Annotated in this window: 106 protein-coding genes, 2 tRNA genes, 2 pseudogenes and 1 riboswitch (2 of these 111 only partly in view); of the genes and pseudogenes, 66 read left to right on the forward strand and 44 right to left on the reverse strand. The window is 71.6% G+C overall.

Going from position 1 to position 111,255, the window contains the following annotated elements; genetic code table 11:
• The 5 genes from ABZ815_RS17895 to ABZ815_RS17915 form a co-directional block, all read left to right on the forward strand.
• On the forward strand, positions 1 to 169 hold the 3' portion of the coding sequence (locus ABZ815_RS17895; RefSeq protein WP_357699052.1) for an SAM-dependent methyltransferase. 647 nt of this gene lie to the left of the window's left edge; 169 of the gene's 816 nt are visible here — the last part of the coding sequence; the start codon falls outside the window, past its left edge; its stop codon occupies positions 167 to 169.
• A 189-nt stretch (positions 170 to 358) separates the two neighbouring features.
• Positions 359 to 1,225 carry an EamA family transporter gene (locus ABZ815_RS17900; RefSeq protein ID WP_357699054.1) on the forward strand — a complete coding sequence of 289 codons (867 nt, stop codon included), beginning with the start codon at positions 359 to 361 and terminating at the stop codon, positions 1,223 to 1,225.
• A gap of 134 nt (positions 1,226 to 1,359) precedes the next feature.
• Positions 1,360 to 3,543 (forward strand): accessory Sec system translocase SecA2, encoded by a 2,184-nt coding sequence (gene secA2, locus ABZ815_RS17905; RefSeq protein ID WP_357699056.1) that lies wholly within the window; start codon positions 1,360 to 1,362, stop codon positions 3,541 to 3,543.
• A gap of 53 nt (positions 3,544 to 3,596) precedes the next feature.
• The gene (locus ABZ815_RS17910) at positions 3,597 to 3,971 is read left to right on the forward strand and encodes a VOC family protein (protein WP_357699058.1); all 375 of its coding nucleotides are present in this window, start codon (positions 3,597 to 3,599) and stop codon (positions 3,969 to 3,971) included.
• Positions 3,972 to 4,135: 164 nt separating this feature from the next.
• The gene (locus ABZ815_RS17915; RefSeq protein ID WP_357699060.1) at positions 4,136 to 5,092 is read left to right on the forward strand and encodes a hypothetical protein; all 957 of its coding nucleotides are present in this window, start codon (positions 4,136 to 4,138) and stop codon (positions 5,090 to 5,092) included.
• Here the strand turns inward: ABZ815_RS17915 and ABZ815_RS17920 are convergent.
• Positions 5,061 to 6,221: an FAD-dependent monooxygenase gene (locus tag ABZ815_RS17920; RefSeq protein ID WP_357699062.1), complete on the reverse strand. Its 1,161-nt coding sequence runs from the start codon at positions 6,219 to 6,221 to the stop codon at positions 5,061 to 5,063. The two genes, ABZ815_RS17915 and ABZ815_RS17920, sit on opposite strands and share 32 nt — an antisense overlap.
• Before the next feature lie 83 nt (positions 6,222 to 6,304).
• Here ABZ815_RS17920 and ABZ815_RS17925 point away from each other — a divergent pair, with 83 nt between their 5' ends.
• Complete coding sequence (locus ABZ815_RS17925) at positions 6,305 to 6,919, forward strand: TetR/AcrR family transcriptional regulator (RefSeq protein ID WP_357699064.1); 615 nt, start codon at positions 6,305 to 6,307, stop codon at positions 6,917 to 6,919.
• Between the two features lie 77 nt (positions 6,920 to 6,996).
• Here the strand turns inward: ABZ815_RS17925 and ABZ815_RS17930 are convergent, their stop codons facing one another.
• From ABZ815_RS17930 to ABZ815_RS17940, 3 genes are all read right to left on the reverse strand, one after another.
• On the reverse strand, positions 6,997 to 7,119 hold the full coding sequence (locus ABZ815_RS17930; RefSeq protein WP_357699066.1) for a hypothetical protein: 123 nt from the start codon (positions 7,117 to 7,119) through the stop codon (positions 6,997 to 6,999).
• 129 nt (positions 7,120 to 7,248) lie between these two features.
• Positions 7,249 to 9,633 carry a hypothetical protein gene (locus ABZ815_RS17935; protein WP_357699067.1) on the reverse strand — a complete coding sequence of 795 codons (2,385 nt, stop codon included), beginning with the start codon at positions 9,631 to 9,633 and terminating at the stop codon, positions 7,249 to 7,251.
• 24 nt (positions 9,634 to 9,657) lie between these two features.
• Entirely contained in the window at positions 9,658 to 10,233 is a 576-nt protein-coding gene (locus tag ABZ815_RS17940; protein WP_357699069.1) for a GNAT family protein, read from the reverse strand.
• Positions 10,234 to 10,340: 107 nt separating this feature from the next.
• Between ABZ815_RS17940 and ABZ815_RS17945 the strand changes: the two genes are divergently transcribed.
• The 3 genes from ABZ815_RS17945 to ABZ815_RS17955 are packed head-to-tail and all read left to right on the forward strand — an operon-like array spanning position 10,341 to position 13,755.
• Positions 10,341 to 11,543 (forward strand): acyl-CoA dehydrogenase family protein, encoded by a 1,203-nt coding sequence (locus tag ABZ815_RS17945; protein WP_357699071.1) that lies wholly within the window; start codon positions 10,341 to 10,343, stop codon positions 11,541 to 11,543.
• Positions 11,540 to 12,703, forward strand: coding sequence for an acyl-CoA dehydrogenase family protein (locus ABZ815_RS17950; RefSeq protein ID WP_357699073.1), 1,164 nt, complete (start codon positions 11,540 to 11,542; stop codon positions 12,701 to 12,703). Before ABZ815_RS17945 ends, ABZ815_RS17950 begins: the two co-directional genes overlap by 4 nt.
• Positions 12,700 to 13,755: an acyl-CoA dehydrogenase family protein gene (locus ABZ815_RS17955; RefSeq protein ID WP_357699075.1), complete on the forward strand. Its 1,056-nt coding sequence runs from the start codon at positions 12,700 to 12,702 to the stop codon at positions 13,753 to 13,755. The genes ABZ815_RS17950 and ABZ815_RS17955 overlap by 4 nt, the downstream gene beginning before the upstream one ends.
• Here the strand turns inward: ABZ815_RS17955 and ABZ815_RS17960 are convergent.
• On the reverse strand, positions 13,714 to 14,304 hold the full coding sequence (locus ABZ815_RS17960) for a TetR/AcrR family transcriptional regulator (RefSeq protein ID WP_357699077.1): 591 nt from the start codon (positions 14,302 to 14,304) through the stop codon (positions 13,714 to 13,716). The genes ABZ815_RS17955 and ABZ815_RS17960 overlap by 42 nt on opposite strands.
• A 171-nt stretch (positions 14,305 to 14,475) precedes the next feature.
• On the opposite strand from ABZ815_RS17960, the gene ABZ815_RS17965 reads away from it, so the two are divergent.
• A complete protein-coding gene (locus tag ABZ815_RS17965; protein ID WP_357699079.1) occupies positions 14,476 to 15,240 on the forward strand; it encodes a nuclease-related domain-containing protein in 765 nt (254 codons plus the stop codon).
• A gap of 6 nt (positions 15,241 to 15,246) precedes the next feature.
• Here the strand turns inward: ABZ815_RS17965 and ABZ815_RS17970 are convergent, their stop codons facing one another.
• Together ABZ815_RS17970 and ABZ815_RS17975 are read right to left on the reverse strand one after the other, a co-directional pair.
• Complete coding sequence (locus ABZ815_RS17970; protein ID WP_357699081.1) at positions 15,247 to 16,626, reverse strand: VWA domain-containing protein; 1,380 nt, start codon at positions 16,624 to 16,626, stop codon at positions 15,247 to 15,249.
• Entirely contained in the window at positions 16,619 to 17,458 is an 840-nt protein-coding gene (locus tag ABZ815_RS17975) for a MoxR family ATPase (RefSeq protein ID WP_357699083.1), read from the reverse strand. The genes ABZ815_RS17970 and ABZ815_RS17975 overlap by 8 nt, the downstream gene beginning before the upstream one ends.
• Positions 17,459 to 17,559: 101 nt before the next feature.
• Between ABZ815_RS17975 and ABZ815_RS17980 the strand changes: the two genes are divergently transcribed.
• From ABZ815_RS17980 to ABZ815_RS18015, 8 genes are all read left to right on the forward strand, one after another.
• Positions 17,560 to 17,633 (forward strand) — tRNA-Lys (locus ABZ815_RS17980).
• A gap of 232 nt (positions 17,634 to 17,865) precedes the next feature.
• A complete protein-coding gene (locus ABZ815_RS17985) occupies positions 17,866 to 19,017 on the forward strand; it encodes an aminotransferase class V-fold PLP-dependent enzyme (RefSeq protein ID WP_357699085.1) in 1,152 nt (383 codons plus the stop codon).
• Positions 19,014 to 20,324 carry a sugar ABC transporter substrate-binding protein gene (locus tag ABZ815_RS17990; RefSeq protein WP_357699087.1) on the forward strand — a complete coding sequence of 437 codons (1,311 nt, stop codon included), beginning with the start codon at positions 19,014 to 19,016 and terminating at the stop codon, positions 20,322 to 20,324. The genes ABZ815_RS17985 and ABZ815_RS17990 overlap by 4 nt, the downstream gene beginning before the upstream one ends.
• Positions 20,321 to 21,190 (forward strand): sugar ABC transporter permease, encoded by an 870-nt coding sequence (locus ABZ815_RS17995; RefSeq protein WP_357699089.1) that lies wholly within the window; start codon positions 20,321 to 20,323, stop codon positions 21,188 to 21,190. Before ABZ815_RS17990 ends, ABZ815_RS17995 begins: the two co-directional genes overlap by 4 nt.
• Entirely contained in the window at positions 21,187 to 21,996 is an 810-nt protein-coding gene (locus ABZ815_RS18000; RefSeq protein ID WP_357699091.1) for a carbohydrate ABC transporter permease, read from the forward strand. Before ABZ815_RS17995 ends, ABZ815_RS18000 begins: the two co-directional genes overlap by 4 nt.
• Positions 21,997 to 21,998: 2 nt before the next feature.
• Positions 21,999 to 23,642, forward strand: a complete 1,644-nt coding sequence (locus ABZ815_RS18005) for a glycoside hydrolase family 36 protein (RefSeq protein WP_357699093.1) — start codon at positions 21,999 to 22,001, stop codon at positions 23,640 to 23,642.
• Positions 23,643 to 24,659 carry a LacI family DNA-binding transcriptional regulator gene (locus ABZ815_RS18010; RefSeq protein ID WP_357699095.1) on the forward strand — a complete coding sequence of 339 codons (1,017 nt, stop codon included), beginning with the start codon at positions 23,643 to 23,645 and terminating at the stop codon, positions 24,657 to 24,659.
• Positions 24,656 to 25,996, forward strand: a complete 1,341-nt coding sequence (locus tag ABZ815_RS18015; RefSeq protein WP_357699097.1) for a hypothetical protein — start codon at positions 24,656 to 24,658, stop codon at positions 25,994 to 25,996. Before ABZ815_RS18010 ends, ABZ815_RS18015 begins: the two co-directional genes overlap by 4 nt.
• A 56-nt stretch (positions 25,997 to 26,052) precedes the next feature.
• Here the strand turns inward: ABZ815_RS18015 and ABZ815_RS18020 are convergent, their stop codons facing one another.
• Together ABZ815_RS18020 and ABZ815_RS18025 are read right to left on the reverse strand one after the other, a co-directional pair.
• Positions 26,053 to 26,673 (reverse strand): L-threonylcarbamoyladenylate synthase, encoded by a 621-nt coding sequence (locus tag ABZ815_RS18020; RefSeq protein ID WP_357699099.1) that lies wholly within the window; start codon positions 26,671 to 26,673, stop codon positions 26,053 to 26,055.
• 84 nt (positions 26,674 to 26,757) lie between these two features.
• Positions 26,758 to 27,420, reverse strand: a complete 663-nt coding sequence (locus ABZ815_RS18025) for a hypothetical protein (RefSeq protein ID WP_357699101.1) — start codon at positions 27,418 to 27,420, stop codon at positions 26,758 to 26,760.
• Positions 27,421 to 27,620: 200 nt separating this feature from the next.
• Between ABZ815_RS18025 and ABZ815_RS18030 the strand changes: the two genes are divergently transcribed.
• From ABZ815_RS18030 to ABZ815_RS18050, 5 genes are all read left to right on the forward strand, one after another.
• Positions 27,621 to 28,244 carry a hypothetical protein gene (locus ABZ815_RS18030; protein WP_357699103.1) on the forward strand — a complete coding sequence of 208 codons (624 nt, stop codon included), beginning with the start codon at positions 27,621 to 27,623 and terminating at the stop codon, positions 28,242 to 28,244.
• Positions 28,245 to 28,335: 91 nt separating this feature from the next.
• The gene (locus ABZ815_RS18035; RefSeq protein ID WP_357699105.1) at positions 28,336 to 30,093 is read left to right on the forward strand and encodes an ATP-binding protein; all 1,758 of its coding nucleotides are present in this window, start codon (positions 28,336 to 28,338) and stop codon (positions 30,091 to 30,093) included.
• A gap of 10 nt (positions 30,094 to 30,103) precedes the next feature.
• Entirely contained in the window at positions 30,104 to 31,243 is a 1,140-nt protein-coding gene (locus tag ABZ815_RS18040; RefSeq protein ID WP_357699107.1) for an exonuclease SbcCD subunit D, read from the forward strand.
• Positions 31,243 to 33,663, forward strand: coding sequence for an SMC family ATPase (locus ABZ815_RS18045; protein WP_357699109.1), 2,421 nt, complete (start codon positions 31,243 to 31,245; stop codon positions 33,661 to 33,663). Before ABZ815_RS18040 ends, ABZ815_RS18045 begins: the two co-directional genes overlap by 1 nt.
• A complete protein-coding gene (locus ABZ815_RS18050; protein ID WP_357699111.1) occupies positions 33,660 to 34,628 on the forward strand; it encodes a hypothetical protein in 969 nt (322 codons plus the stop codon). Before ABZ815_RS18045 ends, ABZ815_RS18050 begins: the two co-directional genes overlap by 4 nt.
• Positions 34,629 to 34,653: 25 nt before the next feature.
• Here the strand turns inward: ABZ815_RS18050 and ABZ815_RS18055 are convergent, their stop codons facing one another.
• The 4 genes from ABZ815_RS18055 to ABZ815_RS18070 all read right to left on the reverse strand — a co-directional run bounded on the left by ABZ815_RS18055 (position 34,654) and on the right by ABZ815_RS18070 (position 39,749).
• On the reverse strand, positions 34,654 to 36,153 hold the full coding sequence (locus ABZ815_RS18055) for a serine/threonine-protein kinase (protein ID WP_357699113.1): 1,500 nt from the start codon (positions 36,151 to 36,153) through the stop codon (positions 34,654 to 34,656).
• On the reverse strand, positions 36,153 to 37,826 hold the full coding sequence (locus ABZ815_RS18060) for a serine/threonine-protein kinase (protein WP_357699115.1): 1,674 nt from the start codon (positions 37,824 to 37,826) through the stop codon (positions 36,153 to 36,155). The genes ABZ815_RS18055 and ABZ815_RS18060 overlap by 1 nt, the downstream gene beginning before the upstream one ends.
• A 70-nt stretch (positions 37,827 to 37,896) precedes the next feature.
• Entirely contained in the window at positions 37,897 to 39,096 is a 1,200-nt protein-coding gene (locus ABZ815_RS18065) for a HAMP domain-containing sensor histidine kinase (protein WP_357699117.1), read from the reverse strand.
• Positions 39,093 to 39,749, reverse strand: a complete 657-nt coding sequence (locus ABZ815_RS18070; protein WP_357699119.1) for a response regulator transcription factor — start codon at positions 39,747 to 39,749, stop codon at positions 39,093 to 39,095. Before ABZ815_RS18070 ends, ABZ815_RS18065 begins: the two co-directional genes overlap by 4 nt.
• 132 nt (positions 39,750 to 39,881) lie before the next feature.
• Between ABZ815_RS18070 and ABZ815_RS18075 the strand changes: the two genes are divergently transcribed.
• From ABZ815_RS18075 to ABZ815_RS18090, 4 genes are all read left to right on the forward strand, one after another.
• Positions 39,882 to 40,397 (forward strand): hypothetical protein, encoded by a 516-nt coding sequence (locus ABZ815_RS18075; protein WP_357699121.1) that lies wholly within the window; start codon positions 39,882 to 39,884, stop codon positions 40,395 to 40,397.
• Positions 40,397 to 41,527: a peptidoglycan-binding protein gene (locus ABZ815_RS18080; protein ID WP_357699123.1), complete on the forward strand. Its 1,131-nt coding sequence runs from the start codon at positions 40,397 to 40,399 to the stop codon at positions 41,525 to 41,527. The genes ABZ815_RS18075 and ABZ815_RS18080 overlap by 1 nt, the downstream gene beginning before the upstream one ends.
• Before the next feature lie 68 nt (positions 41,528 to 41,595).
• Positions 41,596 to 42,378, forward strand: coding sequence for an ABC transporter ATP-binding protein (locus tag ABZ815_RS18085; protein WP_357699125.1), 783 nt, complete (start codon positions 41,596 to 41,598; stop codon positions 42,376 to 42,378).
• On the forward strand, positions 42,378 to 43,592 hold the full coding sequence (locus ABZ815_RS18090; RefSeq protein WP_357699127.1) for an ABC transporter permease: 1,215 nt from the start codon (positions 42,378 to 42,380) through the stop codon (positions 43,590 to 43,592). Before ABZ815_RS18085 ends, ABZ815_RS18090 begins: the two co-directional genes overlap by 1 nt.
• Before the next feature lie 4 nt (positions 43,593 to 43,596).
• Here the strand turns inward: ABZ815_RS18090 and ABZ815_RS18095 are convergent, their stop codons facing one another.
• The 4 genes from ABZ815_RS18095 to ABZ815_RS18110 all read right to left on the reverse strand — a co-directional run bounded on the left by ABZ815_RS18095 (position 43,597) and on the right by ABZ815_RS18110 (position 46,282).
• Positions 43,597 to 44,058 carry a hypothetical protein gene (locus ABZ815_RS18095; protein ID WP_357699129.1) on the reverse strand — a complete coding sequence of 154 codons (462 nt, stop codon included), beginning with the start codon at positions 44,056 to 44,058 and terminating at the stop codon, positions 43,597 to 43,599.
• Positions 44,059 to 44,147: 89 nt separating this feature from the next.
• Positions 44,148 to 44,717 carry a YetF domain-containing protein gene (locus ABZ815_RS18100; protein ID WP_357699131.1) on the reverse strand — a complete coding sequence of 190 codons (570 nt, stop codon included), beginning with the start codon at positions 44,715 to 44,717 and terminating at the stop codon, positions 44,148 to 44,150.
• A complete protein-coding gene (locus tag ABZ815_RS18105) occupies positions 44,714 to 45,700 on the reverse strand; it encodes a rod shape-determining protein (RefSeq protein WP_357699133.1) in 987 nt (328 codons plus the stop codon). The genes ABZ815_RS18100 and ABZ815_RS18105 overlap by 4 nt, the downstream gene beginning before the upstream one ends.
• An 84-nt stretch (positions 45,701 to 45,784) precedes the next feature.
• Positions 45,785 to 46,282, reverse strand: coding sequence for a PadR family transcriptional regulator (locus tag ABZ815_RS18110; RefSeq protein ID WP_357699135.1), 498 nt, complete (start codon positions 46,280 to 46,282; stop codon positions 45,785 to 45,787).
• Between the two features lie 56 nt (positions 46,283 to 46,338).
• On the opposite strand from ABZ815_RS18110, the gene ABZ815_RS18115 reads away from it, so the two are divergent.
• The 5 genes and pseudogenes from ABZ815_RS18115 to ABZ815_RS18135 all read left to right on the forward strand — a co-directional run.
• Positions 46,339 to 47,793 (forward strand): MDR family MFS transporter, encoded by a 1,455-nt coding sequence (locus ABZ815_RS18115; RefSeq protein ID WP_357699137.1) that lies wholly within the window; start codon positions 46,339 to 46,341, stop codon positions 47,791 to 47,793.
• Positions 47,794 to 47,840: 47 nt separating this feature from the next.
• Positions 47,841 to 48,041 (forward strand): DUF5302 domain-containing protein, encoded by a 201-nt coding sequence (locus tag ABZ815_RS18120; protein ID WP_357699139.1) that lies wholly within the window; start codon positions 47,841 to 47,843, stop codon positions 48,039 to 48,041.
• A 165-nt stretch (positions 48,042 to 48,206) separates the two neighbouring features.
• Positions 48,207 to 48,341, forward strand: a riboswitch (cyclic di-AMP (ydaO/yuaA leader).
• A gap of 224 nt (positions 48,342 to 48,565) precedes the next feature.
• Positions 48,566 to 48,994 (forward strand): annotated as a pseudogene (locus tag ABZ815_RS18125) (hypothetical protein); the annotation flags it as partial.
• Between the two features lie 291 nt (positions 48,995 to 49,285).
• The gene (locus tag ABZ815_RS18130; RefSeq protein WP_357699141.1) at positions 49,286 to 49,495 is read left to right on the forward strand and encodes a hypothetical protein; all 210 of its coding nucleotides are present in this window, start codon (positions 49,286 to 49,288) and stop codon (positions 49,493 to 49,495) included.
• 30 nt (positions 49,496 to 49,525) lie between these two features.
• Positions 49,526 to 50,167 (forward strand): annotated as a pseudogene (locus tag ABZ815_RS18135) (alpha/beta fold hydrolase); the annotation flags it as partial.
• Between the two features lie 9 nt (positions 50,168 to 50,176).
• Here ABZ815_RS18135 and ABZ815_RS18140 read toward each other — a convergent pair.
• The 5 genes from ABZ815_RS18140 to ABZ815_RS18160 all read right to left on the reverse strand — a co-directional run bounded on the left by ABZ815_RS18140 (position 50,177) and on the right by ABZ815_RS18160 (position 52,677).
• The gene (locus ABZ815_RS18140) at positions 50,177 to 50,548 is read right to left on the reverse strand and encodes a hypothetical protein (protein ID WP_352352019.1); all 372 of its coding nucleotides are present in this window, start codon (positions 50,546 to 50,548) and stop codon (positions 50,177 to 50,179) included.
• A 25-nt stretch (positions 50,549 to 50,573) separates the two neighbouring features.
• Entirely contained in the window at positions 50,574 to 50,945 is a 372-nt protein-coding gene (locus ABZ815_RS18145; RefSeq protein ID WP_357699143.1) for a roadblock/LC7 domain-containing protein, read from the reverse strand.
• Positions 50,946 to 50,977: 32 nt separating this feature from the next.
• A complete protein-coding gene (locus tag ABZ815_RS18150) occupies positions 50,978 to 51,811 on the reverse strand; it encodes a hypothetical protein (protein WP_357699145.1) in 834 nt (277 codons plus the stop codon).
• A 3-nt stretch (positions 51,812 to 51,814) separates the two neighbouring features.
• Complete coding sequence (locus ABZ815_RS18155; protein WP_357699147.1) at positions 51,815 to 52,189, reverse strand: roadblock/LC7 domain-containing protein; 375 nt, start codon at positions 52,187 to 52,189, stop codon at positions 51,815 to 51,817.
• A gap of 137 nt (positions 52,190 to 52,326) precedes the next feature.
• Complete coding sequence (locus tag ABZ815_RS18160; protein ID WP_357699149.1) at positions 52,327 to 52,677, reverse strand: helix-turn-helix domain-containing protein; 351 nt, start codon at positions 52,675 to 52,677, stop codon at positions 52,327 to 52,329.
• Positions 52,678 to 52,731: 54 nt separating this feature from the next.
• Here ABZ815_RS18160 and ABZ815_RS18165 point away from each other — a divergent pair, with 54 nt between their 5' ends.
• The gene (locus ABZ815_RS18165) at positions 52,732 to 53,334 is read left to right on the forward strand and encodes an NAD(P)H-binding protein (protein WP_357699151.1); all 603 of its coding nucleotides are present in this window, start codon (positions 52,732 to 52,734) and stop codon (positions 53,332 to 53,334) included.
• Here the strand turns inward: ABZ815_RS18165 and ABZ815_RS18170 are convergent.
• On the reverse strand, positions 53,328 to 54,545 hold the full coding sequence (locus tag ABZ815_RS18170) for a DUF4032 domain-containing protein (protein WP_357699153.1): 1,218 nt from the start codon (positions 54,543 to 54,545) through the stop codon (positions 53,328 to 53,330). The two genes, ABZ815_RS18165 and ABZ815_RS18170, sit on opposite strands and share 7 nt — an antisense overlap.
• A gap of 23 nt (positions 54,546 to 54,568) precedes the next feature.
• Between ABZ815_RS18170 and ABZ815_RS18175 the strand changes: the two genes are divergently transcribed.
• Positions 54,569 to 56,137 carry a DUF885 domain-containing protein gene (locus ABZ815_RS18175; RefSeq protein WP_357699155.1) on the forward strand — a complete coding sequence of 523 codons (1,569 nt, stop codon included), beginning with the start codon at positions 54,569 to 54,571 and terminating at the stop codon, positions 56,135 to 56,137.
• A gap of 23 nt (positions 56,138 to 56,160) precedes the next feature.
• On the opposite strand, the gene ABZ815_RS18180 is transcribed toward ABZ815_RS18175, so the two are convergent.
• Positions 56,161 to 56,799: a class II aldolase/adducin family protein gene (locus ABZ815_RS18180; RefSeq protein WP_357699157.1), complete on the reverse strand. Its 639-nt coding sequence runs from the start codon at positions 56,797 to 56,799 to the stop codon at positions 56,161 to 56,163.
• 62 nt (positions 56,800 to 56,861) lie between these two features.
• Positions 56,862 to 57,446, reverse strand: coding sequence for a TetR/AcrR family transcriptional regulator (locus tag ABZ815_RS18185; protein WP_357699159.1), 585 nt, complete (start codon positions 57,444 to 57,446; stop codon positions 56,862 to 56,864).
• 70 nt (positions 57,447 to 57,516) lie between these two features.
• Between ABZ815_RS18185 and ABZ815_RS18190 the strand changes: the two genes are divergently transcribed.
• The 3 genes from ABZ815_RS18190 to ABZ815_RS18200 all read left to right on the forward strand — a co-directional run bounded on the left by ABZ815_RS18190 (position 57,517) and on the right by ABZ815_RS18200 (position 60,811).
• Positions 57,517 to 58,437, forward strand: coding sequence for a carbohydrate kinase family protein (locus tag ABZ815_RS18190; RefSeq protein ID WP_357699161.1), 921 nt, complete (start codon positions 57,517 to 57,519; stop codon positions 58,435 to 58,437).
• A complete protein-coding gene (locus tag ABZ815_RS18195; protein WP_357699163.1) occupies positions 58,434 to 59,648 on the forward strand; it encodes an aminotransferase class III-fold pyridoxal phosphate-dependent enzyme in 1,215 nt (404 codons plus the stop codon). Before ABZ815_RS18190 ends, ABZ815_RS18195 begins: the two co-directional genes overlap by 4 nt.
• A gap of 314 nt (positions 59,649 to 59,962) precedes the next feature.
• Positions 59,963 to 60,811 (forward strand): hypothetical protein, encoded by an 849-nt coding sequence (locus ABZ815_RS18200; protein ID WP_357699165.1) that lies wholly within the window; start codon positions 59,963 to 59,965, stop codon positions 60,809 to 60,811.
• Positions 60,812 to 61,012: 201 nt separating this feature from the next.
• Here ABZ815_RS18200 and ABZ815_RS18205 read toward each other — a convergent pair whose 3' ends face one another.
• Positions 61,013 to 61,282, reverse strand: a complete 270-nt coding sequence (locus tag ABZ815_RS18205) for a hypothetical protein (RefSeq protein WP_357699167.1) — start codon at positions 61,280 to 61,282, stop codon at positions 61,013 to 61,015.
• Between the two features lie 92 nt (positions 61,283 to 61,374).
• On the opposite strand from ABZ815_RS18205, the gene ABZ815_RS18210 reads away from it, so the two are divergent.
• Together ABZ815_RS18210 and ABZ815_RS18215 are read left to right on the forward strand one after the other, a co-directional pair.
• On the forward strand, positions 61,375 to 61,917 hold the full coding sequence (locus tag ABZ815_RS18210; RefSeq protein WP_357699169.1) for a sigma-70 family RNA polymerase sigma factor: 543 nt from the start codon (positions 61,375 to 61,377) through the stop codon (positions 61,915 to 61,917).
• A complete protein-coding gene (locus ABZ815_RS18215) occupies positions 61,914 to 62,810 on the forward strand; it encodes a hypothetical protein (protein ID WP_357699171.1) in 897 nt (298 codons plus the stop codon). The genes ABZ815_RS18210 and ABZ815_RS18215 overlap by 4 nt, the downstream gene beginning before the upstream one ends.
• A gap of 36 nt (positions 62,811 to 62,846) precedes the next feature.
• Here the strand turns inward: ABZ815_RS18215 and ABZ815_RS18220 are convergent, their stop codons facing one another.
• Positions 62,847 to 64,058, reverse strand: coding sequence for an alkyl sulfatase dimerization domain-containing protein (locus ABZ815_RS18220; protein WP_357699173.1), 1,212 nt, complete (start codon positions 64,056 to 64,058; stop codon positions 62,847 to 62,849).
• A 229-nt stretch (positions 64,059 to 64,287) separates the two neighbouring features.
• Here ABZ815_RS18220 and ngcE point away from each other — a divergent pair, with 229 nt between their 5' ends.
• From ngcE to ABZ815_RS18250, 6 genes are all read left to right on the forward strand, one after another.
• A complete protein-coding gene (gene ngcE, locus ABZ815_RS18225) occupies positions 64,288 to 65,685 on the forward strand; it encodes an N-acetylglucosamine/diacetylchitobiose ABC transporter substrate-binding protein (RefSeq protein WP_357699175.1) in 1,398 nt (465 codons plus the stop codon).
• 4 nt (positions 65,686 to 65,689) lie between these two features.
• Positions 65,690 to 66,607, forward strand: a complete 918-nt coding sequence (locus ABZ815_RS18230) for a sugar ABC transporter permease (protein ID WP_357699177.1) — start codon at positions 65,690 to 65,692, stop codon at positions 66,605 to 66,607.
• Entirely contained in the window at positions 66,607 to 67,461 is an 855-nt protein-coding gene (locus ABZ815_RS18235; protein ID WP_357699179.1) for a carbohydrate ABC transporter permease, read from the forward strand. The genes ABZ815_RS18230 and ABZ815_RS18235 overlap by 1 nt, the downstream gene beginning before the upstream one ends.
• A gap of 79 nt (positions 67,462 to 67,540) precedes the next feature.
• Positions 67,541 to 68,086 carry a superoxide dismutase family protein gene (locus ABZ815_RS18240; protein ID WP_357699180.1) on the forward strand — a complete coding sequence of 182 codons (546 nt, stop codon included), beginning with the start codon at positions 67,541 to 67,543 and terminating at the stop codon, positions 68,084 to 68,086.
• Between the two features lie 48 nt (positions 68,087 to 68,134).
• Positions 68,135 to 69,241 (forward strand): low temperature requirement protein A, encoded by a 1,107-nt coding sequence (locus ABZ815_RS18245; RefSeq protein ID WP_357699182.1) that lies wholly within the window; start codon positions 68,135 to 68,137, stop codon positions 69,239 to 69,241.
• Entirely contained in the window at positions 69,238 to 69,564 is a 327-nt protein-coding gene (locus tag ABZ815_RS18250) for a nuclear transport factor 2 family protein (protein WP_357699184.1), read from the forward strand. The genes ABZ815_RS18245 and ABZ815_RS18250 overlap by 4 nt, the downstream gene beginning before the upstream one ends.
• Here ABZ815_RS18250 and ABZ815_RS18255 read toward each other — a convergent pair.
• The 4 genes from ABZ815_RS18255 to ABZ815_RS18270 all read right to left on the reverse strand — a co-directional run bounded on the left by ABZ815_RS18255 (position 69,557) and on the right by ABZ815_RS18270 (position 72,203).
• Positions 69,557 to 69,922 carry a hypothetical protein gene (locus ABZ815_RS18255; RefSeq protein ID WP_357699186.1) on the reverse strand — a complete coding sequence of 122 codons (366 nt, stop codon included), beginning with the start codon at positions 69,920 to 69,922 and terminating at the stop codon, positions 69,557 to 69,559. The two genes, ABZ815_RS18250 and ABZ815_RS18255, sit on opposite strands and share 8 nt — an antisense overlap.
• The gene (locus ABZ815_RS18260) at positions 69,919 to 70,464 is read right to left on the reverse strand and encodes a MarR family transcriptional regulator (protein ID WP_357699188.1); all 546 of its coding nucleotides are present in this window, start codon (positions 70,462 to 70,464) and stop codon (positions 69,919 to 69,921) included. The genes ABZ815_RS18255 and ABZ815_RS18260 overlap by 4 nt, the downstream gene beginning before the upstream one ends.
• Before the next feature lie 63 nt (positions 70,465 to 70,527).
• Positions 70,528 to 71,499, reverse strand: a complete 972-nt coding sequence (locus ABZ815_RS18265; RefSeq protein WP_357699190.1) for a pirin family protein — start codon at positions 71,497 to 71,499, stop codon at positions 70,528 to 70,530.
• A 65-nt stretch (positions 71,500 to 71,564) separates the two neighbouring features.
• Positions 71,565 to 72,203, reverse strand: a complete 639-nt coding sequence (locus ABZ815_RS18270) for a GntR family transcriptional regulator (RefSeq protein ID WP_357699192.1) — start codon at positions 72,201 to 72,203, stop codon at positions 71,565 to 71,567.
• A gap of 112 nt (positions 72,204 to 72,315) precedes the next feature.
• Here ABZ815_RS18270 and ABZ815_RS18275 point away from each other — a divergent pair, with 112 nt between their 5' ends.
• The 9 genes from ABZ815_RS18275 to ABZ815_RS18315 are packed head-to-tail and all read left to right on the forward strand — an operon-like array spanning position 72,316 to position 83,705.
• The gene (locus ABZ815_RS18275; RefSeq protein WP_357699194.1) at positions 72,316 to 74,262 is read left to right on the forward strand and encodes a beta-galactosidase; all 1,947 of its coding nucleotides are present in this window, start codon (positions 72,316 to 72,318) and stop codon (positions 74,260 to 74,262) included.
• Positions 74,259 to 75,590, forward strand: coding sequence for an aminomethyl-transferring glycine dehydrogenase subunit GcvPA (gcvPA, locus tag ABZ815_RS18280; RefSeq protein ID WP_357699196.1), 1,332 nt, complete (start codon positions 74,259 to 74,261; stop codon positions 75,588 to 75,590). The genes ABZ815_RS18275 and gcvPA overlap by 4 nt, the downstream gene beginning before the upstream one ends.
• Positions 75,587 to 77,143 carry an aminomethyl-transferring glycine dehydrogenase subunit GcvPB gene (gene gcvPB, locus ABZ815_RS18285; protein WP_357699198.1) on the forward strand — a complete coding sequence of 519 codons (1,557 nt, stop codon included), beginning with the start codon at positions 75,587 to 75,589 and terminating at the stop codon, positions 77,141 to 77,143. Before gcvPA ends, gcvPB begins: the two co-directional genes overlap by 4 nt.
• A 3-nt stretch (positions 77,144 to 77,146) precedes the next feature.
• On the forward strand, positions 77,147 to 78,325 hold the full coding sequence (locus ABZ815_RS18290) for an NAD(+)/NADH kinase (RefSeq protein ID WP_357699200.1): 1,179 nt from the start codon (positions 77,147 to 77,149) through the stop codon (positions 78,323 to 78,325).
• Positions 78,322 to 79,077 carry an SDR family NAD(P)-dependent oxidoreductase gene (locus ABZ815_RS18295; protein ID WP_357699202.1) on the forward strand — a complete coding sequence of 252 codons (756 nt, stop codon included), beginning with the start codon at positions 78,322 to 78,324 and terminating at the stop codon, positions 79,075 to 79,077. The genes ABZ815_RS18290 and ABZ815_RS18295 overlap by 4 nt, the downstream gene beginning before the upstream one ends.
• Positions 79,078 to 79,111: 34 nt before the next feature.
• On the forward strand, positions 79,112 to 80,401 hold the full coding sequence (locus tag ABZ815_RS18300; RefSeq protein WP_357699204.1) for a sugar ABC transporter substrate-binding protein: 1,290 nt from the start codon (positions 79,112 to 79,114) through the stop codon (positions 80,399 to 80,401).
• Positions 80,402 to 80,404: 3 nt separating this feature from the next.
• Complete coding sequence (locus tag ABZ815_RS18305) at positions 80,405 to 81,334, forward strand: sugar ABC transporter permease (RefSeq protein WP_357699206.1); 930 nt, start codon at positions 80,405 to 80,407, stop codon at positions 81,332 to 81,334.
• A gap of 10 nt (positions 81,335 to 81,344) precedes the next feature.
• Positions 81,345 to 82,166, forward strand: coding sequence for a carbohydrate ABC transporter permease (locus tag ABZ815_RS18310; RefSeq protein ID WP_357699208.1), 822 nt, complete (start codon positions 81,345 to 81,347; stop codon positions 82,164 to 82,166).
• Positions 82,167 to 83,705 (forward strand): glycogen debranching protein, encoded by a 1,539-nt coding sequence (locus tag ABZ815_RS18315; RefSeq protein WP_357699210.1) that lies wholly within the window; start codon positions 82,167 to 82,169, stop codon positions 83,703 to 83,705. It abuts the gene before it with no gap.
• Here the strand turns inward: ABZ815_RS18315 and ABZ815_RS18320 are convergent.
• Complete coding sequence (locus tag ABZ815_RS18320) at positions 83,700 to 85,136, reverse strand: serine hydrolase (RefSeq protein ID WP_357699212.1); 1,437 nt, start codon at positions 85,134 to 85,136, stop codon at positions 83,700 to 83,702. The genes ABZ815_RS18315 and ABZ815_RS18320 overlap by 6 nt on opposite strands.
• A 133-nt stretch (positions 85,137 to 85,269) precedes the next feature.
• Between ABZ815_RS18320 and ABZ815_RS18325 the strand changes: the two genes are divergently transcribed.
• Together ABZ815_RS18325 and ABZ815_RS18330 are read left to right on the forward strand one after the other, a co-directional pair.
• The gene (locus tag ABZ815_RS18325; protein ID WP_357699214.1) at positions 85,270 to 87,012 is read left to right on the forward strand and encodes an ATP-binding protein; all 1,743 of its coding nucleotides are present in this window, start codon (positions 85,270 to 85,272) and stop codon (positions 87,010 to 87,012) included.
• Complete coding sequence (locus ABZ815_RS18330; RefSeq protein WP_357699216.1) at positions 87,005 to 87,682, forward strand: response regulator transcription factor; 678 nt, start codon at positions 87,005 to 87,007, stop codon at positions 87,680 to 87,682. The genes ABZ815_RS18325 and ABZ815_RS18330 overlap by 8 nt, the downstream gene beginning before the upstream one ends.
• Position 87,683: 1 nt before the next feature.
• On the opposite strand, the gene ABZ815_RS18335 is transcribed toward ABZ815_RS18330, so the two are convergent.
• Positions 87,684 to 88,487: a fused MFS/spermidine synthase gene (locus ABZ815_RS18335; RefSeq protein ID WP_357699218.1), complete on the reverse strand. Its 804-nt coding sequence runs from the start codon at positions 88,485 to 88,487 to the stop codon at positions 87,684 to 87,686.
• Between the two features lie 88 nt (positions 88,488 to 88,575).
• On the opposite strand from ABZ815_RS18335, the gene ABZ815_RS18340 reads away from it, so the two are divergent.
• The 4 genes from ABZ815_RS18340 to lat all read left to right on the forward strand — a co-directional run bounded on the left by ABZ815_RS18340 (position 88,576) and on the right by lat (position 92,718).
• On the forward strand, positions 88,576 to 90,087 hold the full coding sequence (locus ABZ815_RS18340) for a penicillin-binding transpeptidase domain-containing protein (RefSeq protein WP_357699220.1): 1,512 nt from the start codon (positions 88,576 to 88,578) through the stop codon (positions 90,085 to 90,087).
• Positions 90,088 to 90,134: 47 nt separating this feature from the next.
• The gene (locus ABZ815_RS18345; protein ID WP_357699222.1) at positions 90,135 to 90,782 is read left to right on the forward strand and encodes a hemolysin III family protein; all 648 of its coding nucleotides are present in this window, start codon (positions 90,135 to 90,137) and stop codon (positions 90,780 to 90,782) included.
• A 58-nt stretch (positions 90,783 to 90,840) separates the two neighbouring features.
• A complete protein-coding gene (locus tag ABZ815_RS18350) occupies positions 90,841 to 91,383 on the forward strand; it encodes an HdeD family acid-resistance protein (RefSeq protein WP_357699224.1) in 543 nt (180 codons plus the stop codon).
• Between the two features lie 66 nt (positions 91,384 to 91,449).
• Positions 91,450 to 92,718: an L-lysine 6-transaminase gene (gene lat, locus ABZ815_RS18355; protein ID WP_357699225.1), complete on the forward strand. Its 1,269-nt coding sequence runs from the start codon at positions 91,450 to 91,452 to the stop codon at positions 92,716 to 92,718.
• A 7-nt stretch (positions 92,719 to 92,725) separates the two neighbouring features.
• Here lat and ABZ815_RS18360 read toward each other — a convergent pair whose 3' ends face one another.
• Positions 92,726 to 93,949 carry an NAD(P)/FAD-dependent oxidoreductase gene (locus ABZ815_RS18360; RefSeq protein ID WP_357699227.1) on the reverse strand — a complete coding sequence of 408 codons (1,224 nt, stop codon included), beginning with the start codon at positions 93,947 to 93,949 and terminating at the stop codon, positions 92,726 to 92,728.
• 122 nt (positions 93,950 to 94,071) lie between these two features.
• Between ABZ815_RS18360 and ABZ815_RS18365 the strand changes: the two genes are divergently transcribed.
• The gene (locus ABZ815_RS18365; RefSeq protein WP_357699229.1) at positions 94,072 to 94,743 is read left to right on the forward strand and encodes a pyridoxamine 5'-phosphate oxidase family protein; all 672 of its coding nucleotides are present in this window, start codon (positions 94,072 to 94,074) and stop codon (positions 94,741 to 94,743) included.
• Positions 94,744 to 94,756: 13 nt separating this feature from the next.
• Here the strand turns inward: ABZ815_RS18365 and ABZ815_RS18370 are convergent, their stop codons facing one another.
• The 8 genes from ABZ815_RS18370 to ABZ815_RS18405 form a co-directional block, all read right to left on the reverse strand.
• Positions 94,757 to 94,990: a helix-turn-helix transcriptional regulator gene (locus ABZ815_RS18370; RefSeq protein ID WP_357699231.1), complete on the reverse strand. Its 234-nt coding sequence runs from the start codon at positions 94,988 to 94,990 to the stop codon at positions 94,757 to 94,759.
• A gap of 155 nt (positions 94,991 to 95,145) precedes the next feature.
• A tRNA-His gene (locus ABZ815_RS18375) sits at positions 95,146 to 95,221 on the reverse strand.
• Positions 95,222 to 95,289: 68 nt separating this feature from the next.
• On the reverse strand, positions 95,290 to 95,883 hold the full coding sequence (gene orn, locus ABZ815_RS18380; protein ID WP_357699233.1) for an oligoribonuclease: 594 nt from the start codon (positions 95,881 to 95,883) through the stop codon (positions 95,290 to 95,292).
• A 69-nt stretch (positions 95,884 to 95,952) separates the two neighbouring features.
• The gene (locus ABZ815_RS18385) at positions 95,953 to 97,110 is read right to left on the reverse strand and encodes a DUF2510 domain-containing protein (RefSeq protein ID WP_357699235.1); all 1,158 of its coding nucleotides are present in this window, start codon (positions 97,108 to 97,110) and stop codon (positions 95,953 to 95,955) included.
• 46 nt (positions 97,111 to 97,156) lie between these two features.
• Entirely contained in the window at positions 97,157 to 98,572 is a 1,416-nt protein-coding gene (locus ABZ815_RS18390) for a hypothetical protein (RefSeq protein ID WP_357699237.1), read from the reverse strand.
• Positions 98,573 to 98,594: 22 nt separating this feature from the next.
• On the reverse strand, positions 98,595 to 100,283 hold the full coding sequence (locus ABZ815_RS18395) for a protein kinase (protein WP_357699239.1): 1,689 nt from the start codon (positions 100,281 to 100,283) through the stop codon (positions 98,595 to 98,597).
• Between the two features lie 113 nt (positions 100,284 to 100,396).
• The gene (locus tag ABZ815_RS18400) at positions 100,397 to 102,790 is read right to left on the reverse strand and encodes a serine/threonine-protein kinase (RefSeq protein ID WP_357699241.1); all 2,394 of its coding nucleotides are present in this window, start codon (positions 102,788 to 102,790) and stop codon (positions 100,397 to 100,399) included.
• A gap of 85 nt (positions 102,791 to 102,875) precedes the next feature.
• A complete protein-coding gene (locus tag ABZ815_RS18405; RefSeq protein ID WP_357699243.1) occupies positions 102,876 to 103,514 on the reverse strand; it encodes a pyridoxamine 5'-phosphate oxidase family protein in 639 nt (212 codons plus the stop codon).
• Positions 103,515 to 103,585: 71 nt separating this feature from the next.
• Between ABZ815_RS18405 and ABZ815_RS18410 the strand changes: the two genes are divergently transcribed.
• Together ABZ815_RS18410 and ABZ815_RS18415 are read left to right on the forward strand one after the other, a co-directional pair.
• Positions 103,586 to 104,980 (forward strand): PLP-dependent aminotransferase family protein, encoded by a 1,395-nt coding sequence (locus ABZ815_RS18410; protein WP_357699245.1) that lies wholly within the window; start codon positions 103,586 to 103,588, stop codon positions 104,978 to 104,980.
• A 41-nt stretch (positions 104,981 to 105,021) separates the two neighbouring features.
• Entirely contained in the window at positions 105,022 to 105,741 is a 720-nt protein-coding gene (locus ABZ815_RS18415; RefSeq protein WP_357699247.1) for a hypothetical protein, read from the forward strand.
• Here ABZ815_RS18415 and ABZ815_RS18420 read toward each other — a convergent pair.
• Positions 105,713 to 106,843 carry a DegT/DnrJ/EryC1/StrS family aminotransferase gene (locus tag ABZ815_RS18420; RefSeq protein ID WP_357699249.1) on the reverse strand — a complete coding sequence of 377 codons (1,131 nt, stop codon included), beginning with the start codon at positions 106,841 to 106,843 and terminating at the stop codon, positions 105,713 to 105,715. The two genes, ABZ815_RS18415 and ABZ815_RS18420, sit on opposite strands and share 29 nt — an antisense overlap.
• Complete coding sequence (locus tag ABZ815_RS18425; protein ID WP_357699251.1) at positions 106,840 to 107,922, reverse strand: GNAT family N-acetyltransferase; 1,083 nt, start codon at positions 107,920 to 107,922, stop codon at positions 106,840 to 106,842. Before ABZ815_RS18425 ends, ABZ815_RS18420 begins: the two co-directional genes overlap by 4 nt.
• Positions 107,923 to 108,079: 157 nt before the next feature.
• On the opposite strand from ABZ815_RS18425, the gene ABZ815_RS18430 reads away from it, so the two are divergent.
• The 3 genes from ABZ815_RS18430 to ABZ815_RS18440 form a co-directional block, all read left to right on the forward strand.
• Positions 108,080 to 109,117, forward strand: a complete 1,038-nt coding sequence (locus tag ABZ815_RS18430) for a phosphotransferase family protein (protein ID WP_357699253.1) — start codon at positions 108,080 to 108,082, stop codon at positions 109,115 to 109,117.
• 90 nt (positions 109,118 to 109,207) lie between these two features.
• Positions 109,208 to 109,960 (forward strand): SDR family oxidoreductase, encoded by a 753-nt coding sequence (locus ABZ815_RS18435; RefSeq protein ID WP_357699255.1) that lies wholly within the window; start codon positions 109,208 to 109,210, stop codon positions 109,958 to 109,960.
• 91 nt (positions 109,961 to 110,051) lie between these two features.
• Positions 110,052 to 111,255, forward strand: partial view of a xylan 1,4-beta-xylosidase gene (locus tag ABZ815_RS18440; RefSeq protein WP_357699257.1) — the 5' portion only. 197 nt of this gene lie beyond the right edge of the window; only the first 1,204 of its 1,401 coding nucleotides appear in the window; the start codon lies at positions 110,052 to 110,054; its stop codon lies beyond the right edge, outside the window.

Below are 111,255 nucleotides of genomic sequence, written 5' to 3' on the forward strand. Positions count from 1 at the left end.
CACCGGCCACTTCCGCGACCGGACGGCGATCGAGGCGTACTTCGACGGGCTCGTCCTGGTCGAGCCCGGGGTGGTGCACTTCCCGGAATGGCACCCCGACGAGCGGCTGCCCGGCCCGCTGGCCCCCTGGGAGGAACTGCTGCTGGGCGGCGTGGCCCGCAAGCCGTAATCCCGGTGCGCCTCACGATCGGTGACGGCTAGGGTGTCGCCCATGCCGCGTCGTCTCCTCATCTGCTCCCCGCCGCCCGCCCTCTAGCGGGCGGCGGCGTTCCAGGAATTTCCGGGTCTGACGGATCCGGGGGTGGTTGCTGCCCGCACACGGGCCCATTCCGACCACTCCATCCGGAGAACTCCTGTCATGACCCCTGTCTCCGCCCGCCGTGGCGCCGTCTACGTCTCCGTGGCCGCCACCGCCTGGGGCACCGGCGGCGCCGCCGGCGCGCTGCTGTTCGAGTCCGGCCATCTCGGTCCCGTCGGCGTCTCCTTCTGGCGTTACCTGCTCGGCGCCGCCTTCCTCCTCGCGCTCACCCGCCGCCCGTGGCGCCCGCGGCGGCTCACCTGGCACGTGCTGCCGGTCGGGGCCGGCATGGCCGTCTACCAGACGGCGTACTTCGCGGCCATCGCCGGCTCCGGCGTCGCGGTCGCGACCGTCGTGACCATGGGCGCCACGCCGATCTTCACCGCGATCGGCGGGTGCCTGCTGCTGCGCGAGCCGCTGGGACCGGTCGCCCGCGCCGCGCTGGCCGCCGCGCCGGCCGGGCTCGTCCTGCTCACCTGGGAGTCCGTCGTCCGGGCCGAGGCCGGGGCCGGCATCGGGTACGCCCTGCTCTCGGCCGCCGGGTACGCCGGCGTGACGCTCTTCTCCCGGCGCCACAGGACCGACCCGCAGGGCACGGCCGTCGGCGGCTTCGTGGTCGGGGCGGCCTGCCTGGCGCCCTTCGCCCTGCCGGCGGGCGTGCTGCCCGAGCTGAGCGTGTCGTCGGCGGCGCTGCTGCTCTACCTGGGCGCGGTCCCCACGGCCCTGGCCTACGGCCTGTTCTTCCGCGCGCTCACCGCGCTGCCCGCCACCACGGTCTCGATCATCTCGCTCGGCGAGGCGGCCGGGGCGGCGCTGATCGGCGTCGTGCTGTTCGGTGAACGGCTCACGCCGCTCGCGTGGGGCGGGTGCGCGCTGCTGCTCGCCGCCGTCGCGGTTCTCGCGCTGAAAGCGGACACGGAGATGTGAGGTCCAGGGCCCGTGATGAGTTAAGGTCCGGTACGGCGACGCTTGCCGTATCGTCGCTCCGCTCCCTCATTTCGGCTTAAGGGAACGGCGCCGGCGAAACGTGCGTTGGAGGAACTGTGGCCTCGATAAAGGGAATGTTCAGGAACCTCCTGGATCGTCCGGGCGGGGTGAACCTGACCCCCTATCTGAAGATCGTCAAGGCGGCCGACGAGCGCGCCGGCCGCATCGGGAAGCTCGAAGAGCTGCCGACGCCGGCCATGGACGATCTGGCCGAGTTCTGCGCCGTGGTGCGCGAGGCCGCCGACCGCACCCTCGGGCTCAGGCCGTACGACGTGCAGTTGCTGGGCACGCTCGCCCTGCTCGACGGCAAGGTGGCCGAGATGGCGACCGGCGAGGGCAAGACCCTGTCGGGCGCCATGGCCGCCGCCGGTTACGCGTTGCAGGGCAAGCGCGTCCACGTGATGTCCGTCAACGACTACCTGGCCAGGCGCGACGCCGAGTGGATGGGCCCGCTCTACGAGTCGCTCGGCGTCACCGTGGGCTGGATCGACCAGAACTCCACCCCGGAGGAGCGCCGCGCCGCCTACGCCAAGGATGTCACGTACGGGCCGGTCAGCGAGATCGGGTTCGACGTGCTGCGCGACCGGCTGCGCACCGACCCCGCCGAGATCATCGTGCCCGCGCCCGAGGTGGCGCTGATCGACGAGGCCGACTCCGTTCTGGTCGACGAGGCCAGGGTGCCGCTGGTGATGGCCGGCGCGGCCGACCCCGGCAGCGCGGTGCCGGAGATGGCGGCGCTGGTCCGCACGCTGGTCCGCGGCTACCACTACGAGATCGACGAGCAGGCGCGCAACGTCTACCTCACCCCCAAGGGCGCCGACAGCGTCGAGAACATCCTGGGCGTCGAGCTCTACGACGAGCACGAGCCCGGCACCCTCATCGAGCTCAACCTCGCGCTGCACGCCCACGCGCTGCTCGCCCGCGACGTCGACTACATCGTCCGCGACGGCAGGGTGCAGCTCATCAACCCCTCGCGCGGCCGGGTGGCGCTGCTCCAGCGCTGGCCCGACGGGCTCCAGGCGGCCGTGGAGGCCAAGGAGGCGCTGCCGCCGAGCGAGAAGGGCGAGATCCTCGACTCGATCACCGTCCAGGGGCTGATCCGCCGCTACCCGCAGATCTGCGGCATGACGGGCACCGCCGTCGCGGTCAACGAGCAGCTCGGCGAGTTCTACGGCCTCAAGGTCGCGGTCATCCCGTCCAACCGGCCGTGCGTGCGGCAGGACGAGCCCGACCGCATCTACCCGACCGTCCCCGACAAGGACGCCGCGCTGGTCGAGGAGATCCAGGAGGTGCACGAGACGGGCCGGCCGATCCTCATCGGCACCCTCGACGTGGCCGAGTCGGAGAACCTCGCCAAGCTGCTGCAACGCCGCGGCATGGAACCGGTCGTGCTCAACGCCAAGAACGACGCCGAAGAGGCCACGATCATCGCCAGGGCGGGCGAGCGCGGCGCGATCACCGTCTCCACCCAGATGGCCGGCCGCGGCACCGACATCCGGCTCGGCGAGGGCGTGGCCGAGCTCGGCGGCCTCTACGTGATCGGCTCGGGCCGCCACGCCAGCAGCCGCCTCGACGACCAGCTTCGCGGCCGGGCCGGCCGTCAGGGCGACCCCGGCGGCTCGGTCTTCTTCGTCAGCATGACCGACGATCTGATCACCCAGTTCGTCCCCGACGAGCGCCCGCCCGCCGCCGACCCCGACGGCCTGGTGCGCCACCGGCGCGGCGCGTACATCGTGGGCCACGCCCAGCGGGTCGCCGAGGGCGTCAACCTGGAGATCCACCGCAACACCTGGCGCTACACCCGCCTGCTCGAACACCAGCGTGAGCTGATCCTCGAATGGCGTGACAAGGTCCTGCACGGCGACGCCGCCGCCAAGGCGCTGGCCGAGGCCGACGCCGGGCGCTGGGCCGAGCTGCCCGAGGACACCAGGGACGAGACGGCCCGCCAGATCGTCCTGCACGCCATCGACACCTGCTGGACCGAGCACCTGGCCTTCCTCAACGACCTGCGCGAGGGCATCCACCTGCGCGCGCTGGGCCGGATGAGCCCGGTCGACGAGTTCCAACGGGAGGCCGTGGCCGAGTACAAGGCGCTGCAGGCCGAGGTCGAACGCCGCTCGCTGGAGTCCTTCGAGGCCCCCGAGCCCGACCTCAAGCGCCCGTCGGCCACGTGGACGTACCTGGTGCAGGACAACCCGTTCGGCACGGAATGGGACCGGATCCTCAAGCGCGTGACGGCCGCCACGCGTCGCGGCTGACCGGCCGGGCGTACCTGACAGAAGATGACAGGTACGCCTGCCAGCATGGACACATGACGACGAAAGCCAAGCTCATCGCCTTCACCATCGACTGCGACGACCCCCGGAAGCTGGCCGCCTTCTACCACGAGGTGACCGGCTTCGAGATCCAGTACTCGGAGGAGGAGTACGCGGCGATCGGCGACGGCTCCACCAACATCTACTTCGGCCGCGTCCCCGGTTACAAGCCGGGCACCTGGCCCAGCCCGGACAAGAAGTTCCACTTCGACTTCCGCGTCCCGGACCTGGACAAGGCGGTCGAGGAGTACATCGCGCTCGGGGCGGTCAAGCCGGAGTTCCAGCCGGGCGTCACGGAGGAGGGCACGCGCTGGATCGTGCTGCAGGACCCGGAGGGGCACCTGTTCTGCGTGGTTCCCGAGCAATCGTAAGCGCCGTGACGCCCCCGCGGAGGGCCAAGGATCAGCAACATGTTCGTGCAGGTGACAGCCGCATTTAGGTGATTAATCAGCCTAAAGAAGGATGGTAGTGCTCTGCTCGGCTCCTAAGCTGGAGCAATGCTCCTGCACGGATCCTTGCCCCTGCGCGGGCGCCGATGACCTGGGTCGGACTGCTCATCGCGCTGGCCGGAGCGCTGGGATACGCCCTCGGCGCCGCCCTCCAACAGTACGAGGCCGTGTCGGCGGGCGCCTCCCTCAAGCTGGTCCGGCGTCCCCGCTGGTGGATCGGCGGCGTGATCGGCTTCGCCGGGGCGTGCCTGCACGCCGTGGCGCTCAGTTTCGCGCCCCTGGTGGCCGTGCAGCCGATCAGCGTGGCCACCCTGGTGTTCGCGGTGCCGCTGGCCGCCTTCATGTACGGGCGCAAGCCGTACCGGGCGGAGATCCTCGGCTCGATCGCCGTGGCGGTGGGCCTGCTCTGGCTCATGCTGCTGGTGCCGCAGCACAACGTCGTCCCTCGGCTGAGCAGCGGCGCCGCGCTCGGCTTCCTGGGCGTCATCGCGGCGGTCGCGCTGGTCTCGCAGCTGCTCGCGCGGCGCTTCCACGGGCCGGCGCGGGCGCTGCTGCTCTCGGTGGGCGCGGGCGTGGTGACGGCCAGCGTCTCGACGTTCGTCCGGGTGGTCGGCGGCGGGCTGGAGGGGGAGTGGGGCCGGCTGATCCACTGGTTCACGCTGGCCGTGCCGGTGCTGCTGGTCTGCGCCGTGGTGCTGCTCCAGCGCTCGTACGCGGTCGGCTACTTCGGCATCGCCTACGCCGGCGTCCAGGTCATCGACCCGATCACGTCGGTGCTGGCGGGGGCGATCCTGCTCGGCGAACCGCTGCCCACCAGCCCGTCCACGGCGATCCCCGCCCTGCTGGCCGGGGCGCTCACCATCGGCGGCACGATCACCCTGGGCCGCCTCACCCCCGACCACTCCAAGCCCGCCCCCGCCCCCGCTCCCGTGCCGCCGGTGCTCACCTCGGCGACGGTGGCCGCCGAGGCTGCGTCCCAGGCGGCGTCCAAGGCTGACTCCGAGGGCGCGGTCACCGGTCAGCGGCCCGCGTCCGGTCAGTGACCGCCTCCACCGGCGGACGCCAGGACAGCACGTCGTCCATCGAACGCAGCATCAGCTCGGGGCTGACCCGGCCCGCCACGGTGACGGCGAGGTCGCGCAGCCGTACGGCGACGGGGTTGCGCACCTTGGTCACCCGGCAGATCGTCATCGACTGCCGCACCACGGCCGACGTGCGCGCCAGCCGGGCGGCGGTGTAGGCGGCGAGGTCGCCGCCCGCCAGGTGCGCGAGCACCACGGCGTCCTCCAGCGCCTGGCAGGCGCCCTGGCCCAGGTTCGGGGTCATCGGATGGGCGGCGTCGCCCACCAGCGCCACTTTGCCCTGGTGGAGGGCGGGAAGCGGCGTCTTGAGGTAGTACACGTCGTTGCGGATGATCCGGGCGGGGTCGGCGGCCCGCAGCAGCGCCGGGATCGGCTCGTGCCAGCCGCCGAACCTGCGCAACAGCTCCTCCCGCTCGTCCCCGTGGGTGGCGCCCGCCGGTGACAGGTCGGTGGCGTACAGGTAGACCAGGTCGTCGGCGAGCTGGTGGACGCCGAACACGAGCCCCCTTCCCCAGCTCTCCGACCGGGGGATCGCCAGATCGCCGCGCGGGACGAGCGCCCGCCACGCCGTGACCCCCGCGTACGCCGGTCCCGGATGCCCGGGGAAGAGCGCCCGCCGCGTCGCCGAGTGGATGCCGTCGGCGCCCACGACGAGGTCGGCCTCGATCTCGCCCGCGTCCGTGCGCACGATCCCCCGCCCGGCGTCCACGCCCGTCACGGTGGTGCCCAGCCGCAGGACGCCCGGCCCCAGGGCGTCGGCGAGCACGTCCATCAGCGTGGCCCGCAGCATGACGACCACCGAGTCCCCGTAGCGGGCGTCGGCGTGGTCGGTGGTGGTGCGCGTCAGCCAGCGGCCGTCGGCCCGGCGCACGCCGAGCGGGCCCTCCACCGTGGACAGCTCGCGCACCCGGTCGCCCAGGCCCAGCGTGTCGAGCGCCTTCAGGGCGTTGGCGGCGATCGCGAGCCCCGATCCGACGGGCTCGACGGCGGCCACCCGCTCCAGGACGCTCACCTCCCACCCCTTGCGGCGCAGCGCCACGCCGCCGGCCAGCCCTCCGATGCCGCCGCCGATCACCACAGCCTTGGGCATGATCGCCTCCTTGGTTACTACGTCTGTAGTGTCACCGTACTACATCTGTAGTTCGGTGACACTACCCCTGTAGTATTCGGTCCGTGAAACGAGCGGAGACCGTCGCCGACACGGCCATCACCCTGCTGGCCGAGCGAGGCATGCGCGGCCTGACCCACCGCGCCGTGGACGAGGCGGCCGGGCTGCCGCCCGGATCGACGTCCAACCTGGCCCGCACCCGGGCCGCGCTGCTGGAGCTGACCCTGTCCCGGCTCACCGAGCTGGAGATGGAGGTCATGGCCCCGGCGTACGAGCCGGGGCCGCTCACCCTCGACGGCCTGCCCGCCCGGATGGCCGAGGTGCTGCGCGTGCAGCTGGACGACCGCCGGCGCACCCTGGCCCGCTACGAACTGGCCCTGGAGGCCACCAGACGTCCCGAACTGCGCGAGATCTACGACCGGGCGGGTCGCCGGTTCCGCGACCCGGCGCTCGCCATGCTGGCCGCCCTGGGGTCGAAGGACCCGGTGCGCCACGCCCGCCAGCTCGTGGCCTTCGGGGAGGGGCTGATGTTCGACGCGATCGCGGGCGCGGGCGCCGTGCCCACCCTCGACGAGCTCACCCTCGCGATGGCGGACCTGCTCGCCGGCATGCTGCGTGACGAAGGCCCCGGACTGCGTGAGGAAGGCGCCGGACTGCGTGGCGAAGGCGCCGGCGGATAGGACCGCCGGCGCCTGCATCGCCGGTTCATGGCCTGTTCATGGCCTGTGCCGCGGTCTGTGCGCGACCTGCCGGCGGCCTAGTCGTCGCCGCCCGCGTCCTGGCCGTCCCTCGCGTGCTTGCCGCCGCGAGGCTCCCGGTGGTCGTCGGCCGCGCCGGCCTCGGGCGACTCGTCCTTGGGGGGTGCCTCATGCCTGCCCATACGGGGGGAACTCTCCTTCTCGTCGAACAACAGCTCACGGTGACCGTATGACTACAGTTACGTGCCCGGCAAGGGGTTGGTTCACGATCCACGGCACGAATTCGAGAAATATTCGCGTATATCCGGAAATCAGCCGGGACAGGTCGCGCGGTAGGGCACCTCGGGCAGGTGGCGGGCCCAGTCCGCCGCCGACAGGCCCCCGTAGCGGGCGCAGACCGCCGACGCCGGGTCACCGGACGCGGGCGAGGGGGCCAGGTCCAGCGTGAGCACCGTCCCGCCCGCGGCCAGCACGCGCGCCGTGCGCCCGTCGCCCGCGAGCACCGCCCGCGCCGGCTGGTCCGCGCCGCCCACCGGCACCTGGCGCTCGGCCAGCAACGTGCGGTCGGGCACGCGCCACACCCGCACCCGGTCGTTGTCCGTCCCGGCCAGCAGCCGGCCGTCCGGGCTGAAGCGCAGGTGGCCGGGGGAGGGCCGCAGGCGGGTGCCGAGCACGGGCACGCCGTCCAGGTCGTAGATCTGGATGCCGGTCTCCTCGGCGATGGCCACCCGCTCGCCGTCGGGCGCGAACGTCGTGTACTCCCACGGCATGCGGTCCAGCCAGGGCGCGGGGGTGACGCGGCCGCCGCGCCTGATCGCCGAACGCCGGCCCTCGAACGTCAGCGCCACCCGGTCGCCGGGACCGGCCACGGCGTACTCGCCGACGAAGGCCGCCCGGCGGGCCCGCAGGTCCCAGGCCCACCGCTCGCCCGACTGCCCGGCCGCCGCGAACAGCAGCCCGCCACCCGGACTGAACCAGGCCGACTGCTCGCCCGGCGCGCCCAGCCCCCTCCCGAACGGCGGCCCGACGCCCCGCCCCGACGCGGTGTCCCACAGGTACGACCGGTCCACGCCCACGAACGCCAGCGTGCGCCCGTCGGGGGACCAGGCCATCGCCCGCACGCTCTGCTCGGGACCGTTCGTCTCGGCCAGCCGGCGGCGCCCGGGGACGTCGTAGACGCGTACCGTGGCGCCGGTCAGCGTGGCGAGCCGGGAGCCGTCGTCGCTGATCGCGTACAACGAGTGCGGCCCGGCCTCCGGGGCGGTGAAGACGTCCACGGCCGGGTCGGCCGCCGCCGCCGTCAGCGCCCGCCGCGCCTGCGGCACCTGGGCCAGCCGCCAGGCCGCCAGGCTCAGCCGGCGCGCGGTCACCGGGTCGGCCACCCGCAGCGCCTCGGCCCGCGACGCGGCCACCTTGGCCATCGCCTGCTCCAGCCGCCCGTCGGCGGCCCCGCGCTGCCACAGCGCGAGCAGCGCCGCCAGCACCGCGACCGCCAGCAGCCCCGCCATGAGCGCCCGCCGCCTGCGCGCCCCGCCGCGGGCCCGTCCGAGGCCCTCGTCCAGGAAGGTCTGCTCGCCGGCGCTCAGGGTGACCCGCCGCCGCCCGCCGGCCGCCCACGCCAGCGCCCGGTCGAGGGGCTCGCCCTGGTAGAGGTCGGACTCGCGGCGCCCGCCCGCGTCCCAGGCCCGCGCCGCCCGGGCCAGCTCCCGGTGCACGGCCAGGCCGTCCCGCTCGCTGTCCAGCCACTCGTGCAGGCGCGGCCAGGCCCGCAGCAGCGCCGCGTACGTGATCGTCAGGGGCCCCCGGTCGGCGATCGTCAGGATGCCGGCCTTCCCGTACGTCTCCAGGACCCGGTCGATCGCGGCCACCTCGTCGGGGGCGCGTCCGGCGACCAGGTCGTCGCGGAGTGCGGGGGCCACGGTGTCGCCGCCGGAGTCGTCGAGCCCGACCAGGCGGAGGAAGACTTCGGGCACCAGATCCTGGTCTGCCCGGCAGAGCTGGAGGTAGATCGCCTCGGCGCGGGCGCCGAGCGGCGGGTCGTCGACGGGCTCGGGCGGCAGCAGGCGGCCGAGCTGCGACTGAGGGGCGTCGAGCAGGGACATGAGCAGGCCGCGGGCATCCGGGCGCTGCTCGGGGTCGTCGTGGAGCGCGGCGGCGACCAGGCCGCGTAACAGCCGGTCGAGGCGCTCCCCGTTGCCTAATCGCTCGGTGAGCCCGTACGCGGCGAACAGCAGGACGCGCCCCCACGCCTGGACGTCACCGGCCGGGCCCGCCTCGGCGTCGGCCAGCCCCAGCCCCACCAGGCGCGGCCCGTCGGCGCCTAAGATGATCTTGTCGGGCGTGAGCGATCCGTGCACCGCCCCCGCCTCGTGCACCGCGGCCAGCGCGGTGGCCGTGGCGGCGGCCAGGCGGTAGAGGTCGTCGCCGGCGAAGGGGCCGTGCCGGTCGACGACCTGGCGCAGCGTCGGCCCCTCGATGTACTCGCTGACCAGATACGGCGGATCGCCCTGCGGGCACGCCTCGACCAGCCGCGCGGCGTGCACCGACCGCACCTCCCTGACCTGTGCGTACGCGCCCGGCCCGGGCAGGTGGAGCGCATGGCGACCGCCCGACTCGTCGTAGGCCTCGCGGACGGTCGTCCGCCCGCCGCCGTCGAGCCGGGCGCCGAGCCAGTAGCCTCCCAGCCGATCAGTCATGCGGGATTAGATGCCGCCTTCCGTTCAGCGGTTCAGTCGAGCCCGGTGCTCCGGCCACTCCTCTTCGAGGATGCCGAAATAGACCGTGTCGCGCCAGGTGCCGTCGGGCCTTCTGCGGTGGCGGCGCAGGGTGCCCTCGTGCACGCCGCCGATGCGCCGGATCGCGGCCTGGGAACGCAGGTTCAGCACGTCGGTCTTGAGCAGGACGCGGTTGTAGCCGAGGCCGAAGGCGTGGTCGAGCAGCAGCAGCTTGCAGTTGGTGTTCAGCGCGGTGCGCCAGTGGGCGCGGCCGTACCAGGTCCAGCCGATCTCGACGCTGTCGTCGAAGCCGGGCACGTCGATGTAGGTCGTCCAGCCGCCCGGCCGTCCGGTCTCCTTGGGGATCACCGCGAACGGCACGTGCTGGTCGTCGCCGATGAGCGCGCGGGCGGTCCTGGCCAGGTCCTCCTCGGTGCGCGGGGTGGCGATCGACAGCCAGCGCCACAGCTCGTCGTCCCCGCCTCCGGCGGCGAACAGGTCCGGAACGTGTTCCAGGGTGAGGGGCTGGAGGCGCACGACGTCGTTCTCCAGCACCACGGGCGCGGGCAGCTTGGCGGTCATGCCGCCACGATAGGACGCGAGCCCGTCGCAGGTTGACGGCCACCTGGCGGTTTTTGCGGGGAACCACCTGTCGACAGCCATACCGGCCGGTCGGTAGGCTCACCGGCATGGACTTCGCCTTCGACACCGTCACCGAGGACCTGCGCGAGCGCCTGCTCCGCTTCATGGACGAATGCGTCTATCCGGCCGAGCCCGCCTTCGAGGAGCAGGCCGCGGCCGCCGGCTGGAGCCCGCCACCGCTGCTCGACGACCTCAAGGACGAGGCGAGGAAGCGCGGCCTGTGGAACCTGTTCCTGCCGGGCGCGCACGGCGCCGGCCTGACGAACCTCCAGTACGCCCCGCTGGCCGAGATCATGGGCCGCAGTCCCGGCATCGCCCCCACCGCCACCAACTGCGCCGCCCCCGACACCGGCAACATGGAAGTGTTGTCGATGTTCGGCAGCGAGTGGCAGCGCGACGAGTGGCTGCGCCCGCTGCTCGACGGCGAGATCCGCTCGGCCTTCGCGATGACCGAGCCCGACGTCGCCTCCTCCGACGCCACCAACATCGCCACCTCGATCGTCCGCGACGGCGGCGAGTACGTCATCAACGGCCGCAAGTGGTTCATCTCCGGCGCGATGAACCCCAACTGCAAGATCTTCATCGTCATGGGCAAGACCAACCGCGACGCGCCCAAGCACCGGCAGCAGAGCATGGTCCTGGTGCCGCGCGACACCCCGGGGCTGCACGTCAAGCGCGGGATGCACGTCTTCGGCTACACCGACGCCGACCACGGCGGCCACGCCGAGGTGATCTTCGAGGACGTGCGCGTCCCGGCCGACAACCTGATCGGCGAGGAGGGCGGCGGCTTCGCCATCGCGCAGGCCAGGCTCGGCCCCGGCCGCATCCACCACTGCATGCGCCTGATCGGCATGGCCGAGCGCGCGGTCGAGCTGATGTGCGAGCGGGCCCTGGCCAGGACGGCGTTCGGCAAGCCGATCGCCCAGCAGGGTGTGGTCCAGGACTGGATCGCCGAGTCCCGGATCAGGATCGAGCAGCTCCGCCTGCTGGTGCTCAAGACCGCCTGGCTCATGGACACCGTGGGCAACCAGGGCGCCCACACCGAGATCCAGGCCATCAAGATCTCCACCCCGGTCACCGTCGAATGGATCCTGGACAAGGCCATCCAGGTGCACGGCGCGGGCGGCGTCTCCCAGGACTTCCCGCTGGCCGCGCTCTGGGCGGGCGCCCGCTCCCTGCGCCTGGCCGACGGCCCCGACGAGGTCCACAAGCGGTCCCTGGCCTATCGCGAGCTGAAGAGGTTCATGTGAACGAAGCGCAGATCAAGGAGCGCGTGCGCGCGTTCCTGGGCGAGCACGACCCCGACGGGGACCGGCTGGAGTTCCTGCGGGCCAGGTTCGACGCCGGGCTGGCCTGGGTCTGGTTCCCCGAAGGGCTCGGCGGCCTCGGCGCGGCCAGGGAGCTGCAGCAGGTGGTCGAGCACGAGCTGGCCGGCACGCCGCAGATCAACAGCGGCGTCCAGGGCATCGGCCTGGGCATGGCCGCGCCGACGATCCTGGCGTTCGGCACGCAGGAGCAGAGACGGCGCTTCCTGCGCCCGCTGTGGACCGGCGAGGAGATCTGGTGCCAGCTCTTCAGCGAGCCCGGCGCCGGCTCCGACCTGGCCACCCTCGCCACCCGCGCGGTCAGGGACGGCGACGAGTGGGTGGTCGACGGCCAGAAGGTGTGGACGTCGGGCGCCCACCACTCGCGATGGGCGATCCTGGTCACCCGCACCGACCCGGACGTGCCCAAGCACCGCGGCATGACGTACTTCGTCTGCGACATGCACGCCCCCGGCGTCGAGGTGCGGCCGCTGCGGCAGATCACCGGCGAGGCCGAGTTCAACGAGGTGTTCCTGACCGGCGTGCGGCTCTCCGACGACCTGCGGCTGGGCGAGGTCGGTGACGGCTGGCGGGTCGCGCAGACCACGCTGATGAACGAGCGCGTCGCGATCGGCGGCGCGCCCGTGCGGCGCGGCGGCGGCATGGTCGGCGCGGTGCTGGCGGCCTGGCGCGAGCACCCCGAGCTGCGCACCCACGACCTGCACCAGCGGCTGCTGGCGCTGTGGGTGGAGGCCGAGGTGACCCGCCTGTCCGGGGCCCGGCTGCGCGAGCAGCTCGCCGCCGGGCAGCCCGGTCCCGAGGGCTCGGGCATGAAGTTGTCGTTCGCCCGGCTCAATCAGGCGCTGTCCGGCTTCGACGTCGAGCTCCGCCGCGACCTGGGCTACGACGACTGGACGTTCCGCCGCTCGGAGGACGTCGACTTCTACGGCCGCGGCCCCGGCTACCGCTACCTGCGGGCCAAGGGCAACTCGATCGAGGGCGGCACGTCCGAGATCCTGCGCAACATCATCTCCGAACGGGTGCTCGGCCTGCCCTCCGAGCCCCGCGTCGACAAGGACGTGCCCTGGAAGGACCTGCCGCGATGACCCTGCTCTACTCCGAGGTCGAGGAGGAGCTGCGCGCGGCCGTGCGCGGCCTGCTCGCCGACCGCTGCCCGCCGGCCGCGGTGCTCGGGCGCGTCGAGTCCGAGCCTTACGACCTGGACCTGTGGAAGACGCTGGCGGGCGAGATCGGGGTCGCCGGCCTCCTCGTCCCCGAGGAGCTGGGCGGCGCGGGCGCGTCGGCCAGCGAGGTGGCCGTCGTGCTGGAGGAGCTGGGCCGGGCCGTGGCGCCCGTGCCGTTCCTGACCAGCGCGGTGCTGGCCACGCGGGCGCTGCTGCCCACCGGTGACGCCCTGCTCGGCGAGCTGGCCGAGGGGCGCAGGACGGCGGCGCTGGTCGTGTCGTTCGCGGCCTCGCCGTACCGGCCGGGGCGCGGGTCGTCGCTGCGGCCGGCGGGCGGGCGGCTGTCCGGGACCGTCACCGGCGTGGCCGGAGCGGACGTCGCCGACGTGCTCCTGGTGCCCTTCGAGGGCAGGCTGTACGAGGTCGAGGGCGCCACCGTCGAGGTCGTGCCCTCGCTCGACCTGACCAGGCCGGTCGCCACCGTCACCCTCGCCGGGGCGCCGGCCCGCGACGTGGGGGAGTGCGACCTGGCCGGCGTGCTGAGGTTCGGGGCCGGGCTGCTGGCCTCCGAACAGGTCGGCGTGGCCGAGTGGTGTCTCGACACGACGCTCGCCTACGTCAAGGAGCGCCACCAGTTCGCCCGGCCGGTCGGCTCGTTCCAGGCGATCAAGCACCGGCTGGCCGACCTCTGGCTGGACGTGGTCAGGGCCAGGGCCGCCGCCCGCGCCGCGGCCGCCGATCCCGGGGACATCGCGGTCGCGGTGGCGCAGTCGTGGAACGCGGGGGTGGCGGTGCACGCCGCCGAGGAGGCGGTCCAGCTCCACGGCGGGATCGGGATGACCTGGGAGCATCCCGTGCATCTGTATCTCAAGCGCGCCAAGGCCACCGAGATCGCGCTCGGCACCCCCGGAGACCACCGGGAGGCGCTGGCCTCACTCGCCGGCGTCCCCGGCCCCGAGGGAGTTCAGCAGTAGGTCGGCGAAGTGCCTGCCCACCTGGGCGCCGGTCAGCGGCCCGTCGGTGTGGAACCAGGTGCCCAGGTGGTGCACCGAGCCGAAGAAGTAGTCGACGACCAGCTCGGCGGGCACCCGGTCGCTGAGGACGCCCGTGCGCTGCCCCTCGGCGACCAGGCCGCGGAAGCGCTCGTGGTAGCGGCGGCGCTCGGCGCGCACGGTCTTCTGCTTCTCGGTCGCGAGCAGGTGCATCGACCTGAAGAAGATCTTGGAGTCGTCCAGGTTCGCGGTCGTCGTCTCCACGACGTCGGCCGCGGCCCGGTGCAGCCGCTCGCGGACCGTGCCCGGACCGTCGGCGATGCGCGTCAGGCGGTCCATCTGCATGCGGAGCAGGCGGGCGTAGATCTCGTGCAGCAGATCGTCTTTTGAGTCAAAATAGTGGTACATGGCGCCCTTGGTGACGCCGGCCGCCAGGACGATCTCCTGGACCGAGGTCCCCTCGAATCCGCGGGCCGCGAACAGCCGGGTAGCCTCGGCGAGCAACCGCTGCCGAACGGGTTCTTCCTTCACTTCGTCCCCCTAGTCACCGCCATAGCATACCGACTGGTCGGTTGACGGTCTTGCGGGTTCTATTTACGTCACCTTAGGCTCGCCTTGGTTCAAGCATGGGTATCACTTAGACCGGTGAGGATCTTCGGAGTGGCAGATCCTGAAGGTTTCTACTGACTCGGGGAGTTTGCCGTGCCCGGTGGCTCTATCTACGTGCAGCAGGACGAGAAGTACACAGGCTCATCCCCGCAGTGGTGGTACGAGAAGTTCTGGCGTGAGGACGCGCCCAACCGGCGCCGGTCCCGGTACGTCAAGGCGGGCGTGGGCGCGGTGGCCGGCGTCCTGCTCGCGCTGCGGTTCGGCTCGGAGTTCATCCTGTTCTGGGGAGCCGTCACCGCCGGTCTGGTGGCCGCCGTCGACTGGTTCATCGACTGGCGCTCGTTCCGCGCGACGGCCGTCTGGCGCGGCGCCCGGCGCGGCGAGCTGATCACCGGACGGCTGCTGCGCAGGCAGCTGGCCAGGCGCGGCTACCAGGTGCTCGACGGCCGCGCGATCCGCGACCAGGCCTCCATCGACCACCTCGTGATCGGCCCGACGGGCATCTGGGTCATCGACAACGAGTCCTGGAGCCCCGACACCGAGATCGGCTGCTACAACGGCAGGCTGTTCTTCAGCGAGAAGTACGGCAGCAAATGGGCCAAGCCGCTCGTCGACACCGCCGAGGCGTTCGCCGAACTGCTGACCCGCGAGACCGGGATCGAGGTCACGATCTCGCCCATGCTGGCCGTCCACTGCGGGCTGCTGCCGCGCGGCGGCGTCGTGGTCGGCGAGGGCCTCGCGCTGATCAAGCCGCGCCTGGTCTCCCGGCGGATCAGGGCGGTCGAGGGCGTGGTGTTCACCGAGCAGCAGGTCGAGCTGCTGACCCGCACTGCGGCCAGGGAGCTGCAGAAGGTCTGACCGCCGTCAGGCCAGGGTCTCGATGAACGCGGTGAGCTGGGCGACGTTCCGGCACTCGTGCATCTCGACCACGGTGCCGTACTCGCTGGCGACCGAGTCGCCGGTGTCCCATTGCGGCCTGGGCTCGGGGTTGAGCCAGTAGGCGTGGCGGGCCCCCGACGTCAGGCGCCTGAGCACGTCGAGGGCGGGCGGCTGGTAGTTGGAGCGGGCGTCGCCGAGGATCAGCAGCGAGGTCCGCGGGCCGATGGCGTCGGCATGGCGTTCGGCGAAGCCTTCCAGGGCGTGGCCGTAGTTCGTCCGGCCGAAGCGCACCATGTCGGCCTCGTCCGCCAGCCTCGTCATGGCCTCCACGACGTCCGCGCCGGGCACGAAGAAGCGGGTGATCTCGTCCACCCGGTCCACGAACCCGAACGCCCGCACCTTCGTGAACTGCTCCCGCAGCGCGTACGTCAGCAGCAGCGTGAAGTGGGCGAACGACGATACCGAGTCGCTGGTGTCGCAGAGGATGACCAGCTCGGGTTTGTGCGGCCGGGGCGGCTTGAAGTGCGTGGTCAGCGGCACGCCGCCGCTCTGCAGCGAGGCCCGCACGGTCCGCCGGAAGTCCAGCCGCCCCCTGCGCCCCTTCCTGTGCTTGATCGTCAGCCGCGCGGCCAGCCGCCTGGCCAGCGGGTAGACCTCCTTGCGCAGCCTGGCCAGGTCGGCCCTGGTGATGCGGAGGAAGTCGATCTGGTCGAGCGGCGGGCGCACGGCCGAGCGGGCGATGCGCTCGATGCCCGAGTCCTCGGCGATGCGGCGGCGCACGTCGGTGGCCACGGCCTCCTCGAACCGCCGGATGTTGCCGTTGACGCGCTGCCGCACGGTCTTCTCGGCCAGCCCGCCGCGTTCCTGCCCGGCCAGCACGTTCGCCAGGATGCGGGCCATCAGCGTCTCGGGGGACAGGGCGCGCAGGACGCTGTAGGAGAACCAGTTCTGGCGGCCGGGCCCGGTGGTCTGCTGGCGGCCGAACCGCTCGACCATGGCCTGGGCGAACTCCCGCAGCTCGGCGTCCGTGCTGCCGGTGAGCAGCCCGGCCAGGCGGTCGCGCAGCTCGGTCACCGGGGCCGTCCGCGGGTCGAGCCCTGCGTCGCCGGGGCGCGGGGCGTGCATACCGGTCGTGGACGACGGGAACCACAGGTCGAACAGCACGTCGAAGCCGGGACGGTAGGCCGGCTTCTTGACCAGCGTGGCAGCGTAGGCGGCGCGCAGCGACTCGCGCTCGCTCAGGTCGATCACCCGCAGCGCGCGGGCCGCGTCGAGCCCCTCGGCGAGCGACACCGGCAGGCCCGCCTCGCGCAGCGCGTGCACGAACCCGACATGCCGGTCCACCAGCGACATGCGCTCAGGCATCCGGCAGCCCCAGCTCCTTGATCGCCCGCGTCTGGTCGGAGGCGTGCTTGAGCACCACGCCCAGCGTCCCGGCCACCGTCGCCTCGTCCAGCTCCTCCCGGCCGAGGGCCAGCAGCGTGTTGGCCCAGTCGACGGTCTCGGCGACCGACGGCGCCTTCTTCAGCTCCAGCGCCCGCATGGTCGCGACCGTCCTGGCGAGCTGCTCGGCCAGGTCGGCCCGGATGGTCGGCACCTGCGCGAGCACGATGTCGCGCTCCCGCTCCGGCGTCGGGTACTCGATGTGCAGGTAGAGGCAGCGCCGCTTGAGCGCCTCGGACAGCTCGCGGGTGGCGTTGGAGGTGAGCAGCACGAACGGTTTGCGGGTGGCGGCGATCGTGCCCAGCTCGGGGATGGTGACCTGGAAGTCGGACAGCAGCTCCAGCAGCAGCCCCTCGACCTCGACATCGGCCTTGTCGGTCTCGTCGATCAGCAGCACGGTGGGGTCGGCCGACCTGATCGCCTTCAGCAGGGGGCGTTCCAGCAGGAACTCCTCGGTGAAGATGTCGTCGTCGGCGCTGGTCGCCTGGATGCGGAGCAGCTGCTTCTTGTAGTTCCACTCGTACAGCGCGCGGGCCTCGTCGAGCCCCTCGTAACACTGGAGGCGGACCAGCTCGGACCCGGTCGCCTGGGCCACGGCCTTGGCGAGCTGCGTCTTGCCCACGCCGGCGGGCCCTTCGACCAGCAGCGGCTTGCCCAGCGCGGCGGCGAGGAACACCGAGGTGGAGATGGCGTCGTCGGAGAGGTAGTCCACGGCGGCGAGCCGCGCCGTCACGTCGGCGGGCGAGTCGAACATCGATGCTCCCTGTCTGCAGGCCGAACTTTATTCTAGCGGCAGGAGTCCATCCGAGGTCGATTCGACCAACATGCGGATCACCGGTATATTCCTCTCTGCAAGCGCCGCTAGCTCAGTTGGTTAGAGCAGCTGACTCTTAATCAGCGGGTCCGGGGTTCGAGTCCCTGGCGGCGCACCGCACGAAAGCCCCAGTTCAGTACGCTGAGCTGGGGCTTTCTCGTTTTCCTCGTGGCTCTGGTCGAACCGCTGAAGGTGTGAGTCGCCTGCCTCCCCGGGCCCGTTATGCAATCTTTGCTTGCGGCCATGAGGAAGCTGCGTAATATGAACGTTCATATTGCTGAGCCCTGTTATCCCCGGTCAGCCGCACACTCCCCCCTTCGTCATGCCTAGATAAGCCTCCAGAGGATATGAACGTTCAAATTTGTGCCGCGCCATCCGGCTACCTCGACTTCGCCCGGCTGGGGCCGCTCTCCCGCGCGGTCGCGGCGGTCCTGGCCGAGTCGGCCCACCGCCGCGTCGGCGACATGCCGCTGGCCTGGTTCGAGGAGCAGGCGGCGCGGACGCGCTCGGCGGCGGCGCGGCTGCTGCGGGCGGCCGAGCACGAAGTGGCGTTCGTCTCCTCCACCAGCCACGGGCTGTTCGCCGCCGCCGCCGCGCTGCCCGGAGAGGGCGTGGTGCTGCTGCCCCGGGGTGAGTTCCCCGCGAACGTCTACCCCTGGCTGCGGTTCGAGGGGCGCGGCGGGCTCCGGGTGCGGTGGATCGACGAAGTGCGCCTCACCCCCCAGGTGCTGGCCGAGCACCTGGACGCGTCGGTGCGGGCACTCGCGGTCAGCGCGGTCGACGCGCTCACCGGCTACCCGGCGCCGCTGGGCGCGCTGAAGGAGGTGCTCGGGCCGGGACGCGTGCTGGTCGTGGACGCGATCCAGGGGCTGGGCGCCGTGCCGCTGGAGGTGGAGGCCGCCGACGTGCTGGTCTCCGGCGGGCAGAAGTGGCTGCGCGCCGGATGGGGGGCGGCGCTCTTCCTGGCCCGCGACCGCGTCGCCGGGCTGATGGCGCCGGGGCTCGGCGGGTGGTCGGGGGTCGAGGGCCCGCTGGCGGGGCCCGCGCCCCGGCCGCCGCTCGCGGGAGCGGCCGCGCACACGATGACCAATCCCGACTATTCCGGCGTCGCCGCCCTGGGCGTCGCGATCGAGCTGGTCCTGGAGGCCGGCGTCGCGGAGATCGGCCGCAGGACGGCCGATCGGCTGGGTGAGCTGCTCGACACGGCCCGCGCCGCCGGGGCACGGGTGCTGCTGGACGCGCCCGCCGGCGCCAGCGGGCCGGCGCCGCCCGGCGCCAGGCCCGGCCCCGGACGTGGCGCCGCGGTGTGGAGCGGCATCGGGTCCTTCACGATGCCCGGCCAGGATCCGGCGGCCGTCCATGCCGCGCTGACCGCCGCCGGGCTCACCACGACTCTGCGGGGCGAGTGGATCCGTCTCTCGCCCCACGCCACCACCTCGGGCGAGGCCGTACAGCGTCTGGCCGCCGCCCTGCACCCCCCGAGAAAGGAATCGTCATGAACCGACCTCTCGTCATGGTCGTCTCCGCGACTCTCGCTCTGGCCGTCACGGCTTGCGGCGGCGGGGGCGGGAGCGACCAGAAGTCCGCCGGTCCCGTGAAGATCACGGTCTGGAGCTGGAAGCCCGCCTCCGACGGGCTGGCCTCGGTGGCCAAGGACTTCGAGCAGGCGAACCCCGGCATCAAGATCGACGTCCAGGTGGTCGGGAACCCCGCGATCTGGGAGAAGATCACGGTGGGGATGGCCGCGGGAGGCAAGGGCCTGGGGGACGTCCTGCACATCGGCATCGACTACCTGCCCGGATACATGGAGAAGTTCCCCGGCGGGCTGGCGGACCTGAGCGAGCTGGGCGCCGACAAGTACAAGGACGCCTTCGCCGAGGGCCTGTGGCCGACGGTCACCGGCAAGGACGGCAAGGCGTACGCGATGCCGTGGGAGGTCAACCCGGTCGGGTTCTTCTACCGTTCGGACCTGTTCGACAAGGCAGGCATCGACGCCGCGGCGATCAGGACCTGGGACGACGCGATCGAGGCCGGCAAGAAGCTCAAGGAGAAGACGGGCGCCTATCTGATCGGCCTGAACAAGCCGGCGGCCGGCAGCGTGGACATGGACCTCTTCCAGTCGCTGCTGCAGCAGCAGGGCGCCTTCTACTTCGACCGTCAGGGAGCGGTCACGCTCTCCTCGGCGCCCGCCGTGCAGGCGATGACCCTGATCAAGAAGATGAACGACGCCGGGATCGTCGCCGACACCTCCGGCGAGGGGACGCGGAAGAAGCTGATCAGCGAGGACAAGGTCGCGGTGCTGCCATGGGCGGCTTGGGGGGTCGGCTACATCCCCGAGACGTGGCCGAAGCAGAAGGGGCTCTGGCGCGTCATGCAGCCGCCGGCCGTCGTGCCGGGCGGCAAGCGCACCGCGATCGTCAACTCCACGTACCTGTCGGTCTCCGGAACCAGCCCGCACAAGGCGGAGGCGTTCAAGTTCCTTGAGTACGCGCTGACCAGGCCCGAGGTCATCAACAAGATGTTCGAGGACGGCGGGGTCTTCCCCGCTCTGACCGCCGCCTACGCCGACCCGCGGTTCACCGCCAGGACGGACTACTACGGCGGGCAGCCCGCGCTCAAGACCTTCGTGGACGCGCTGGGCGAGGGCGCGGACGCCACCTACTACTCCGGCGACTACGCCCGCGCGCTGAAGATCGCCAGTGACGCGCAGACCCAGGTCCTGCTGAAGGGCGCCGACCCGGCCGCCGCGCTGAGCCAGGCGGCCCAGCAGTTGTCCCAGCAGTCCGGCAGGAAGCTCGCGGGATGACCGCCCGCCTGCTCACCAGGAGAAACGTTCCGTACTTCCTGGTGCTGCCCGCGCTGCTCGGCTTCGTCTGCTTCAAGGCCTATCCGATCCTGGCGGCGGCCTACATCAGCCTGACGACCGGCGCCGGGGCGGCGCGTTCCTTCGCCGGACTGGACAACTACGTCAGGCTGGTGAACGACCCGCTGTTCTGGACGTCGTTGGGGAACACGGCGCTGATCCTCGTCGTCCAGGTCCCGATCATGCTGATCCTCGCGCTGCTGCTGGCGCTGGGCCTCAACTCCAAGCTCGTACGGCTGCGCGCCCTGTGGCGGCTCGGCGTCTTCATGCCCTCGCTGACCGGCCTGGTCGCCTACGGCGTGATGTTCTCGGTGATCCTCAGCAAGGACTCCGGCCTGCTGAATTGGCTGCTCGGCCTCTTCGGCGTCAGCCCGATCGACTGGCTGGGCAGCCCCTTCTGGGCGCGAATCGCCATCGTCATCGCGCTGACCTGGCACTACTGCGGCTACAACGCGGTGATCTACCTGGCCGGGCTGCAGAGCATCGCGAAGGAGCTGTACGAGGCGGCGATGGTCGACGGCGCGGGAGCGGTCCGCCGCTTCTGGTCGATCACCGTCCCGCAACTGCGGCCGATCCTGCTGCTGACGATCGTGCTGTCGGCGATCGGCACGCTGCAACTGTTCGACGAGCCGTTCGTGCTCACCGGCGGCGGCCCGGACAACTCCACCCTGACGATCTCCCTCTACCTGTACCAGAACGGCTTCCGCTACTTCGACTTCGGTTACGCCTCGGCGATCGCCTACGCGCTCACGCTGATCGTGGCCGGCTTCGGGCTGGTGCAGCTCAAGCTCACCGGAGGCAGGAAATGAAGGGCTGGCTGCTGACCTTCGCGCTCGCCGCGTGCTTCGCCCTGTGCGTCGGCCCGTTCTACTGGCTGACCATGGCGGCCACGCACGCCAACGCCGACATCTTCGGCGCCACGCCCACGTTCTCGCCGGGCGACCAGCTCGGAGCGAACACCGCGAAGCTGGAGGAGTCCATCGGCCTGCTCCACGTGCTGGGGAACACGCTGCTCGTGGCGGCCGTCCAGACGTCGATCGCGCTGGTCGTGGCGTTGCTGGCGGGCTACGCGTTCGCCAAGTTCGAGTTCCGTGGCAGGAACGTCTTCTTCGTCCTGCTGCTGTCGACGCTGGTGATCCCGGGCGGCGTCACCATCATCCCGATCTTCGAGATGATGAACGACCTCGGGCTGATCGACACCTTCCCGGCGCTCATCCTGCCGAACCTGACCGTTCCGTTCGGGATCTTCCTCATCCGGCAGTCGCTGCAGGCCGTACCCGACGAGTTGCTCGACGCGGCGCGCGTGGACGGGGCGGGGGAGCTCCGGGTGCTGTGGCGGGTGGTGGTGCCGGTCATGCGGCCCGCGCTCGCGGCGTTGGCGGTCTTCCTGTTCCTCGGCGCGTGGAACGACTTCCTGTGGCCGCTGATCGCGCTGCGCACGCCCGAGATGTTCACCCTGCCGGTCGCGCTGGCCACCCTCCAGGGGCTGGCCAGGACCGACTTCGGCCAGGTGATGGTGGGCACCGCGATCTCCGCGCTGCCCATGATGATCCTCTTCCTCATCCTTCAGAAACAGTTCATCTCCGGCCTGCTGGCCGGGGCCACGAAAGGTTGACCATGCAGATCTGGGAGCCGCACGCCCTCGGGGAGACGACCGTCGTCCGCGCGGGCGAGGTCGAGGTGGCGATAGCCGGTACGGAGGCGATCACGGTCACCCCGGTCGCGCCGGACGTCTGGCTGATCGACGCCCCCGAAGGGAACGCGGCGCAGTGGAAACTGCCGTGCGTCAACGCCGCGGCCTTCTGGACGCCGGGCTCGGGCACCCGCTGGATCCCGCCGATCTGGAGCTCTCCGACGGCGGCCGGGCTGATCTCCGGCGCGCCCGTCGTCAGCCTCGTCGGCACGGCGGGGGCCAACCTGTGCACAGTGGCCCTGGCCTCGGTGACCGGCAGCTTCACCGGCGGCGTGATCGAGGAGACCGGCGAGTTCGTCTTCACCGTGCAGGGCGAGGGGCTGCGGATACGGCTGGACCTGTCGGATCGGCAGTTCTCCGCGGCGCTGACCGAGGTCGCCGGATGGTGGCAGGAGGGCCGCGACCTGCCGCCCACGCCGCGTCAGGCCAGGCTGCCCGTGTACTCGACCTGGTACAGCATGCACCAGGAGGTCTCGCGGGAGTCGGTGGAGCTCCAGGCCCGTCTGGCGAAGGAGCTGGGCTGCGCCACGATGATCGTGGACGACGGGTGGCAGACGGCCGACCGGTCGCGGGGGTACGCCTTCTGCGGCGACTGGGAGCCCAACATCTCCGACATCGGGCAGCACATCCAGCGGGTCCAGAGCGACGGCATGGCCTACCTGCTGTGGTACGCGCTGCCGTTCGTGGGCAAGGACAACGCCGCGTTCGAGCGTTTCGAGGGGAAGTTCCTGCGCTACCTCGACCACATGGACGCGGCCGTCCTCGACCCGCGTCACCCCGAGGTGCGCGCGTTCCTCGTCGACAAGCTGGCGCGAGCGGTGGAGGAGTGGGGCGCGGACGGCCTGAAGATCGACTTCATCGACCGTTTCGGTACCGACGAAGGGGTGGCGGAGCTGCTGCGCGAGCTCGACGTCAGGCTCCGGGCGGCGAAGCCGGACGTGCTGATCGAGCACCGCCAGCCGTACACGAGCCCGGGTCTGTGGCCGTACGCGAACATGGTCAGGGCGGTGGACTGCCCGCTCAGCCCGCAGGAGAACCGGCAGCGGACGATCGACCTGCGGCTGACCGCCGGACCTCAGGCCGTGCACTCGGACATGATCCTCTGGCATCCGGACGAGTCCGCCGAGCAGGTCGCGGTGCACCTGATCAACGTGCTCTTCTCGGTGCCGCAGATCTCCGTGGACCTGGCGGCCCAGCGGCCCGACCAGCTCGCCGCCATCCGGTTCTGGCTGGGCGTCTTCCGGCGCCACCTCGCCACGCTGCAGCTCGGCGTGCTGGAACCGCACGGGGTCGAGCACGGATACCCGCTGGTGCGGGCCTACAGTGAGGAGAACGAGGTCGTGGCCCGGTACGCTGCCCTGCCTGTGGACGTGCCGGAGATCGCAGAGCTGCTCGTGGCCAACGCCGCCCCCGACACCCGCGTCGTCCTGCACGGGCGGGGTGTCGCGACGGCCGAGGTCCGCGACTGCGGCGGGCGGCTCGTGAGCGAGAGCGAGCTGCGCTTCACCTCCGGCGCGAGCGTGGTCGAGGTACCCGTGGGGGGCCTGCTGACGGTGAGGAGAGACTGAGTGGCGGCACGCCGTGGGATCACCATCGAGGACGTCGCCCGCGCGGCGGGCGTGTCCCGCCAGACGATCTCCAACGCGCTCAACGCCCCCCAGCGGCTCAAGCCGGAGACGCTGGAACGGGTGACCCGGCTGATCGAGGAGCTCGGCTACCGGCCCGACCAGTCGGCGCGCAGCCTCAAGTCGGGCACCAGGCGCATAATCGCCTACCCGACGCCGGTGGACGACCCCGCCAACCCCAACCCGCTGATGGGCGGGTTCCTGGAGGCCGTGGTGGCCTCGGCCGGTGAGGTCGGCTACCGGATCCTGCTGCTGCGGCCGCGCCCGGGCCAGAGTCAGGAGCAGGCACTGGACGAGGTGATCGCGGCCCGCACCGTGGACGCCTTCCTGCTGTCGGACGTGATGCGTGACGACCCCAGGGTCGCGCACCTGACCGCGGCGGGGTTCCCGTTCGCCGCGTTCGGCAGGACGATGCCGGACCAGCCGCAGTCGTGGGTGGACGTCGACAGCGTTCAGGCGGTCATCGAGCTGGTCGGGCTGCTGGCCGCCAGGGGGCATCGGCGCGTGGCCTTCCTGGCCTCCGTCGGCGCGCAACCGTGGATGGAGGACCGCAGAGACGGCTTCCGCGCCGGCGTCCGCAGGCACGGCCTGGTGGGGCAGGAGTTCTCCGCGCCGGGCGACGGCCCCGCGGAGCTCGTCACGGTCACCCGTGAGCTGCTGCGCGGCCGCAACCGCCCGACGGCCGTCGTGGCCGCCGGTGACTGGCTCGCGCTCGGCGTCTACGCCGCGGCCAGGGAGGAGGGCATCGAGATCGGCGCCGATCTCGCTCTGGCCGCCTTCGACGACCTTCCCCTCACCGCGTTCCTCCATCCCGCCCTGACCACGGTACGGCTGCCGCTCCAGCGCATCGCGCGGGCGCTGATCGGCCGTCTGATCCGGACGGTGGAGGACGGCGCGACCCCTCAGGCGGGGCTGCTGCTGCCCGGGGAGCTGGTGATCCGTCCCAGCATCGGCCCATGATGCGCATCGGCTCGGCCAGCTCCGAGCTGGTCGCGATGTTCGAGTGGGCCCGGGCGAGGGCGCTGCGCCTGCGGCACGAGGGCGGCTCGTGGGGCCCCGTCGACGTCGACGAGCACCGGCCCGCGGGGACGGGACAGAGCCGCTACCTGCCCTCCTACTGGGCGGGTTACGCACACCGCAGCGGCTTCTACGCCCGCGACTTCGCCCACCAGATCGTCGGCGCGCACCTGCTCGGCATGGCCGAGGCCAACCTCACCATGCTGCGCTGCTTCGCCGCCTCGGCCACCCCCGAGCACGGCTTCCACCCGGTGTGGGCGTTCAACTTCGACGGCTCCTACCTGTCCATCGACTACCGCGGCCCCGACTCCTTCGTCCGCGAGCTGCCCGCGGTGTACGAGCTGGTGGAGAAGGCCGGGACCGCCTACCGATGGACCTGGGACCGCGCCTACGTCGAGGATCCCGTGCTGTGGTCCTACTACCGCAACGCGGTGACGGAGATCGTGCCGCGTGCCACCGGAAGGGGGATCTTCCAGGGCGTGGCCAGCTACAACGAGCTGGCCGGCGAGCACCTGGCGGAGGCGGGAGACTCCGTCGGCTCCCGGTATCAGGCATACCTGGCGATGAGCGCCCTGAGCCGGGCCCGCGGCCTGGACGGCGAGGACTTCGCCTGCCGGGCCGCCGAGCTGAGGCGACACTTCAACGAGGTCTGGAGTGTCGGCGAGAACCCCGCGGACCTGGTGCGCGGCTACACCGTGGACGGCGTCCCCGTCACCGGATGGGGCTGTGAGAACAGCTGGTTCATGCCGCTCAAGGACCTCATCGAGCCAGGTCCGCGCAACGAGGCCTACCTCGACTTCATCGACGGCCAAGCCGCCGGCCCCGAGCGTCCCCGCAACATCGAGGCCTACACGTACCTGCCCGACACCTTCTTCCGTCACGACAGGAACGCGGCCGCCTGGCGCTGGATGCGGCACGTCTTCGACCGGCGTGCGGAACCGCACGTCGCGGGCGGCCTCAACGGCGACTACCCGGAGGTGTCCTTCACGCTCGTCAGCCAGGTCGTCGAGGGCCTGCTCGGCGTCACACCCGACGTGAACGCCTTGACCACGCTGTCCCACCTGCCCGACGACATCGCCTGGGCCGAGGTCTCGGGCATCCCCTTGGGCGACGGGACGATCACCGTCCGGCACGACGGCAGGACCGCCACCACGCTCACCAACACCTCCAGCGACACCACCTACCGCTGGGAGGCCCGCTTCCCGGACGCCCCCGCCGTGGTCACGCAGGTCGCACCGGGACAGAGCGCCCTGGTCACCGCTCCCGGCCGTCCAGGGTGAGAGCGGGCACGGCCGGCCTCCCGAAGGGGTGGCCGGCCGGGTGGGCCGTCTGCCGCCTATTCGAAGAGGGACGGGTCTCCGGTGCCGCGACGAAGGATCTCGGGCGCATCCTGTGAGAGGTCCACGACGGTCGTCGGCGTGGCGCCGCATTCCCCCGAATCGATGACGGCGTCCACCATGTGGTCGAGGCTCTCCTTGATCTCCCAGCCCTGCGTCGAGGGCTCGGTCTCGCCGGGCAGGATCAGCGTGCTCGACACCAGCGGTTCGCCGAGCTCGGCCAGCAGCGCCTGGGTGACGACGTGATCGGGGATCCGGACGCCGACGGTCTTCTTCCGGGGATGCAGCAACCGCCGCGGCACCTCCTTGGTCGCCGGCAGGATGAACGTGTACCCGCCCGGAGTCGCCGCCTTGACCAGCCGGAACACCGCGTTGCTCACATGAACGAACTGGCCGAACTGCGCGAAGTCCTTGCAGACCAGGGTGAAGTGATGATCGCTGCCGAGGTGCCGGATCTCTCTGATCCGGTCGAGGCCGTCCTTGTTGCCCAGCCGGCACCCCAGCGCGTAGCACGAGTCCGTCGGGTACGCGATCAGCCCGTCGGCATGCAGGGTCTCGACCACCTGGCCGATCAGGCGAGGCTGGGGATTGTCAGGGTGCAGGTCGAAGTACTTGGCCACGCATCGGATCATAGGAGCACGTACCTCCACGCGTGACACGTGGCCCGGCCCGTACGGCCGAGTCACATACCGGGCGCGGATCATCTACGGGCGGGACGGGCGGCGGAGGCGTAAGCCGGTGAGGGCGGCGGCGAGGACCAGCGAGCCGGCCAGCACCAGCGCCCGCCCGTCGGGGCCCGCCTCGCCCCCGCCGCCGGTGTCCGCGCCGCCCGTCGGCGTCGCGGCGGGCGTCTTCTCCGGGGTCTCGGCCGGGGGCGTGCTTTCGGGGGCCGGAGTGTCTGTGGCGTCGGTGGCGCCCGGAGCGGTGGTGACGGTCAGGGGGTACGACGCCGGCGCGTCCTTGTCCTGGAGTTCGCACTCGATCAGGCGCTGCTGCGGGGTCGGCCCGAAGTTGACGGACGCGGGCCGGACCGTGCCGGTCCCCGGATGCCGGGGCGTGGTCCGCAGCTCGACCGTGTCCCGGGGGAGGGGGATGACCGCTCCCGGGACGATCAGGCCGGGGCTGCCGACGCCCGTCGCCGAGGTCAGCCGGTCGATGCCGCTGACGGCGGCGTAGGCGTACAGCTTGATCTCGCCGGTCAGGCCGGTGGCGGGGGCGCGCAGTTCGGCGCCCTCGACGTACGAGCCGCGCCAGCCGATGATCATCTGCCGGCCCACGGATGCGGTGGCGGGCACAGTGAGCTTGATGTCCATCTTGACGATCTGCGTCTCGTTCGTACCGGCGGTCTTGCACGTGTACGCCGCCACCGTGCCGCTCTCGGGCGCGGGCGTGGCGAACAGCAGGACGGCCAGGGGCAGGATCAGTGGCAGGTGCTGTGCGGCGCCGGTTCTGTCGGACCCGGCTGGTATCCATGGCTCCCATCAAGATGATCACGCTGGACGGCGGAGGCCCCGGGCTCTCGTGGAGAACGCGCAACTGAAGGTAATCGGTCTGCAACAATTCGTGCATGGCGATGTTGCGGTCAGTCAATGGCCTGCCCCACCACGGGGCCGGCGAGCTGGGGCGGGTGGCTCACGGCGCGCTGACCGGCCCCTCCGAGTCGGCCGGGTGGCCGAGGCTGTTCCTCGGCTACAACACCCTCCCCGACCCGCCGTTCCCGCTGGTCGGCTACCTGCAGTACGAGCTGGCGCAGCCGGGCGGGCTCGGCCTGCCCGCGTTGCTGCGCATGATGGCCGAGTCGATGCGGGCCCAGCCCGTCCCGCCCGAGGACGCCTTCGACGAGTCGCGGCGGCGGGTGGCGACGGCGATGCGGGTCGACGCGCTGGTGGTGGTCGCCCCCGCGCATGCCCTCGCGCCCGCCGAGGGCGAGGGCGCGTGGAGACCTCCGGCGTACCGGGAGGGGCCGCGCAGGCCCGCCGCGGCGCACCGGGAGGGCGCGTGGGAGCCCGCGGCGGCCCTGGCGGTCGACCGCGAGGGCGCGAGGGTGCTGCTGGTGGCCGGTCGGAGCGCCGAGGGCGGCCGCATCGGGCCGAGGCGGCCCGCGGAGGAGCCCGACGCCACGCTGGCCGGCCTGCTGGGCGAGGTGCTCGACGCCCAGCACGCCTGGACCAAGGCGGCCTTCGCGCTCTGACGCGGCGCGGCGAAGGCGTCGATGAGCCGGACGCATCCCCGGGCCCCGACTACTCTCCTTTGGAAGGGCATGTCTGGTGGTGGAGGGATTCGTGACGGTCAACGGGGCTGCGAGCCGCGAGACGTCTCCTGCTGCGGCGGCGTCCGGTGAGGCGGTCGGCCGGGTCCTGGGCACCCAGGCCGCCTCGCCGCTGTCGTTCTGGGTCGGGCTGGAGCCCGGCAAGGTGTTGCAGCTCGACGACGTCGTGGTCACCAGGCGCGAGGTGCCCGGCCACGGCCCGGTGCTGGTCGCGGGCGTGGTGACGACGGTCGAGGCCAGGCACGAGGGCGCCGCCTACGACTCCGACGTGTTCCTCATCGCCGAGGGCGCGCTGCCCGCGGCCGTGGTCGAGGTGGCCGAGGTGCGGGTCACCAGGGTCGAGCCCGAGGTGTTCGTGCCGCCGCTGCCGGGCTCCCAGGTCTTCCTGGCCGGGGCCGGCGACCGCGACCAGGCGCTCTACTTCGACGTGATGGACCGCCGGGTCCCCATGGGCACGGGCCGCGACGGCCTGCCGCTCTACGTCAACTTCGACTTCCTCGACGGCACCCGCGGCGCGCACGTGTCGATCTCCGGCGTCTCCGGCGTGGCCACCAAGACGTCCTTCGCCACGTTCCTGCTCTACTCGATCTTCAACTCGGGCGTGCTCGACGCCGAGTCGGCCAACACCAAGGCCCTGATCTTCTCCGTCAAGGGCGAGGACCTGCTCTTCCTCGACCACGACAACGTCCGGCTCGACGACGGGGCGCGGGCCGCGTACGCCCGGCTCGGGCTGCCCGCCCAGCCGTTCGGCAGCGTGCACGTGTTCGCGCCGCCGCGGCCCGGCGACCCCAACGGCGTGCCGCACGTGTCCGCGCGCACCCAGGGCGTCAGCTCGTTCTTCTGGACGCTGGTCGAGCTGTGCGAGGAGGAGCTGCTGCGGTTCGTCTTCGCCGACGCCGACGACGAGCGCGCCGGATACTCCCTGCTGGTGGGCCAGGTCGCGGCCCGGCTGAAGTCGTGGGCCGAGCCGGTGGGCGACGGCGGCGCGGTCATGATCAGGGGCACCGCCTGCCGTACCTTCGGCGACCTGGTCGAGCTCCTGTCCGACCAGTTGCAGGACGAGGCCACCCGCATCGAGTGGACCGGCGCCCAGACCCCGCTCGGCACGGTCAACGCCTTCCTGCGCAGGCTGCGCAGCGCGGTCAAGCCGCTGTCCCCGATCGTCCGCGGCGACCTGCCGTTCTTCCGGGCCCACTCGGTGCGCACGTCCGACGCCCAGGTCACCATCGTCGACCTGCACAACCTGCCCGAACGCGCCCAGCGGTTCGTGGTGGGCGTCGTGCTGCGCGGCGAGTTCCACCGCAAGGAGACCTCGGGCACGGCCAAGCCGCTGCTGTTCGTGGTGCTCGACGAGCTGAACAAGTACGCGCCGCGCGAGGGTGACTCCCCGATCAAGGAGATCCTGCTCGACGTGGCCGAGCGCGGCCGTTCACTCGGCGTGATCCTCATCGGCGCCCAGCAGACCGCCTCCGAGGTGGAACGCCGCATCGTGTCCAACAGCGCTGTACGCGTCGCGGGCCGGCTCGACCCGGCCGAGGCCGCCCGCTCCGAGTACGGCTGGCTGCCCCCGGCCGTCAGGGAACGCGCCACGATCGCCAAACCGGGCACCATGTTCGTCGCCCAGCCGGAGATCCCGGTGCCGCTGGCCGTCGCGTTCCCGTTCCCCGCCTGGGCGACCCGTCCGGCCGAGGCGGCGTCCCGGGCGAGTTCGTCGGCCGCCGATCCGTTCCAGGGGTTGCCGGGCGTCGAAGACGACATTCCGCCGTTCTGAAGGGAGCTCGGTGAAATTCCTGCACACCGCGGACTGGCACGTGGGCAAGGTGCTCAAGGGCCGCTCCCGCATGGACGAGCACCGGGCCGTGCTGCGCGAGCTGGTCGCGGCGGCCCGCACCCACGACGTCGACGCGGTCGTGGTGGCCGGCGACCTGTTCGACACCTCGGCGCCGACGCCCGAGGCGCAGTCGCTGGTGCTCAACGCGCTCATGGCGCTGCGCGGCGACGGCCGTGACGTGGTGGTGCTGGCCGGCAACCACGACAACCCGCAGCTCTTCGAGGTCTACCGCCCTGTGCTGGGCAAGCTCGGCATGCACGTGGTGGGCGTCTTCCGCCGTCCCGACGCGGGCGGCACGCTGGCCTTCACGGCGCGCTCGGGGGAGCCGGTGCGGCTGGGGGTGCTGCCGTTCCTGTCCCACCGCTATGTCGTACGCGCCGCGGAGGTGCTCACCGGCACCGCCGCCGACCACAACCGCGACTACGCCACCCGCATCTCCGAGCTGGTCGGCGCGCTGACCGCGGGCTTCCAGAGCGACACCGTCAACCTGATCACCACCCACGGCACCCTGCCGGGCGGCGCGTTCGGCGGCGGCGAGCGCGAGGCCCAGTCGATCTTCTCCTACTACTTCGAGCCCAACGCCTTCCCGGTCTCCACCCAGTACGCCGCGCTCGGCCACCTCCACCGCAGGCAGCAGATCCCCGGCCCGTGCCCGATCTGGTACAGCGGCTCGCCGCTGGCCGTCGACTTCGGCGAGGAGGGCAACACGCCCGGCGCGCTGCTGGTGGAGGTCACGCCCGGGAGGCCCGCCGTGGTGCGCGAGCTGGCGTTCGCCTCGGCGCGCAGGCTGCGTACGGTGCGGGGCACGCTGGAGCAGCTTGAGGGCCTGGAGGCGGGCGACGACTGGCTCAAGGTGATCGTGGAGGAGAAACCCCGCGTCGGCCTGTCCGACCAGGTGCGCGACCTGCTGCCCGGCTCGGTCGACGTCGTCCTCGACGAGCGGTTCCGGCCGGTGCCGGCGGTGCGGCGTACGGGGTCGGCCGCGCGCAGCCCGCGCGAGCTGTTCCGCGAGTACCTGACCGCGACCGGCCGCCACGACGACCAGGTCGCCGCCCTGTTCGACCGGCTCTACGACGAGGTGACCGGCTGATGCGTCCCCTGCTGCTGCACCTCGACCACTTCGGCAGCTTCCGCGAGCCGGCCGTCGTCGACTTCTCCGACACCGAGTACTTCGCCCTGGTCGGCCCCACCGGGGCGGGCAAGAGCACGATCATCGACGCCATCTGCTTCGCCCTGTACGGCACCGTCCCGCGCTGGGGCAAGGAGAACGTCATCGCGCACGCCCTGGCGCCGTCGGCGAGCTCGGGCAAGGTGGCGCTGGTGTTCGAGAGCGACCGGCGGCGCTACGGGGTGGTGCGCTCGCTGGTCCGCGACGCCAAGGGCACCGTGCGCACCAAAGAGGCCAGGATCGACGAGCTGGACCCGGCGGCCCCGCTCGGCGAGGCGTACGAGATGGTGCTGAAGCCGCTGGCCGAGGGCGAGAACGTCACGCCCGAAGTGCAGCGGGTGACCGGCCTGGAGTACAAGTTCTTCACCCAGTGCGTGGTGCTGCCGCAGGGGCGGTTCGCCGAGTTCCTGCACGCCGCGCCGCGCGAGCGCCAGGACCTGCTGGTGCAGCTCCTCGACGCCGACGTCTACGAGCTGATCAGGCAGCGGGCCGCCCGCGACGAGGAGGCCGCGCGCAACGCCGCCGCCTTCGCCCGCGACCAGCTCGCCAAGCTGGCCGGCGCGTCCGACGAGGCCGAACGCGAGCTGGCCGACCGGCTGGCCGCGCTGCACCGGCTGGCCGGCACCATCGACACCGACCTCGACCTGCTGCGCTCCCGCGAGTCCGACATCGGCCGGGCCGAGCAGGAACGCGCGTCGGTGGCCGAGCGGCAGTCGGCGCTGGCCGCGCTGCGCATGCCGCCCGCGGTGCCGACGCTGGCCTCGGCCCGCCGCGAGGCCGCCGACGCCATCACCGCGCTGGAGGCCGAGGCGGCGGCCGTGGAGGCTGACGAGCACGAGGCGTTCGAGACGCTGGCCGCGCTCGGCGACCGCGCCGAGCCGGTGGCGGCGCTGGCCGCGCTCGACGCCCGCGAACGCCTCACCGCCCAGGCCGCCGACGCCCGGAAGGCGGCGGCCGAGGCCGCCACGGAACTCGACCGCCTCACGCCCGCGGTCGCCGACGCCGAACGCGCGCTGACCGACGCAGAACACGAACGCGAGCGGCTGCGCGACGCCCACACCGCAGCCGGCCTGACCCACCGGCTGGCCGTGGGGGAGCCGTGCCCGGTCTGCCTGCGTCCGCTCGCCGAGCTGCCCCGCCACGAGACGCCCGCCGATCTCGGCGCCGCCGACCGCGCCCTGGCCGCCGCCCGCGACCACGCGAGCCGTGGCCGGGCCGCCCTGGCCAAGGCCGAGACGTCGGCGTCGATGCTGGCCACCCAGTCCGGCAGGATCGACGCCGAGCTGGCCGGGCTGCCCGCCCCCGGCGACCGCAACGAGATCGAAGGCCGCCTGGCCGCCATCGCCAAGGCCGAGGCCCTGGCCACCGAGGCCCGTACGGCCGTGCGCAACGCGCGCAAGAAGCTCGAACGCGCCCGTACCGCCGCCGAGCAGGTCGAACGGCAGGCCGAGAGCGCCTGGCAGACCCTCGGGGCCACCCGCGACCGGCTGCTCGTGCTCGCGCCCTCCGGCGACGCGCCGCCGCCGCTCACCCGCGACGACCTCCACCGCGCCTGGACCGAGCTGCTCGGCTGGCGCGACAGGGCCGCCGAGGCCGCCCGCGCCGCCCTGACCGAGCGCGAGCAGGAGCTCGCCCAGGCCACCGCCAGGCTCGCCGCCGAACGCCACAAGCTGACCGAACGCCTGGCCGAGCACGGCGTCACCGTCCCGCGCAACGCCACCCCCGACCAGCTCGGCGCGGCCGTCGCCGGCGCGGTCGCGCGGGCCGACGGCGCCCTCGAACGGGTCCGCGAGGAACGCAGGCGGGCCGCCGAGCTGGAGACCGCCGTCGCGGAGAAGGAGCACGAGGCCAAGGTCGCCCACGAGCTGGCGCTGCGCCTGCGGGCCAACGCCTTCGAGCGGTGGTTGTGCGCCGAGGCCCTGGCCGTGCTGGTCGCCACGGCGTCCGAGACGCTGATGGAGCTGTCCGACGGCCAGTACGAGCTGGCGCTCGGCGAACGCACCGGCGACATCGAGGTCATCGACCACGGCGAGGCGGGCCTGCGGCGCAGCGCCCGCACGCTGTCCGGCGGCGAGACCTTCCAGGCCGCGCTGTCCCTGGCCCTGGCGCTGTCGGGGGCCGTCGCCAGAGGGCTCGACTCGATCTTCCTGGACGAGGGCTTCGGCACGCTCGACCCCGCCACCCTCGACACCGTCGCCACCACCCTCGAACGTCTGGCCGCCGGGCAGGAACGCATGATCGGCGTCGTCACCCACGTCCCGGCGCTGGCCGACCGGGTGCCCGCCCGGTTCGAGGTGCTGCGCGACGCCAAGGGCTCGCACGTCCGGAAGGTGGGGCAATGACGTCGGGGGTCCAGGGGGCGTCGGGCTTCACCGTCGACCCCTGGGACCCGGGCTACGCCGCCGCGGTCGCCGTCGAGGCCCTGTCCGAGCTGGGCGCCACCAGTGCCGAGCTGGTCCTCGACGTCGAGCGGCCGGCCGCCGACTGGAAGCCGGTCACGCCGGGCCCCGGCGCCGCCGTCCCCGAGACGCTGCTGGTGGCCGACGGCGTACGCCGGATCGACGCCCGCGTGTGGGTGCACGACTCCGACCTGCCGATGCCCGTCCCCGGGATCGCCGCCTCCTACGCCGCCGGGATCGTGCGCTGCGGGCGTGAGGGGGCCGAGCTGGCCGCGATCGAGGTCGACAGGGCGCTCATCTCGGCCTCGCCGTACGCGCCCGAGGTCAAGACCGCGCACGCCTCCTACCGGCCGCACAAGGCCGCCGACTCCAGCTTCGAGGAGCTGTCGCTCGCCCTGCAACGCCAGGTCACCCAGCTGGAGGTGGACCTCGCGGTCCGCCACCGGTCGCTGGGCGACGACCTGCTGCTGGTCGACGGGCCGCTGCGGGGGCGTACCCATCTGCCGCGCACGATCGGCTACATCAAGACGCACCACGCGGCGTACCTGCCGCCGCCGCAGTCGGCCGTGGTCGCCGCGCTCACGCCGGGGCAGCGTACGCCGGTGTTCCTCATGGGCACGAGCTGGCGCAGGCACGCCTGGTACCTGCGGCTCCCGGTGCAGTCGTCGGCGCCGTGGGCCGGGATCGCGCGTTGCGAGGCCAGCGCCGACCTCGACCCGGCGCAGGTCGTGGAGCTGGCCGACGCGGTCACGCTGGCCCTGCCGGCGCTGGCCGGGGTCGACTACAAGGACCCGCGCGCCCCCCAGAACCTGGTCCCGATCGGTGGCCTGGAGAAACTGCTGCGCCACCACCTGGGCGACCCGCGCCTGCTCTACCGCTCACTCCGCACGGCCGCGCAACTCGGCTGACCGGCCGGCCACCGGACGGGGGCCGCTACCAGCCTTTGTCGACGTCGCAGATGTTCACGGTGGCGCTGCGGCGGAGGCTGGTGGGGGTGAGGACGCGGAACACCACGGTGTAGCTGCCCTTGCCCTTCCAGGTGATCGAGGGCAGGACGGGCCTGGTCGAGGCGGTGGCCACCTTTCTGCCCTGGCTCTGGCCGTTGACGAGCCACTGGTAGTCGTAGCCGACGGTGGCGGTCACGTCGGCGTAGACGTTGAGGTCGTAGCGCCAGCAGTCGCCCACGCGGATGCCCTGGTAGGTCAGGGCCGCCGAGGTCACGCCGCCCTCGGCGGGGGTCGTCGGCCTGGTGGAGGTCGTCGGCCTGGTGGTGGAGGTCGGCCTGGCGGTCGTCGGCTTGGTGGTGGGCGTCGGCCTGGTGGTGGGGGGTTGCGGGGACCTGGTGGGTTTCGCGGGCTTGCGGGTGGTCGATCGGCGGGTGCCGGACCTGCGGCTGTCGGGGACGTGCGTGGTGGGGGGTGCGGCGGCGTTCGTGGTGTTCGTGGTGTCCCGGCCCGGGGCGGTGGGCCACCACACCCAGGCGGCCGTCGCGGTGGCGGCCGTGAGGACGAGCGCCACGCCGCCTGCCAGCAGCGCGAGCCCGGCCCACCCGCCCGGCGGGTGGCGGGGGTGCCCGTGGGCGGAGGGGTGCGTGGGGCCGCCGGGCGGACGGCCGGAGGGGCCGGTCCAGACCTGGGGGAGGGCCGGGTGGCCGGGGGAGGGCGGCGGCGCGGGGCGGGGGCCGCCTATGAGCTGGAAGAGCACGTCCTGCATGGTGGGGCGGGCGTCGGGGTGCTTGGCCAGGCAGGCGGCCACGATGGAGCGCAGCGGCTCGGGCACGCCGGCGAGGTGCGGCTCGCCGTACTGGATGCGGCCGAGTACGGCGGGCACCGAGTCGTTGCCGAACGGCGGGACGCCGGTGGCGGCGTACACCATGACGCAGGCCCAGGCGAAGACGTCGGTTGCGGGGCCGACGGTGGCGCCCGCGAACTGCTCGGGAGCCATGTACGACGGCGTGCCCAGGATGCTGCTGGTGACCGTGGCGGAGGCGTCGGCGGCGCGGGCGATGCCGAAGTCGATGACCCGCGGCCCGTCGCGTCCCAGCAGGACGTTGGCGGGCTTGAAGTCGCGATGGACGACGCCCGCCCGGTGGATCGCGGCCAGCGCGGTCGCGGTCGCGACGGCGAGCCGTTGCAGGTCGGCCCCCGCATGGCGGCCCGCCTGCTGCAACGAGGGCCCTTCGACGTACTCGGTCACGATGTACGGCCGCCCGCCCAGCGAGGCGTCCAGCACCTGCGCGACGCAGAACGGCTCCACCCGCCGCGCGGCGGCGACCTCCTTGGCGAAGCGGCCGTCGCCGGTCGCGCCCTCGTGCAGGACCTTGATCGCGACCTGGGCGCCGTCGGGGGCCTCGGCCAGGTACACGGCGCCCTGGCCGCCCTCGCCGAGCTGCCTGACCAGCCGGTACGGGCCGATGGCCGGCGGCATCGTCATCAGTCGTCCATCGTGCAGATGGTCAGGGACACGCTCTTGGTCGCGGCGCTGGGGGCGGTGACCCGGAGGGTGACGGTGTGGGGGCCGGCCTTCAGCATGTACTGGCCGGCGGTGATGTAGGCGCTGTAGTCGTCCTCGGAGACCCAGGATCTGCTGCGCTCGACGCTCCTGCCGTCGATCAGCCAGGCGTAGGAGACCCAGATCTCGCGCTTGGTGGACTCCACGCGGCCCTGGAAGTGCAAGGGGGGCATGTAGCAGCCGCTTCCGGCGGACTGTCCGGGGCCGCCGGACAGGGTGATCTCCCCGACGCTGGCCCTGGCGGTGGTGACCGGCTTCTTGGTGGTGCGGGTGGGGGTGGGAGTCGGACGTGTCGTGGTGCGGGTGACGGTGGGGCGGGGGGTGGCTGACTCCGTAGGGCGGCGGGTGGTGGGGCGGGAGGTCGGTTTCTTGGTGGTGGCGGGTTTCGGGGTGCTCTTCCGCTGCGACTTCCGGGGGGTGGGGGTGGGGGTGGGAGGCGTCGGGGTGGCGGAGGGGGCCGTGAGCGCGGACAGGCCGGGGAGGTGCGACCAGGGGGCGAGCCAGACGACCCCGCCCACGAGCGCCGCGGCCACGACCACCGACAACCCGGCGGCCAGCGGCACCACCCCCCGCCCGCGCCCGTGCCGCCGTCCCCCCGGGCCGGGGAACGGCGCCGGCCCCTGCCCCACGCCCCCGACCGGACCGGCTCCCGGTGGCGCGGGGTGCCCCATGGCGCCGACCGGACCGGCTCCGGGGGGCCCGTGCCCTATGGCCCCGACCGGAGCGGGGCCCGGCGGTGGTCCCTGTCCCATGGCGCCGGACGGGGTGGGGTGCCGTGGTCCCTGGAGCTGGGAGGGGTGGGCAGGGGTGGGGGCGTCGCCGCCGAGGAGGCGGAGGAGGACGTCGCGCATCGTCGGACGGGCCGCCGGGTCCTTGGCCAGGCAGTCGTACACGATCGAGCGCAGCGGCCGGGGCAGGTCGCCGAGCTGCGGCTCGTTGTTCAAGATCCGGTTGATGATCGCGGGCAGCGTGTCCTGGCCGAACGGCGGCGTCCCGGTGCCCGCCCACACCACTACCGCGGCCCACGCGAACACGTCCGCCGGCGGCCCGACCATCTGTCCCGCGAGCTGTTCGGGCGCCATGTACGCGGGCGTGCCCACGATGCCGCTCGTCATGGTGGCCGACGCGTCCGCGGCACGGGCGATGCCGAAGTCGATCACCCGCGGCCCGCCTGGGCCGAGCAGCACGTTGGCGGGCTTGAAGTCCCGGTGCACGACGCCCGCCTGGTGGATGGCGGCCAGCGCCGTGGCCGTGGCGACGGCGAGCCGTTGCAGGTCGGCCCCCGTGTGGCGGCCCGCCTGCTGCAACGAGGGCCCTTCGACGTACTCGGTCACGATGTACGGCTGCGGCCCCGGGGACGCGTCGAGCACCTGCGCGATGCAGAACGGCTCCACCCGCCGCGCCGCCTCGATCTCCTTGGCGAACCGCTCGTCCGGCCCGGCGCCGTGGCGCAGCACCTTGACCGCCACCGTCCGCCCGTCGGGCGCCCGCCCGAGGTAGACGGTCCCCTGGCCGCCCGCGCCCAGCAGCCCGAGCAGCCGGTACGCCCCCACGACCGCCGGGTCACCCTCCCGCAGCGGTTCGACGTGCGCCATGAGAGAAGTGACTCCTGATACTGAAATGAACGAAGTTACTTACGATAGCGACCAATATCAGGATTTGTAGTCAAGTTGCGCGAGCAGCCGGCAGCGTCGCCGTAACGATCAAACCGCCGCCCTCGCGGGGCCGGGCCGTCACGTCGCCTCCGTGCGCGACGGCCACCGAGCGCACGATCGACAGCCCGAGCCCCGCGCTCATCCCCGTGACCACCCGCTCGGCGCCGTGCCGGTGGAACGGCTTGAACAGCAGCGGCACGTCGTAGGGCGGCACGCTCGGCCCGCTGTTGCCCACCTCCACCTGGACCAGCCCGCCGGGGACCGTCCGGCTCGACACCCGCACCCAGCCGGTGCCGTCGTCGAGGTTGTGCCGGACGCCGTTCTCCACCAGGTTGTGCACCAGCCGTTCGAGCAGCAGCGCGTCACCCACGGTCGGCGCCGGAGCGGCGTCCTCCTTCACCACGACCTTCGCCTCCTCGGCGTCGCGCGCGGTCTGGGCGACCACGTGGGTGACGACGTCGGCGAGGTCCACCGGGGAACGGTCGGCGATCTCCTGCTCGGAGCGGGCCAGCAGCAGCAGGCCCGCGATGAGCCGTTCGTGGCGGGTGTTGATCTGCAACAGGCTCTCGCCCAGCTCCTTGACGTCGTCGGAGGCGGTACGCCGGTGCATGGCCAGCTCCACCAGCGCCCGGTTGAGCGTCAGGGGCGTGCGCAACTCGTGCGAGGCGTTGGCGACGAACCTGCGCTGGCCGTCGAAGGAGTGGTCCAGCCGTTCCACCATCGTGTCGAAGGTGTCGGCCAGCGTCTTGACCTCGTCCGGGGGGCCGTGGAGCGCGATCCGTTCGTGCAGGCCGCGTTCGGCCATCGGGGCGGCGGCGATGCGGCGCGCGGTCTCGGTCACCAGGTGCAGCGGGGCCAGCACGCGTCCGGCCACCACCCAGCCCAGCCCGACGGCGGTCCCGCACACGACGGTGAGGGCGATCGCGCCCTGGGTGAGCAGCGAGGTCACGGCGGCCTCGCGCACCCCCTCCTCCTGCTGCCGCATCCACTTGACGGCGGCGGGGCCGACCAGCTCGACGCCGTCCTGCTTGAGGAAGATGACGTTCTTGCGGATGCCGTCACTGGTCGTGAACCGGCTCTCGAACGACTGCGAGAGCTGCTGGTTGAACAGCAGGTACGTGACGCCCAGCAGGGCCAGCCCCGCCACCAGGAAGAGCGCGCCGTACACGAGCGTGAGGCGCAGCCTCAGGGTGGGGTGCGGACGTCTCATGGGATGCGGTACCCCACTCCCGGCACGGTCTCCACCACCGGCGGGTCGGCGAGCTTGCGGCGCAGCTTGAGTATCGTCAGCCGCACCACGCCGGTGAACGGGTCGGCGTGCTCGTCCCACGCCTTCTCCAGTAGATGCTCGGCCGAGACGACCGTGCCCTGCGCCCGCATCAGCTCGGCCAGTAGGGCGAACTCCTTCTTCGACAGCGGGACGAACCGCCCGTTCCGGAACACCTCCCTGCGCGCCGGATCCAGCGTGATCCCGGCCCGGCGCAGCACCGGGGGAGTGGCCGGACGTGAGCGCCGTCCCAGCGCCAGGACGCGCGCCGCCAGCTCCGGGAGGGCGAACGGCTTGGTCAGGTAGTCGTCGGCGCCCATGGACAGCCCGCTCACCCGGTCGTCGAGCTGGGCGGCGGCCGTGAGCATCAGCACCCGCGCGTCGGAGTCGGAGGCGACCAGCTCCCTGCACACGTCGTCGCCGTGCACGCGTGGCAGGTCGCGGTCCAGCACGACCACGTCGTAGTCGTTGACCGCGATCCGTTCCAGCGCCGCCTCGCCGTCGTGGGCGAGATCGACCGCGTGGGTCTCCTCGCGTAACCACTCGGCGATCGCGCCGGCGAGCATGCGCTCGTCCTCCACCACCAGCACCCGCATTCCATACCTCCGGCTCGATTGTGACGCGGGTGGCATTTGATCGGGATAAGTCGGGATGGAAACGCTGGAGAAACACGGCCGCGTATTGCATCTCCCCTCGAAGGCCATCGGATCCGACGGAGGAGAGCATTCATGCGAGGACGACCCCTCATGGCGCTGGCCGCGGCCGCGCTGTTCCTGACGGCGTGCGGTGCCCAGGAGAGCGGATCGGACGTGGCGTCGGTGACCGGCACCGGCGCCCGGCCGTCAGCCGGCGCCTCGGCCACCACGGACCGCAGCGAGCAGGCCGTCAAGTACACCACCTGCCTGCGCGAACAGGGCCTGGACATGCCCGACCCCGGCCCGGACGGCCGGATGGAGATGAAGTTCGACAAGAGCTCCGGCGGCCCGGAGAAGGTCCAGAAGGCCATGGAGGCCTGCAAGCAGTTCCAGCCGGAGGGCATGACGTCGGGCAAGGGCGGCGACCCCAAGCAGGCCGAGAACATGCGCAAGCAGGCGCAGTGCATGCGTGACAACGGCGTGGAGGCGTTCCCCGATCCCGAGGGCGGCATGGTGCGCATCAACCGCGAGGTCGCCGAGGACCCCGACTTCAAGTCCGCGCAGGAGAAGTGCCGGATGAACATCGGCGGGGGACAGGGAGGCTCTTGATGGGGAGGGCCACCATCGACGAGAGGGCCGAGCCGGACGCCCCCTCACCGCGTCCGCGCCGCCGCCGCGGCGGCCGGACGATCGTCGTCCTCATCGGGGTCGCCGCCGCCGCGGGGGCGGCGGTCCTGGCGGTCAACCCCGGCGGCCTGCTGAACGGCGGCGCCGCCCCCGCCACGTCGGCCGCCACGCTGCCCCCGGCCACCGCCCCGGTCACCCGGCAGACGCTGAACGACACCAGGGACGCCGACGGCGAACTCGGCTACGGCCCGGTCACCACGGCCACGGCCAGGAAGCCGGGCACGGTCACCTGGCTCCCCGACAGCGGCGACCAGATCACCCGCGGCCGGTCCCTGTTCCGCCTGGACAACAAGCCGGTCATGCTCCTGTACGGCACCACCCCCGCCTACCGCGACCTGAGGATCGGCGCCGAGGGCAGGGACGTCGAGAACCTGGAACGCAACCTGCGCAAACTCGGCTACGACGGCTTCACCGTGGACGACGAGTACACCTACGACACCGCCCAGGCGGTGAGGGAGTGGCAGGAGGACCGCGGCCTGGACGAGACCGGCGTGGTGGAGCTGGGACGGGTCGTCTTCGCTCCCGGCAAGGTCCGGGTGGAGAGCCTGGAGGCCGAGCGGGGCCAGCCCACGGCACCGGGGCAGAAGATCCTCACCTACACGGGCACGAAGAAGGTCGTCACGGCGAAGCTGGCGGCCGAGGACCAGCGGATGGCCAGGAAGGGCACCAAGGTCTCGGTCGCGCTGCCCGGCGGCAAGGACGTGACCGGCCGGATCACCGAGGTCGCCACGATCATCGAGCCGGGGGAGGGGCAGAACGCCGATCCGGAGACCCGCCTGGAGGTGCTGATCTCGCTGGGCAACGCCAAGGCCGCCAAGGGGCTCGACAAGGCGGCGGTGAAGGTGACGTTCACCGCCGACCGGCGGAAGGACGTGCTGACCGTGCCGGTGTCGGCGCTGGTGGCGTTGCAGGAGGGCGGGTTCGGGGTGGAGGTGGTCGAAGGTGGCAAGTCGCGATATGTGGCGGTGAAGACCGGGCTGTTCGCGGGGGGCCGCGTCGAGATCTCCGGCGACGGTCTCACCGACGGCATGACGGTCGGAATCCCGAAATGACCCACACCACTACCCCCTCCCCGCCCCCTTCGGGCACGCCCGCCGCGGACCACGGGATGAGGTGGCCCATGATCGCGCTCACCGGCGTCTCCAGGAGATACCCCGGCGGGGTGGCCGCGCTGGACTCGGTGTCGCTGGAGATCCGGCACGGCGAGCTGGTCGCCATCGTCGGCCCGTCGGGCTCGGGCAAGTCCACGATGCTCAACATCGTCGGCACCCTCGACCGCCCGTCGGCGGGCCGCGTCGAGATCGACGGCTACGACGTCTCCAAGCTGTCGGACAACCAGCTCTCCGCCCTGCGCGCCACCACGATCGGCTTCGTCTTCCAGCACTTCCACCTGGCCGCCAAGGTCTCCGCCCTGGACAACGTGGCCGACGGCCTGATCTACACCGGCCTGCCCCTGCCCGAACGCCGCCGCAGGGCCGCGACGGCGCTGCGCCGCGTCGGCCTCGCGCACCGCGTCGACCACGAGCCGCACGAGCTGTCCGGCGGCGAGCGGCAGCGCGTGGCCATCGCCAGGGCGGTGGCCGGCGACCCGCCGCTGCTGCTGGCCGACGAGCCCACCGGCGCGCTGGACTCGGTCTCGGGCACCGGCGTGATGGACCTGCTGCACGAACTGAACGGGAGCGGCACCACCATCGTGATCATCACCCACGACCGGGAGATCGCCGCCGGCCTGCCCCGCCAGGTGAGCATGCGGGACGGCCGGATCGTCGCCGACTCGGCCTCAAGCCCGGACTCGGCCTCAAGCCCGGACACGGCCTCCCGCTCCGACTCGGCCCCCGGCTCCGGGGCGCGCGGGGAGCGCGGGGTGCGTGTGCGGGAGTCCGTCGAATCCGAGGTGGCGTGATGGCCACGCTGGAGCGCCCCCGGCTCTCCCCGGCCAAGATGCGCCCGCGCGACGTGATGCGCGTGGGCGCGGTCGGCCTGCGCACCCGCCCGCTGCGGGCGTTCCTGTCGGCGCTGGGCATCGCGATCGGCATCGCCGCGATGATCGGCGTGGTCGGGATCTCGTCCTCCTCCAGCGCCGAGCTGGACCGTACGCTGTCCGCGCTGGGCACGAACCTGCTCACCGTCTCCTCCGGCACCACGCTGATGGGCGAGGCGGCCCAGATGCCCATGGACGCCGAGGCGATGATCGAGCGCATCGGCCCGGTGGAGACGGTCTCGTCCACGGGCAGGGTGCCGGAGGCCAAGGTCTACCGGAGCGAGGAGATCCCCGCGCCTCAGACCAACGGCCTGGGCACCGCCGCCGCCCGTCTCGATCTGCTGCCGACCGTGGGCGCGACGGTCCGCAGCGGCACCTGGCTCAACGCGGCCACCGAGCGCTACCCGGCCGCCGTGCTCGGCTCGGTCGCCGCCCGGCGGCTCGGCATCGGCGCGGTCACTCCGGACACGCAGGTGGTGATCGGCGGCATCCGGTTCACGGTGGTCGGCGTGCTCGACCCGGTGCCCCTGGCCGAGGAGCTGGACAGCGCGGCCCTGGTCGGCTGGCCGGTCGCGGAGTCCAGGCTGGACTTCGACGGGCACCCGACCACGCTCTACACCCGCTCGCAGGAGACGAGGCTGGAGTCCGTACGGTCGGTGCTGGCCGGCACGGCCAACCCCGAGGCGCCCAACGAGGTGGACGTGTCCCGCCCGTCGGACGCGCTGGCCGCCAAGCAGGCGACCAGCCAGGCCTTCGCCGGGCTGCTGCTCGGCGTCGGCGCGGTGGCCCTGATCGTGGGCGGCGTCGGCGTGGCCAACACGATGGTCATCTCGGTGCTGGAACGCCGCGCCGAGATCGGCCTGCGCCGTTCGCTCGGCGCGACGCGTGGCCAGATCCGCACCCAGTTCCTCGCCGAGTCGCTGCTGCTGTCCGCGCTGGGCGGCGTGGGCGGCATCCTGCTGGGGGCCGGCGTCACCGTCGGCTACGCCTTCTCCCGCGAGTGGCCCGCCGTGGTGCCCGGCTGGGCGACCGTCGGGGGCCTGGTGGCCACGCTGCTCATCGGCGCGGTGGCGGGGCTCTACCCGGCCGTGCGCGCCTCGCGGCTGTCGCCGACGGAGGCGCTGTCGGCGCCCTGAGGCGTCAGGAGCGGGCGTCCTCCTGCGGGACGTAGCAGGTCGTCCTGCCGACGATCCTGACGTTCGGCCCGTCGAGGACGGTGAGCTCGAACGTCAGGTTCGTCCGGGGGTTGCGCACGACGGAGACCTCGGGGCTCTCGTCACGCAGGTCGAGGTCCTCCACGATCCGGTCGTAGCCCATGTCCTGGAGGGTGTCCAGCAGGCCGTCGGGGGCGTCGGCGGCCTCGCCCTCGGCCCGGACGAGCCGGCGCACCTGGCCGGGCACGCACGAGCGGTCTTCGGTCTCGTCGGAGCGGTGGTCCGGCGCCACGCGCAGCGCGGCGCTGGTGAGCAGGGTGTCGGTGTCGGCGGTGAGCTGCCTGGCCGCCTCCTCGAAGGAGAACTGGCGGCCGGAGGTACAGGCTGCCGCGACCGCGACGCAGATCAGCACCGCGGACATCACGACCGAGCGACCAGCCAGGCGCACATCAGGACGATATCGGAGATCAATTCCGGGCGCAGGGCGATTAACGCACCATTAATGATCGATATCAAAGGGTCGTTCGGCCGCCATTCTCAGGAGGGCCCGCTTTTCAGGTCGTCCAGCTTGCGTTCGATGCGGTCGAGGCGCCGGTACAGCTCCTCCAGGTCGCCGCGTTCCACGTCCTCCTCCTCGGGGCGCAGGCGGACCAGCAGCGAGCCGCCGGGCTCCAGGCGTACCACTTCGGTGTCGGCGACGCTGTCGGCGCCTCTGAGCTGGAGCATCACGTTGAGGTCGGCCTGCCGTACGCCCATCCGGCGCAGCGCGGAGGGGATGAAGTGCCCGTCGCGGGCCAGGACGACCGGGGCGCCCTCGAACATCCTGCCGACCGCGGGCACGGTCGCCGCCCACCGCACCACGAGCGCGTTGACCGCCACCAGGATCACCACGCCGACCAGGCCGCCGATCAGCGAGTTGTCCGGGCCGATGATCGCGTTCTGCACGACGTTGCTCATCAGCAGCATGACCACGAAGTCGAAGTTGTTGAGCTGCGCGATGCCGCGTTTTCCGGCTATGCGGAGCAGGACGGCGATCGTCACGTAGACCGCGATCGTCCTGACGGTCTTGTCGGCGAGCGAGACCCCCAGGTCGAACAGGTCGTTCACCGGCGCCTCAGCTTGGCGATCAGCCCCAGGTCCTCCACACAGCGGCCGAGGCCCAGCGCCACCGAGTCGCTGGGCCGCTCCGCGCGCCGGACCGGCATGGACAGGCCCTCCTGCATCCGCCGCCGCAGGCCGGGCAGCAGCGCGCCGCCGCCGACCAGCACCATGCCCCGCTCGCCCAGGTCGGCGGTCAGCTCGGGAGGGCAACGTTCCATGGTGTACTCGGCGGCCCGCACGATGCGCTCGACCGATTGCACGGCGGCCTCGCGGACCCGGGCGGCGGGCAGCGCGACCGCGCGCTCCTCGCCGGTGCCGGAGTCCCTGCCGTGGATCAGCACGTTCCCGGCCGGCTCCCGGGTCGCGTGCAGCTTGGCCGACTCGGCCTGCCGGTCGTCGGCCAGCAGGCCGTGCTCGTCCTCGACCAGGCGGGCGACGGCGCGGGTGACGGCGTTCCCGCCGCCGCGCACGGTTCCGGCGGCGACCACGGCCCCGCAGGAGAGCACGGCGACCCTGGCGGCGTCGCGGCCGATGTCGACGACCATGTGCCCGGTGCCGTCGCGCACCTGCAGGCCCGCGCCGAGCGCCGCGGCGATCGCATGCTTGACCAGCAGGATGCCGCGGGCCTCCGCCTCGAACCCGGCGTCGCGCAGCGCCACCCGCTCGATCGGCGTGAACTCGTCGGGCACGGCCATGACCAGACGCGGCCGGGGGAAGGGGTGCCGGTGCACCTTGCGCAGGAAGTGCCTGATCATGCGCCGGGCGAGCTCGCCGTCCTGGGGCAGGCCGTCGCTGATCGGCCAGTACGTCTCGCCGTCCGTGACGTCCACGGCGTCCGCGGCCTCGGCGCCGTAGCCGAGGACCTTGCCCGTCTCCCTGTCGCGCATGACGGCCGAGGGCTCGTCGAGCACGATGCCCTTGCCCTTGGCATAGATCCTCGTGCTGGCCGCGCCGAGGTCGATCGCCAGGTCACGACCCAGGAGGCTCATCGCCGTACTGGGAGGTAGACCATCATGCCTGGGTGTATATCCGGGGCTGCTCCAACGCAACACCAGGAACCGAAGAGTTCCGTTTTACCCTTCGCGCCGCAGGGCGGCCAGGGTCTCGTCGGCCCAGGCGACGCCGGAGCGGACCTGGCGGAGGCCGAGGGTGAGCGCGTAGTTGCCGAGCCTGCCCTCAGGGACGCAGTCGAGCACGGCGAGGCGGGCCACGAAGTGGGCCTTGATGCGCTCGACCACGGCGATGGCCTGCTCGGTGTCCAGCAGGGGCAACAGGAACGCCTGGAGGGCGGTCTCGCTGCGCACGGTCGCCGACGGGTCGTGGCCGACCAGCCAGTCGGTGAGCAGCGCGCGGCCTTCGGGGGTGATGGCGTAGATCTTGCGGCCCCGCGCGCCCTCGTGCTCGACCGTCACCAGGCCGTCGGCGGCCATCTTGACCAGCTCGGGATAGATCTGCGTGTGCCCGGCCTGCCAGACGTGGTTGAGCGAGTGCTCGAACTTCTTGGCCAGGTCGTAGCCGCTGGCCGGGCCGACGCCGGAGAGCAGCCCGAGAAGGGCGATCCGCAGGGACATGCCCGCCAGCATAGCAAAGGCTTGACATGTCAGCTCTTACCTATCACTCTCTACCTGTGACTAATGACATGAAGGCCAAGGGCAATGGATTGGTGCTGCTGGCGGTGCTCGGCGGGATGTTCCTGGCGATGCTCGACCAGACGATCGTCGGCACCGCGCTGCCCCGCATCACCGGCGAGCTGGGCGGCACGCGGCTGTACACGTGGGTGGTCACGGCCTACCTGCTCACCTCCACCGTCACCGTGCCGCTGTACGGCCGGCTGTCCGACCAGCACGGCAGGAAGCCGCTGCTGCTCGTCGGGATGTCGGTGTTCGTCGTCGGATCGGCGCTGTGCGGCCTGGCGCAGGACATGACCCAGCTCATCGTGTTCCGGGCCGTGCAGGGGCTGGGCGCGGGCGCGCTGCTGCCGCTCTCGCTGGCCCTGGTGATGGAGATGTTCCCGCCCGGCCGGAACGGCGCCCGGGTGCAGGGTGCGCTCGGTGGCGTGATGGCGTTGACGTACCTGGCCGGGCCGTTCCTGGGCGGGCTGTTCACCGACCACGCGAGCTGGCGGTGGGCCTTCTACGTGAACGTGCCGCTCGGGATCGTGCTGATCGCGATCGTGGCGCTGCGGCTGCCGTTCCGTCCGGGCACCGGCGGCGGGGGGCGGCCGGACTACCTGGGCATCGCGGTGTTCAGCGTGGCCATCAGCGCGCTGCTGCTCGGCCTCACCGAGAAGGGCCTGGACGGCAACTCCTGGACCTCCCTGCCCGTGGCCGGGCCGATCCTGCTGGCCCTGGTCCTGCTGGCCGTGTTCGTGCTGGTCGAGCTGCGGGCGGCGAGCCCGATCATGCCGATGCACCTGTTCCGGGACCGCACGTACACGCTGGTCAACGCGACCTCGTTCTTCACGGCCTTCTGCATGTACGCCGGTGTGGTGTTCCTGCCGCGCTACTTCCAGCAGGCGCTGAACGTCAGCGCCACCGAGTCCGGGCTGAGGATCTACCCGATGACGCTGGCCATGGTGGCGGGCAGCGCGCTCATGGGGACGCTGATGTCCAGGACGCGCACGTACAAGCCGTGGCTGGTGGGGGCGCCGTTCCTGCTGGTGGCCGGCAGCCTGCTCTGCCTGAACCTGACCCTGCGCACCGACGGCCTGCTGCTGGCCGGGTGGATGGTGCTCATCGGGCTCGGCATGGGGCCGATGTTGTCGGGGTTGACCGTGGCCGTGCAGCAGGCCGTCGCGCCGCAGTACATCGGCACCGCCTCGGCCAACCTCACCTTCTTCCGGCAGATCGGCGGCTCGGTGGCGCTGGCGCTGGCCGGCACCGCGTACACGTCGGTCATCACCACGGACGCGCCCGTGCACGGGCTCGCGGCCGCGCACGCCTCGGCGGCGGCCGTGGTGATCCCGTCGCTGGGCGTGGCGGGCGCGGTGATCGCCCTGGTCGCGCTGGTCATGATGCCCGGCAGGCGGCTGGAGCAGACGCCGTCGCCGGAGAGCAGAGTGGAGGCCGGTTTCGCGTCGTAAGCGGCGTCATGCGAAGCTGTGGATGTCCCCAATACCAGGAGGTCCTCATGGCGGAAACACCGGAGCCGGAAGTCAGCGAGACTCCCGAGGACGAGATGAAGCGCAAGTTCCGGGAGGCGTTGGAACGCAAGCGCGGGCAGCAGGCCGACTCGGCCGCGGGTGGCAGGGGCGTGGACCCGTCGAAGATCCACGGGGCGCACGGCCCGGCCTCGAGTAAAAGATCCTTCAGGCGCAAGAGCGGCGGCTGAAAGGTCGAATTTAGCTGGGGGTACGGCATGCCGTGCCCCCTTTCTCTTTACCTCGACAGGTAGATCTTTACCCGGTTCATGACGATTCGTTTGTATTTGTCCGAATCTCTGGGTACCGTCTTAACCAATTACCAGCTGGTGGCGTAGTCCCTACCAGGAGAGGGGCGACAGCTGGCGCCGAATCCCGACTTGTCGGGAACCGGGGACCCATCTCATTGGGGTGAATCCGGCCCTGTGCCGGTAGGGCATCTCCACGCCCGAACCCGTCAGCTAACCCGGTAGGCGAGATGGAGAGGACTTCACGCATGTACCACCTCGTCGTACCCCCGGACAGTGTAGTGACGACCGCCTGCTGAGCGGTCTCTTCCCCGACTTTCCCCCACGCGCCGCGTAACCACCCTTTCGGCGCTCTGCCCGGTTACGCACCGTAGTCACGCGCGTTCCCCCTGTCCCCTCGCGAAGGACTTCACTGCTTCATGTCTCGATTTGGCCTGCGCTCTCTCGCCCTGTTGTCCGTGTCCGCCATGGGCGCGCTGACGATCTCCGCCACCGGCGCCCACGCCGACACCGGCGACGACCAGAAGATCCTGCTCAAGGGATCCACCAAGGCTTCGTACTTCTGGGACGACTCCTCCGGCCGCGCCGGCGACACCGGTCTTCCCGCCAGCGGCAAGCCCATGCAGAAGGGCCTGGCCGCCAGTCCCAGCTGGCCCCTCATGACCGAGGGTTACGTGACCTACAACGGCAAGAAGATGCCGTTCTTCGTGGGCGACCGCGGCCCCGGCGAGCCCTCCAACCGCGGCGTCATGCTCGACCTCGACGCCAAGACCTTCGCCGAGCTGACCGGCGGCACCTTCAACTCCGACACCCTCGGCGTGGACGGCAACGGCGGCCAGGGCCACATCAAGATCGACTACGTCATCACCAAGTGGGGCGACGGCAAGGGCAAGAAGAACTACCCCGTGGCCTTCTCCAGTGGCGCCTGGAGCAGGTACGACGCCAACCCGGCCGAGCCCCCCAAGGTCCTGGCCGAGGCGCCCGCCGACGACGCGGCAACCTCCGCCGGCGGTCAGGGCAACGTCGGGAAGACCGTCGCGATGGGCGGCACCGTCATGGCCGGCGTGCTGGTCCTGGCCGGTGGCGGCGTGGTGCTCGGCGGCGAGCGCCTGCGCAAGCTCCTCAACGACTGACCCACGGACATTCCGGCCTTTACGTCGGACGACCAGAATGACATTCTGGTCGCTGTGATCCAGCGCGCAGCCGCCAACGGCATCGAGATCGCCTACGAGAGCTTCGGCTCACCCGCGGGCAGGCCCCTGCTGCTCATCATGGGACTCGGCGCCCAGCTCATCCACTGGGACGACGAGTTCTGCGAACTCCTGGCCGAGCGGGGGCACCACGTCGTCAGGTTCGACAACCGCGACGCGGGCCTGTCCACGCACCTCCACGACTAGGGCGTTCCCCCATGGGGAGCGCCCTCGCCGTACGTGCTGGACGACCTGGCCGACGACAGCGCCGGGCTCATGGACGTCCTGGGCCTGCCCGCCGCGCACGTCGTCGGCGCCTCGATGGGCGGGATGGTCGCCCAGGCGCTGGCCATCCGGCATCCCGCGCGCGTGCTGAGCCTGACCTCGATCATGTCCACGCCCAGCCCCCAGGCGGCCCCGCCGACCGAGGCGGCCGCCGCGGTGCTGTTCGCCAAGCCCGCGACCGATCGCGAGTCGGTCGTTGCCGGCGCCCTGGCGACCTGGTCCGTCATCGGGTCGCCCGGCTACGAGCTGGACCGCGAACGCGTCGGCAGGCTGGCCGGGCTGGCCTTCGACCGCTGCCACGACCCGGCCGGCACGGCCCGCCAGCTGGCCGCCATCATGGCCTCCGGCGACCGTACGGCGGCACTGGGCGGGCTGAGGGCGCCCGCGCTGGTCATCCACGGCGAGGACGACCAGCTCGTGCCGATCGCCGGCGGCCGGGCCACCGCCGCCGCCATCCCGGGCGCCCGCCTGGTCACCTACCCCGGCATGGGCCACGACCTGCCCCGCCCCCTCTGGCCCGAGATCATCGCCGAGATCAGCGCCCACACCGGCTCCGCGGCCGCCGTACGCCCGGAGGTCGCCACGGAGCCGTGAGCGGGCCGGTCAGAGCTCCAGCTTCTCCTCGATGACCTTGAGCATGTGCCGGGCCAGGGCCAGGTTGGCCCGGTTGCGGTCGAGGGCGAGGTAGAGGAACAGGCCCTTGCCGCTGCGGCCGGTGAGCGGGCGGATGATGTGGTACTGCGCGGTCAGCGTGATGAGGATGTCCTCGATGCCGTCCTTGAGGCCCAGCGAGTCCATCGTGCGCAGTTTGGCCTTGATGACCTCGGTGTTGCCCGCCGCCGCGACCTGGAGGTCCAGCTCCTTCGAGCCGCCGAGCGTGCCGAGCGCCATGCCGCTGCCGTGGTCGACGATCGCCGCTCCGATCGTGCCGTCGATGCTCATCATCTCCTTGAGGGAGACGTCCATGCCTGCCATGCTTTCCTCCGCTTCGGTGGGATGGTCAGTGCTTGCGTGCCACGGCGGCCACGGAGGCCGCCGTCTTCCTGCCCTCCAGCCGCAGGAGCCCGACGTTGGCGCCGGGTCCCGCCAGGACCGTGAGGACGATCGTGGGGCCCGCGGCGTAGAGGGCCACGAACCCGGCGGTGCCGGACACGAGGGTCTCCTCGAACGTCCCGCGGCCCGCCATGGTCAGCATCCGGCTGCTCATCGCGAGCAGCGCCGCCGACAGCGCCGCCACCTGTTCGCCGGTGTCGCCGTCGAGGTCGCCGGCGATCCGCAGGCCGTCCACGGTGCAGGCGACGCTGCCGGTGACGTCAGGGGTGCGTCCGCGCAGGAGCTCCATCTCCGCCAGGACCTCTTGCCGTAGCTCCACGGGTGGCCTCCTCCTGCGTCGTGAGGGGAACCTCACGGCATCTCCTCCAGCGCCTTCTTCAGCCGCCGCAGCAGCGTCAGATCGGTCGGGTCGCCCGTCGGCACCGGCCCGGCGGCCGTCCCCGTCCGCCCGTCGCCGGCGGGGACGGCCACCGGGCTCGGCACCCGTTTGGGCAGCGCCTCCCCGTGGTCGGGGTGGCGCCGGGGCTGCGCGGGCCGTACCGGGTCCGGCGGGACGAGCAGGCCGGCGGCGGCCAGCTTCCTGACGGCCAGCAGCACCGAGTAGCCCGACCGGCCGAGCTGCCGGGCCAGCTCCAGCGGGGTGGCCTTCTGGTCGGCCCGTACGACGACCTCCCACTGCACCTGGCTGAGCGTCACCCCGTGCCCGGGAAGGCGCGGGATCGGCCGTACGGGCTGGGTGTCCACGTCGGCGGAGGGCCAGATGCCGGCGAGCTGCTCGCGGCGGCGGGCGGATTCGCGCACCAGCTCCGGGACGTCGAAGAACCACTGCCCGCCCAGCCAGTGCTCCTCCCCGGGCCGGAACTTCGGCCGCACGCCGGTCACCGGCAGCAGGAAGAAGGCGGCGTCCTGGACCACGCCGAGCACCGCGTACTGGAGCTCGGCCAGGGTGACCGGGCCCTCCTGGAGCAGCCGGGTGCGGCCGCCGTCGGCCTGGAGGGCGCGCAGGGCCGACTCCGACATCCGCCCACGGGCCGCGAACAGCCGCTCGACGCCCGGCGCCTGGGCGCACTCCATGTACGTCACGCGCCCTCCCGACAGGTAGATCGTGCCGTTCCTGCCCAGGCGGAGGGCGCCCGTCGCGCGTTCGCGGGCGAGTCCGGACAGGAGCGAGTCGAGCGCGGCCATGGCTCAGGTGGTCAGCAGGTCGGAGATGGCCCGCAGGCGGTAACGGGCCAGGGCCAGGTTCGAGCGCTCCAGGTCGAGGCGGACGTAGATGACCAGCGGCCCCTCGAAGACCGTCTCCAGCAGCCGGAGCAGGTGGTGCCCCCGGTCGGTGGTGACGAGCATGTCGTCGATGCGCACGATCTCGCCGGGACACGTCCGGGTCAGCCCGTCGGTGGTGGCGCGCAGCGCCTCGGTCAGCGCGGCGGCGGACCTGTCGGCGTCCACGCCGGACGCGCTGCTGAAGGCGACCGCCATGCCGCTGGTGCCGTCGACCAGCATGGCGTCGAGCGCGCCCGGTATCGACATGACCTCCGCCAGGCACGTGTCCACTCCCAGCACCGCGAGCCTCCCTCCGTCGTGGGACGGGGAAAGCGTAGGGGGTCACAAGAGATCAGAAGGGACGCGTTTTACCAGGAGATACGTTTTTATACGGCCAGGGCGAAGAAAAGCATCACTAGTGCGGAAATAAGATCAATTCACGAGACTTTTTCACGATGGCGGATGATTTCGGAAACGTTCTCCTCGGCCCACCGCGCCACCACCGAGATCGGCGTGTGCAGCGAGCGTCCGAGGTCGGTCAGCGCGTACTCCACCCGCGGTGGCACCTCGGCGAAGACCTCGCGGGTGATCAGCCCGTCCAGCTCCATGGCCCGCAGCGTCTGCGTGAGGACCTTCGGCGTCACCCCGCCGATCCGCCCCCGCAGCACGGTGAAGCGCATCGGCCCGTCGCTGAGGCTGAGCAGCACCAGCACCGACCACTTGTCGCCGATCCGGTCGAGGACCAGCCGGGTCGGGCAGTTCGGGTCGAAGGCATCACCGGTATCCATAAGGTACTTATAGCACGATGAAGTAACCAGTATCCATTGGATACTGTGCTTCTCATGAAGATCCTCGTGTTCGGCGCGACCGGCATGATCGGCCAGCGCATCGTCACCGAACTCACCGGCCGCGGCCACGACGTCACCGGTGTCAGCCGCCGCGGTCCCGTCAAGGGCGACGTCCACGACGCCGCCACGCTCGCCGAGGGCTACGACGCCGTCGTCTGCGCCATCGCCCCGCCGCGCGACGGCACCGAGCCCGAGCCGCCGTTCCTGGCCGCCAACCGCGCGCTCATCGACGGCCTGCGGACCGCCGGGGTGAGCCGCGTGGTGGTCGTGGGCGGCGCGGGCAGCCTCAAGGCCGGCCCCGGCCTCGACCTCGTCGACACGCCCGGCTTCCCGGAGATCTACAAGAAGGAGGCCAGGGCCGCGCGGACGGTGCTCGGGCTCTACCGCGAGGTGACCGACCTGAACTGGACCTACGTCTCACCCGCCGCCGAGATCGCGCCGGGCGAGCGCACCGGGGTCTACCGGATCGGCCACGACGACCTGCTCAGCGACGCCGACGGCCGCAGCTTCATCACGGCCGAGGACTACGCGGTGGCGATCGCCGACGAACTGGCGGAGAACGCCCACCCGCGCACCCGCATCACCGTCGCCTACTGATCGTCCTCGTCCTGGTCGTCGGGCAGCAGCGCCTTCTCGTCGGGCTTGTGCACCAGCACGTTGTCCACGTACGACTTCACCGCCGTGGCCAGCCCGACGTCGCCGCCCGCCGTCTCCGACAGGTACCAGCGGTGGTCGAGGATCTCGTGGAAGAGCTGCGCGGGCTCCAGCTTGCCGCGCAGCTCCGCGGGGATGTCGTCGACCGTGGGGTGGAAGACCTCGGCGAGCCAGCGGTGCGCCACGATGGCCTCGTCCTCGTGGCGCAGGCCCTTGGCGACCCGGTAGCCGTCCAGGTCGTTGAGCAGCCGCCGCGCCTGGTTCTCCTCCACGTCGAGCCCGGTCAGCCTGATCAGCCGGCGCTGGTGGTGGCCGGCGTCCACCACCTTCGGCCGCACGATCAGCCGGCCGGTGCCGACCTTGCGCCGCACCATCATCTCGGCCACGTCGAAGCCGAGCAGGTTCAGGCGGCGGATGCGCTGCTCCACGCGGTGCCAGTCGACCTCGTCGATGATCTCGCTGTCGGTGATCTCGGCCCACAGGCGGTGGTAGCGGGTGACGATGTCCTCCGCGGTCTCCATGGGGTCGATCGACGGGTGCAGCAGCCCGCCGGCCTCCAGGTCGAGCATCTCGCCGAAGATGTTGGTGTGGGCGACGTCGATGTCGGTCAGCCGCTGGCCCTCGCTGATCATCGGGTGCATCTCGCCGGTCTCGGCGTCCACCAGGTAGGCGGCGAAGGCGCCGGCGTCCCGGCGGAACAGCGTGTTGGACAGCGAGCAGTCGCCCCAGTAGAAGCCGTTCAAATGCAGGCGCACCAGCAGCACGGCCAGCGCGTCGAGCAGGCGGGTGAGCGTGTCGGGGCGCAGGGTGCCCGACATCACGGCGCGGTAGGGGAGCGAGAACTGCAGATGGCGGGTGATCAGCGCGGCGTCCAGGTCGTCGTCGCGGCCGGTCACGTACGCCACGGGCTCCACGGCCGGGGCGTCCAGCCGGGCCAGGTCCCACAGGAGCTGGTACTCCCGCCTGGCGTACCGCTCGCTGATCTCCTTGATCGCGTAGACCTTGCCGGAGAGCCGGGCGAACCGTACGACGTGGCGGGAGATGCCGCGCGGCAGATCGACCAGATGATGCTTGGGCCAGTCGGCCAGCGGGACGTCCCAGGGGAGCCGGATGAGGTCGGGGTCGCCTAGCGCGCCAGTGATCTGCAGGGGCATGAACGTCAGGATATGGTGCGTAGGTGGACGAGTTTCTCAACTGGTACTTTTCCGACCGTCCCGTCGTCGCCAGCCAATTGGGAGCCGACGGCTACGACCACACCCTCGGCGATTTCACCGCCTCCGCCTGGGAGAACCGCGCCCGGGAGGAGATCCGCTGGATCGAACGCCTCTCCAAGTCCCCGGCCGACTCGCTGGACGACGCCATCGACAGAGACCTGGTCCTGTCCCAGCTGAGAGGCTCGGTCGCGCTCGAATCCTGGCCCGAGTGGCGGCGCAACCCGGGCCTCTACCTCTCGGCCGTCTTCGGATCGTTGTTCAACGCCTTCCAGCAGCGGCTCAAGCCGGAGGCCGAGCTCGTCGCCGCCGCCGTCTCGCGCCTGGCCGAGGTGCCCGGCGTGCTGGCCGCCTGCCAGGCCAACCTGGACCCCGACCTCGCCGCGCCGCTGCTGGTCACGCGGGGGCTCGGCCAGGCCCGTACCGGCCGCAACTTCCTCACCCGCACGCTCCCCGCGATGGTCGCCGACGAGGCCCTGCGCGCCCGGCTGGCCAAGGCCGCCGAACCCGCCGCCGACGCGTTCGACGCGATGGTCGCCTTCCTCGAAGGCTTCCAGTGCGGCGGCACCTGGCGGATGGGGGAGAAGCTCTACTCCACCCTGCTGCGCGAGCGCGAGATGCTCACCTACGGCGCCGCCGAGCTGCACGCCAAGGGCAGGGCCGCCTGGAGCGACCTGGACGCCCGGATGCGCCGGGTCGCCCTCGGCCTCAACGGCACCGAGGACTGGCGGGCCGCGATGGAGTCCCTCATGGACGACCACCCGCCCACCCTGGAGGCCATGCGGTCAGAGTACGAGGCCGAGACCCGGCGGGCCCGTGAGTTCGTCCGCGAGCGCGGGCTCGTCACCTTCGCCGAGGGGGAGGAGTGCGAGGTCCTGCCGTCGGCCGAGTACGCCCGCCCGGTGCTGTACGTCGCCCACTACCTGTCGCCGCCGCCGCTCAGCAGCTCGCGCAGGGGCATCTTCTTCGTCCCCTTCACCCCTGACGACTTCACCGAGGAGCAGGTACGCCAGCGCCTGCGGACCAACGCGCGCGCCCAGATGCCCTCGATCGCCGTGCACGAGGCCTACCCCGGCCACCACTGGCACCTGTCGTACATGGCGGACAACCCGCGTACGGTCCGCAAGGTCTTCAGGACGCCGTACTTCACCGAGGGCTGGGCCCTGTACGTCGAGAAGGTGCTGCACGAGCAGGGCTACTTCGACACCCCCGCCACCGAGCTGGCCCACCTGGACTTCCGCCTCTTCCGCGCCGCCCGGATCATCGTCGACACCGCGCTGCACTGCGAGGACATGTCGATCGAGGAGGCCGAGACGTTCATGGCCACCAAGGCGTCGCTGTCGCCCGGCACCGCCCGGGGCGAGGTGAACCGCTACTGCGCCTGGCCGACGCAGGCGCCGTCGTACCTGACGGGGGCCATCGAGATCGACCGCATCCGCGAGTCGTTCACGGGGTCGCTGCGCGAGTTCCACGACCGGATCGCCGGGTCCGGCGGCCTGCCCCTGGGCCTGGCCGAACAGGCCGCGCTGGCCTGACCGGCCCGCTCGCGCTCCCGGGGCTAGCTCGGGCGGCGCGGGAACACCGGCGGGTTGGCCGCGCGCTCCACGACGGCGGCGAGCTGCTCGTCGGTCAGGACCGCGGGCTTGCCCACGGCGAGCCCGCGCACGTAGACCTCGCACAGCCACTCCAGCAGGCGGGTGGCCTCGAACGCCTGCTCCATCGTCGCCCCGATGGTCACCCCGCCGTGGTTGGCCATCAGGGCGGCCTGCCTGCCCTCCAGCGCCGCCCGCACATTGGCGGCCAGTTCCGGCGTGCCGTACGTGGCGTACTCGGCCACCTTGACCACGCCGCCCAGCAGCAGCGCGTTGTAGTGGACCGGCGGCAGCTCCGTCATCGTCGTGGCCACGACCGTCCCGAACACCGAATGCGTGTGCACGATCGCCTGAGTGCCCGTCGCCTGGTAGACGGCCAGGTGCATGGGGGTCTCCGACGACGGCTGCAGCTCGCCCTCGACCAGGTAACCCTCCATGTCCACGATCGGGCACGCCTCCGGGGTCAGCCGGTCGAGCGCCACACCGGAGGGGGTGACCGCCACCTGGTCGCCCCGGCGCACGCTCAGGTTGCCCGAGGTGCCGATGACCAGGCCCAGCTCGACGGCGCGCCTGCCGTACTCGCACAACTGCTCGCGGAGGCTCATGCGACGGCAGAGTAGTCGGTCGTCCGAAATACTTCCAGCGACGTTTTTGGGTGCTTTTCGCCTCAGAGGCGGTCGAGGGCCCGGAGCATGAGGCGTTCGAGGTCGACGCGGGTGAGCCGGCCCGGGTAGAGGAGCAGGTGCAGGCTCAGGCCGTCGACCAGGGCGAGCAGGTGTTCGGCGAGGTCGTCGAGGCTGCCGTCCGCGCGCAGCTCGCCGGCCGCGCGGGCCTGGCCGAGCAGCTCCCGTACGGCGGCGCGCAGCTCGTCGGCCTCGGCGGTCTGGACCTCGGCCAGCCGTTCGGAGGCCAGGCTGCGGCTCCAGAAGCTGACCTCCAGGCGGCTCTCCTGGGTGCGGTCGGCGTCCAGCGGGAGGTTGTCCAGCAGCAGCTCGCGCAGGGCCGCCAGGCCGGTGACGCCCTCGACCTTGCGCGTCAGCCGCGCCCTGATGCGCTGGTGCGACTGGCGCAGCGCCGACAGCAGGATCTCGTCCTTGTCGGCGAAGTAGTGCGCGAGCACCCCGTTGGAGTAGCCGGCCTCCTTGGCGATGGCCCTGGTGGTGGCGGCGTCGATGCCGTCCCTGACGATCACCCTGCGGGCCGCCGACAGGACCTCGGCCCTGCGCTCATCGTGATCGACGATCTTCGGCATCGGATCCCCCTCTTGTCGCGGCGACTCCTACCATATTGACTTTTTATTCGGACGTCTGTCTATTTAGACCATGACCGTCGCCACTGTCGGCGTGCACATCGTCGACATCCTCGCCAGGCCCGTCGAGCACATCCCCGAGGGCCAGGACACCGTACTCGTCGAGCAGATCCGCCTCACGGCCGCCGGCGCCGCCGCCGGAACCGCCGTCGACCTGGTCAAACTCGGCAACGACGTGATCACCATGGGCGCGATCGGGGACGACGAGCTCGGCGACTTCCTGCAGGCCGTCCTCGCCAAGCGCGGCGTGGACGCCACCCGCCTGGTCCGCAGGGCCGGCGAACAGACCGCCGCCTCGATCCTGCCCATCCGCCCCGACGGCGGCCGGCCCAGCTTCCACGTGCCCGGCGCCAACCTCGGCGTCACCCTCGCCGACCTGGACCCCGACGTGCTGCGCCGCGCGCGGGCCATCCACCTGGGCGGCATGGACGTCACCTTCGGCCTGGGCGACCCCGCCTTCTTCGCCCTCCTCGACGAGGTGCGGGCCGCGGGCACGATCGTCACGATGGACCTGCTGTCGGAGCTGCCCGACCTGCTGGCGATGGCCCGCGCGTTCCTGCCCCACGTGGACTACGTGCTGCCCAACGAGTCGCAGGCCCTGCTCATGACCGGCGACGCCGACGTGGACACCGCCGCCGCGACCCTGCTCGCCGACGGCCCGAAGGGCGTGCTCGTCACCCTCGGCGCGGCCGGCAGCCTCGTGCTGACCTCCGACGGCGGTCCCGAGCGGGTGCCGGCGCTGAAGACGGAGGTCGCCGACACGACCGGGTGCGGGGACGCGTACTGCGCCGGTTTCCTGACCGGGCTCCTGCACGGCCGCGACGTGCTGGAGGCCGCCCGCTGGGGCACCGCCGCGGCGGCCCGCGTGGCCACCGGCCTCGGCTCCGACGCGGGCCTCACCGACCTCGACTCCACCCTAAGGACTCTCGCATGACAGACGCCGAACTCCGCGAGCGCGCGCTGAAGGTCGTCCCCGGCGGCATGTACGGGCACCTCAACGCGGCCATCTTCGCCCCCGGCTACCCCCAGTTCTTCCAGCGCGGCGAGGGCTGCCGCCAATGGGACGTGGACGGGCGCGAGTACATCGACCTCATGTGCAGCTGGGGCCCGGTCGTGCTCGGGCACCGGCACCCGCGCGTGGAGGAGGCCGCCGCCCGGCAACTCGCGCTCGGCGACTGCCTCAACGGCCCCGGACCGATCATGGTCGAGCTGGCCGAGCTGCTGGTCGACACCGTGCCGAGCGCCGACTGGGCGATGTTCTCCAAGAACGGCACCGACGCCACCACCCAGGCGCTCATGGTCGCCCGCGCCGCCACCGGGCGGACGAAGGTGCTGATGGCGCACGGCGCGTACCACGGCGCCGACCCCTGGTGCACGCCCTCGACCGCCGGCACCACCCCGAACGAGCGCGCGGACCTGGTCGAGTTCTCCTACAACTCGCTGGAGTCCCTGGAGGCCGCCGCCGCCACCGTCGAGGGCGACGTCGCGGCGATCATCTGCACCCCCTTCAAGCACGACTCCTTCGAGGACCAGGAGCTGGTCGAGCCCGCGTTCGCACGCGGCGCCCGCGCCCTGGCCGACCGCCTCGGGGCGGCCCTGGTGATCGACGACGTGCGGGCCGGGTTCCGCATCGACCTGCGGGGGTCGTGGGAGCCGTACGGGGTCCGTCCGGACCTGACCGCCTGGTCCAAGGCCATGGCCAACGGTTACCCGATCGCCGCCGTCACCGGCACCGACGCCCTGCGCGGCGCCGCGCAGACCCTCTACACGACCGGCTCGTTCTGGTTCTCGGCGGTGGCGATGGCCGCGGCCAAGGCCACCATCGAGACCCTGCGCGACACGGACGGCATCGCCGCCATGGAACGCGCCGGCACCCAGCTCAGGGAGGGCCTGTACGCCCAGGCCAAGTCCCACGGGTTCGTCGTGAACCAGACCGGCCCGGTGACCATCCCGTGGCTCAGCTTCGACGGCGACGCCGACCTGTCCACGGCCCTGTACTGGAGCGACGCCTGCCTGCGGCACGGGGTGTACCTGCACCCCTGGCACAACTGGTTCATGTCGGCGGCCCACACGGAGGAGGACGTGGCCCGAGCCCTGGAAGCCACCGACCAAGCCTTCACCGAAACCCGCACCCACTTCGCCTGACCCTCCAGCCGCGGCCCACCCGTTACCTGGTTACCGGGTGGGCGCACGGAACCCCACACCGGACGGCGCTTCCCGGTTGCCGGACGCGAGCCTCAGGAGCGCCGCCGCGAACGGCCCTCCGGCCCCTCAGGTGCTCCGGCCGTCGTTCGAGCCCTCTCGTCGTCGTGCTTCCCCGGCCGACCACCACCCGCAGCAGCGCCTGCGTCCCGCTCGCAGCCCCGGACGACCGCTTCTCTTGAGCGATGGTCACACTGCGCGCTCACCATGTGACAACAAGTGTCATGCCGTCCCCCCGACATGACGCTCTCAGACAGATGTTCGCCGACCGGCCTCAAGTGGCGGTGGAGATCCTGCGTGACCTCATGGGCGTCGACCTACCCTCCACCTCGCTGGTCCGGCAGGAGGACCGCCTGTTCAACACCAGGCCCTCCGACGACATCGAACCAGACCTCGGCATCGTGCTCGGCCCTCCCCAGAGCCCCGCGCACGCCATCATCGTGGAGATCCAGCAGGACAAGTCCAAAGACCCGAGGCAACTGGCCCGTCACGCCGCCGCGCAGTGGCTGATGCTGCGCTGCGACGTGACAGTCCTGGTCGTCTGTCCCGACCGGAGAGCCGCCGCCTACTACTCCCAGCCGATCGACACCGGGCTCACCGGCTACCGCCTCCAGGCGTACGTGCTGGGCCCCGACGACGTACCGGCCATCACCGACCCGCAAGAGGCCGCCGCCCACCTGGAACTCGCGGTCATGTCCGTCATGATCCACGGACGTGAGCGGAAGGTCATCGAGGCGTTCGCGACGGCGCTGGTGGAGACCGGCGGCGATCACGCTCCGAAGTACAGTGAATACGCTTGCAGCATGTCCGCGCCCGAGGTCAAAGACATCTTGGAGGAGATCATGGCGTCCACCGAATGGCCGCTCCACAGCCGGTTCGCCCACCAACACTTCGGCCGGGGGCACGCAGTGGGCCACACAGCGGGCAGTCACGAGACCGCACGGAGAATCGTGCTGTACCTGCTGGACGCGCGTGGCATCGATGTCCCCCAGGACGTCCGCGCGCGCATCGATGCCTGTACGGACGTCGACCTGCTCATGCACTGGACTGTTCGCGCGAGCAGCGTTCAGTCCGCCCGTGACGTGTTCGACGATTCGGACGGCTGACGCCCTTGGCAGCGGGTGCCCAGGTACACCCGCTCCAGGTGAAGTGTGCTCAAGTGTCTGTTGGCCGAGCGTGGGGTCGAGGTGCCTGACGACGTCCGTGAGCGGATCGACGCCTGCGCCGAGGTCGACCACCTCGTGGCCTGGACCGTGCGCGCGAACGCCGGACGATCTCTCCAGGAGGTCTTCTCCTGACGAGCGGGATCACGGCCGGGCGGCGGGTGGCGTGATCCGGTAGAGCCCGTCGCGGGAGCCGGAAGCCGGGACGGCCAGCACGAGGGCGGTCGCCGGGAACAGTGGGGACGGCAACCGGTCCAAGGCGAACCACTGCCATGAGCGGAAGACGTGCGGCTCGGTCACCTGCGGAGCGTCGGCGCCCCGCAGCATGGTGACCGCCGCCGTCACCCGCTCGCCGAGCAGCACGCGCCCGTCCGGGTCCGTGAGCAGCACACCGACGCCTACGATGCGATTCACCGTCAAAACCGACTCCTCCCGCAAAGAGCTGTAATGCTGCCAAAAATCCGGACATGGGGTGAGTGTTGTTGACACTCACGTAAGGAGACCGGATGGGAGCCGATCCCGAGAGCCGGTTCGAGGAGATCTATGCGTCCTCCTACAGACCCCTGCTCGGCTACGCGTTACGCCGATGTCCCGACCCCGACGACGCGGCCGACGTCGTGGCCGAGACGTTCGTGATCGCGTGGCGGCGCATCGAGGAGGTGCCGCGCGGGGAGGAGGCCCGGCTCTGGCTGTACGGCGTGGCCAGGAAGGTGCTGGCCAACCACCGGCGGGGTGAGCGCCGCCACGAGCGGCGTACCGAGGCGTTGCGCGCGGAACTGGCCGCCGCGCCCGTGGTCGCCGGGCCGTCCGCCGAGGACCTGTCGCCGCTGGCCCGGGCGTTCCGCCTGCTCTCCGACGACGACCGCGAACTGCTCACCCTGGTCGCCTGGGAGAAGCTGGACACCGGCCAGATCGCAACGACCTTGGGCATAACGCGCAATGCCGTACGGGTCCGGCTCTATCGAGCCCGCCGGCGCTTCGCCCGCCGTTTGACCGAGGCCGGGTTCGAACACCCGCACGCCGTGGCCCTGGAAGGGAGCTCATTGTGAACATCGCCGATCTCGCCCGCGTGGGCGACGAGGAGCTCGCGGGGGAGCCCGTGGGGCAGGCGTCCGGCGCGGGGGCGCGGGCGCTCATGCGGTCGATCATGTCGGAGGAGCGCGGGCCCGTCCGGAGGCCGCGCCGCCGGGCGCTGCGCAGGACGTTCGTGCTGGGGGCCGTGGCCGCCGGGCTGGCCGCCGTGCTCGCCGTCACGCTGCCGGTCGCCGGCCCGGCCACCGAGTACGCCAACGCCGCCGTCACCCTCAAGACCGGTGACGACTTCATCGACGTCGCCATCACCGACCCCGAGGCCGACTCGGCCGCCTTCACCGAGGCGTTCAAGGCCGTCGGCCTGGACGCGCAGGTACGCAAGATCCCGGTCGCCTCTCAGTACGCGGGCATGCTGTTCGGCCCCGCCACCCCCGGGAGCTTCCCGCCGGGCACCGGCGTGATCGTCACAAAAGCCGGGACCTGTGCGTCGGTCTGGTGCGGCACGGTCTCCATGCCCACCGGCTACAAGGGCAGGATCGTCTTCGGGATCGGCCGTCCGGCCGCGCCGGGCGAACGGTACGCCGTCATTGCCCCGCCGGGAGTCCCGGAACCGGTTCCCGACGGGCTGGAGGTACGCGGCAAGAGCGTCGGGGAGATCCGGGCCGAGCTGGCGCGGCGGGGGCTGAAGATCGAGTACGTGGTGATGTGGATGAAGGCCGACGGCACCGGCAGGGGGTACGGCGTCGACGCCCAGTACGTCAAGGACGACTGGACGGCCGACAGAGTGATGCTGATCGCGTCGGACACCGTCCAGCTGAACGTGAAGGCGGGACCCGAGGTCCCCCGGGACTCCCTGCCCAGGTCGCGGCCCGCTCCGATGCCGAGCCCCTGGTGGATCGAGAACGAGTGACCCGTCGCTGAGCGGCCCGACGTCGTAGCGCTTCCGCTAACCGGCCCGGTTCGACGATTCCGTGGCGGCCCAGGTGAAAATGCCCTTTGCCATCAGTGACTGTTCACCGGCCGCCCGGGCCGCGAAAACCTGGGCCCTGACCCGGTGCACACCCGCATCGTCAGGAGCCGCCAGGGCGGCCATTTCCGCGAGATGTCCGGCGAGCCGTTCGTCCCCCTCGGAAAGGGCCTTGAGCGCCGCGTCGGCGAGCGCTTGCGCCCCGCCCGCGAGTTCCGCCACGGATTTGGCCAGAACCGCGTCGGGAGCCGGTTTGAGATTGGCCGGATTGCCGTCGTACCAGCCGCCGTAAAGGCGCCAGAGATTGCGTACGACGAATTCCGGCTCGTCATAACGCGCCCGCAGATAAGGGCGGTCGGAATAATGCTCGGACGGCTTCACCGCATGCACGATCTCGTCGAGCCGGGCGCCCGCGTTGAGCAGGTCGAGCGTCTGCGTGATGATCGACTCCAGCCATTCGGCCGTCTCCAGCAACGCCTGCCGCACCCGGTCGGCGCCGAAGATCGGGGCGCCGTGGCTGGGCAGCATGATCTCGGCGTCGAGGGCCGCCATCAGGCGCAGCGCGTGCACCCACTCGCGCGGGTATCGCTGCACCTTCTGGGGGTTTCCGCAGTTGGGCGTCACCCAGATGAACAGGTCGCCGGGCAGCAGCAGCCGGTGTTCGCGCACGTAGCCGATGGTGGCGTCGTCGGTCTCGCCCTTGGCGTGCAGCAGGTCGAAGGTCAGCCCGCCGCGCCGTACGGTCAGCGCGTCGGTGTAGGTGACGTCGGGCCGCCGGTAGTCGGTGGGCCAGCGGAGGCGGGTGTTCTGGAACTGCCGCTGGTTGATCACCGTGTTGTAACCATTTGTCAGCACGTACCGGTCGAACCGATCGACCACCGCCTGATGCGCGTACACGGTGGCCCGAGGGCCCGACTCCTCGAACGGCCCGGTGCCGAAGACGTGATCCACATGCCCGTGGGAGTAGAATGCGGTGGTCAGCGGCGCCCGGGACCAGCGGCGTACGTCCTCGTGCAGGCGGGCGGCGGCCCATGGTCCGCCGGTGTCGAAGAGCAGCAGCTCGCCCTCGGTCTCGAAGGCGATCGCGTTGCCGAACCCCGACCACCAGCCGACACCCTCCGTCACGGCCTGGACGCCCTTGCCCTCCATGCCGGTGTCCACGATGCTGTCGTCAGACTCGGCGCGCCACACCCGGTCCGCGTACTCGATAATCATGTGACCAACCTTGCTTTTAGAACGTCGTTCTAGGCAAGGGATCACGGCAAGGTCACGTCTCGATTGCGCCCTCTTGACGCGTGTCGGCGGGCGTTCGTACGTTCGGGCAAACGTTTAGGAAACTTTCCTAACTGAATCCTCTTCGGGAGCCCCCATGACCCACCCGGGCGAGATCACTCGGCGTCAGCTGCTCCGCCGTATCGGCATGACCGCGCTCGTGGCCGGGCCCGGCGCGAGCCTGCTGAGCGCCTGCGCGACCAGCGGCGGTGGCGGCGACCAGCCCACGGCGGCGCCCGCCACGTCGATCGCGGCGTCGGCGGACCCCAAGAACCCCTTCGGCGTCGACGTCAAGAAGCCGCTCGAAGTGGTCATCTTCAGCGGCGGCTACGGCGACTCCTACGCCAAGGACCTGCACGAGGAGCTGTACAAGACGGCCCACGCCGGCGTCACGATCAAGCACACCGCCACCCAGCAGATCGGCACCCAGCTCCGGCCGCGCATCGTCGGCAACGACATGCCCGACGTGATCAACAACTCCGGCCCCGAGGCGCTCGACCTGGCCGCGCTGGCCACCGAGGGCCACCTGGCCGACCTGACCCCGCTCTACGACGCGCCCTCCTTCGACGACCCGTCCAAGAAGGTCCGCGACACGATCACGCCGCTCGTGCTGCAGAACGGCAAGCTCGACGGCAAGGACCTGGTGCTCAACTACACCGTGTCCCACCGGGCGCTGTGGTACAACGCCAAGCTGTTCGCCGCCAAGGGGTGGAGCGTGCCGAAGACCTGGGCCGAGTTCACGGCGCTCGGCGAGGCGGCCAAGAAGGAGGGCATCGCGCTCTTCGCCTACCCCGGCAAGAAGGGCCCGTACTACCAGCTCTGGAACGTCCTGTACACGGCCGCCAAGATCGGCGGCAACCAGGTCATCATCGACATCGACAACCTCGTCGACAACGCCTGGACGAGCGAGGCGGTCAAGCAGGCGGTCACCGCGTGGCTGGACATCCAGCAGAAGTACGGCGACAAGGCGTACCTGGGCCTCGACCACACCCAGACCCAGGTCAAGCAGCTTCAGAACAAGGTGCTGTTCTACCCGTGCGGCTCCTGGCTGGAGAACGAGATGACCAAGGACATCCCGCTCGACTTCGAGTACGCCCTGGCCCCCATCCCCGACGTCACCGCCTCCGACAAGATGCCGTACGGCGCGATCCAGGTCGGCGTGGGTGAGAACTTCGTCGTCGCGGCGAAGGGCAAGAACCCGCAGGGCGGCCTGGAGTACCTGCGGATCATGTTGTCGAAGGAGGGCGCGGCGGGCTTCACCAAGAAGACCAGCAACCTCACGGTGGTGACCGGCGCCGCCGACAGCTCCGAGTTCCCGCCCGGCCTGGTCAGCGCATCCAAGGCGCAGGACGCGGCCGGCGAGAACATCATCACCGACGCCCGCTTCGAGGGCTGGTACAAGGAGCTGTTCGACTACGGCTGGGAGCAGACCAACGTCCTGATGTCCGGCCGCATCACCCCTGACGAATTCTGCACGCGCATGCAGAAGAAGGCCGACGACGTCAAGAAGGACGACTCCATCACCAAGCAGACGCGGAGCGCCTGAGCACATGGAGCGGTTGCGCAAGTACGGATTCGTCATCGGGTTCCTGGCCGTCCCGGTCACGCTTTACACGGTCTTCGTGATCAGCCCATATGTTCAGGCGTTCCAGCTCTCCCTGACGAGCTGGAACGGCGTCAGCTCGGTCGTCCGATTCGTGGGGCTGGACAATTTCGGCCGGTTGTTCGACGACGACAATTTCTGGCAGGCCCTGCGCAATCACGGAATTCTCCTGCTGGTGCTGCCGCTCCTGACGATCGTCATCGCGCTGTTCCTGTCGTTCCTGCTGAATCTCGGCGGCGGCACCCGCGGCGCGGGAATGCGCGGGGTCTGGGGGTCGAATTTCTACCGGGTGGTGTTCTTCTTCCCCCAGGTTCTCGCCGTGGCCGTGGTCGGCGTGCTGTTCCAGGCCATCTACCGTCCCGACGAGGACGGCGTGATCAACGGCACGCTGGCCAGGCTCGGGCTCTCCGAGCCGATCGGCTGGCTCACCGAGCCGGGCCTGGCGCTCTGGTCGATCATCGCGGTGATGGTCTGGCAGGCGGTCGGCTTCTACGTGGTGCTGTTCTCCGCGGGCATGGCCGCCATCCCCAAGGACTACTTCGAGGCCGCCTCCATCGACGGCGCCGGCCGGATGCGGCTGTTCTTCTCCATCACGCTGCCGCTGCTGCGCGACACCCTCCAGGTCGGCTGGATCTACCTGGGGATCGCCGCCTTCGACGGCTTCGCGCTGATCCAGGTGCTGGCGGGCGACCGGGGCGAGCCGGACGGGGCCACCACCATCCTGCCCATCACCATCTACAAGACCGCCTTCGACTACCACAAGGTCGGCTACGCCTCGGCGATGGGCGTCGTGCTGTTCTTCCTGACAGTGACGTTCGCCGTGCTGACGCTCCGTACGACCAGGCGTGAAAGGGTTGAGCTCTGATGGCTTCGCGTGGAGCGGGCAGGCCGCGGCCCGGCGTGCTGAGCGGGCTCTCGCACGTGGCCCTGGCCGTCTGGGCCCTGCTGATCATCCTGCCGCTGCTGTGGACGTTCCTGGCCTCGTTCAAGACCAACACCGAGATCTTCGGCGACCCGCTCCAGCTCCCCGGGGCGCTGCGGCTGGACGCCTGGGGGCGGGCCTGGGACAAGGCGCACGTCGGGCAGTACATGCTCAACACGGTCATCGTCGTGTTCTTCGGCACGGCGGGCACGATGTTGTTCGGCTCGATGGCGGCGTACGTGCTGGGCCGCTACAGCTTCGTCGGCGGCAAGCTGATCTACTACTACTTCGTCGCCGGGCTCGCCTTCCCCATCTTCCTGGCGCTCGGGCCGCTGTTCTTCGTCGTCAAGCAGTTCGGGCTGCTCGACTCGCACATCGGCCTGATCATCGTCTACATCGCGTACTCGCTGCCCTTCACGATCTTCTTCCTGGCCGCGTTCTTCCGCACGCTGCCCGAGGCGGTCGCCGAGGCGGCCCTGATCGACGGCGCCTCGCACACCCGGACGTTCTTCCAGATCATGGTCCCGATGGCCAAGCCCGGCCTGGTCAGCATCACGATCTTCAACGTCCTGGGGCAGTGGAACCAGTACCTGCTGCCGCTGGCGCTCATGGGCGGCGCGCCGGAGAAGTGGCCGCTCACGCTCGGCATCGCCAGGATCTCCACCAGGGCCGGCTACGAGGCGGATTGGCCGGGCCTGTTCGCCGCGCTGAGCATGACCATCCTGCCGGTGATGGTCATCTACATCATCTTCCAGCGGCAGATCCAGTCCGGGTTGAGCTCGGGCGCGCTGAAGTGAGATTCGCCGAACACGCTTCGTAGTCGTACGGCTACTCGTTAGAGTGAGGGGCCTTCGCCAGCACATCCGGGGGTCCCTCATGCGCGTTCCCGCACTTCTGCTCGTCCTGCTCACGACGGCCGCCTGCGCGGGGCCACCGGCGCCGCTGCAGGAGGTCGCGAAACCGAGCCCGTCGGGGCTGCCGGAACTGAGCGGCGGCGGTGAGTTCACCTCGGGTGACACCGCGGCGATCGCCTACGACCGCCGCCTGGCTCCCGAGGGCGCGCAGGCCAGCCTCACGGCCGAGTCCAGCGGCGGCACGACCCGCACCTCGCTGGTCGTGGAGGGCTTCCTGCCCCGCCACCACTACGGCGCCCACCTGCACACCGCGCCCTGCGGCGCCGACCCCGACGCCGCCGGCGGCCACTACCAGCACAACCCCGGCCACGCCGACCCGGCCAGCGAGATCTGGCTCGACGTCACCACCGACGGGTCGGGCGCGGGCCGCTCGACGGCCCGTCACTCCTGGAGTCTCGACCCCGCCGCCCTGCCGAAGTCGCTGGTCATCCACGCCCGGCCCACCACGAAGAGCGGCGCCCACGCGGGCGAGGCGGGCCCTCGGGTGGCCTGCCTGACACTGCACTAGCCGAAAGGCGTGCATAATTACACAATTACATATTGTGGAGGTCCCGCGTTGACTAGCCGCCGATGGCAGCCGCCCCGCTTACGGTTGTTCGAGCAGGTGCACCGCCGGGCCACCTGGCTGGAGCTACTCTACGACCTCGTCTTCGTCGTGGCGGTCGCCGAGCTGGCCGACGTGCTCGCCGGCGGCGCCGACGCCGGCCGCGTCCTCACCTTCGTCGGCCTGTTCGTGCCGGTCTGGTGGTCCTGGGCGGGTTACGTCTTCTATGCCAACCGGTTCGACACCGACGACGTCAGCCATCGCCTGCTCGCGTTGCCGCAGATCCTCGCGGTGGCCACGATGGCGGCCAGCGTCAGCGACATCGAGCAGCGCTCGGCCCTGTTCGCGCTCTCCTACGCGGCGGCCCGGATCCTGCTCGTCGTCGCCTACCTCAGGGCCGGCCGGCACGTGCCCGAGGCCCGGCCGCTCACCGTGCGGTACGCGGCCGGGTTCACCGTCGCCGCGGTCATCTGGCTGGCCTCCCTCGCCGTCGATCCGCCGCAGCGGTACGCGATGTGGGCCGTGGCGCTGGTGATCGACCTGGCGACCCCGCTGCTCAGCCGGGGCCACCAGAGCAAGCTGCCGCCGCAGAGCGAGCACCTGCCGGAGCGGTTCGGGCTGTTCGTCGTGATCGTGCTCGGCGAGGTGGTCGCGGCCGTGGTCACCGGGCTCAAGGGGCACGACGTCACCCCGTCCGTGCTGCTGATCGCCCTGGCCGGGGTGGCCATCGCGATGGCCTTCTGGTGGTTGTACTTCGACCACGTCGACGAGTCCGTCGTGCTGCGCACCAAGCTGGCCGGGCAGGTGTGGGTGTACTCGCACCTGCCGCTCTCGATGGGCCTGGTGGCGTTCGGCATCGGGATCGAGCACGCGCTCATGCACCCGTCGGGGACGAGCTGGGCCGTCGGGGTGCCGGCCGCCGTGGTCTTCGCCGTGCTCGGCCTCCAGCACCTGTGCTCGGCCGACCGCCGGGCGGGCGTCGTCCGGCTGGCCGCCGCCGTGCTCACGCTCGCCTCCTCCGCGCTGCCCGTCGCGGCGGCGCTCCCGCTCGTCCTGCTGTTCGGCGCCGCCCAGGTGGGTTACGACCTGCTGCGCCCCTCCCCGGAAGGCACATCGTGACCCAGGAAGTGTTCGACCGCCAGCTCGCCGCCATCGCCGACGGCGACCTGGAGGCCCTGCTCGCCCAGTACCACGACGAGGCGGTGGTCGTCCGGTTCGACCGCGCGGCCAGGGGCGCCGCCGAGATCCGCGAGCTGTTCACCGCCTACCTGGCGGCCGGGCCGCGGGTGGAGGAGATCACGTCGCTCCGGATCGAGGGGGACGTGATCTTCTACAACGCGGTCATGACCGTCGGCGGGAACCGGGTCACGACGTTCGGGACGCTGGTCGTCAGGGACGGCAGGATCTGGCGCCAGACCGCCGCCGCCCTGCCGCTCACCTGATCGCCGCCTCCATCGGCCGCCAGGGCGCGGAGTCGAAGATCAGCATGATGGACCGGATCCGCCCGTCCGGGCCGAGGGTGAAGTGCTCGGCGGTGCGCTGGGTGCCGACCGGCGTGGCGGTGTGCAGGTCGTAGACGAGGGTCGCCGCCGAGTCGCCGTACAGCTCGCTGATCAGGTCGACGCCGGTCACCACGCTCATCAGGGCCTCGATGCCGGCCAGGTGGCCGGTGGGGTCGGTCGAGGAGACGAACGGGCTCCTGAAGGAGAACTCCTCGCCGATCAGCGCCGCCGCGGCCGGTACGTCGGCGCGGAGCCTGGCCTCGTGGTAGGCCCTGACCACCTCGCGGGTGCCGGTCATCGCCCCTCCAGGTGCGCCGAGAGTCGCTGCTGGTTGTCGGCCAGGCGCAGGCACAGGTGCCGCAGCGCGGTCAGGTCGGCGGCCGTGAACCCCTGGAACATCGCCCGCATCGCCATCTGCGACGGCGTGCGGAACGCCTCGATCCACGCCCGGCCCTCGTCGGTGATCACGGCCAGCACCGAGCGCCGGTCGCGGCTGTCCTGGACCCGCCGCGCCAGGCCGTCGCGTTCCAGGGTGTCCACCAGTCCGGTGACGTTGCGCGAGCTGACCCCGGCGGCCTGGGCCAGGTCGCCGATGCTGATGCCGCCTCCGGCTCCTGCCGCGCCGAGGCGCAGCAGGACGTCCATCGCGCCGGAGCTGAGCCCGCGCCCCTCGCTGCCGTGTGCGCGCATGCGCTCCACGGCCTGGTACGCCGTCCGCACGGCGGCGGCCGCCTCGAACGGCGCGGTGTCGCCGCCGACGAACTCACTCATGGCCGCCCTGGCCCGCGGGTCGAAGAGGGAGCCGTCCGGCTCCTGGTCGAATTTATGTACGTCCTTCACAATGAATGTCTACCAGAAAACGCGAAGGCCCGTGCGCGACGCACGGGCCTTCGGGGAGGACGGTCAGGACTGGGCGTGCTCGGCCGGGATCGTGCCGAGGCGGCCCGCCTGGAAGTCCTCGAACGCCTGGACCAGCTCGGCGCGGGTGTTCATGACGAACGGGCCGTGGTGCGCCACGGGCTCGCCGATCGGCTCACCGCCCAGGACGATCACGTCGAGCGTGTCCTTGGCCTCGATCGTGATGGTCTCGCCCAGGGTGGTCCGGCCCGGCCGGTTGCCGAAGCCGTCGAAGACCGCGAGCTGCCCGCCGTGCAGCGGACGCCGCTCGGCGCCGACCGTGCCGCGGCCGGAGAGGGCGTAGACCAGGGCGTTGTAGTCCTTGCGCCACGGCAGGCTCAGCCGCGCGCCCGGGGTGATGGTGGCGTGCAGCAGCGTGATCGGCGTCTGCGTGCTGCCGGGGCCGGTGTTGCCGGCCAGCTCGCCCGCGATCAGCCGGACCAGCGCGCCGCCGTCGTGGCTGCTCAGCAGCGCGACGCTGGAACGCCCGATGTCCTGGTACTTCGGCGCGATCATCTTCTTGGCGCCCGGCAGGTTGACCCAGAGCTGGATGCCGTGGAACAGGCCGCCCTTCTGGACCAGCCACTCCGGCGGCGCCTCCTTGTGCAGGATTCCGGACGCGGCCGTCATCCACTGGGTGTCGCCGTTGGTGATCGTGCCGCCGCCGCCGTTGGAGTCGAGGTGCTCCATGACGCCGTCGATCATGTACGTGACGGTCTCGAAGCCGCGGTGCGGATGCCAGGGCGTGCCCTTGGGCTCGCCGGCCGCGTAGTCGACCTCGCCCATCTGGTCCATCATGACGAACGGGTCGAGGTATTCGAGCTTGATCGCCGCAAGGGCGCGGCGCACGGGGAAGCCCTCACCCTCGAACCCGCTGGGCGCGGTCTCGACGGCGAGCACCTTCCGCTCCGGCACTCCCGCCACGGGCGCGGGCACGCGGGGGAGGGTGAGCGGGTTCTCAACGGTTACGGCGGGCATGTCGCGCTCCTTCCAGCGGGATCTGCCCCATGCAACCAAGTTTAGTTTTCAACTATTCCGTGGGGCTACGGGATGCGGGACATCATCCGCTCCATGCCGTTGATCCAGTTGTCGCGCAATGCCTGGGCGGCCTTGGCCGGCTCGTCGGCCTGCAGGAACTCGGCGATCCGGCGGTGCTCGGCGGCCTCGCGCTCCAGGGGCGCGTCGTCGCCGGCGATCAGGTGGGCGTAGCGGCGCATGCCGGCCTTGACGCTGGTGATGAGGTCGAGCAGGCGCTCGTTGCGGCAGCCGCTCAGCAGCAGGTCGTGCCACTCGTCGTCGTGACGTTCGATGATCTGCTGCTCGGCCACGTTGTCGGGGAAGTCCTGGGCCAGCTTCAGCAGGTCGGGGGCGATCGAGCGCAGGTGGGCCGGGTCGGAGCAGTCGAGGGCCAGCGACTCCAGGGCGGCCACGATCTCGCACAGCTCGCGGAACTCGCGCCGGCTCACCGGGGCGAACCGGAACCCGCGCCCCTGGGTGCTCTCCAGCACGCCCTCGCCCGCCAGGGTGATCAGTGCCTCGCGCAGAGGGGTACGGCTGACGCCCAGGTCGGCGGCTAGGGAGGCCTCGTTGATGTCGGTCCCGGCGGCGAAGTCACCTCGATCGAGCCGGCTCAGCAGTTCTTCCCTGATCTGCTCGCGCAACGGTCGCCGCTCGATCGGCATGGGGGACTCCCTCTCGTTCAGGTCAACCGAATCTTAACCCTTGACGTGATGCAAAATACTGCACTATGAATTCGGCATACAAAATATTACATTGCATGATCGAGGAGTTCGAGTGGGGCTGACCCGGATGCCGGGGCTGCTGTTCGGCGGGGACTACAACCCGGAGCAGTGGCCGGAGGAGGTGTGGGCCGAGGACGTGCGGCTCATGGCCGAGGCCGGGGTCAACATGGCGACCGTCGCGGTGTTCTCCTGGTCGCGCCTGGAGCCCGCGCGGGGGGCGTACGACTTCGCGTGGCTCGACCGGGTGCTGGACCTGTTGCACGAGCACGGCGTCGCCGCCGACCTGGCCACCGCGACCGCGACGCCGCCGCCGTGGCTGGTGCGCCAGCACCCCGAGATGATGCCGGTCAACGCCGACGGCGTGCGGCTGGAGTTCGGCTCCCGGCAGGGCTACTGCCCGAGCTCGCCGGTCTACCGCGAGCACGCCGTACGGATGGCCACCGCGATGGCCGAGCGTTACGGCGACCACCCGGCGCTGGCCATGTGGCACATCGGCAACGAGTACGCCGACCACACGCTGGAGTGCTTCTGCCCCGAGTCCGCCGCCCACTTCCGCCGTTGGCTGGAAGACCGGTACGGCACCGTCGACGCCCTCAACGCCGCCTGGGGCACCTCCTGCTGGGGCCAGCACTACACCAGCTTCGACCAGGTCGAGCCGCCCAGGACGGCGCCCGGCCCGGTCAACCCCGCCCAGCTCCTCGACTGGCGGCGCTTCTGCAGCGACGCGCTCCTGGAGCTGTTCCTGGCCGAGAAGGCGGCGCTGCGCGCGATCACACCGAGCGTCCCGGTCACCACGAACTTCATGAGCATCCTGCACGGCCTCGACTACTGGAAGTGGGCCGAGGCCGAGGACTTCGTGAGCGACGACGCCTACCCCGACCCCGCCGATCCCGGCTCGCACGTGCAGGTGGCGCTCAGCTACGACCTCATGCGCTCGCTGCGGCAGGGGCCCTGGCTGCTGCTGGAGTCCGCGCCGTCCGCGGTGTCCTGGCGCGAGGTGAACGTCCCCAAGCCGCCGGGCATGATGCGCCTGCACAGCCTTCAGGCGCTCGCACACGGCTCCGACGGCGTGATGTTCTTCCAGTGGCGGCAGGCCAAGTACGGCCCCGAGAAGTTCCACTCGGCGATGTTGCCGCACGGCGGGACGCGGACCCGCGGCTGGCACGAGACCCTGGCGCTCGGCGAGGACCTGCGGCGCCTGTCGGAGGTCGCGGGAGGCGAGACCCGCGCCCAGGTGGCGCTGCTGCTCGACTGGTCGAGCTGGTGGGGCCTGGAGGCGCCCGAGTCCATGCCGTCCAACCGGCTCAAGCTCAAGGAGCTGCTGCTCGCCTGGTACGCCCCGCTGCACGCCAGGGGCATCGCCGTCGACCTCGCGCCGCCCGGCCGGGACCTGTCGTCGTACGACCTGGTCATCGCCCCGAACCTCTACATGTGCACCGCCGAGCAGGCCAAGGCGCTGGAGGCGTACGAGGGCAGGCTCGTCGTGGGCCCGTTCAGCGGCGTGGTGGACGAGAGCGACCAGGTGCACAACGGCGGCGCCCCCGGCCCGCTGGCCGACCTGCTCGGCATCGCCGTGGAGGAGTTCTGGCCGCTCGCCGACGGGGACGTCCAGCGGACCGGTCTGGGCGACGCCCGCACCTGGGCCGAGTGGATCAGGCTGGAGGGCGCCGAGCCCGTCGCCCTGTTCGAGGGCGGCGACCTGGACGGCCTGCCCGCCGTCACCCGCAAGGGCGCGGTCACCTACGTCGGCTGCCTGCTCGACGACGTGACGCCGGTGCTGGAGCCGCTGCTGGACGGCATCGAGCGCATCGACGTGCCGCAGGGCGTGGAGGCCGTCAGGAGGGGCGGCCACCTGTTCCTCCTCAACCACACCACCGCCCCGCAGCCGGTCACGCTCCCGCATCCGGGGACGGACCTGCTCACCGGGGCCGAACTGCGGGGCGGCATCGAGCTGGCCCCTCGCGACGCCGTCGTGCTCAGGATCGAAGGAGAGAAGTGACGCACCCGTACATACCCAACGCCGAGCCGCGCGTGCGAGCCGAGATGCTCGCGGCGGTCGGCGCGTCGAGCGTCGAGGAGTTCTACGCCGACATCCCCGCGGAGCTGCGGCTGGACCGGCCGCTCGACCTTCCGGCGCCGTTCACCGCCGAGCGTGACCTGGTGCGCCACATGAAGGGCCTGTTCGCCCGGACCGTCGACACCGAGGAGGCGCTCAGCTTCCTCGGCCACGGCTGCTACCCGCACCACGTGCCCGCCGTCTGCGACGAGGTCAACTCCAGGAGCGAGTTCCTGACCGCGTACGCGGGCGAGCCGTACGAGGACCACGGCCGCTTCCAGGCCCTGTTCGAGTACGTCAGCATGATGGGCGAGCTGCTGGAGATGGACGTCGTCAACGTCCCCACCTACGACGGCTTCCAGGCGTCCGGCACCGCGCTGCGCATGGCCTGCCGCTACACCAAGCGGTCGAAGGTGCTGGTCACCGGGGCGATCGGCGCCGACAAGCTGAGCAAGCTGCGTGACTTCCTGGCCCCCGACATCACCATCGAGCTGGCCCCGGTGGCCGAGGACGGGCAGATCGGCGAGGTCGCGCTCGACGACTCCTACGCCGCGATCTACCTGGAGACCCCGAACGTCTACGGCGTCGTCGAGACCCGCGGCCGGGAGCTGGCCGACCTCGCGCACGCCGCCGGCGCGCTGCTGGTCGTCAGTGCCGACCCCATCTCCCTGGGCGTGCTGGCCCCGCCCGCCTCCTACGGCGCCGACATCGTCTGCGGCGACATCCAGTCGCTCGGCATCCACCAGAACTACGGCGGCGGCCACGCCGGCTACATCGCCACCCAGGACCACGAGCCGCTGGTCGCCGAGTTCCCCTCGCGCCTGTTCGGCATCGCGCCGACGAAGGTCCCCGGCGAGTACGGCTTCGGCGACGTCTTCTACGACCGCACCTCCTTCGCCCTGCGCGAAGAGGGCAAGGAATGGGTGGGCACCGCCGCCGCGCTGTGGGGCATCACGGCCGGGGTCTACCTCGCGCTGATGGGCCCGCAGGGCATGAAGGAGCTCGGCGAGACCGTCCTGGCCCGCACCCGGTACGCCATGGACGCCCTGGCCCGGTCGGTCACCGTCCGGCACGGGGGCTCGGTGCACTTCCGCGAGTTCGCGATCGAGGTGCCCGACTCCGCGGCGCTGCTCGCCGGGCTGCGCGAGCGCGGCATCTACGGCGGCGTGCCGCTGGACGAGCGCACGGTGCTGGTCTGCGTGACCGAGCGCCACACCATCGAGGACATCGACCGGCTCGCGGCAGCCGTACAGGAGGTTGTGCAGGCATGAGCGGGCACGGAGCCGAGTCCTTCGCGGAGCTGCCGGTGGCGCCCAAGCCGCCGCTGCGCCGCTTCCACCAGGCACGCTGGGACGAGCCGATCATCTTCGAGCTGTCCAGCCCCGGCCGCCGCGGCATAGCCGTGCCCGAGCCGGGCGCGCCGAAGGTCGAGCTGCCCGAGGGCGTCGGCCGGGTCACCCCGCCGAAGCTGCCCGAGATGTCGCAGCCGCACGTGGTGCGGCACTACCTGCGGCTGTCGCAGGAGAACCTGGGCGTCGACCTCAACATCGACATCGGCCAGGGCACCTGCACGATGAAGTACAGCCCGAAGGTCAACGACCAGTTCGCCAACGCGATCGCCGAGCTGCACCCGCTGCAGCACGAGGACACCGTGCAGGGCGTGCTGGAGATCTACTGGCGGCTGGAGCGCATGCTGGCCGAGATCTCCGGGATGTCACGCGTGTCCCTCCAGCCCGGTTCGGGCTCGGCGGCCATCTACGCCAACATCGCCATGATCAGGGCCTACCACGCCGCCCGCGGCGAGAGCCACCGGGACCAGGTCATCACCACGATGTTCTCGCACCCCTCGAACGCGGCCTGCGCCAAGGTCGCCGGGTACGAGGTCATCACCCTCATGCCGGACGCCAACGGCCTGCCCGACCTGGAGGCGCTGCGCGCCGCCGTCGGCCCGCGCACGGCCGCCCTGATGATCACCAACCCCGAGGACACCGGCATCTACAACTCCAGGATCAAGGAGTTCGTGGACCTGGTGCACGAGGTCGGCGGCCTGGCCTGCTACGACCAGGCCAACGCCAACGGCATCCTCGGCATCACCCGGGCCCGCGACGCCGGGTTCGACCTGTGCCACTTCAACCTGCACAAGACGTTCTCCACGCCGCATGCCTGCGGCGGCCCGGCGGCCGGCGCCTGCGGCGTCTCGCCGGAGCTGGAGCCGTTCCTGCCCGGGCCCGTGGTCTCCTTCGACGGCGACGCGTACGGGCTGGAGACGCCCGCGCAGACCGTCGGCAAGATCCGGCCGTTCCTCGGCGTCACCCCGAACATCGTGCGCGCCTACGCCTGGATCATGACCCTGGGCGCGCAGGGGTTGCGCGAGGTGGCCGAGACGGCGGCGCTGAACAACAACTACCTGATGCACAAGGTGCTGCAGATCCCCGGGGCCTCGGCGCCGTGGAACCAGCGCCGGATCGAGCAGGTCCGCTACTCCTGGCAGGAGCTGTCGGAGGAGACGGGGGTGCACTCGGAGGAGATCGGCGTGCGCGCCGCCGACTTCGGCGTCCACTACTGGACCAGCCATCACCCTTACCTGGTGCCGGAGCCGTTCACGCTGGAGCCGACGGAGTCGTACTCGCGGGAGGACCTGGACGAGTACGCGGCGATCCTGGAGCACGTCGCCTCGGAGGCGCGGCGGGACCCGGAGTTCGTCAAGGGCGCGCCCTACAACCAGACGATCCACAAGATCGACCCGACGCCGCTCGACGACCCCAAGCAGTGGGCGCCGACCTGGCGCGCGTACGTGCGCAAGCACCTGGCCGCGGGCGGCTGAGCCATGGCGTCCGGAGGGAACGGCGTGATCGGGCTGGTCGTCAACCCGGTCGCCGGGCTGGGCGGGTCCGTGGGGCTCAAGGGCAGCGACGGCGCCGACGTGCAGCGCGCGGCCCTGGCCAAGGGCGCCGAGCCCAAGGCCGGGCGGCGGGCCGCGCAGGCCGTCGCCACGCTGCTGGCCCGCCGTCCCGGGGTCCGGCTGGTGACCGTGGCGGGGGCGATGGGCGAGGACAGCGCTCGCGCCGCCGCGGTCCCGTACGAGCTGGTGCCCTCCGGCGTCCAGGACGCGACCACCGCGGCCGACACGCGGGCGGCCGTCGCCGCGCTGGCGGACGTGGACCTGCTGCTGTTCGCCGGCGGCGACGGCACGGCCCGCGACGTGCTCGACGCCGCGCGGGAGCTGGGCGGCCAGGCGCCGCCCGTGCTGGGCATACCGGCCGGGGTCAAGGTGTACTCGGGCTGCTTCGCGCTCAGCCCGGCCACCGCCGGGTTCGTCGCGGCCGACTTCCTGGCCCGGCCGGAGACCGTCGAGGCCGAAGTGGTGGACCTGGACGAGGAGCGCTACCGCCGGGGGCTCGTCAGCCCCCGGCTCTACGGTAGCCTGCGCGTCCCGGCAGGTCGCGCGGCTCTGTCGGGGCGCAAGGCGGGCTCCTCGGACGCGGCTCCGGCCACGGTCGAGGGCATCGCCCGCGCGGTCGCGGCCCGGCTGCGGCCGGGGGCGCGCTACGTGCTCGGCCCCGGCGCCACCACGGCGGCCGTGGGCAGGGAGCTCGGGCTCGCCACCACGCTGCTCGGCGTGGACGTGGTCGAGGCCCGCGCGGACGGCGGCGCCGACCTGGTGGCCGCCGACGTGACCGAAGGGGAGCTGTTCGAGCTGGTACGCGGCCGGGAATCGGTCATCGTGCTGTCGGTGATCGGCGGCCAGGGCTTCGTGCTCGGCCGCGGCAACCAGCAGGTCTCGCCCCGGGTGCTCGACGAGGTGCTCGGGGGCGGCGGTGGCGACCGGCTGGTCGTGCTGGCCACGCAGCAGAAGCTGGCCGGGCTCGGGGGGCGGCCGCTGCTGGCCGACAGCGGGGACCAGGAACTGGACCGGAAGCTGGCCGGGCACGTACGGGTGATCACCGGATACCGCGAAAGCACGATTTATCGCATTTGTGCGGCAAGTGAGGAGTTCTACGGATGAACAGGCTCGATGGCAAGGTCGCGATCGTCACCGGCGGTGCCTCCGGCATCGGCCGGGCGACGGCGGTGCTCTTCGCCGAGGCGGGCGCCCAGGTCGTCGTCGCCGACATCGACGGCGCGGGGGCCGAGGAGACGGCCAAGGCGATCACGCAGGCGGGGGCGTCCGCGGTCGCCGTCCAGGGGGACGTGTCCGCGGAGGAGGACTGCCGGCGCATCGCCCGCACGGCCGTGGACACCTACGGCGGCCTGCACGTGCTGTTCAACAACGCGGGCATCATCCGCCGCACCACCGCGCTCGACCTCGACGTGGACGAGTGGGACCGCGTGATGGCGGTCAACGTGCGCTCGGTGTTCCTGATGTGCAAGCACGCGATCCCGCTCATGACCGAGGGCGGCTCGATCGTCAACACCGGCTCCGGCTGGGGGCTCAAGGGCGGTGGGAACGCGATCTCCTACTGCGCCTCCAAGGCGGCCGTCGTCAACATGACCAGGGCGCTGGCGATCGACCACGCCAAGGCCGGGATCCGGGTGAACTCCGTCAACCCCGGCGACACGAACACCCCGATGCTGCGGGACGAGGCCCGCCAGCTCAACGAGGACTGGGCCGCCTTCGAGGCCGACGCCGCCGACCGGCCGATGGGCCGCTCCGGCAGCCCCGAGGAGATCGCCCAGGCCGTCCTCTTCCTGGCGAGCGACGCCGCCAGTTACGTCACCGGATCCGCTCTCGTCGTCGACGGCGGCGGGCTCGCGTAGCCCCCAACAGCACCACCCCCTGAAGGAGCCCATCATGAAGCGTGCGCTGGCCGTACTGGGTCTGCTCGCCACCGCCGCCACCGCCTGCAGCGGCGGTGGCGGGAATGTTCCAGGCGTGAGCGGGAACGCCGCCGCGGGGCAGGTCACCGTCCGCTGGTCCACCTGGGGATCGGCCGAGGACGTCAAGCTCTACGAGTCCTTCACCAAGGACTTCGAGCAGCGCCACCCGAACATCAAGCTCAAGCTGGAGTCCGTCGCCAAGTACGAGGACTACCACCCCAAGCTGCTCGCCCAGCTCACCAGCGGCACCGCCCCCGACGTGTTCTTCGTGGGCGACGACAACATCGGCAAGTTCGTCTCCGCCGGGGTCGTCCAGCCGCTCAACGACCAGCTCGCGGGCCCCGACTCCAAGAGCAAGCCCGAGGACTTCTTCGAGGGCGTGTACGGCGGCGCCAAGAAGGACGGCCAGATCTACGGCGTCCCGAACGACACCAACCCCGAGGTCCTCTGGTACGACAAGAAGGCCCTGAAGGCCGCCGGCATCACCGAGGACCCGGCCACCCTCAACGCGTCCAAGCAGTGGACCATGGCCAAGTACCTGGACATGAACGCCAAGCTCAAGGCCGCGGGCCTGGGCGGGTCCGTCTACTGGAACTGGTACGGATCCACGTACTCGGTCATCTCCGGCTTCGGCGGCAAGGTCTGGGACGGCGGCAAGTTCGTCGCCACCACCGACCCCAAGTCCCGCAAGGCGCTGGAGACCCTGGCCAAGGGCTACCAGGACAAGACGTTCCTGAGCGCGGACCTGCAGCCCGCGAGCAACAGCGGGAACACCCAGCTCATCAAGCACAAGGTCGGCTTCTACGCCGGCGGCCGCTGGGTGATCGACATCGTCAAGAAGGGCGGCGAGCTGGACAACTACGACATCGTCCCGTTCCCGTCCGAGACCGGCGAGCCGATGCCCGGCGCCGTGGCGGCCTCCTACCTGTCGCTCAACAAGGGCACCAAGCAGCCCAAGGAGGCCTTCACCTTCCTGACGGAATTCGTCAGCAAGGAGGGCCAGCTCATGCGGCTCAAGGACGGCGGCGCGGTGCCCTCGATCAAGGGCGCCGAGCAGGTCGTGCTGGCCGGCAACTACCCCGCGCACGCCCAGACCTTCCTCGACGTGCGTGACACCGGCTTCGCGAACTATCCCGAAGAGGTCGCGGTGCCCGGCCTGACCGCCTCGATCAACGAGCACCTGATGAAGGTCTGGCAGGGCAAGCTCGGCTTCGAGCAGGGCATGACCGAGCTGCAGACCCTCGTCGACGGCAAGCTGGGCTAGCGGATGGCCGTGCTCGCCGGGCCGCGCGGCAAGACCGCCGCGCGGCCCGCCAAGAAGCTGCGCGACCGCGACGGCTGGTGGGCCGCGATCTTCCTCGCGCCGCAGGTCGGCGCGCTGGTGGTGTTCCTGGTGATCCCGCTCGGGTTCGCCGTGGTGCTGGCCTTCATGAACTGGGACGGGCTCGGCGAGAAGTCGTGGGCCGGGCTGTCCAACTTCGCCGCCCAGCTCACCGACCCGCTGTTCGGCCGCGCGGTGTGGAACACGGTCAAGCTGGCGCTGCTGACCGTGCCGTTCGGGCTCGCCCTCGCGGTGCTGATCGCGGTGGCCCTGAACAGCATCAAGGGCAGCAACGTCTACCGGGTCGTGTACTTCATGCCGGTCGTCACCAGCTCGGTGGCCGTCGCCCTGATGTGGCAGGTCATCCTGGCCGGCGACGAGAACGGCGTGCTGAACACCTCGCTCCGGCGCTGGTTCGGCGTCAGCGGCCCCGACTGGCTGCTCGACCCCGGCTGGGTCATCGTGGCCATCGCCGTGGTGACGATCTGGTCCTCGCTCGGCCTCAACGTGGTGATCTTCATGGCCGGGCTGCAGACCATCCCGCCGCAGGTCGTCGAGGCTGCCAGGATCGACGGCGCGAGCCCCTTCCGGATCTTCCGGTCGGTCACGCTGCCGCTGCTGTCGCCCACCATCTTCTTCTCCAGCGTGGTCGCGGTGATCAGCTCGTTCCAGGCGTTCGACCAGATCTACGTGCTGGTGGACCCGAAGGACAACGAGGGCGCGCGCACGATCGTGTACCACATCTTCGATCTCGGCTTCAAGAAGTTCGAGTTCGGGCCGAGCAGCGCGGCCGCCCTGATCCTGCTGGTGCTGACGCTGCTCGTGACGCTGGTCCAGTTCGCCGCGCAGAAGCGCTTCGTCCACTACGACTCGTGAGGCGGTACGCATGAGATCACGGCAGATCGGTCTGCACGCCGCGCTCACGGTCGGCGGGCTGCTCATGCTGTTCCCGTTCGTGTGGATGTTGTTCACCTCCGCCAAGGGCGTGCGGCAGATGATCAACGACCCGACCGCCTGGCTGCCGGACCCCTGGACCTGGCAGAACTATCCCGACGCGCTGTCGACCATGCCGTTCGGGCTGGCGTACTGGAACAGCTTCTACATCGCCGCCCTGAACGTGGTGCTCACCCTGCTCACCTCGGCGATGGCCGCCTACGCCTTCGCCCGGATCAGGTTCAGAGGCTCGGGCGTGCTGTTCGTGCTGTTCCTGGCCACGCAGATGGTGCCGTCGCAGGTGACGATCGTGCCGCTGTACCTGATGCTGGCCAAGTTCGGCTGGATCGACTCCCACCTGTCGCTGATCGTCCCGACGATCGCGAACCCGTTCGCGGTGTTCCTGCTGCGCCAGTTCATCAGGGCGGTGCCGATCGAGCTGGAGGAGGCGGCCAGGATCGACGGCGCGGGCCGGTGGCGGTGCTTCTGGAGCATCGTGCTGCCCAACATCCGGCCGGGGCTCGGCGCGCTCGGCATCATCGTGTTCCTGGCGTCCTGGAACTCGTTCCTGTTCCCGCTGATCTTCCTGAACACGCCGGAGCTGTTCACCGTCCCGCTGCTGCTCAGCCAGTTCGCCCAGCAGCACGGCGCGACCGACTACGGGCAGATCCTGGCGGCCTCGGCGATCGCCGTGGTGCCGACGCTGATCGCGTTCCTGATCGGGCAGCGGAAGATCATCAACTCGATGGCCGCCTCCGGCCTGGGAGGAAAGTAAGTGCTGGACCTGCGCGAACGCCCCTTCACCGAGCGCGGCTCGCGGTTGCTCGTCATGGCGGCCGACGACGGCTCGCTGCGCGTCGCCGAGGCGCTCTACGAGACCCGGCTCGACGACACGACCGTCCGCGCCGGCCTGCGGTTCTACGCCGGCTCCCGGGAGCTGCGCGTACGCCGGGCCCTGCCCGACCGGGTGGAGCTCGACGGCGACGTGACCCTGGCCTTCGCCGACCCCGGCACCCTCGTCGCGGTCGGCGAGGGCGCCCGGGCCGTCTGGGACGGCGGCGAGACCGCCATCGACGGCTGTGTCACCCTCGCCGGCGAGCCGACCGTCCGCGACGGGGCCGAGGTCCTGGCCCGGGCCGCCGAACGCTGGGCCGCCTGGTTCGCCCGGATGCCCGCCGTCCCCGCCGAGCTGCGCGAACGCGCCGAGCAGGCCTGGTGGACGCTGGCGGTCAACCTGGTACGCATCCAGGGCAGGGAGTCCCTCGTCCCCTCCAAGTACGGCTACGTCGGCCTGTGGAACTGGGACTCCTACTTCCACGCCATCGCCCTCAGGCACGCCGACCCCGCCCTGGCCAGGGAGCAGATCCGCATCCTGCTCGACAACCAGCGGCCCGACGGCCTGATCCCCGACGTCGTGCACGACCACGGAGTGCTCGCCGAGACCACCGACCTGCCGCGCTCCGACCTGGCCCGGCTCGCCCAGCACGTCGGCGGCGAGCCGATCCGGCACGTCGTGCCCGTCACCAAGCCGCCGCTCACCGCGTGGGCCGTGTGGAAGATCCACGAGGTGGACCCCGATCCCGCCTTCCTGGCCGAGGTCTACGAGCCGCTGGTCAGGTCGCAGGAATGGTGGTTCGCCCACTCCGACCCGGACGGCGACGGCCTGGCCGAGTACCTGCACCCGTACTCGTCGGGCCTGGACGACAGCCCGATCTGGGACGGCGGCCCGCGCGCCGAGCCCCCGGACCTGAACTCCTACCTGGCCCTCCAGTACGACCGCCTGGGCGACATCGCCACCGTGCTCGGCAAGGACGCCGGCGGGTGGCGGGCCAGGGCCCAGGAACTCGTGGACCGCATGGTCGAACGCCGCTGGAACGGCCACCGCTTCGTCACCAAGGTCGCCGGAGCTGCCGACGCCGACGTGCGCACGCCGCTCGACCTCATGCCGCTGCTCACCGGCCGCCTCCCGGCCGAGATCGCGGACCGGCTGGTCCAGGACCTGACCTCGCCCTCCTTCTGGGCCGAACGTCCGGTCCCCACGGTGGCCTTCGACGACCCGCGCTTCGACCCCGACGCCATGTGGCGCGGCCCGGTCTGGCTGAACGTCAACTACCTGCTGATCGACGGCCTGCGCCGCTCCGGCCGTCCGGACGTCGCCGACGAGCTCGCCGCGCGCACCCTGGCCATGGTGCGCGACGGCGGCGGTCTGTACGAGTACTGGAACCCCCTCACGGGACGGCGGGCGGGCCGCGCCACGACCGGCTTCGGCTGGTCCTCGGCCCTGTTCGTCGACCTCGCCCACGCCGCCCTATGAGGACGTCACGAGCGTGAACGCCCCCCGCGTCAGCGTCAGCAGCTCCTGGGCCACCGGCCCCTGCTGGAGCGGCGCGGACGGGTTCACGGCGGTCGTGGACACCACGTACGTCCGGCCGCCGGCCGTACGGGCGAGGAAGCTCATGGCCACCAGGCCCGGCTCCGAGCCGCCCTTGTGCCACACCACGGGCCACTGCGCCTTGTCCAGCCGCAACCCCGCGTCGGTGATCGACAACACCTCGCCGACGCGGGCGTCCTTCAGCCGGGCCAGCTCGCCGTAGGCCCGGCAGACCTGGGCGGGCGTGGCGAACCACTCCAGCCGGTCCAGCTCGCGCGGCTCGCTCCAGGCCCGCACCTTCGACACCGGCACCTTGTCCACGACCCGGGCCAGGTAGTCGCGGCGCGCGGACGTGCCGAGCGACAGGTACCGCTCGGCGTACCGGGGGTGGTCGGCGCCCTTGAGCACGAACAGCTCCCTGGTCGTCAGGAACGGCACGTTGCGCCGGTCGCCGCCCCACGAGCGCATGACCCGCTCGACCGTCCGGCGGCCGGCCTTGTCGATCAGCAGGTCGGCGGCGGTGTTGTCGCTGATGGAGATCATCAGCCGGGCCGCCTCCAGCACCGTCACCTGGCTGTTGTCCGGGCGGTCCTGGAGCTCGCCGCTCGGCAGGCTCTTCAGCTCCGGCCGGATCGTGAGCCGGGTGTCCCAGCCGAACGCGCCGCTCCTGATGCGCTCGGCCACCGCGCCCAGCACGTACAGCTTGAACATCGAGCCGAGCGGGAAGGTCTTCGCGCCGGCCACCGCGTGCACCGGGCGGCAGCGGCCGTCGCCGGTCAGCTCGGCGGCCAGGAAGCCGGCGCGCGGCGCGACCTGGCGCAGCCGCTGGTCCAGCTCCGACCAGCTCGCCGGTGCGACGCCGCTGAACTGGATGTAGTCGATCCTGTCGGTGCCGTCCACGCTGAGCGCGAGGGTGAACGCCTTGCCGGCCGCCGTGACGGTGGCCGACAGCGACCGCTCCTGGGCCTGGTCCAGCCTGTCCAGCCGCATGCCCCCGAACCCGGCCAGCGCCTGGTTGACCTGCGCCGGGGGGATGCGTTCGAGGAAGCTCGGCGCGAAGTGCCCGGCCAGCTCGGCGTCGCCGACCGGCAGCCGGTTGACGGCGTCCAGCAGCCAGGTGAGCTGCCTGCCGGCGGGGGTGTCGGGGATCTCCGCCGCCGCGCGGGCGGCGGGGGTGGACGTGGTGGCGGCCGTGACCGTGGCGAGGGCGGGGACGGGCTGCGCCGCGCAGGCGGTCACCGCCGCCGCCATGACGGCCGTCGCCAGAACGGGGAACCTGCGGTGAGACCTGACCCCGGCCGTGGCCGGAACCGGGAACCTGTGGTGAGACCTGACCCCGGCCGTGGCCGGAACCGCGAACTTGTGGTGAGACATGACCCCAGCCAACAGCCGCGGCCGGGCCCGCGCCCACCATATGGGCCACCGTTCTCGCAGGTGAGGGTAGCCGCATGAAATGTGCGGATAACCTCATAGACGCCCTTTCGGTTCCCCCAGACGATGGTGGTTCATGAGTTCCAGGCTGCTCGCCGGGTCGCTGGCGACGATCGGGGCCGGAGGCGCCCTCGCGGGCGCGCTGATGGAGTCCCGGACGGGCATCGCGCCGCAGGAGTGGGCCTACGCCGTCCTCGGCGTGGTGCTGCCCGCGCTGGGCTGGCTGCTCGTCGTCCGCCGCGCCGACCTGCGCTACGGCTGGCTGTTCCTGGCCGCCGCCGCCTGCCTCGGCCTCGGCACGCTGGGCTCCGGCCTGGCCATCAGGTTCCATTACGCCGGGCCGGTCGTCGTCTGGATGTCCGCGCTCTACGCCATGTACTACGGCCTGACCTGGATCTTCGTCCCACTGCTCTTTCCCGACGGCCGCCTGCCGTCCCGCCGCTGGCGGCCCGTGGGCTGGTTCGGCGGGATCGCGATCGCCATGCACACGGTGGGATACGGGTTGTTCGTGACCGATCCCGCCCGGCCGGGAGAGCTGCCCGCCGAGCTGTCCGCCGCCTTGATCTGGGCGTCCCTGGCCAGCGCGCTGGGTCAGCTCCTCGTCTTCCTGACAGCCGTCGTGGTCCTCGCCGGGCTCGTGGTCCGCTGGCGGCGCAGTGAGCCGGCCGAGCGCGGCCAGTACGCCTGGATGGTCGCGGGCGCCGCCGTCCAGCTCCTCGCTGGCGTGCTGCTTCTGTACGTGCTGAGCACGCGGCTGTGGGGTGCCGCGTTGATCGGCGTCTTCGCGTTGATGACGGCGCTGCCGGCCGCCGTCCTGGTGGGGATCGTCCGGTACCGGCTGCTCGACATCCGGTTCGGCCTGCGGGGCTCCCGCCTGCACCTGATCTTCGATCTGCGGCCCACCGTCGACGAGGTGCTGTCCGGGCTCGGCACCGCGCTGGCGGCCACGCCCGAGCCCGTCGAGCAGCTCGGACGGCTCGCCGCCGCCGTCCGCGACGGGCTGGAGGCCAGGTGGGCGGCCGTGGAGCTGGCCGACGGGACCCGGGTGGCCGCGGGCGAGGAGGAGGGCGGGACGGCGCTGACCGTACCCGTGCGCGGCGGCCTCGGACGCATCGAGCTGGGCCCGCGCCGAGCCGGCCGGTACGACCGGGAGGACCGGCGCTTCCTGGAGGCCCTGGCCGTGCCCGCCGGGCTGGCGATCCAGAGCGCCGGGCTGGTCGCCCGCCTGGTCAACGCGCAGGAGGCCGAGCGACGGCGGATCGAGCGCAACATCCACGACGGCGTTCAGCAACAGCTCGTCGCCCTCATCGCCGGGCTGGAGCTGGCCCGCGTCACCGGCGCCGGCCCCGACGCGCTGGCCCGCCTGCGCGAGCAGGCCCGCCAGACGCTCACCGACCTGCGCGAGCTGGCCGCCGGCATCCACCCGTCGGCGCTCAGCCAGGGCGGCCTGGTGGAGGCCGTCGAGGAACGCTGCTCCCGGCTGCCCGTGCCCACGACCGTCACCTCCGACCCCGGGCTGCGGGCCCGCCGCTTCGCCGACGAGATCGAGGGCGCGATGTACTTCACCGTCAGCGAGGCCGTCGCCAACGCGCTCAAGCACGCCGACGCCGCCCGGATCGAGGTGCGCCTGACCCTGGCGCCGGGCCGCGTACGGGCCACCGTCGCCGACGACGGCAAGGGCTTCGACCCGGCCGCCGCCGACCGCCGGGGCCTGGCCACGCTCGCCGACCGCCTGGACGCCCTGGGCGGCGGCATGGAACTCGACAGCGAGCCCGGAAAGGGGACGCGTATGCACGCCTGGGTGCCGGCCGATGCCTGAGCCCGTCCGCACGGTCGTCGCCGACGACCACTACCTGGTACGCGAGGGCACCCGGCAGCTCCTCGAACTGTCCGGCGAGGTCACCGTCGTCGGCGCGGTCGGCGACGCCGACGAGCTGCTGGACGCCGTACGCAGGCTGGAGCCGCAGGTCGTCGTCACCGACATCCGCATGCCCGGAGGGCAGTGGCGTCAGGGCTTCGAGGGCATCGACGCGGCCCATCGCATCAGGGCCGCGCATCCCGGCATCGGGGTGGTGGTGCTGTCGCAGTTCTCCGACGCCCTGTTCGCCTTCGAGCTGTTCAAGCACGGGACGGCCGGGTTCGCGTACCTGCTGAAGGACCGCGTGGGCGACCTCGACGAGCTGCTCGGCGCGATCCGGGCGGTCTCCGGCGGCGGCTCGGTCATCGACCCCAAGGTGGTCGAGGGCCTGCTGGCCAGGCGCGAGGTCCGCGGGCAGGGGGAGTCGCTGACCCCGAGGGAGCGCGACGTGCTGCGCGAGATGGCCCACGGCCGCTCCAACGCCGGCATCGCCCGCGCCCTGCACCTGTCGATCTCCTCGGTGGAGAAGAACGTGAACGCCATCTTCACCAAGCTGGGGCTGGAGAACAGCGGCGACGTGCACAGACGGGTGGCCGCCGTGCTCGCCTACCTCGGCCCGGCCGACCGCTGACTCAGCCGAAGACGGCCGGGGGCGGGACCGGGGCGAGGACGGAGTCGCCGTCCTTGATGGGGTAGGCGCCGCCGATGAAGTTCTTCAGCGCCTCCCCGTGCAGGCAGCGCGCCTGGGTGAGCCCGCCGGCCGCGCGCCGGGTCAGCAGGTCGAGCGGCAGCTCCGTACGCGAGGCCGCGACGATCAGGTTGCCGAACCGGCGGCCCCGCATGATCCCCGGCTCGGCCAGCAGCGCCACGTGCCGGAACGTGTCGCACACCGTGGCCAGCAGCCGCTTGGCGAACGCCAGGCCCTTGCCGTCGGCCATGTTGACCAGCAGCGTGCCGTCCGGGCGCAGCACGCGAGCCAGGTCGCCCATGTACTCCACGGTGGCCAGCTCCACCGGCATCGTGGCGCCCGTGAACGCGTCCAGCACGACCAGGTCGGCCGACTCGTCCCACACCTTGGCCGTGCCCTCGCGGCCGCCGGCCACGATGACCTTCAGGCGGGGGACCGAGCGCAGGTCGAGCTGCTCACGGACGAGGTTCACCAGCAGGCCGTCGGGCTCGATCACGATGTGCCGCGAGCCCGGACGGGTGGCCGCGACATAGCGGGGGATCGTGCACGCGCCGCCCCCGACGTGGACGCAGCTCAGCGGCCCTTCGGGCAGCAGGTCGATGACGTCGGCCATGAGCCGGACGTACTCGAAATCCAGAAATGTCGGGTCTTGCAGGTCAACGTACGACTGCGGTACGCCATCCTTGGACAGCACCCAGCCGTCCTGCCTGTCCAGGTCCCGGAGAAGTTCGACCTCACCGAACGTCACCGGATAAAGGCCAGGCATCGGTTCCCGCTGTCCACGTGCCACGCTGATCCCTCCCTGGGAGAACCGTATGCGACGGAGAAGGCTGATTGTGCTCGTCATCGCGGTTGTCGCGATATTAGGGGCGGGCGCCTTCGCCGTTCTGGCCGCCGACCACGTCAAGGGCAGCGCCGCCCAGACCGCCGCCGCCTACTTCGACGCCTGGCGGAAAGGCGACGTCGCGGGCATGGCCCTGCTGGTGGACCGGCCGCCGGCCGACTTCTTCGACCGGCACCGCTCGCTGTCGCAGAAGCTGGGCGTCGAGTCGATCAGCCTCACGCCGGGCCCGGTGCGCGGCACGGGGGAGGAGTCGGCCGAGGTGCGCTTCGCGGGCGTGCGCGAGCTGACCGACCTCGGGCCGTGGCCGTTCGAGAGCACGCTGCGGCTGGGCGTGCGCGACCGGACCTGGCGGGTGCTGTGGACGCCCGAGACGCTGCACCCGCTGCTCAAGGGCGGCGGCACGCTGGAGCTGGAGGAGGTCGAGGCGACGGCGGCCGAGCTGGTCACCAGCGAGGGCGCCAAGATCCCCAACGACAGCTACGCCGACTCCTATCTCAACCCGCTCAGGCCCGAGTTCGCCAAGGCCAACAAGGGGCTGGAGCTGGTGTCGAGGGTGCCGGGACAGCCCGACAAGGCGCTGCTGAGCCGCCTGCCGAAGGCGAACGTCGAGCGCACCACCCTGTCGCGGCCGGTCCAGGCGGCCGCCGCGCGGGCCCTGGACGGCGTGGCCGACTCCTCGATCGTGGTGCTCAGACCGAGCACGGGCGAGATCCTGGCCCTGGCCGACCGGCTGGAGGACAACTTCAGCGCGGTGCGCGACGCCTTCCCGCCCGGCTCGACGTTCAAGACGATCGTGGCCGCCGCGCTGCTGGAGAAGGGGGTCACGCCGGCCGACGAGATGGGCTGCCCGGCTTCGTACACGCCGGACTTCTCGGCGCCGATCAGCAACGACGGCGGCGCGGACCGGGGGACCGTCACCTTCGCCGACGCCTACGCCTACTCCTGCAACACCACCTTCGTCGAGCAGGCCACGACCAGGCTGACCATGGAGGACCTGCGCGCGACCGCCGCCCGGTGGGGGTTCGACCGGACGATGGCGACGGGCGTCGGCGGCCGGTGCGGCACGATGCAGGAGACCGACGACACGGACATGTTCTCCCTGAACGTCATCGGCCAGGGCACGGTGGTGGCCACCCCGCTGTGCATGGCCACCGTGGCCGCCGCCGTGCAGAGCGGCACGTGGCGCTCGCCCCGCCTGCTGTCGGAGGACGACGTGCGCCGCGTGGACGGCGAGCCGTTCCCGGACGTCCACCTGGACGAGGGGGTGGTCGGGGCGTTGCGGGAGATGATGGCCGCCGTCGTGGACCACGGGACGGCCAGCCAGGCCGGCCTGCCGGCAGGCGTGGCGGGCAAGACGGGCACCGCCGAGGTCGAGGGCCAGACGTCGCACGGCTGGTTCATCGGCTACCGGGACGACCTGGCGTTCTGCGTGTTCGTCAGGAACGGGGGCTCGGGCCGCTCGGCGGCGGTGCCGATCGCCGTGCGCTTCCTGAACGGACTGTGACCAGCGGCACTTCAGCCGAATCCGTAACCTACGGTACCGTAGGTTACATGACGACCATCACCGTGAAGCCGAGGCTGCGTGGCTGGTTGCACACCGGGGCGCTGCCGGTGACGCTGGTGGCCGGGTTCGTGCTCGTGGCGCTCGGCCCGACCCAGCAGGCCCGCCTGGCGGCCGGCGTCTACGCCATCACCTCGGCGCTGCTGTTCGGCATCTCGGCGACCTACCACCGGGGCACGCTGGGGCCGCGCCTGGCCGAGGTCCTGCGCCGGTTCGACCACGCCAACATCTACCTGATCATCGCGGGCACGTACACGCCGTTCGGCCTGCTGGCCCTCGACGGCGCGGCCAGGGTCGCCGTGCTGTCCGTCGTGTGGGGCGGCGCGCTGGCCGGGGTGCTGTTCCGGGTGTTCTGGATGAGCGCGCCGCGCTGGCTCTACACCGTCCTGTACCTGGCGCTGGGCTGGACCGCGATCTTCGTGATGCCGCAACTGCTCGAAGGGGCCGGGGTGGCCGCCGTCGTGCTGGTGGCCGTGGGCGGGGTCTTCTACTCGGCGGGCGCCGTCGTCTACGGCCTGCGCCGGCCCGATCCGTCGCCGCGCTGGTTCGGCTTCCACGAGGTCTTCCACGCCTTCACGATCGCCGCGTACCTGGTGCAGTACATCGCGGTGTCGATCGTGGTCTACTCCCACATGTAGATAGACATTTGACCCGAAGCTGGTCTCTTTTCGCACTCATCACGGAAAGCAGACCAGTATGCAGGAACTTACGCGCTCGTGGTGGCTGCTGCTCATCCGTGGCATCGCCGCGATCATCTTCGGTGTGCTGGCGTTGATCTGGCCGGGAATCACGCTGCTGGTGCTGGTGATCTTCTTCGGTGCGTACGCCATCGTCTCCGGCGTCTTCGAGTTGTTCGCCGCCTTCCGGCACGGCGCCCGGTCACGGGCCTGGCTGATCTTCTCGGGCATCGTCGGCATCGTGGCGGGTGTCATCGCCTTCGTCTGGCCGGGGATCACCTCACTCGCCCTGCTCTACCTCATCGCCTTCTGGGCCATCATCTCCGGCGTCTCCGAGATCGTGGCGGGCGTGCGGCTGCGCAAGAGCATCGAGAACGAATGGATGTTCATCATCGCCGGCATCCTGTCGGTGATCTTCGGTGTGCTGCTGCTCATCTGGCCCGGCGCCGGAATGCTGAGCCTTGTCTGGCTGATCGGCATTTTCGCGATCCTGTATGGAATCGCAATGATTGTGCTGTCACTTCGTTTGAAGAAGTTCACTCGCGGGGCAGGAATACCGTAAATTTTACGGATACGACCGGGTTCCCTGTGAGGAACCTCCGGCCTGTCTCACGACATTGGAGAAGGCATGGACGTACACACCCGCCTTGCCCGTCACCTGCTCGTCGATGGCTACCGTCTCGTCCTCGATCTCGAACTCAGCCGTGGCTCCTGGTTGGTCGACGCCCGCAACGGCCGCCGCTACCTGGACTTCTACACCTTCTTCGCGTCCGCCCCCCTCGGTGTGAACCCGCCCTTCGACCCCGACTTCGCCGCGCTGCTCGGCCAGGTCGCCCGGAACAAGCCCGCCAACCCCGACATCTACACCGAGCACCTGGCCGACTTCGTCGACACGTTCGCCCGGGTGCTCGGCGACCCGGAGCTGCCTCACCTGTTCTTCGTCGAGGGCGGCGCCCTGGCCGTGGAGAACGCGCTCAAGACCGCCTTCGACTGGAAGAGCCGGCGCAACGAGGCCGCCGGCCGCCCCCGCGACCTGGGCACCAAGGTCATGCACCTGACCCGGGCCTTCCACGGCCGCAGCGGCTACACGCTGAGCCTGACCAACACCGAGCCGGGCAAGACCGACCGCTTCCCGAAGTTCGACTGGCCGCGCATCGACGTGCCGGCCATCCACCTCGGCGACGTGGAGGCCGCCGAGGCCCGCGCGCTGGCCCAGGCCAGGGAGGCGTTCGCCCGCCACCCGCACGACATCGCCTGCTTCATCGCCGAGCCGATCCAGGGCGAGGGCGGCGACAACCACATGCGGGCCGAGTTCCTGCGCGCGATGCAGGACCTGTGCCACGAGCACGACGCCCTGTTCGTCCTGGACGAGGTCCAGACCGGCGGCGGCACCACCGGCACGCCCTGGGCCTACCAGCAGCTCGGCCTGGCCCCCGACGTGGTGGCCTTCGCCAAGAAGGTGCAGGTCGGCGGGATCATGGCCGGCCGCAGGGTCGACCAGGTGGCCGACAACGTCTTCCAGCTCAGCGGCCGGATCAACTCCACGTGGGGCGGCGGCCTGGTGGACATGGTCCGCAGCCGCGGCATCCTGGAGATCGTCGAACGCGACGGCCTGATCGCCCGGGCCGGCACGCTCGGCGGCGTCCTGCTCGAACGGCTCACCAAGCTGGAGGCCGAGCACCCCGACACGGTCTCGGCCGTGCGCGGCAGGGGCCTGATGTGCGCCTTCGACCTGCCCGACCAGGCCGCCCGCGACGGGTTCGTGACCCGGCTCAGGGAGGAGCACGGCGTGCTGGCGCTGCCCTGCGGGCCCCGGTCCGTACGCCTGCGCCCGGCGCTGAACATCCCCGAGACCGACCTCGAACACGGCCTGAACGCGCTGTCCGCCGCGCTCTGAGCGCCGTTCACTCGGTCGAGGCGATGCTGGTGGCGCTGCGGCGCGGCCCGCCGTAGCGCCAGAAGAAGTTCAGCAGCACGCTGACCCGGTTGCGCCCGCCCAGCAGGTACGCCACGTGCACGAAGATCCAGGCCAGCCAGGCGGGCAGGCCGCGCATGGTCAGCCCGTCGCGCAGCTGGAGCACCGCCTCGGCCTTGCCGACCGTGGCCATGATCCCCGGGTCGCGGTAGGAGAAGCGGCTGAGCGGCCGCCCGTGCGCCGCGGCCAGGACCTGCCTGCCCACGTGCTTGCCCATCTGGATGGCCGGCTGGGCGAGCTGGGGCAGCGCGTCCGGCTGCCCCGCGAGGTCGCCGGCCACGAAGATCTCGGGATGGCCGGGCACGTTCAGCGCGTCGGTGAGCGTGATCCGGCCGCCCTTGCCCTGCGGCAGCCCCCAGTCGGTCACCTCCTCGGGCGCGGTGACGCCGAGGGCCCAGACGGTCACGTCGCTCGCCAGGCGCGTCCCGTCCTCCAGGATGACGGCGTCCGGCTCCACGCCCGCCACCGTGGCTCCCAGGCGCATCCGCACGCCTCTCCTGCGCAGCGCCGCGGCCGCCGCGTCCCGCAGCCGCGGCTTGTACGGCGCCAGCACGTAGTCGAACCGCTCGACCAGGGTGACGCTCGTCTGGTCGGGCCGGATCTCCGGATGCGTCAGCGGCACCGTACGGCGGCGCAGCTCGGCCAGCGTGCCCGCGGTCTCCACGCCGGTCGCGCCGCCGCCCACCACCACGACGTGGGTGCCCTCGCGACGGCCTGCCGCGGTGTCCTCCAGGTAGTGCTGGAGCCGTCGCCGCAGCTCGGCCGCGTCACGCAGCGAGTAGATCGGCAGCGCGTTCTCCTCGGCGCCGCTCACGTGGATCCAGTTGGTGGTGACGCCGGTGGCGATCACCAAATAGTCGTAGTCGAGGGTGGAGCCGTCCTCGAACTCCACCCGCCGGTCGGACGGGTGCACCTTGCTCAGCGCGGCCCGGTGGGCGCGGACGTTCGGCCACTTCGCAGCGAACGTACGGATCGGGTAAGAGATGTCGGACGTGCCCATCCCCGCGGTGGCCACCTGGTAGAGCAGGGGCTGGAAGGTCGAGTAGGGGTTCCGGTCCACGAGCGTGACCAGGGCGCCGCCCTTGGCCAGTTCCCGCGTCGCGGCCAGGCCGGCGAAGCCCGCTCCCACGACGACGACGCGCGCTCTCCGCACTATGACCACGTTCCTTCCCGGGATTCCGATTCATGGTCCATATGGCACCGAGAGCATCGGTTAAACCATTTCTGTCGGATACACCACCGGGAAGTGGGGAGATCCGGGGTAGGGCATTTCGTATGTCTGAGCAAGTGACCACGATGGAACGTCTGGGCCGCCGCATCGCCGAACGCCGCGAATCGCTGAACCTGAGCAGGCAGGACCTGGCCGACAGGTCCGGCGTGGCGGCCGGCTACGTCGCCTATCTGGAGGACCAGTCCGGCATCTCGGTGCGCGAGGCCCTGACCCGCCTGGCCGCGGCGCTGGAGACGACCGTGGAGGGCCTGCTCGGGGAGGTGGCGGACACGCCCGCCGGCGTGGGCCCGGCCTCGGCGCACCCGACGCTGCTCCCGCTGGGCGAGGAGGAGTGCCTGCACCTGCTGCGGTCCGGGGGAGTGGGCCGCATCGCCTTCGAGGGCCGCTACGGCCTGACCGTGCTGCCGGTGAACTTCCGCATGTCCGAGGGGGCGATCGTGTTCCGCACGGTGGCGGGCGGCAGCACCGACGAGGACCTGAACACAGGGGTGGAGAACGTCGAGTACGAGGTCGCGTTCGAGGTCGACCGCATCGAGGAGCTGACCCGGGGTGGCTGGAGCGTGCTGGTCCGCGGCTCGCTCCACCACGTCACGACCGAGCGGGAACGCGCGGAGGCGGAGAGCACGGGCGTCGAGCCGTGGGCCGGCGGGCGGCGCCAGCACTACCTGAAGATCAGGCCCACCCGCCTGACCGGACGCAGGATCGCGCCCGGCTGAAACCCTCACCCGATCAGGCGCCGTCCTTCCTGATCGAGAGCCACAGCCCGATGGCCGTCACCCGGGAGTCGACGCCGAGCTTGGCGTAGATCCGGTTGACGTGGTTCTTCACGGTCTTCTCGCTGAGGAACAGGCGCTGGGCGATCTGGCCGTTGGACTGGCCCGTGGCGATCAGGTCCATGACCTCGGCCTCGCGTTTGCTCAAGGACGTGAGCACGCTATCGAACGCTGCGTCGTCGACTCTCATCCGGCCTCCGGGGGCGCGCAGACGGTCTGATCGCCGATGGCCCCCGTGCTTCCGGCGTTAGCGGTAGACAGCGAGCATAACTCGCATTGTCCTGATTTGGGGGCGTTGTCGGGAGAAAACGACAACAGCCGGTCCCGAGGGACCGGCTGTGCGCTTGGGGTGAGTGAAGGGACTTGAACCCTCGACATCCAGGACCACAACCTGGCGCTCTGCCAACTGAGCTACACCCACCATGGCCGCCAACTCCGTGGCGGCACAGGAAAAGTGTAGCGGGGTTCGGGAGTCTTTACGCCATCCAATTAGCCGCTGACCCGCTCGGCGAGTTGCCGGGCGGTCGCCGAGTCGGGCCCGGGCTGGGCCACGAAGATCGCCGCGCGGTAGTAGCGCAGCTCCCTGATGCTCTCCTTGATGTCGGCCAGCGCGCGGTGGCCGCCCTGCTTCTCGGGGGCCGCGAAGTAGACCCGCGGGTACCAGCGGCGGGCCAGCTCCTTGATCGACGACACGTCGACCATGCGGTAGTGGAGATAGCCGTCGACGCCGGGCATGTCCCTGGCGATGAACGTGCGGTCGGTGCCGATCGAGTTGCCGCACAGCGGCGCCTTCTTCGCCTCCGGCACGTGACGCCGGATGTAGTCGAGCACGAGCGACTCCGCCTCGGCCAGCGTGACGCCGCCCGGCAGCTCGGGCAGCAGGCCCGAGGCGGTGTGCATCTCGCGCACCACCTGCGACATCTGCTCCAGCGACTCCGGCGGCGGCTTGATGACCACGTCGACGCCTTCGTCGAGCTGATTGAGCTCGCTGTCGGTGATGACACACGCCACCTCGACCAGCGCGTCGCGCCCCAGGTCGAGCCCGGTCATCTCGCAGTCGATCCAGACCAGCACGTCACTCATTCGATCTCCTCGCCCAGCGGCTCGGAGCAATCCGCCCGCTTGTTACCCCACCAGCCTAGTGCCACCCGCTTACGCGGGCTTGAGGGAGCCGAGAACCTTGCCGACCACGTCGGTGCCCAGATTGTCGGGAACGGAGATGTACAGCAGCGTCGGACGCTGCCCCGGCCCGCGGTCCATGAGCACGATCGCGGCGTTCTCCTTCTTCCACTTGTAGCCGTTCTTCTCCGCCACGGCGGTGAAGTCGAGCTGGAACTGCATCACCCACGCCTGGCGGTCGCCGATCTTGACGCCCTTGTTCTCGATGATCTTGGTCGTGTGCTGCGGCTCGTAGAACTCGGTGCTGAACTGCATGAACAGCGCCTTGCTCGTCTCCTCCAGCCCCGAGGCGCCCGCGTACGGGATGAGCCCGGCCAGCGGGCCCGCGTAGGCGTTGCCGATCCAGTCCTTGTCGCCCTCGTAGTTCTCCTGCGAGCTGGCCTGCACGCCGCTCGTCCACATCTGCTGGGACGGGTCCGAGCCGTTGACGTCGCCGTACGCGGGCACCTTCCAGCCGTCGGGCGCCAGGTAGGACAGGCCGCTCCGCGCGTCGGTGATGCGGCCGTCCTGGGGCTGCGGCAGCTCGCCGCCCTGCGAGGGCAGCTCGGTCGGCGGCCCGCCGGAGGGCGGCTCCTCGGTCGGGAACGGCTGCGACTCCTCGGTGGAGGGCGAGGCCACCGGGGTGCTGCCGCCCCGGTTGAGGAAGAAGATCCCGGCGACCACGATCAGCGCGACCACGACCAGCGCGGCCAGTCCGCCGAACACCCACGGCAGCGGGTTGCCCTGCTTGGGCGGCGCCTGCCCGGGGCCGGGCAGCGGACCGCCGGACCACTGCGTGGGCTGCTGTGTGGGCTGCTGCCCGAAGGCGGGCTGCCCCTGCGTGGGCTGCCCGTGGGCGGCACGGCCCTGGGCGGGCTGCTGTCCGGCCGCGGGCTGCCCGTAGGGGGGCTGGCCGAAGGTGGGCTGGCCGTACTGGAGAGTGGGGTTCGCCGGGCTGGCCGACCAGTCGGGGGACGACTGGGGCTGCGGCCCCGGGCCCGGCTGCGGCCCGGAGGACGGCTGCTGCGGCTGCGGCTGAGGCTGCCGCTCCTGCGCGTGGGTGGCGTCCGTCCATTGGTTGCCGTCCCACCAGCGGAGCTGCGGCTCTCCGTACGGGTCGGGGTACCAGCCCGCGGGGGTCTGCGTGGTCATGCCCGTCAGATTAGTAAGAACCGCTTTGTTGCGCATTCAGGGAACGTCAGCACTTGTACGTGAAGCTCGCCTTGTCCGTACGCACCGGGCCCGGTGAGAGCACCTTGAGCGTGGCCGTGGCCTTGACGTTGCTCTTGCCCGACAACGTCCAGCGCAACGGCACCGAGTAGGACGTCTTGTCCGCGCTCGTGCGCAGGCTGCCCTCGACCACCTCCTTGTCCAGGTTCTTGCGCCACTCGTAGCGGATCTCGCCCACGCCTCCGTTGGTGACCACCGTCGCGGTGAGGACGATCGCGCCGTCGCAGCCCAGCGTCTTCTTCGGCGCCACCACGTCGATCGACCGGACCGCCAGCTCGGGGGCGTCCGTCAGCCGGAACCAGGCCACGATCGCGCCCGCCATGACGACCGCGAAGATCGCCGTGGACAGGATCGTGCGCCGCCGCCGTCGCCGCGAGACCTTGGCCACCCGGCCGCCGGACCGCCTCTCCGGCTGGTGGACGGTCGCCGCGCCGTCACGTCCCTCGCGCCAGATCCGCTCGGCCGTCGTCTCCTGACGGTACTGCTGCGCGGTCCCGGCGGCCCCCGCCCCTGCGCCCGGGCCGGCTCCCGGGCCCACCCCCGGCCCGAACTGCAGGCGCGGCGGCGCCCCCGACGACGGCACGTGCAGCAGCGTGACGATGTCGCCCTCGTCCTGGGGCGCCGGCGGCGGCTGCGCGGCGAACGACGGCGCCTGCGCGAACGCCGACCGGCCGCGTGCCGCACGGGCCAGCGCGTCCCGGCTGATCAGGCCGCCGGGCAGCGCCGCGCGTTCCTGGCTCAGCAGGGCGCGGGCCGCGTCGAGGCCGAGCGTGGTGGCCGTGCCGGCGGCCCGTTCGAACAGGCCGGCGGCGCGCGGCGCGGTCTGCGTGAACGAGGCGGCCAGCCCGCGGGCCAGCGACGCCCAGCCCGCCGCGTCCCGCTCGCGCGGCGAGACCTGGCCGCGGATCGCGTCGGACAGGCCGCGCTCCGACAGCAGCGCGGCCCCCTCGGCGGTGATCACCACCGTGCCGGGGTGCACCGAGCCGTGCGTGACCCCGGCGGCGTGCAGCGCGAGCAGCGTCTGCCCGGTCTCCATCAGCACCGACGCCGCCCCCGCCGGGTCGATGGGCGCGCCGGAGAGCAGATCGGCCAGCGTGGGGCTGACCGCCTGCGCGGTGAGCAGCCACACCTGGTCGCCGGCCGCGACCACGTCGGCCACCGGGATCAGCCCGCCCAGGCCGCCCAGCACGAGGTGCTGGTCGGTCATGACCGTGTTCACCACCCGCTCCCGGACGCCGGGCCGGCCGATGACCCGCGGGTCGAACAGCAGCGCCCCGGCCCTGCGGCCGTCCGGCGAGATGGCGTCGATCCAGTTGCCCAGCTCGGTCATCCACGTGTGCTCGGTCAGCCGGAACCCGGCGATGCCGTTCCTGTGGTTGTCCATCCCCCTTGGCCCCCCGGCGCGTCTAGCGCTGCTTCCTGTGGCGTCCCGTCATGCGACGTTTCACCGCAAGTGTGACCGGAACCGCGCCGGACGTCATCAGGCCGAGCGCGAGCAGTCCGGCCTGAGCCTGGCCCACCTTGTCCAGGGTGGGCGTTTCGGTGCCGCCCCCGCCGCCTTCGCCGTCGTCGGTCGAGGTCCTTGTCGGCGTCTGCGATGTCTCCGAGGGGCCCGGGCTGGTCGGGGGCTGGCTGGTCGGGGGCGTCCTGGTGGGCGGGGCGGTGGTCGGGGGCGTCGGGGGCGGGGTGCGCGTGGGGGCGGCGGTGGTGGGCCTGCTGCCGTCGCTGGTCGTGCTGTTCCTGCCGGTGATGTCCGGCTCGGGGGAGTCCGTCGGGGTCGGCTTCGGCGTCCTGACCGGCCGCCTGGTCGGCTTCCGCGTCGGGGTCGGCCGGGGCGTCCTGGACGGCGATGCCGAGGCCGACGCCGTCGCCGTCGGCAGGACGGCCGGCGGGGTCGAGGCCACCGGGTCCGCGGACGTCGGCGTCGGGTCCGGCTCCTGGGTGCTCTCCTCGGGCGTCGCGGTCGGCTCCTCCGTGGGGTCGTCCGTGGGCTCGTCCTCGATCACCGGGTCGGCCCCGGTGGGCGTGACCTCGCTCGTCTGGGCCCGCAGCACCGGCTCGTCGGTGGAGGAGTTGACCAGGATCACGCCCACGGCCACCACCACGCCCACGGCCACCGCGCCGATCGCCACCTTGGCCGAGAGCTTGCTCAGCAGGCGGGCGGGGTCGGGAAAGCGGGTCTCGGTGAGCGCGGTCTGCGTCTCGGCGGGATCGTGCAGCGGGCTCGGGAACAGCAGGATCAGCAGGCCCGCCAGCGCGGCCAGGCGGCGGCGTCCGCGCTCCTCCCAGTCGGCGCCGTACGCCTCGGCCGCGATGGCCTCCAGCTCGGTCAGGAACGCCTCGGCGGACGGCGGCCGCTCGCCCGGCTGCTTGGCCAGCCCGCGTTCGACCAGGTTCTGCAGCGCCGTCGGGACCTCCTCGACAGGCGGCGGCGCGCTCTGGTGCTGACGGGCGAGCGCGGCGATGTTCGGCGCCCGGTAGGGCCGGGTGCCGGTCAGGCACTCGAAGAACACGACGGTGGCGGCGTAGACGTCGGTCGCGGGCCCGGCGGCCCCGCCCATCCACTGCTCCGGCGCCATGTACGGCGGCGTGCCCGCGGCGCTGACCCCCTCGCCGGCCCGGACCGCGATGCCGAAGTCCACCAGCTTGCTGACGCCGTCGCCCTGGACCATCACGTTCTCGGGCTTGAAGTCGCGATGGACGACGCCGATCGCGTGCGCGGCGGCCAGGCCCTGGAGCGAGCCCTTGAGCACGACCAGCGCGGCCTCGGGCCCGGTCGGCCCCTCGGAGCGCAGGATCTCGCGCAGCGAGACGCCGTTGATCAGCTCCATGACGATCGCCGCGCCCTGCCCCGACTCGACGTAGTCGATCAGGCGCGCGTGGTGCGAGCTCTGCAGGGTGCCGAGCAGCCGGGCCTCGTGCCGGAACCTGGCCACGAAGCCCATGTCGGACCTGAGCTCGTCATTGAGGTATTTGATGGCGACTTCCACGCCGTCGTGATCGCGCGTGGCCAGGACCACCCGGCCGGCGGCACCGCTGCCCAGTTCCCGGACTTCGGTGTAGCCGGGGACCCCCCACTGACCTTCGCCGTACATAAACGGTCTCCTCTGGAGTCATCGGGCCCCCACCCGCATCAAACGCTGCGTAGCTTAACCAGAGGGAAGGGCTTTCCCGCCACCGATATGCCGATATGGCCGAATTTGCGAGGTTAGTCCGCTGTGTCGGTCTTATTGGATTGTGGGGTTTCCTGTGGTTTGGGCGTTTCCTGTGGTTTTGGGGTTTCTTCCGGCTCGGGGGTTTCTCCAGGGCATTCCGGGGTCTTCCCGGTCGCCCGGTCCGCGCCGCCGTCCGCCGCGGGCGACGTGCTCGCCGTGACCGTCCAGGTGGTGCCGCACGGGACGGTCCTGAGCGCCCGGCTCACCGTCCTGGTGTACGTCGTGTCGCCGGACAGCGTGACCCGCTCCGAGCCGACCGATTCCCCGCCGATCAGGAACCCCACGTCCAGCGTCACCGGCCGGTCGTCGGCCGTGACCACCGAGATGGTCGCCGCCAGGCCGTTCTCGCCCAGCCCGGCCCGGACGACCGAGACCTTCCGTACGGCGGGCGGGCAGGCGACCTCGGCGCGGGCGGTCTGGACGCGGTCGCCGGCGCGGACCCGTACCGAGAGGGTGGAGCCGCAGGGGCGCGACCGGAAGGCGTGGGTGAAGACGCGGGAGTAGGCGGTCCGGCCGGACAGACTCGCCGTACGGGTGCCGACGGTCTCGCCGTCCACCGCGAACGCGGCCTCGACCGGGATCTCGCCGGCGCCGGTGGCGAGCACCCTGACCTGGGCGCGCGCGGTCAGCCCCGGCGCGTCGGGCATCGCCAGCGAGACGAACAGCCCGCTCACCCGTGTCGGGCAGGCCGGCACCGACACCGAGGACGACCGGGGGCCGCCGGGCGCGGCGGGAGAGGTGGCGACGGTCAGCGTGACGGTCATGCCGCAGGGACGTTCGCCGAGGTCCCAGGTGAAGGCGCGGGTGTAGGAGGTCGCGCCGCTGAGCCGCAGCCGCTGGACGCGGCCGTCGTCGCCCGGCGCGGTCCACGTCCCGGTGGCGGTGACGGCGGCGCCCCCGCCGGTCCGGACGGCGACGGAGGCGCGCGCGACGCCGTCGTCGTCGACCGTGACGTCACCGACGCTCACCCCGAGGACGGTCGCGACGGGTGTCGGCGTCGGGGTGGGGGTCGGGGTGGGCGTGGGGGTCGGGGCGGGCGTCACCGGGGGTTTCGGCGTGGCGGTCCTGGTCGGCTTCCTCGTGGGCGTGGGCGTGGGCGTGGGCGTGGGCGTGGGCGTGGGCGTGGGCGTCGGTGTACGCGTCGGCGTTCGCGGGGCAGCGGTGGTGGTGGGCGGTCGCGAGGCGGGGGCCGTCGGCGGCGGCAGCAGCTCCGGCGAGGACGACGGGGACGGCGGCCCCTCCGGCGAGGTCCGCGGCGTCGCCTCGGGCGTCCTCGGCGGCGCGATCACGGCCTCCTCGGTGCCCGGCGGCGCGGTCACCGCCTCGGTCGTGGCCGGCGGCACCGCGACGGCCGCGCCGACCGGCTGCTCGGGCGGCTGCCGCCGGGCGGCCAGCGCGACCACCACCGCCACCGTCACCACCGCCACCAGGGCGGTGCCCATGCCCACCCGCACCGCGTTGGAACGCAGGCCGCGGAAGACCGTCCTGGCCAGCGACGTGGTGACCTCGGGGGTGGGCTGCGGCGGGGTCGGCAGCAGCAGCGCGAGCAGGGCCACCAGCGCGGCCAGGCGCCGCCGGCCGCGCTCCTCCCAGTCCTCGCCGTACGCGGCCCGCGCCGTGGCCTCCAGCTCCTCCACGAAGGCCAGGGCGCTCTGCGGCCGGTCCCGCGGCTCCTTGGCCAGGCCGCGCCGGACGAGCTCCTGAACCGGCTCGGGCGCGTCGTGGAAGGGCACCGGGGCGTGCACATGCTGGTAGCCGAGCACGCTGGCCTCGGTGGACCGGTACGGCCGGTGCCCGGTCAGGCACTCGAAGAAGACCGCGGTGGCCGCGTACACGTCGGTCGCCGGGGAGGCGGGCCTGCCGGCCCACAACTCCGGCGCCATGTAGGGCGGCGTGCCCTCCGGATGCGTGGCCGTGCCCTGCGGCACCGCGACGCCGAAGTCCACGAGCTTGCTCATGCCGTCGTCGCGGACGAGCACGTTCTCGGGCTTGTAGTCCTTGTGCACGACCCCGGACCTGTGGGCCCTGGCCAGGCCCAGCAGCGAGCCCTTCAGCACGACCAGCGCCGCCTCGGGCTCGGTCGTGCCGTTCTCACGCAGCAGGGCGCGCAGCGAGACGCCGTTGACCAGCTCCATCACGATGCAGGCGCCGTTCGGCTCCTGGATGTACTCCCACATCGTGGCGATGTTGGGATCGCGCAGCGAGGTCAGCACCCGCGCCTCGGCCTGGAAGCGGGACAGGGCGGCGGGGTCGCGCAGCAGTGCCTCGGAGAGGTACTTGATCGCGACCTTCACGCCCGTCTCGTCGTGCACGCCCAGCACGACGCGCCCGCTCGCGCCCGCGCCGAGCTGTCTGATCTCCGTGTAACCGGGAGCACTCCACTCCATCGCCCTCTCCCATCAGGAGCCGGCCCACCTGATGAGACGCGTGATCAAGGAGTCGGGTTTGCCAGGTGGTTCCGGAATTATGGAACTACTCCCGATGGAGGATGTGAACCGGTATATCGATACCTTCTGGAAGTGCCGGATCCGGTTGCGGTTCGCCCCAGGTCGTGACCAGCGGATGCACCCCGGCCCAGACCGGAAGCGCATAGTCCTCCTCGTCGTCCTCCGGAGCCCCCTGGCGGATCTTGACCGACGCCTCCGCCAGCGACAGGGCCAGCACGGCCGTGGCGGCCAGCTCCTTGCGCGTGGGCGGGCGGACGTAGTCCCACTGGCCGGGGGCGAGCTGCTCGGTGAGCGCCCGCAGCGCCGCCAGCCGCTCGTCGGGATCGGTGACCAGCCGGGCCCGGCCGTAGACGATCGCCGAACGGTAGTTGACGGAGTGGTTGAAGACCGAACGGGCCAGCACGATGCCGTCCACGTGGGTGACCGTGACGCACACCTCGTCGCCGTCGCCGGCCCGCAGCGACCGGGCGCCGGTGGAGCCGTGCAGGTAGAGGGTGTCGCCGATCCTGCCGTAGCCGGTGGGCACGACCATGGGACAGCCGTCGGCCAGCACGCCCAGGTGGCAGACAAGCCCGGCGTCGAGCACCTCGTAGAGGTCGTTCCTGTCGGTGCTGCCGCGGTGCTTCTCTCGGCCGAGGGTCGTGCGCGGGGTGGAGGAGAGCATGATTCGACGCTAGTCGCGAAGTGGACCTATCCTGTAGGGCCACTAACCGACCCTTCCTAGAGACCACTTCCGTGCGCACCAACGTTGACCTGCCCGTATCCCTGTCCCGCGGCTCGGCCGTGCCGCTGACCACCCAGCTCGCCGACTGGCTGCGCCGCGCCATGATGGGCGGCGCGCTCGCGCCGGGCGAGCGGTTGCCGTCCACGCGGGCGCTGGCCGACCAGCTCAAGGTCAGCCGGACGGTCGTCACCGAGGCGTACCAGCAGCTCTACGCCGAGGGCTGGCTGGAAGGGCGCCACGGGTCCGGCACGTTCGTGGCGGCCATGGAGTCGCACGTCCCGCCCCGCGAGAGCCCGTACGAGCCGGCGCCGCCCGCCCGCCGCCCCCAGGGGGAGTGGATCGACCTGCGTCCCGGCGACCCCTGGGTGCGCGACTACGACCGGGCCGCCTGGAAGCGGGCCTGGCGCAGGGCCGGCGAGCTGCCGCCCGGCGACTCGCCCGACCCCCACGGCCTGCCGCGCCTGCGCGAGCTGCTCGCCGACCACCTGCGCAGGGCCAGAGGCATGGCCGTCGGCCCGGAGAACGTCCTGGTCACCAGGGGCACCGGCAACGGCCTCGACCTGTGCGCGCTGGCCCTGCTGTCCGGCGGCGGACGCGCGGGCGTCGAGGACCCGGGCTACCACGTGGCCCGCACGGTGTTCGCGGCCAGGGGCGCCGAGGTCGTGCCCTGCCCGGTCGACGAGGACGGCGTGATCGTCGACGGCCTCCCGCGCGACCTGCGCGTCCTCTACACCACCCCGGCCCACCAGTACCCGCTGGGCGGCCGGCTGCCGATCCCGCGCAGGGAACGCCTGCTGTCCTGGGCCAGGAGCACCGGCGCCACGATCGTCGAGGACGACTACGACGGCGAGTTCCGCTACGACGTCGCCCCCCTGCCCGCCCTCTTCGGCCTCGACCCCACCCGCGTCGTGCTGCTCGGCAGCCTGTCCAAGACCCTCTCGCCCGACGTCGGCGTCGGCTGGCTGGTCGGCACGCCCGACCTGGTGAGCCGGATCGCCGCCGTCCGCGACATGATGTCCGACCGCACCAGCGGCCCGGTGCAGCACGCCGTCGCCACTCTCCTGGAACGCGGCGACCTCGACCGCCACCTGCGCAGGATGCGTCTGGAGTACGCCCGCCGCCGGGCCGCCATCGTGGAGATCCTCGGCCCGGTCTGCCGCCTGCGCGGCGACACCGCCGGTCTGCACGTGCTGGCCGAGCTGCCGGCGGGCGACGTCCAGGGGGTCGTCGACCGGGCCAGGGAGCGCGGCGTGCTGCTCGACCCCGCCGACCGCCACCACCACGACCGCGCCCGCCTGCACGGCCTGGTCCTCGGCTACGGCTCGGCCTCGCTCAGGGACGTCCGGCGCGGCTGCGCGGTGCTGGCCGGCCTGATCCGGGATGCTCAGGGCGGATTGAGTATCTGAGCGCTGGCGGCGGACGTCCCGCCGTCGGCAGGGTGGCGGGCATGAAACCCTGGCTCCTGCTGATCTCGTTGCTCGTCACGGCGGTCACCGCCTGGCTCGTGCTCCACGCGGGCGTGCCCCTGTCCACGTTGCTGTCGCTGGGCCTGGGCGCGGCCTGCCTGTTCTGGCTGGTCGTCCTGCTGACCTTCCCGTGGAACCTGTCCTTCGCCGCCCGGCAGGTGGTGCACGACATCGCGGTCTCCCGCGAGTCGGGCATCGAGGTCCCGGCCCACCGCGAGGAGGAGGCCAGGACGATCGCCCGCCGCATGCTCGTCCTCGCGGTCGCCGGGCACGTGGTCTCGGCCGTCGTGGTCGCGGTGGTGACGTTCTTCTCCGGCAGGCAGGTCGGCTACTACTTCGCCGGGTTCTACCTGCTGGCCACCGCGTTCCGGCCGGCCGGGGCCTACGTCGCGCACCTGCGCGAGCGGGTCAGGACCCTCGGCGGCGAGGTCCGCTACCCGCGCCTCGACGTGATCGCGCTGCGCGGCCAGGTCGAGACGCTGACCGCCGCCTCCGAACGGCTCGCCGGGCAGGTCGAGGAGCTCGGCGGCGAGCTCGCGGCCGCCAGGGCCGGTCTGGAGCAGGCCGACCACGACCTGGCCCGCCGCATCACGCTGATGGCCCGCCGCTTCGAGGAGACCGTGGACGGCCTGAACGACAACCAGGAGATCATCACTGGACTGCGCGCGTTCCTCAGGCTGGTTCGCGCGGACCCCGCGTAGGCGGCTCAAGAGTGCGCAGCACGGGCAGGGAACGGGACACGTACACCGGGTCGACGGGCAGCACGTGCCGGGCCCACCAGCGGGCGGGGCCCGGGTCCGGCGAGGCGTCGGTGAAGCCGGGGGCGTAGTCGTCGTACGGCGGGTCGTACAGGTAGCCGGTGGCCACCCCGCGGCGCTCCAGCTCGGCGACGGCCGCGTCCCGGTCGCGCACCAGCAGCGGGACGCGGAACAGCGGCTGGTCGAGGTTGTCCAGCACGGCGGGCGCCACCGTGGGCAGCTCGGCCAGCCGGGCGATCCCGGCCAGCCGCCGCGCCCGCTCGCCGGGCACCTTGGCCAGGCGCCTGGACTGGTACCAGCCGACCAGCCGCCCCCGCCGGGCGCGGTAGGCCGCCAGGTCGGCGCGTACCCACGGGTCGAACGGCGGCAGCGCGGGCACCTGCTTGAGCGCCAGCTCCAGCGCGTCGGCCTCCAGGGCGATGCGGTAGCCCTCGCGCTCCTCCTGCATGCCGAGGGCGCGCATGAGCGCGAGCGCGGGCCGTACGAGGCCGAGCCGGAGCGCCGCCTGCCGGGCCATGGACGTGGCGACGCTGACCAGGTCGGCGCGGAGCGCGCCGGGGACGAGCAGTTCGTCGCGGGCGCGTTCGAGCGCTTCGAGGTCGGCGCGGTCGGTCACGGCCAGCACGCCGCCCGAGCCCGCCCCCGGATGCTTGGACAGGCTGAACACCCCCGCCTGTCCGAACGTGCCCAGCGGACGCCCGCCGGGAGCGGTCTCCAGGGCGTGTGCCACATCCTCGATCAGGATTTTTCCCGCGAAGGCGGACACCTGGTCGGGCAGGCCGTACAGGTTCGTGGTCAGGACGGCGTCCACGGTGGACAGGTCGGCGCGGGAGACGTCGATGTTGCCGTCACGCGGGTTCAGCGGCGCGATCACCGGCCGCAGGCCGGCCGCCAGCACCAGGAAGAGGATCTCGTCGGCCGAGATCGGCGACATGAGCAGCCGCTGACCCGGCAGGCACCAGTGGCGCAGCGCGAGGTAGAGGCCGAGGCGGTTGGAGGGGAGCGACAGGCAGTGCCGTCCGGTGCGCTCCGCGATGAGTCTCACCCTTGTAGGACGGTACGCAGTCGCCCAAAGGTTTTCAACGCTTTGTCCGCGGTCTTGAGCAGCAGCGGGTTGGCCATCACCGTGGCGCGCGTCTTGCGCACCGGCACCCGCATCATCCAGTGGACCCCGGCCGCCACCCCGGCCCTGGCCACCCGGCCCTCGGCCACCTCGTACTGGCCGTTCTTCAGCTTGTCCTTGTACTCCTTCTCGCCCCGGCCCATGTCGATCACCTGGACGCCCGAGGCGGCGGCCGCCTCGGCCATCGCCAGGTGGTGGATGAGCCCGGGGGAGTACTTGGCGAACTGCGTGTCGTAGGCCGGGAACCAGCCGGCCAGCGTCGTACGGGTGCGCACCCCGAAGTGCCCGGCCACCGGCACGTCGTCGACGTAGACCATGTCGAGCACGCCTGCGAAGCCGTCGGATTGGGTCGCGAGCAGCCGCTCGACCAGCTCGACGATCCACCGCTGGGCGAACCGGTCGGTGCGCCCGGTACGCCGGTACTGGTCGGTCTTCCAGCCGAGCAGCGTCTGCAGCGGCCCGGGGTCGGTGATCGCGTAGTCGTGGCGCAGCGCGCCCGCCTCGCGTTGCAGCTTGCGCGACTTGGCCAGGGTCGACTTGTACGTCTTGCCGGACTGGGCCTTCAGCGTCTCGGTGTAGGGGCCGTAGCCGTCGCGCAGGTCGATGATCGGCGAGGGGTGCGTGGTGTGCCGCCCGTCGAGCAGCGGCTGGCCCGCGACCAGGTGGTCGAACTCGTAGACCGACAGCCCGCACGCCTTGATCAGGCGGTGCGGGTCGAGGTCGAACCCCTTGGCGTGGACCAGGCCCTGCGCGTCGGTGAGCCCCGCGGCGACCGGCTTGCCGATGCCCAGCGGATGGCGTTCGAAGGGGAAGAAGCCGACGATGTCCGGCCCGTCGTACAGGATGGCCACCCGGACAGGATCGCGCAGATCGCCCACCGTGACCGTGAACTCCGGGGACAGGAAGGGGTTGTCGAAGGCGGCGTCCGACTCCTGAAGGGCGCGCCATCGGCTGATCTCGGGCTGTCCCAATTCGCGAGGGTGGGCAACGGTGACGCGCATGGGCTCCTACTGTCGGCTTACCACGATCTGACCAGCATGCGGTCAGAGGTGTATGGCCAGATTAAAGGATGAGAATCCATGCCTGGGCTAGGCCGGGCCTACTGTTATGCAACTCTCAGCTGGCTTTCAGGACCGAGTGGCGTTCTAATGTGTTTCCATGACCGTACCAGGGATCGACTGGCCCCGGCTGGTCTCGTGGCTGGGCCTGAATGTGCCGGACGCGGGGGAGCCGCTGTCCGTCTCGCTGATCTCCGGAGGCAGGTCGAACCTGACCTACCTGGTGGAGGCGCGCGAGCGCCGGCTGGTGCTGCGCAGGCCGCCGCTGGGTCACGTGCTGCCCACCGCCCACGACATGCGGCGGGAGTGGCGGGTCATCTCCGCGCTCGCGCAGACGCCCGTCCCGGTGCCCGAGCCGGTCGCCTTCTGCGCCGACGAAGAGGTGGTCGGGGCGCCGTTCTACGTCATGGGGTACGTGCCGGGCGCCGCCGTCCAGACCAGGGCCGAGCTGGGCGAGCCGACGCCGGCCCAGACGCGGCGGCTGTCGGAGCGGCTGGCCGAGGTGCTGGCCGCCATCCACGCCGTGGACTACCGCGAGGTGGGCCTCGGCGACTTCGGCCGGCCCGAGGGGTACATGGCCCGGCAGCTCGACCGGTGGTGCCAGCAGTGGGAGCGGTCGAAGACCGCCGACCTGCCCGACTACGACAGCCTCGTACGGCGGCTGCGCGAGCGGCTGCCCGTCACGTCCGACAGCACGCTGGTGCACGGCGACTACCGGCTCGACAACACGCTGGTGCGCCTGGCGCCGCCGCCGGCCGAGATCGAGATCATGGCCGTGGTCGACTGGGAGATGTCCACGCTCGGCGACCCGCTGGCCGACCTGGGGCTGACGCTGACGTACTGGCACGATCGCGGGGACGACGAGCGGGCCCGCATCCCGGTGTCGGGGGACGTGACGGTGGCGCCGGGGTTCATGAACGCCGCCGAGTTCGCCGCCCACTACGGGAAAGTGTCAGGTCGCGATATTTCGGACCTTGGGTTCTATGTGGCCTTTGGCAATTTCAAGCTCGCGGTCATCGTGGAGGGTATCCACGCCCGGTTCAAGCAGGGTAAGACCGTGGGGGAGGGGTTCGACCGCATCGGTGCGGCCGTTCCGACGCTGATCTCCCGCGCCCATCGCATGCTCGACCAGCCCTGACCTTCCGCGTCCATCGCGATGCCCGACCAGTCCCGACCTTCCGCGCCCATCGCAATGCTCGACCAGCCGCGACCCTCGCATAGGAGCGTTATGAGCACAGTTGCACTCATCACCGGAGCGGCGAGCGGCATCGGCGCCGCGGTGGCCCGGCGGTTGTCGTCGGGCGGCGCGAAGTGCGTCCTCGTCGATCGTGACGCCGAGGGGGTCGAGCGGCTGGCCAAGGAGGTCGAGGGCGCGTGGCTGGCCGCCGACGTCAGCAACGAGGAAGCCTCGCTGGAGGCCGTCGCGCTCGCCGAGCAGCGGTACGGCCGCCTCGACCTGGTGCACCTCAACGCCGGCATCTCCGGCGGCGTCGACCTCGCGGACTTCGACCTGGACCGCTACCGCGCGATCGTCGGCGTGAACGTGGACGGCGTCGTCTTCGGCGTGCGCGCCAGCGTGCCGCTGCTGACCAGGTCGGGCGGCGGCGCGATCGTGGCCACGTCCTCGCTGGCCGGGCTGGTGGCCTTCGCCGGCGACCCGATCTACACGATGACCAAGCACGCCGTCGTCGGACTCGTCCGGGCGCTGGCCGAGCCGCTGTCCCAGCAGAACATCCGGATCAACGCCGTCTGCCCCGGATTCACCGACACTCCGCTGGTGGCCGCCGCGCGGGAGATGTTCGTGAACGCCGGATTCCCGCTGCTCACGGCCGAGGACGTCGCCGCCGCCGTCGAGTCGGCCTTCTACGCCGAGACGCCGGGCACCCTTCTCGTCGTGCAGCCGGGTAGGCAGCCGGTGCCGTACCGTTACTCGGGGGTTCCCGGGCCCGCGGGCGGTCAGCGGCCACCCGCTTCCGACTGACGTCAAGTCTGCTGCAAGCGGGACGATTACCGTCATAAGGGCTGGGCACTGCCCGGTTCTTGATACGTTGCGTGATGGTAAGGAGCGTTCCGTGATTCCCAGCGACGGCAGACACGCGCGCAGACGGTCGCCATGGCCGATCGCCCTCGGGGCGGGCATCCTCGCGGTCGTGCTCGTCGTCGGCATCATGATCTACGCGGGCGTCCGGTCGAGCTCGCGCGTGGGCGACAAGGGCTACAAGGGCGGCGAGGTGGCCGAGGTCGGGCCGACCCAGGCCCCGCCGCAGCTCGAACAGCCGCCCGTGCTCCAGAACTGGCCCCGCTGGGGCGTCACGCACACGCAGTACAGCACGGAGACCGAGCCGCGGCAGGTCGTCGAGCAGGCCAGGGGCATGCTGGGACGGGTGCCGATGCTGCAGAACCAGCACATCATGGGCTGGGGGGTGGGCAACCCCGAACCGAGCCCCGGCCAGTTCAGCTTCCGCGACCTCGACCGGCGGCTGACGTTCATGGCGTCGTCGCGGGCCGTGCCGGTGATCACCCTGTGCTGCGCGCCCGACTGGATGAAGGGCGGGCAGCCCGGACGTACCGACTGGAGCAAGAACCACACCGTCGCTCCCAAACCAGAGCATTTCGACGACTACGCCAAGCTGGCCGCGCGGGTGGCCAGGCAGTACCCGACCGTCAAGTACTACATGGTGTGGAACGAGTTCAAGGGCTTCTGGGACCCGTCGACCAACCGGTGGGACGCCGAGGGGTACACGCAGCTGTACAACAAGGTCTACACGGCGTTGAAGAAGGTGGACCCGCAGATCAAGGTGGGCGGGCCGTACATGCCGATCGAGAGCGGCTCGGGCGACGGCGCCTCCGAGCTGAAGGGCCCGTGGGGAACCGTCGACCAGCGGGCGCTCGACGCGATCGAGTACTGGATCCAGAACAAGAAGGGCGCCGACTTCGTCGTCGTGGACGGCGCCTCCATGACGACCGACAAGGGGAACGTTCCCGACGACTTCGGCGCGCTCGGCAAGTTCAGCGCGATCACCACGTGGCTGCGGCAGAAGAGCGACGACCTGCCCGTCTGGTGGGCCGAGTGGTACGTCGAGCCGGAGAACTCCGGGTGGAGCGAGGAACGGCGCACGGCCGTGCAGGCGGCGGCGCTGATGGAGTTCGCCAGGAGCGGCGTCACCACGGCCCTGTACTGGAACCCGCAGGTGAAGGGCTCCGGTGACTGCCCCGGCTGCTTGTGGGCTCCCGGGCGGGGGGACGAGATGCCGATGGCGGGGCTGCTGAGCGGGT

It is taken from the genome of Nonomuraea sp. NPDC047529 (assembly GCF_040642995.1).
Classification (GTDB): domain Bacteria; phylum Actinomycetota; class Actinomycetes; order Streptosporangiales; family Streptosporangiaceae; genus Nonomuraea.

Bases quoted from the DNA above. Each gene is read 5' to 3' on its own strand.
- ABZ815_RS18165 (WP_357699151.1), top strand. From the start codon at position 52,732: ATGAAGATCCTCGTGTTCGGCGCGACCGGCATGATCGGCCAGCGCATC.
- ABZ815_RS17975 (WP_357699083.1), bottom strand. From the start codon at position 17,458: ATGTTCGACTCGCCCGCCGACGTGACGGCGCGGCTCGCCGCCGTGGAC.
- ABZ815_RS17910 (WP_357699058.1), top strand. From the start codon at position 3,597: ATGACGACGAAAGCCAAGCTCATCGCCTTCACCATCGACTGCGACGAC.
- ABZ815_RS18320 (WP_357699212.1), bottom strand. From the start codon at position 85,136: ATGTCTCACCACAAGTTCGCGGTTCCGGCCACGGCCGGGGTCAGGTCT.
- ABZ815_RS17935 (WP_357699067.1), bottom strand. From the start codon at position 9,633: ATGACTGATCGGCTGGGAGGCTACTGGCTCGGCGCCCGGCTCGACGGC.
- ABZ815_RS18150 (WP_357699145.1), bottom strand. From the start codon at position 51,811: ATGGCCGCGCTCGACTCGCTCCTGTCCGGACTCGCCCGCGAACGCGCG.
- ABZ815_RS18405 (WP_357699243.1), bottom strand. From the start codon at position 103,514: ATGCTCTCCTCCACCCCGCGCACGACCCTCGGCCGAGAGAAGCACCGC.
- ABZ815_RS17945 (WP_357699071.1), top strand. From the start codon at position 10,341: ATGGACTTCGCCTTCGACACCGTCACCGAGGACCTGCGCGAGCGCCTG.
- ABZ815_RS18265 (WP_357699190.1), bottom strand. From the start codon at position 71,499: ATGCCCGCCGTAACCGTTGAGAACCCGCTCACCCTCCCCCGCGTGCCC.
- ABZ815_RS18365 (WP_357699229.1), top strand. From the start codon at position 94,072: ATGTCTGAGCAAGTGACCACGATGGAACGTCTGGGCCGCCGCATCGCC.
- ABZ815_RS18160 (WP_357699149.1), bottom strand. From the start codon at position 52,677: ATGGATACCGGTGATGCCTTCGACCCGAACTGCCCGACCCGGCTGGTC.
- ABZ815_RS18235 (WP_357699179.1), top strand. From the start codon at position 66,607: ATGGCTTCGCGTGGAGCGGGCAGGCCGCGGCCCGGCGTGCTGAGCGGG.
- ABZ815_RS18030 (WP_357699103.1), top strand. From the start codon at position 27,621: ATGGCGATGTTGCGGTCAGTCAATGGCCTGCCCCACCACGGGGCCGGC.
- ABZ815_RS18060 (WP_357699115.1), bottom strand. From the start codon at position 37,826: ATGGCGCACGTCGAACCGCTGCGGGAGGGTGACCCGGCGGTCGTGGGG.
- ABZ815_RS18430 (WP_357699253.1), top strand. From the start codon at position 108,080: ATGACCGTACCAGGGATCGACTGGCCCCGGCTGGTCTCGTGGCTGGGC.
- ABZ815_RS18195 (WP_357699163.1), top strand. From the start codon at position 58,434: ATGACAGACGCCGAACTCCGCGAGCGCGCGCTGAAGGTCGTCCCCGGC.
- ABZ815_RS18065 (WP_357699117.1), bottom strand. From the start codon at position 39,096: ATGAGACGTCCGCACCCCACCCTGAGGCTGCGCCTCACGCTCGTGTAC.
- ABZ815_RS18415 (WP_357699247.1), top strand. From the start codon at position 105,022: ATGAAACCCTGGCTCCTGCTGATCTCGTTGCTCGTCACGGCGGTCACC.
- ABZ815_RS18090 (WP_357699127.1), top strand. From the start codon at position 42,378: ATGGCCACGCTGGAGCGCCCCCGGCTCTCCCCGGCCAAGATGCGCCCG.
- ABZ815_RS18290 (WP_357699200.1), top strand. From the start codon at position 77,147: ATGGCGTCCGGAGGGAACGGCGTGATCGGGCTGGTCGTCAACCCGGTC.
- ABZ815_RS18425 (WP_357699251.1), bottom strand. From the start codon at position 107,922: ATGCGCGTCACCGTTGCCCACCCTCGCGAATTGGGACAGCCCGAGATC.
- ABZ815_RS18045 (WP_357699109.1), top strand. From the start codon at position 31,243: ATGCGTCCCCTGCTGCTGCACCTCGACCACTTCGGCAGCTTCCGCGAG.
- ABZ815_RS18435 (WP_357699255.1), top strand. From the start codon at position 109,208: ATGAGCACAGTTGCACTCATCACCGGAGCGGCGAGCGGCATCGGCGCC.
- ABZ815_RS18240 (WP_357699180.1), top strand. From the start codon at position 67,541: ATGCGCGTTCCCGCACTTCTGCTCGTCCTGCTCACGACGGCCGCCTGC.
- ABZ815_RS18305 (WP_357699206.1), top strand. From the start codon at position 80,405: ATGGCCGTGCTCGCCGGGCCGCGCGGCAAGACCGCCGCGCGGCCCGCC.
- ABZ815_RS18295 (WP_357699202.1), top strand. From the start codon at position 78,322: ATGAACAGGCTCGATGGCAAGGTCGCGATCGTCACCGGCGGTGCCTCC.
- ABZ815_RS18080 (WP_357699123.1), top strand. From the start codon at position 40,397: ATGGGGAGGGCCACCATCGACGAGAGGGCCGAGCCGGACGCCCCCTCA.
- ABZ815_RS17990 (WP_357699087.1), top strand. From the start codon at position 19,014: ATGAACCGACCTCTCGTCATGGTCGTCTCCGCGACTCTCGCTCTGGCC.
- ABZ815_RS18200 (WP_357699165.1), top strand. From the start codon at position 59,963: ATGTTCGCCGACCGGCCTCAAGTGGCGGTGGAGATCCTGCGTGACCTC.
- ABZ815_RS18310 (WP_357699208.1), top strand. From the start codon at position 81,345: ATGAGATCACGGCAGATCGGTCTGCACGCCGCGCTCACGGTCGGCGGG.
- ABZ815_RS18140 (WP_352352019.1), bottom strand. From the start codon at position 50,548: ATGGCAGGCATGGACGTCTCCCTCAAGGAGATGATGAGCATCGACGGC.
- ABZ815_RS18055 (WP_357699113.1), bottom strand. From the start codon at position 36,153: ATGACGATGCCGCCGGCCATCGGCCCGTACCGGCTGGTCAGGCAGCTC.
- ABZ815_RS18070 (WP_357699119.1), bottom strand. From the start codon at position 39,749: ATGCGGGTGCTGGTGGTGGAGGACGAGCGCATGCTCGCCGGCGCGATC.
- ABZ815_RS17985 (WP_357699085.1), top strand. From the start codon at position 17,866: ATGAACGTTCAAATTTGTGCCGCGCCATCCGGCTACCTCGACTTCGCC.
- ABZ815_RS18110 (WP_357699135.1), bottom strand. From the start codon at position 46,282: ATGTCCCTGCGGATCGCCCTTCTCGGGCTGCTCTCCGGCGTCGGCCCG.
- ABZ815_RS17940 (WP_357699069.1), bottom strand. From the start codon at position 10,233: ATGACCGCCAAGCTGCCCGCGCCCGTGGTGCTGGAGAACGACGTCGTG.
- ABZ815_RS18230 (WP_357699177.1), top strand. From the start codon at position 65,690: ATGGAGCGGTTGCGCAAGTACGGATTCGTCATCGGGTTCCTGGCCGTC.
- ABZ815_RS18385 (WP_357699235.1), bottom strand. From the start codon at position 97,110: ATGACCACGCAGACCCCCGCGGGCTGGTACCCCGACCCGTACGGAGAG.
- ABZ815_RS18185 (WP_357699159.1), bottom strand. From the start codon at position 57,446: ATGCCGAAGATCGTCGATCACGATGAGCGCAGGGCCGAGGTCCTGTCG.
- gcvPB (WP_357699198.1), top strand. From the start codon at position 75,587: ATGAGCGGGCACGGAGCCGAGTCCTTCGCGGAGCTGCCGGTGGCGCCC.
- ABZ815_RS18180 (WP_357699157.1), bottom strand. From the start codon at position 56,799: ATGAGCCTCCGCGAGCAGTTGTGCGAGTACGGCAGGCGCGCCGTCGAG.
- ABZ815_RS18370 (WP_357699231.1), bottom strand. From the start codon at position 94,990: ATGAGAGTCGACGACGCAGCGTTCGATAGCGTGCTCACGTCCTTGAGC.
- ABZ815_RS18255 (WP_357699186.1), bottom strand. From the start codon at position 69,922: ATGACCGGCACCCGCGAGGTGGTCAGGGCCTACCACGAGGCCAGGCTC.
- ABZ815_RS18300 (WP_357699204.1), top strand. From the start codon at position 79,112: ATGAAGCGTGCGCTGGCCGTACTGGGTCTGCTCGCCACCGCCGCCACC.
- ABZ815_RS18345 (WP_357699222.1), top strand. From the start codon at position 90,135: ATGACGACCATCACCGTGAAGCCGAGGCTGCGTGGCTGGTTGCACACC.
- ABZ815_RS17955 (WP_357699075.1), top strand. From the start codon at position 12,700: ATGACCCTGCTCTACTCCGAGGTCGAGGAGGAGCTGCGCGCGGCCGTG.
- ABZ815_RS18105 (WP_357699133.1), bottom strand. From the start codon at position 45,700: ATGAGCCTCCTGGGTCGTGACCTGGCGATCGACCTCGGCGCGGCCAGC.
- secA2 (WP_357699056.1), top strand. From the start codon at position 1,360: ATGTTCAGGAACCTCCTGGATCGTCCGGGCGGGGTGAACCTGACCCCC.
- ABZ815_RS17970 (WP_357699081.1), bottom strand. From the start codon at position 16,626: ATGCCTGAGCGCATGTCGCTGGTGGACCGGCATGTCGGGTTCGTGCAC.
- ABZ815_RS18350 (WP_357699224.1), top strand. From the start codon at position 90,841: ATGCAGGAACTTACGCGCTCGTGGTGGCTGCTGCTCATCCGTGGCATC.
- ABZ815_RS17900 (WP_357699054.1), top strand. From the start codon at position 359: ATGACCCCTGTCTCCGCCCGCCGTGGCGCCGTCTACGTCTCCGTGGCC.
- ABZ815_RS18270 (WP_357699192.1), bottom strand. From the start codon at position 72,203: ATGCCGATCGAGCGGCGACCGTTGCGCGAGCAGATCAGGGAAGAACTG.
- ABZ815_RS18400 (WP_357699241.1), bottom strand. From the start codon at position 102,790: ATGGAGTGGAGTGCTCCCGGTTACACGGAGATCAGACAGCTCGGCGCG.
- ABZ815_RS18005 (WP_357699093.1), top strand. From the start codon at position 21,999: ATGCAGATCTGGGAGCCGCACGCCCTCGGGGAGACGACCGTCGTCCGC.
- ABZ815_RS18210 (WP_357699169.1), top strand. From the start codon at position 61,375: ATGGGAGCCGATCCCGAGAGCCGGTTCGAGGAGATCTATGCGTCCTCC.
- ABZ815_RS18190 (WP_357699161.1), top strand. From the start codon at position 57,517: ATGACCGTCGCCACTGTCGGCGTGCACATCGTCGACATCCTCGCCAGG.
- ngcE (WP_357699175.1), top strand. From the start codon at position 64,288: ATGACCGCGCTCGTGGCCGGGCCCGGCGCGAGCCTGCTGAGCGCCTGC.
- ABZ815_RS18395 (WP_357699239.1), bottom strand. From the start codon at position 100,283: ATGTACGGCGAAGGTCAGTGGGGGGTCCCCGGCTACACCGAAGTCCGG.
- ABZ815_RS18390 (WP_357699237.1), bottom strand. From the start codon at position 98,572: ATGGACAACCACAGGAACGGCATCGCCGGGTTCCGGCTGACCGAGCAC.
- ABZ815_RS18120 (WP_357699139.1), top strand. From the start codon at position 47,841: ATGGCGGAAACACCGGAGCCGGAAGTCAGCGAGACTCCCGAGGACGAG.
- ABZ815_RS18330 (WP_357699216.1), top strand. From the start codon at position 87,005: ATGCCTGAGCCCGTCCGCACGGTCGTCGCCGACGACCACTACCTGGTA.
- ABZ815_RS17920 (WP_357699062.1), bottom strand. From the start codon at position 6,221: ATGCCCAAGGCTGTGGTGATCGGCGGCGGCATCGGAGGGCTGGCCGGC.
- ABZ815_RS17915 (WP_357699060.1), top strand. From the start codon at position 4,136: ATGACCTGGGTCGGACTGCTCATCGCGCTGGCCGGAGCGCTGGGATAC.
- ABZ815_RS18000 (WP_357699091.1), top strand. From the start codon at position 21,187: ATGAAGGGCTGGCTGCTGACCTTCGCGCTCGCCGCGTGCTTCGCCCTG.
- ABZ815_RS17995 (WP_357699089.1), top strand. From the start codon at position 20,321: ATGACCGCCCGCCTGCTCACCAGGAGAAACGTTCCGTACTTCCTGGTG.
- ABZ815_RS17930 (WP_357699066.1), bottom strand. From the start codon at position 7,119: ATGGGCAGGCATGAGGCACCCCCCAAGGACGAGTCGCCCGAGGCCGGC.
- ABZ815_RS18075 (WP_357699121.1), top strand. From the start codon at position 39,882: ATGCGAGGACGACCCCTCATGGCGCTGGCCGCGGCCGCGCTGTTCCTG.
- ABZ815_RS18085 (WP_357699125.1), top strand. From the start codon at position 41,596: ATGATCGCGCTCACCGGCGTCTCCAGGAGATACCCCGGCGGGGTGGCC.
- ABZ815_RS18015 (WP_357699097.1), top strand. From the start codon at position 24,656: ATGATGCGCATCGGCTCGGCCAGCTCCGAGCTGGTCGCGATGTTCGAG.
- ABZ815_RS18170 (WP_357699153.1), bottom strand. From the start codon at position 54,545: ATGCCCCTGCAGATCACTGGCGCGCTAGGCGACCCCGACCTCATCCGG.
- ABZ815_RS18050 (WP_357699111.1), top strand. From the start codon at position 33,660: ATGACGTCGGGGGTCCAGGGGGCGTCGGGCTTCACCGTCGACCCCTGG.
- ABZ815_RS18325 (WP_357699214.1), top strand. From the start codon at position 85,270: ATGAGTTCCAGGCTGCTCGCCGGGTCGCTGGCGACGATCGGGGCCGGA.
- orn (WP_357699233.1), bottom strand. From the start codon at position 95,883: ATGAGTGACGTGCTGGTCTGGATCGACTGCGAGATGACCGGGCTCGAC.
- lat (WP_357699225.1), top strand. From the start codon at position 91,450: ATGGACGTACACACCCGCCTTGCCCGTCACCTGCTCGTCGATGGCTAC.